109 protein-coding genes and 1 tRNA gene (2 of these 110 cut by a window edge) are annotated in these 112313 nt (G+C 66.1%); 39 read left to right on the top strand and 71 right to left on the bottom strand.

What is annotated here, in order from left to right; all coding sequences use genetic code 11:
- Nucleotides 1–15, top strand: the end of a protein-coding gene (locus U858_RS0127545; RefSeq protein WP_025140340.1) for a hypothetical protein. Its footprint begins 267 nt before the window's first position; the window shows 15 of its 282 coding nt (coding positions 268–282); the start codon falls outside the window, past its left edge; its stop codon occupies nt 13–15.
- Nucleotides 16–232: 217 nt separating this feature from the next.
- Nucleotides 233–925: a cytochrome b/b6 domain-containing protein gene (locus U858_RS0127540; protein ID WP_025140339.1), complete on the top strand. Its 693-nt coding sequence runs from the start codon at nt 233–235 to the stop codon at nt 923–925.
- 143 nt (nt 926–1068) lie between these two features.
- Here U858_RS0127540 and U858_RS0127535 read toward each other — a convergent pair whose 3' ends face one another.
- Both U858_RS0127535 and purB read right to left on the bottom strand, forming a co-directional pair.
- A complete protein-coding gene (locus U858_RS0127535) occupies nt 1069–1527 on the bottom strand; it encodes a cytochrome c (protein ID WP_025140338.1) in 459 nt (152 codons plus the stop codon).
- 57 nt (nt 1528–1584) lie between these two features.
- Nucleotides 1585–2961, bottom strand: coding sequence for an adenylosuccinate lyase (gene purB, locus U858_RS0127530; RefSeq protein WP_025140337.1), 1377 nt, complete (start codon nt 2959–2961; stop codon nt 1585–1587).
- A gap of 161 nt (nt 2962–3122) precedes the next feature.
- On the opposite strand from purB, the gene U858_RS0127525 reads away from it, so the two are divergent.
- Nucleotides 3123–3734 (top strand): glutathione S-transferase, encoded by a 612-nt coding sequence (locus tag U858_RS0127525; protein ID WP_025140336.1) that lies wholly within the window; start codon nt 3123–3125, stop codon nt 3732–3734.
- Between the two features lie 95 nt (nt 3735–3829).
- On the opposite strand, the gene U858_RS0127520 is transcribed toward U858_RS0127525, so the two are convergent.
- The 3 genes from U858_RS0127520 to U858_RS0127510 all read right to left on the bottom strand — a co-directional run bounded on the left by U858_RS0127520 (nt 3830) and on the right by U858_RS0127510 (nt 6826).
- Nucleotides 3830–4651 carry a sulfite exporter TauE/SafE family protein gene (locus U858_RS0127520; RefSeq protein WP_025140335.1) on the bottom strand — a complete coding sequence of 274 codons (822 nt, stop codon included), beginning with the start codon at nt 4649–4651 and terminating at the stop codon, nt 3830–3832.
- A 123-nt stretch (nt 4652–4774) separates the two neighbouring features.
- Entirely contained in the window at nt 4775–5893 is a 1119-nt protein-coding gene (gene mnmA / locus U858_RS0127515; RefSeq protein WP_025140334.1) for a tRNA 2-thiouridine(34) synthase MnmA, read from the bottom strand.
- Between the two features lie 12 nt (nt 5894–5905).
- The gene (locus U858_RS0127510) at nt 5906–6826 is read right to left on the bottom strand and encodes a LysR substrate-binding domain-containing protein (RefSeq protein WP_025140333.1); all 921 of its coding nucleotides are present in this window, start codon (nt 6824–6826) and stop codon (nt 5906–5908) included.
- 188 nt (nt 6827–7014) lie between these two features.
- On the opposite strand from U858_RS0127510, the gene U858_RS0127505 reads away from it, so the two are divergent.
- From U858_RS0127505 to U858_RS0127485, 5 genes are all read left to right on the top strand, one after another.
- A complete protein-coding gene (locus tag U858_RS0127505; RefSeq protein ID WP_025140332.1) occupies nt 7015–8004 on the top strand; it encodes a tripartite tricarboxylate transporter substrate binding protein in 990 nt (329 codons plus the stop codon).
- Between the two features lie 73 nt (nt 8005–8077).
- On the top strand, nt 8078–8953 hold the full coding sequence (locus U858_RS0127500) for an N-formylglutamate amidohydrolase (protein WP_025140331.1): 876 nt from the start codon (nt 8078–8080) through the stop codon (nt 8951–8953).
- Nucleotides 8954–9128: 175 nt separating this feature from the next.
- Nucleotides 9129–10247 carry a Re/Si-specific NAD(P)(+) transhydrogenase subunit alpha gene (locus U858_RS0127495; protein WP_025140330.1) on the top strand — a complete coding sequence of 373 codons (1119 nt, stop codon included), beginning with the start codon at nt 9129–9131 and terminating at the stop codon, nt 10245–10247.
- A gap of 4 nt (nt 10248–10251) precedes the next feature.
- Entirely contained in the window at nt 10252–10569 is a 318-nt protein-coding gene (locus tag U858_RS0127490; RefSeq protein WP_006388447.1) for an NAD(P) transhydrogenase subunit alpha, read from the top strand.
- Nucleotides 10566–12005, top strand: a complete 1440-nt coding sequence (locus tag U858_RS0127485) for an NAD(P)(+) transhydrogenase (Re/Si-specific) subunit beta (RefSeq protein ID WP_025140329.1) — start codon at nt 10566–10568, stop codon at nt 12003–12005. The genes U858_RS0127490 and U858_RS0127485 overlap by 4 nt, the downstream gene beginning before the upstream one ends.
- A 116-nt stretch (nt 12006–12121) precedes the next feature.
- On the opposite strand, the gene glcF is transcribed toward U858_RS0127485, so the two are convergent.
- The 6 genes from glcF to tldD all read right to left on the bottom strand — a co-directional run bounded on the left by glcF (nt 12122) and on the right by tldD (nt 20694).
- Entirely contained in the window at nt 12122–13351 is a 1230-nt protein-coding gene (gene glcF, locus U858_RS0127480) for a glycolate oxidase subunit GlcF (RefSeq protein WP_025140328.1), read from the bottom strand.
- A gap of 6 nt (nt 13352–13357) precedes the next feature.
- On the bottom strand, nt 13358–14461 hold the full coding sequence (gene glcE / locus U858_RS0127475; protein WP_025140327.1) for a glycolate oxidase subunit GlcE: 1104 nt from the start codon (nt 14459–14461) through the stop codon (nt 13358–13360).
- A 12-nt stretch (nt 14462–14473) separates the two neighbouring features.
- Nucleotides 14474–15973, bottom strand: a complete 1500-nt coding sequence (locus tag U858_RS0127470) for an FAD-linked oxidase C-terminal domain-containing protein (RefSeq protein WP_025140326.1) — start codon at nt 15971–15973, stop codon at nt 14474–14476.
- 251 nt (nt 15974–16224) lie between these two features.
- Complete coding sequence (locus U858_RS0127465; RefSeq protein ID WP_025140325.1) at nt 16225–17634, bottom strand: FAD-binding oxidoreductase; 1410 nt, start codon at nt 17632–17634, stop codon at nt 16225–16227.
- Between the two features lie 94 nt (nt 17635–17728).
- Entirely contained in the window at nt 17729–18802 is a 1074-nt protein-coding gene (gene aroG, locus U858_RS0127460) for a 3-deoxy-7-phosphoheptulonate synthase AroG (RefSeq protein WP_025140324.1), read from the bottom strand.
- Nucleotides 18803–19233: 431 nt separating this feature from the next.
- Entirely contained in the window at nt 19234–20694 is a 1461-nt protein-coding gene (tldD, locus tag U858_RS0127455) for a metalloprotease TldD (protein WP_025140323.1), read from the bottom strand.
- A gap of 781 nt (nt 20695–21475) precedes the next feature.
- Between tldD and U858_RS0127450 the strand changes: the two genes are divergently transcribed.
- On the top strand, nt 21476–21862 hold the full coding sequence (locus tag U858_RS0127450; protein ID WP_025140322.1) for an H-NS family nucleoid-associated regulatory protein: 387 nt from the start codon (nt 21476–21478) through the stop codon (nt 21860–21862).
- An 87-nt stretch (nt 21863–21949) separates the two neighbouring features.
- Here U858_RS0127450 and U858_RS0127445 read toward each other — a convergent pair whose 3' ends face one another.
- Nucleotides 21950–22588 (bottom strand): DUF4136 domain-containing protein, encoded by a 639-nt coding sequence (locus tag U858_RS0127445; protein ID WP_025140321.1) that lies wholly within the window; start codon nt 22586–22588, stop codon nt 21950–21952.
- Nucleotides 22589–22738: 150 nt separating this feature from the next.
- Between U858_RS0127445 and pepN the strand changes: the two genes are divergently transcribed.
- Both pepN and U858_RS0127435 read left to right on the top strand, forming a co-directional pair.
- Entirely contained in the window at nt 22739–25444 is a 2706-nt protein-coding gene (gene pepN / locus U858_RS0127440; protein WP_025140320.1) for an aminopeptidase N, read from the top strand.
- Nucleotides 25445–25454: 10 nt separating this feature from the next.
- Nucleotides 25455–26492, top strand: a complete 1038-nt coding sequence (locus U858_RS0127435) for a class 1 fructose-bisphosphatase (RefSeq protein ID WP_025140319.1) — start codon at nt 25455–25457, stop codon at nt 26490–26492.
- Nucleotides 26493–26597: 105 nt separating this feature from the next.
- On the opposite strand, the gene U858_RS0127430 is transcribed toward U858_RS0127435, so the two are convergent.
- The 4 genes from U858_RS0127430 to alaC form a co-directional block, all read right to left on the bottom strand.
- Nucleotides 26598–26819 (bottom strand): YgdI/YgdR family lipoprotein, encoded by a 222-nt coding sequence (locus U858_RS0127430; RefSeq protein WP_006393778.1) that lies wholly within the window; start codon nt 26817–26819, stop codon nt 26598–26600.
- 154 nt (nt 26820–26973) lie between these two features.
- Nucleotides 26974–28383, bottom strand: a complete 1410-nt coding sequence (gene thrC, locus U858_RS0127425; protein ID WP_025140318.1) for a threonine synthase — start codon at nt 28381–28383, stop codon at nt 26974–26976.
- Nucleotides 28380–29684 carry a homoserine dehydrogenase gene (locus U858_RS0127420; RefSeq protein ID WP_025140317.1) on the bottom strand — a complete coding sequence of 435 codons (1305 nt, stop codon included), beginning with the start codon at nt 29682–29684 and terminating at the stop codon, nt 28380–28382. Before U858_RS0127420 ends, thrC begins: the two co-directional genes overlap by 4 nt.
- A gap of 186 nt (nt 29685–29870) precedes the next feature.
- Complete coding sequence (alaC, locus tag U858_RS0127415; protein WP_025140316.1) at nt 29871–31058, bottom strand: alanine transaminase; 1188 nt, start codon at nt 31056–31058, stop codon at nt 29871–29873.
- A 236-nt stretch (nt 31059–31294) separates the two neighbouring features.
- Between alaC and U858_RS0127410 the strand changes: the two genes are divergently transcribed.
- Genes U858_RS0127410 through U858_RS0127400 form a run of 3 tightly spaced genes read left to right on the top strand, consistent with a single transcriptional unit; the run spans nt 31295 to nt 33982 of the window.
- Entirely contained in the window at nt 31295–31756 is a 462-nt protein-coding gene (locus U858_RS0127410; protein ID WP_025140315.1) for an Mth938-like domain-containing protein, read from the top strand.
- Nucleotides 31753–32217 carry a peroxiredoxin gene (locus U858_RS0127405; protein ID WP_025140314.1) on the top strand — a complete coding sequence of 155 codons (465 nt, stop codon included), beginning with the start codon at nt 31753–31755 and terminating at the stop codon, nt 32215–32217. The genes U858_RS0127410 and U858_RS0127405 overlap by 4 nt, the downstream gene beginning before the upstream one ends.
- A 58-nt stretch (nt 32218–32275) precedes the next feature.
- Nucleotides 32276–33982: a PhoH family protein gene (locus U858_RS0127400; RefSeq protein ID WP_025140313.1), complete on the top strand. Its 1707-nt coding sequence runs from the start codon at nt 32276–32278 to the stop codon at nt 33980–33982.
- A gap of 74 nt (nt 33983–34056) precedes the next feature.
- On the opposite strand, the gene U858_RS0127395 is transcribed toward U858_RS0127400, so the two are convergent.
- The 7 genes from U858_RS0127395 to U858_RS0127365 form a co-directional block, all read right to left on the bottom strand.
- Entirely contained in the window at nt 34057–34188 is a 132-nt protein-coding gene (locus U858_RS0127395) for an entericidin A/B family lipoprotein (RefSeq protein WP_006388428.1), read from the bottom strand.
- 41 nt (nt 34189–34229) lie between these two features.
- A complete protein-coding gene (locus U858_RS0127390) occupies nt 34230–34925 on the bottom strand; it encodes a fumarylacetoacetate hydrolase family protein (protein ID WP_025140312.1) in 696 nt (231 codons plus the stop codon).
- Between the two features lie 126 nt (nt 34926–35051).
- Complete coding sequence (locus U858_RS0127385; protein ID WP_025140311.1) at nt 35052–35354, bottom strand: Dabb family protein; 303 nt, start codon at nt 35352–35354, stop codon at nt 35052–35054.
- Nucleotides 35354–37231: an ABC transporter permease gene (locus U858_RS0127380; protein WP_025140310.1), complete on the bottom strand. Its 1878-nt coding sequence runs from the start codon at nt 37229–37231 to the stop codon at nt 35354–35356. The genes U858_RS0127385 and U858_RS0127380 overlap by 1 nt, the downstream gene beginning before the upstream one ends.
- A gap of 13 nt (nt 37232–37244) precedes the next feature.
- Complete coding sequence (locus U858_RS0127375) at nt 37245–37937, bottom strand: ABC transporter ATP-binding protein (RefSeq protein ID WP_025140309.1); 693 nt, start codon at nt 37935–37937, stop codon at nt 37245–37247.
- Nucleotides 37937–38698, bottom strand: a complete 762-nt coding sequence (locus U858_RS0127370; RefSeq protein WP_025140308.1) for an ABC transporter ATP-binding protein — start codon at nt 38696–38698, stop codon at nt 37937–37939. The genes U858_RS0127375 and U858_RS0127370 overlap by 1 nt, the downstream gene beginning before the upstream one ends.
- A gap of 10 nt (nt 38699–38708) precedes the next feature.
- Nucleotides 38709–39488, bottom strand: coding sequence for an SDR family NAD(P)-dependent oxidoreductase (locus tag U858_RS0127365; protein WP_025140307.1), 780 nt, complete (start codon nt 39486–39488; stop codon nt 38709–38711).
- Between the two features lie 173 nt (nt 39489–39661).
- Here U858_RS0127365 and U858_RS0127360 point away from each other — a divergent pair, with 173 nt between their 5' ends.
- The 4 genes from U858_RS0127360 (at nt 39662) to U858_RS0127345 (ending at nt 42965) form a co-directional block, all read left to right on the top strand.
- Complete coding sequence (locus tag U858_RS0127360; RefSeq protein ID WP_025140306.1) at nt 39662–40060, top strand: cupin domain-containing protein; 399 nt, start codon at nt 39662–39664, stop codon at nt 40058–40060.
- A gap of 81 nt (nt 40061–40141) precedes the next feature.
- Entirely contained in the window at nt 40142–41353 is a 1212-nt protein-coding gene (locus U858_RS0127355) for an ABC transporter substrate-binding protein (protein WP_025140305.1), read from the top strand.
- Nucleotides 41350–42114, top strand: coding sequence for an SDR family NAD(P)-dependent oxidoreductase (locus U858_RS0127350; protein ID WP_029954353.1), 765 nt, complete (start codon nt 41350–41352; stop codon nt 42112–42114). The genes U858_RS0127355 and U858_RS0127350 overlap by 4 nt, the downstream gene beginning before the upstream one ends.
- Before the next feature lie 14 nt (nt 42115–42128).
- A complete protein-coding gene (locus U858_RS0127345) occupies nt 42129–42965 on the top strand; it encodes an IclR family transcriptional regulator (RefSeq protein ID WP_025140303.1) in 837 nt (278 codons plus the stop codon).
- Nucleotides 42966–42968: 3 nt separating this feature from the next.
- On the opposite strand, the gene ppa is transcribed toward U858_RS0127345, so the two are convergent.
- The 13 genes from ppa to metE all read right to left on the bottom strand — a co-directional run bounded on the left by ppa (nt 42969) and on the right by metE (nt 59369).
- A complete protein-coding gene (gene ppa, locus U858_RS0127340; RefSeq protein ID WP_025140302.1) occupies nt 42969–43499 on the bottom strand; it encodes an inorganic diphosphatase in 531 nt (176 codons plus the stop codon).
- Between the two features lie 33 nt (nt 43500–43532).
- Nucleotides 43533–45149, bottom strand: coding sequence for a heme biosynthesis HemY N-terminal domain-containing protein (locus tag U858_RS0127335; protein ID WP_025140301.1), 1617 nt, complete (start codon nt 45147–45149; stop codon nt 43533–43535).
- 4 nt (nt 45150–45153) lie between these two features.
- On the bottom strand, nt 45154–46344 hold the full coding sequence (locus U858_RS0127330; RefSeq protein WP_025140300.1) for a uroporphyrinogen-III C-methyltransferase: 1191 nt from the start codon (nt 46342–46344) through the stop codon (nt 45154–45156).
- Between the two features lie 37 nt (nt 46345–46381).
- Nucleotides 46382–47197, bottom strand: a complete 816-nt coding sequence (locus U858_RS0127325; protein WP_025140299.1) for a uroporphyrinogen-III synthase — start codon at nt 47195–47197, stop codon at nt 46382–46384.
- Nucleotides 47197–48141 (bottom strand): hydroxymethylbilane synthase, encoded by a 945-nt coding sequence (gene hemC / locus U858_RS0127320; RefSeq protein ID WP_025140298.1) that lies wholly within the window; start codon nt 48139–48141, stop codon nt 47197–47199. The genes U858_RS0127325 and hemC overlap by 1 nt, the downstream gene beginning before the upstream one ends.
- Before the next feature lie 9 nt (nt 48142–48150).
- Nucleotides 48151–48273 (bottom strand): hypothetical protein, encoded by a 123-nt coding sequence (locus U858_RS36420; RefSeq protein ID WP_006218348.1) that lies wholly within the window; start codon nt 48271–48273, stop codon nt 48151–48153.
- Nucleotides 48260–48979 (bottom strand): TerC family protein, encoded by a 720-nt coding sequence (locus U858_RS0127310; RefSeq protein WP_025140297.1) that lies wholly within the window; start codon nt 48977–48979, stop codon nt 48260–48262. Before U858_RS0127310 ends, U858_RS36420 begins: the two co-directional genes overlap by 14 nt.
- Nucleotides 48980–49092: 113 nt before the next feature.
- Nucleotides 49093–49791: a TerC family protein gene (locus U858_RS0127305; RefSeq protein ID WP_025140296.1), complete on the bottom strand. Its 699-nt coding sequence runs from the start codon at nt 49789–49791 to the stop codon at nt 49093–49095.
- Nucleotides 49792–50051: 260 nt separating this feature from the next.
- Nucleotides 50052–50933, bottom strand: coding sequence for a succinate--CoA ligase subunit alpha (gene sucD, locus U858_RS0127300; RefSeq protein ID WP_025140295.1), 882 nt, complete (start codon nt 50931–50933; stop codon nt 50052–50054).
- Between the two features lie 22 nt (nt 50934–50955).
- The gene (gene sucC, locus U858_RS0127295) at nt 50956–52116 is read right to left on the bottom strand and encodes an ADP-forming succinate--CoA ligase subunit beta (RefSeq protein ID WP_025140294.1); all 1161 of its coding nucleotides are present in this window, start codon (nt 52114–52116) and stop codon (nt 50956–50958) included.
- Between the two features lie 10 nt (nt 52117–52126).
- Complete coding sequence (locus tag U858_RS0127290) at nt 52127–52729, bottom strand: DUF2889 domain-containing protein (protein WP_025140293.1); 603 nt, start codon at nt 52727–52729, stop codon at nt 52127–52129.
- A gap of 145 nt (nt 52730–52874) precedes the next feature.
- Entirely contained in the window at nt 52875–56858 is a 3984-nt protein-coding gene (locus tag U858_RS0127285) for a Pls/PosA family non-ribosomal peptide synthetase (RefSeq protein ID WP_025140292.1), read from the bottom strand.
- 210 nt (nt 56859–57068) lie between these two features.
- A complete protein-coding gene (gene metE / locus U858_RS0127280) occupies nt 57069–59369 on the bottom strand; it encodes a 5-methyltetrahydropteroyltriglutamate--homocysteine S-methyltransferase (RefSeq protein WP_025140291.1) in 2301 nt (766 codons plus the stop codon).
- Nucleotides 59370–59552: 183 nt separating this feature from the next.
- Here metE and U858_RS0127275 point away from each other — a divergent pair, with 183 nt between their 5' ends.
- A complete protein-coding gene (locus tag U858_RS0127275) occupies nt 59553–60470 on the top strand; it encodes a LysR family transcriptional regulator (protein WP_025140290.1) in 918 nt (305 codons plus the stop codon).
- Between the two features lie 145 nt (nt 60471–60615).
- On the opposite strand, the gene recX is transcribed toward U858_RS0127275, so the two are convergent.
- Nucleotides 60616–61224 carry a recombination regulator RecX gene (gene recX / locus U858_RS0127270; RefSeq protein WP_081821738.1) on the bottom strand — a complete coding sequence of 203 codons (609 nt, stop codon included), beginning with the start codon at nt 61222–61224 and terminating at the stop codon, nt 60616–60618.
- A gap of 340 nt (nt 61225–61564) precedes the next feature.
- Nucleotides 61565–62626, bottom strand: coding sequence for a recombinase RecA (gene recA / locus U858_RS0127265; protein ID WP_025140288.1), 1062 nt, complete (start codon nt 62624–62626; stop codon nt 61565–61567).
- Nucleotides 62627–62911: 285 nt separating this feature from the next.
- Here recA and U858_RS0127260 point away from each other — a divergent pair, with 285 nt between their 5' ends.
- From U858_RS0127260 to U858_RS0127250, 3 genes are all read left to right on the top strand, one after another.
- Entirely contained in the window at nt 62912–63601 is a 690-nt protein-coding gene (locus U858_RS0127260) for a response regulator transcription factor (protein ID WP_006393745.1), read from the top strand.
- A gap of 115 nt (nt 63602–63716) precedes the next feature.
- A complete protein-coding gene (locus U858_RS0127255; RefSeq protein WP_115597025.1) occupies nt 63717–65093 on the top strand; it encodes a sensor histidine kinase in 1377 nt (458 codons plus the stop codon).
- Nucleotides 65094–65315: 222 nt separating this feature from the next.
- Nucleotides 65316–66977, top strand: a complete 1662-nt coding sequence (locus U858_RS0127250) for an MFS transporter (RefSeq protein WP_042885633.1) — start codon at nt 65316–65318, stop codon at nt 66975–66977.
- Between the two features lie 406 nt (nt 66978–67383).
- Here U858_RS0127250 and U858_RS0127245 read toward each other — a convergent pair whose 3' ends face one another.
- Complete coding sequence (locus tag U858_RS0127245) at nt 67384–67593, bottom strand: hypothetical protein (protein WP_025140285.1); 210 nt, start codon at nt 67591–67593, stop codon at nt 67384–67386.
- Nucleotides 67594–67744: 151 nt separating this feature from the next.
- Here U858_RS0127245 and U858_RS0127240 point away from each other — a divergent pair, with 151 nt between their 5' ends.
- Nucleotides 67745–68644, top strand: a complete 900-nt coding sequence (locus U858_RS0127240) for a recombination-associated protein RdgC (RefSeq protein WP_025140284.1) — start codon at nt 67745–67747, stop codon at nt 68642–68644.
- A gap of 126 nt (nt 68645–68770) precedes the next feature.
- On the opposite strand, the gene U858_RS0127235 is transcribed toward U858_RS0127240, so the two are convergent.
- The 5 genes from U858_RS0127235 to U858_RS0127215 all read right to left on the bottom strand — a co-directional run bounded on the left by U858_RS0127235 (nt 68771) and on the right by U858_RS0127215 (nt 72805).
- Nucleotides 68771–70192, bottom strand: coding sequence for a diguanylate cyclase (locus U858_RS0127235; protein WP_025140283.1), 1422 nt, complete (start codon nt 70190–70192; stop codon nt 68771–68773).
- A 119-nt stretch (nt 70193–70311) separates the two neighbouring features.
- Nucleotides 70312–71604, bottom strand: coding sequence for an aspartate carbamoyltransferase (locus U858_RS0127230; RefSeq protein ID WP_025140282.1), 1293 nt, complete (start codon nt 71602–71604; stop codon nt 70312–70314).
- Between the two features lie 100 nt (nt 71605–71704).
- The gene (locus tag U858_RS0127225; protein WP_025140281.1) at nt 71705–72118 is read right to left on the bottom strand and encodes a hypothetical protein; all 414 of its coding nucleotides are present in this window, start codon (nt 72116–72118) and stop codon (nt 71705–71707) included.
- A 3-nt stretch (nt 72119–72121) separates the two neighbouring features.
- Complete coding sequence (locus U858_RS0127220) at nt 72122–72544, bottom strand: BPTD_2524 family lipoprotein (RefSeq protein ID WP_025140280.1); 423 nt, start codon at nt 72542–72544, stop codon at nt 72122–72124.
- 129 nt (nt 72545–72673) lie between these two features.
- A complete protein-coding gene (locus tag U858_RS0127215; RefSeq protein ID WP_025140279.1) occupies nt 72674–72805 on the bottom strand; it encodes an entericidin A/B family lipoprotein in 132 nt (43 codons plus the stop codon).
- Nucleotides 72806–72977: 172 nt separating this feature from the next.
- Between U858_RS0127215 and U858_RS0127210 the strand changes: the two genes are divergently transcribed.
- Both U858_RS0127210 and U858_RS0127205 read left to right on the top strand, forming a co-directional pair.
- On the top strand, nt 72978–73340 hold the full coding sequence (locus tag U858_RS0127210) for a hypothetical protein (RefSeq protein ID WP_025140278.1): 363 nt from the start codon (nt 72978–72980) through the stop codon (nt 73338–73340).
- Nucleotides 73341–73404: 64 nt separating this feature from the next.
- Nucleotides 73405–73809 (top strand): hypothetical protein, encoded by a 405-nt coding sequence (locus U858_RS0127205; RefSeq protein WP_025140277.1) that lies wholly within the window; start codon nt 73405–73407, stop codon nt 73807–73809.
- Nucleotides 73810–73848: 39 nt separating this feature from the next.
- Here U858_RS0127205 and U858_RS0127200 read toward each other — a convergent pair whose 3' ends face one another.
- From U858_RS0127200 to U858_RS0127185, 4 genes are all read right to left on the bottom strand, one after another.
- Nucleotides 73849–75096 (bottom strand): TIGR03862 family flavoprotein, encoded by a 1248-nt coding sequence (locus tag U858_RS0127200; RefSeq protein WP_025140276.1) that lies wholly within the window; start codon nt 75094–75096, stop codon nt 73849–73851.
- A 274-nt stretch (nt 75097–75370) separates the two neighbouring features.
- Nucleotides 75371–75715 carry a hypothetical protein gene (locus U858_RS0127195; protein WP_025140275.1) on the bottom strand — a complete coding sequence of 115 codons (345 nt, stop codon included), beginning with the start codon at nt 75713–75715 and terminating at the stop codon, nt 75371–75373.
- 224 nt (nt 75716–75939) lie between these two features.
- A tRNA-Met gene (locus tag U858_RS0127190) sits at nt 75940–76016 on the bottom strand.
- A gap of 20 nt (nt 76017–76036) precedes the next feature.
- Nucleotides 76037–76417: a hypothetical protein gene (locus U858_RS0127185; RefSeq protein WP_025140274.1), complete on the bottom strand. Its 381-nt coding sequence runs from the start codon at nt 76415–76417 to the stop codon at nt 76037–76039.
- A 169-nt stretch (nt 76418–76586) separates the two neighbouring features.
- Here U858_RS0127185 and U858_RS0127180 point away from each other — a divergent pair, with 169 nt between their 5' ends.
- Both U858_RS0127180 and U858_RS0127175 read left to right on the top strand, forming a co-directional pair.
- Nucleotides 76587–78026, top strand: coding sequence for a PLP-dependent aminotransferase family protein (locus U858_RS0127180; RefSeq protein ID WP_025140273.1), 1440 nt, complete (start codon nt 76587–76589; stop codon nt 78024–78026).
- A complete protein-coding gene (locus U858_RS0127175; protein ID WP_025140272.1) occupies nt 78023–78595 on the top strand; it encodes a DedA family protein in 573 nt (190 codons plus the stop codon). Before U858_RS0127180 ends, U858_RS0127175 begins: the two co-directional genes overlap by 4 nt.
- 59 nt (nt 78596–78654) lie before the next feature.
- Here U858_RS0127175 and U858_RS0127170 read toward each other — a convergent pair whose 3' ends face one another.
- On the bottom strand, nt 78655–78909 hold the full coding sequence (locus U858_RS0127170; protein ID WP_232786612.1) for a hypothetical protein: 255 nt from the start codon (nt 78907–78909) through the stop codon (nt 78655–78657).
- Between the two features lie 215 nt (nt 78910–79124).
- Nucleotides 79125–79370, bottom strand: coding sequence for a hypothetical protein (locus tag U858_RS0127165; RefSeq protein ID WP_025140270.1), 246 nt, complete (start codon nt 79368–79370; stop codon nt 79125–79127).
- A 133-nt stretch (nt 79371–79503) separates the two neighbouring features.
- Between U858_RS0127165 and U858_RS0127160 the strand changes: the two genes are divergently transcribed.
- The 5 genes from U858_RS0127160 to U858_RS0127140 all read left to right on the top strand — a co-directional run bounded on the left by U858_RS0127160 (nt 79504) and on the right by U858_RS0127140 (nt 83169).
- A complete protein-coding gene (locus U858_RS0127160) occupies nt 79504–80109 on the top strand; it encodes a hypothetical protein (RefSeq protein ID WP_025140269.1) in 606 nt (201 codons plus the stop codon).
- A 79-nt stretch (nt 80110–80188) separates the two neighbouring features.
- Nucleotides 80189–80647, top strand: coding sequence for an Lrp/AsnC family transcriptional regulator (locus U858_RS0127155; RefSeq protein ID WP_025140268.1), 459 nt, complete (start codon nt 80189–80191; stop codon nt 80645–80647).
- 96 nt (nt 80648–80743) lie between these two features.
- Nucleotides 80744–81052, top strand: coding sequence for a hypothetical protein (locus tag U858_RS0127150; RefSeq protein WP_025140267.1), 309 nt, complete (start codon nt 80744–80746; stop codon nt 81050–81052).
- Between the two features lie 14 nt (nt 81053–81066).
- On the top strand, nt 81067–82047 hold the full coding sequence (pdxA, locus tag U858_RS0127145) for a 4-hydroxythreonine-4-phosphate dehydrogenase PdxA (RefSeq protein ID WP_025140266.1): 981 nt from the start codon (nt 81067–81069) through the stop codon (nt 82045–82047).
- 144 nt (nt 82048–82191) lie between these two features.
- Nucleotides 82192–83169, top strand: coding sequence for a bile acid:sodium symporter family protein (locus tag U858_RS0127140; protein ID WP_025140265.1), 978 nt, complete (start codon nt 82192–82194; stop codon nt 83167–83169).
- A gap of 66 nt (nt 83170–83235) precedes the next feature.
- Here the strand turns inward: U858_RS0127140 and U858_RS0127135 are convergent, their stop codons facing one another.
- The 12 genes from U858_RS0127135 to U858_RS0127080 form a co-directional block, all read right to left on the bottom strand.
- Nucleotides 83236–84618, bottom strand: a complete 1383-nt coding sequence (locus U858_RS0127135) for a replicative DNA helicase (protein ID WP_025140264.1) — start codon at nt 84616–84618, stop codon at nt 83236–83238.
- Nucleotides 84615–85454, bottom strand: a complete 840-nt coding sequence (locus tag U858_RS0127130) for an RIO1 family regulatory kinase/ATPase (RefSeq protein ID WP_025140263.1) — start codon at nt 85452–85454, stop codon at nt 84615–84617. The genes U858_RS0127135 and U858_RS0127130 overlap by 4 nt, the downstream gene beginning before the upstream one ends.
- A gap of 143 nt (nt 85455–85597) precedes the next feature.
- Nucleotides 85598–86053 (bottom strand): 50S ribosomal protein L9, encoded by a 456-nt coding sequence (gene rplI / locus U858_RS0127125; protein WP_025140262.1) that lies wholly within the window; start codon nt 86051–86053, stop codon nt 85598–85600.
- A 14-nt stretch (nt 86054–86067) separates the two neighbouring features.
- Nucleotides 86068–86340 carry a 30S ribosomal protein S18 gene (gene rpsR / locus U858_RS0127120; protein WP_006218308.1) on the bottom strand — a complete coding sequence of 91 codons (273 nt, stop codon included), beginning with the start codon at nt 86338–86340 and terminating at the stop codon, nt 86068–86070.
- Between the two features lie 107 nt (nt 86341–86447).
- Nucleotides 86448–86771 carry a primosomal replication protein N gene (gene priB / locus U858_RS0127115; RefSeq protein WP_025140261.1) on the bottom strand — a complete coding sequence of 108 codons (324 nt, stop codon included), beginning with the start codon at nt 86769–86771 and terminating at the stop codon, nt 86448–86450.
- 50 nt (nt 86772–86821) lie between these two features.
- A complete protein-coding gene (gene rpsF, locus U858_RS0127110; protein WP_006393715.1) occupies nt 86822–87196 on the bottom strand; it encodes a 30S ribosomal protein S6 in 375 nt (124 codons plus the stop codon).
- A 177-nt stretch (nt 87197–87373) separates the two neighbouring features.
- A complete protein-coding gene (locus tag U858_RS0127105) occupies nt 87374–88297 on the bottom strand; it encodes a DUF817 domain-containing protein (RefSeq protein ID WP_025140260.1) in 924 nt (307 codons plus the stop codon).
- Between the two features lie 8 nt (nt 88298–88305).
- The gene (folE2, locus tag U858_RS0127100) at nt 88306–89103 is read right to left on the bottom strand and encodes a GTP cyclohydrolase FolE2 (protein WP_025140259.1); all 798 of its coding nucleotides are present in this window, start codon (nt 89101–89103) and stop codon (nt 88306–88308) included.
- A gap of 187 nt (nt 89104–89290) precedes the next feature.
- Nucleotides 89291–91153, bottom strand: coding sequence for a 1-deoxy-D-xylulose-5-phosphate synthase (gene dxs / locus U858_RS0127095; protein ID WP_025140258.1), 1863 nt, complete (start codon nt 91151–91153; stop codon nt 89291–89293).
- A 53-nt stretch (nt 91154–91206) separates the two neighbouring features.
- Nucleotides 91207–92118, bottom strand: a complete 912-nt coding sequence (locus tag U858_RS0127090) for a polyprenyl synthetase family protein (RefSeq protein ID WP_025140257.1) — start codon at nt 92116–92118, stop codon at nt 91207–91209.
- 7 nt (nt 92119–92125) lie between these two features.
- Nucleotides 92126–92392 carry an exodeoxyribonuclease VII small subunit gene (locus U858_RS0127085; RefSeq protein WP_025140256.1) on the bottom strand — a complete coding sequence of 89 codons (267 nt, stop codon included), beginning with the start codon at nt 92390–92392 and terminating at the stop codon, nt 92126–92128.
- Between the two features lie 82 nt (nt 92393–92474).
- Nucleotides 92475–93329, bottom strand: coding sequence for an IclR family transcriptional regulator (locus U858_RS0127080; protein ID WP_025140255.1), 855 nt, complete (start codon nt 93327–93329; stop codon nt 92475–92477).
- A gap of 89 nt (nt 93330–93418) precedes the next feature.
- On the opposite strand from U858_RS0127080, the gene U858_RS0127075 reads away from it, so the two are divergent.
- From U858_RS0127075 to U858_RS0127065, 3 genes are all read left to right on the top strand, one after another.
- Entirely contained in the window at nt 93419–94390 is a 972-nt protein-coding gene (locus U858_RS0127075; protein ID WP_025140254.1) for a tripartite tricarboxylate transporter substrate binding protein, read from the top strand.
- A gap of 169 nt (nt 94391–94559) precedes the next feature.
- Nucleotides 94560–95570 carry an acyltransferase gene (locus U858_RS0127070; RefSeq protein ID WP_025140253.1) on the top strand — a complete coding sequence of 337 codons (1011 nt, stop codon included), beginning with the start codon at nt 94560–94562 and terminating at the stop codon, nt 95568–95570.
- Between the two features lie 282 nt (nt 95571–95852).
- Nucleotides 95853–97001, top strand: coding sequence for an aromatic ring-hydroxylating dioxygenase subunit alpha (locus tag U858_RS0127065; protein ID WP_025140252.1), 1149 nt, complete (start codon nt 95853–95855; stop codon nt 96999–97001).
- A gap of 108 nt (nt 97002–97109) precedes the next feature.
- On the opposite strand, the gene U858_RS0127060 is transcribed toward U858_RS0127065, so the two are convergent.
- The 5 genes from U858_RS0127060 to U858_RS0127040 form a co-directional block, all read right to left on the bottom strand.
- On the bottom strand, nt 97110–98240 hold the full coding sequence (locus U858_RS0127060; protein ID WP_025140251.1) for a TIGR03364 family FAD-dependent oxidoreductase: 1131 nt from the start codon (nt 98238–98240) through the stop codon (nt 97110–97112).
- 70 nt (nt 98241–98310) lie between these two features.
- Complete coding sequence (locus tag U858_RS0127055) at nt 98311–99333, bottom strand: putative 2-aminoethylphosphonate ABC transporter substrate-binding protein (RefSeq protein ID WP_025140250.1); 1023 nt, start codon at nt 99331–99333, stop codon at nt 98311–98313.
- A 111-nt stretch (nt 99334–99444) separates the two neighbouring features.
- The gene (phnX, locus tag U858_RS0127050; RefSeq protein WP_025140249.1) at nt 99445–100266 is read right to left on the bottom strand and encodes a phosphonoacetaldehyde hydrolase; all 822 of its coding nucleotides are present in this window, start codon (nt 100264–100266) and stop codon (nt 99445–99447) included.
- Nucleotides 100267–100292: 26 nt separating this feature from the next.
- Nucleotides 100293–102098 carry a putative 2-aminoethylphosphonate ABC transporter permease subunit gene (locus U858_RS0127045; RefSeq protein WP_025140248.1) on the bottom strand — a complete coding sequence of 602 codons (1806 nt, stop codon included), beginning with the start codon at nt 102096–102098 and terminating at the stop codon, nt 100293–100295.
- Nucleotides 102076–103206, bottom strand: coding sequence for a putative 2-aminoethylphosphonate ABC transporter ATP-binding protein (locus U858_RS0127040; RefSeq protein WP_025140247.1), 1131 nt, complete (start codon nt 103204–103206; stop codon nt 102076–102078). Before U858_RS0127040 ends, U858_RS0127045 begins: the two co-directional genes overlap by 23 nt.
- A gap of 149 nt (nt 103207–103355) precedes the next feature.
- Here U858_RS0127040 and U858_RS0127035 point away from each other — a divergent pair, with 149 nt between their 5' ends.
- Nucleotides 103356–104219 carry a LysR family transcriptional regulator gene (locus U858_RS0127035; RefSeq protein WP_025140246.1) on the top strand — a complete coding sequence of 288 codons (864 nt, stop codon included), beginning with the start codon at nt 103356–103358 and terminating at the stop codon, nt 104217–104219.
- Nucleotides 104220–104269: 50 nt separating this feature from the next.
- On the top strand, nt 104270–104839 hold the full coding sequence (locus U858_RS0127030; RefSeq protein WP_025140245.1) for a phosphonate degradation HD-domain oxygenase: 570 nt from the start codon (nt 104270–104272) through the stop codon (nt 104837–104839).
- Nucleotides 104840–104851: 12 nt separating this feature from the next.
- On the opposite strand, the gene U858_RS0127025 is transcribed toward U858_RS0127030, so the two are convergent.
- Nucleotides 104852–105703, bottom strand: a complete 852-nt coding sequence (locus tag U858_RS0127025) for a sulfurtransferase (protein ID WP_025140244.1) — start codon at nt 105701–105703, stop codon at nt 104852–104854.
- 36 nt (nt 105704–105739) lie between these two features.
- The gene (locus tag U858_RS0127020; protein WP_025140243.1) at nt 105740–106594 is read right to left on the bottom strand and encodes a DMT family transporter; all 855 of its coding nucleotides are present in this window, start codon (nt 106592–106594) and stop codon (nt 105740–105742) included.
- 152 nt (nt 106595–106746) lie between these two features.
- Here U858_RS0127020 and htpX point away from each other — a divergent pair, with 152 nt between their 5' ends.
- Entirely contained in the window at nt 106747–107628 is an 882-nt protein-coding gene (gene htpX, locus U858_RS0127015) for a protease HtpX (RefSeq protein WP_025140242.1), read from the top strand.
- Between the two features lie 106 nt (nt 107629–107734).
- Here the strand turns inward: htpX and U858_RS0127010 are convergent, their stop codons facing one another.
- Nucleotides 107735–109126, bottom strand: coding sequence for an L-serine ammonia-lyase (locus U858_RS0127010; RefSeq protein WP_025140241.1), 1392 nt, complete (start codon nt 109124–109126; stop codon nt 107735–107737).
- Between the two features lie 175 nt (nt 109127–109301).
- Here U858_RS0127010 and U858_RS0127005 point away from each other — a divergent pair, with 175 nt between their 5' ends.
- Entirely contained in the window at nt 109302–110963 is a 1662-nt protein-coding gene (locus tag U858_RS0127005; RefSeq protein WP_025140240.1) for a Na/Pi cotransporter family protein, read from the top strand.
- Nucleotides 110964–111617: 654 nt separating this feature from the next.
- Here U858_RS0127005 and U858_RS0127000 read toward each other — a convergent pair.
- Nucleotides 111618–112313, bottom strand: partial view of a dienelactone hydrolase family protein gene (locus U858_RS0127000; protein ID WP_025140239.1) — the 3' portion only. Its footprint extends 93 nt past the window's final position; only the last 696 of its 789 coding nucleotides appear in the window; its start codon lies off the right edge, out of view; its stop codon occupies nt 111618–111620.

Genomic DNA, 112313 nt, shown 5'->3' with positions numbered 1-112313 from the left:
CGCGCCGCGCGTTAAGCAGGTACCCGGCCCTCGGCGGCGTCTGATCGGCGCTGCCGGGCTTGGCCAGCATGGGCCAGATCATTACGGGCCAGCCCGATATGGGCCAGCCCAAATGGGCCAGCCCAAATGGGCCAGCCCGAATGGGCCAAATCAAATCCGCCGCGGTTGAACCCGCGGCGGCTTCATTTGTGCGTGATAAAGTCGCAAGCAACGCAGTCTTGGCGAGAGCTTCATGCAAAACAACCGGCAGGCCATCCGCATCTGGGACCTTCCCACCCGCCTCTTTCACTGGGCACTGGTCGTCTGCATTGTCGGCGCCTTCGTCAGCGTCAAGCTCGGCGGCCTGTACATGGATTGGCACGTGCGCTTTGGCTGTACGGCGCTGGGCCTGATCATCTTTCGCGTGCTGTGGGGCATTGTCGGCCCGCGCTATGCGCGCTTCACCCAGTTCGTGCGCGGCCCCCGCGCGGTGGCGAGCTACCTCAAGGGCGCCGCCGCCCCTGCCGGCCACAATCCGCTGGGCGCGCTGTCGGTGCTGGCGCTGCTGCTGGTCATCGGGTTCCAGGCCGTCAGCGGCCTGTTCACCACCGACGACATCATGACGCAGGGCCCGCTGTTCGGCCATGTCAGCGAAGCCACCTCCAGCCTGCTGACCTCGTGGCACAAGCTCAATGAATGGGTCATCATCGGCCTGGTCGCGCTGCACCTGCTGGCCGTGGCCTGGTATGCCGGGGTGCGCCGCAAGCGTCTGGTGCGCGCGATCATCACCGGCAATGTCGACCCCAAGGACGTGCCGCCCGGCACGCCGCCCACGCAAGACGGGCTGGCCGTGTGGCTGCGCGCGCTGATCCTGGGCGCCTGCGTCACCGCGCTGGTGCTGTGGATCCGGTCGCTCGAGATCGCCGCCGACATGTCGTTTTCATAGTGCCCAGGCGGGACAGGCCGTTGTCGCGATCGTGACGCGGCTGCCCACGCCCCGCCCTTGTCCGCCCCGTATCACCAAAAAGAAAGCCCCTCTGACGAGGGGCTTTCGCTTGCCAGCCCGCGCCGCGAGCGCGGGAAAGCGGATTACTTCTTCTTGCGGTACGCGTCGTGGCAAGCCTTGCAGCTGGCGCCCACGTCGCCGAACGCGGCGCGCAGCTTGTCCAGGTCGCCGGCGTCGGCGGCGGCCGACAGCTTGACGATGTTGTCTTTGAACGCCTGCTGCTTCTGCTGGAAGCCGGCGGCATCGCTCCAGATTTCCGGACGGGCGTCGCCGCCTTCCGTGCCTGCGCCGAAGGCCGTCCACGGCAGCGCCGACAGCGTCTTGAGCACTTCGACGTTGGCCTTGATCTGGGCAGCGTCGTAAGGCGCCTGGCCCTTCATCACCGGCGCCATGCGGCCAAAGTGCGAGGCCATCAGGGTCAAGGCCGACTGGCGGTACTTGACGGCATCTTCAGGCTTGGCGAACTGCGCCTGGGCGGAGGTCGCCAGCAGCGGCCCGACGGTCATACAGGCCAGCGCAGCGAGCGTGGACAACTTCTTCATTGCAATCTCCCGTAAGTACAACAAGAATGCCGCGCGCGCAGGCGCGCGGCATGGCGACTATACCGCCCGGGCCAGCTCCGCAGCCAGGCCGATATACGAACGCGGGGTCATCGCCAGCAGGCGGGCCTTGGGCTCGTCCGGCAGCGCCAGGCCCTGGATGAATTCTCGCAGGGCTTCTTCGGTAATGCCCTTGCCGCGCGTCAAGGCCTTGAGCTGTTCGTAGGGCTGCGGCAAGCCGTAGCGGCGCATGACGGTCTGCACTGGCTCGGCCAGCACTTCCCAGCAAGCGTCGATGTCGGCGTCGATGGCGGCCACGTTCACTTCCAGCTTGCCCAGGCCGCGCATGCAGGCATCCCAGGCCACCAGGCAATAGCCCAGGCCCACGCCCAGGTTGCGCAGCACGGTGGAGTCGGTCAGGTCACGCTGCCAGCGGGAGATCGGCAGCTTGTCCGACAGGTGGCGCAGCACGGCGTTGGCCAGGCCCAGGTTGCCTTCGGAATTCTCGAAGTCGATCGGGTTGACCTTGTGCGGCATGGTGGACGAGCCGACTTCGCCGTCCTTGAGGCGCTGTTTGAAGTAGCCCAGGGCGACGTAGCCCCAGATGTCGCGGTCCAGGTCGAGCACGATGATGTTGGCGCGCACCACGGCATCGAACAGGGCCGACATCCAGTCGTGCGGTTCGATCTGGATGGTATGGCGGTTTTGCGTCAGGCCCAGGCCGGCCAGCACGCGCTGGCTGAAGGCGGGCCAGTCGATTTCCGGGTAGGCCGACAGGTGGGCGTTGTAGTTGCCGGTGGCGCCGTTGAGCTTGGCCAGCGGTTCGACCGCTTCGACGGCGGCAATGGCGCGGTTCAGGCGCGCGGCGACGTTGGCGAATTCCTTGCCCAGCGTGGTCGGGCTGGCGGGCTGGCCGTGGGTACGCGACAGCATCGGCTGGTCGGCCTGGGCCACCGCCATGTCGTTGAGCCTGGCGGCGATTTCACGCAGGCGCGGCAGCACCACTTCGCTGCGGGCGCGCGACAGCATCAGCGCGTGCGAGGTGTTGTTGATGTCTTCGGAGGTGCAGGCGAAATGGATGAATTCAGCCGCGCGTGCCAGTTCGGCGTCGTCGGCGACTTTTTCCTTGAGCCAGTATTCGACCGCCTTGACGTCGTGGTTGGTGACGCGTTCGATGTCCTTGATGCGGGCGGCGTCGGCTTCGGAGAAGTCGCGCACCAGCTGCTGCAGGCGGTCGCGGGCGGCTTGCGAGAAAGCGGGCAGCTCGGGCAGGCCGGCGTCGGACAGCGCCACCAGCCAGGCCACCTCGACTTCGACGCGGTGGGCCATGAAACCGGCCTCGGAAAGCAGCCCGCGCAGCGCGTCGCCGCGGGAGGCGTATCGGCCATCCAGTGGCGAAAGGGCATTAAGTTGGCTAAGCTGGTCGGCGATTTGCATGGTCTGGGAAAGAAAAAGCTGCGGATGGGAAAACCCGGCGATTTTATCATTCAGGGCCGTGCAACATTGTGGCAAACTGAACGGGATTCCGTCCTGCGGACGGTTTGACCGTCATGCGGCCTGCTATACTTCGGCCGCTTTCCGACTCCGCTTGTAAATCCATGAAACTGATCGGCTCGCTTACCAGTCCATACGTGCGCAAAGTGCGTATCGTCATGGCCGAGAAAAAGCTGGATTACCGGCTTGAACTCGAAAACGTCTGGTCCGCCGACACGCAGATCCAAACGTACAACCCGCTGGGCAAGGTGCCCTGCCTGGTCATGGAAGATGGCGGCGCCCTGTTCGACTCGCGCGTCATCGTCGAATACCTGGACACCTTGTCGCCCGTCGCCCGCCTGATTCCCCAGCCGGGCCGTGACCGCGCGGCCGTCAAATGCTGGGAAGCCATCGCCGATGGCCTGCTCGACGCCTGCGTCACGATCGTCAAGGAAAAGCAGCGCCCCGAAGCGCAGCGCAGCCCCGAATGGATCGAACGCCAGTACGGCAAGATCCACGCGAGCCTGGACGCCATGAACAAAAGCCTGGGCGACAACGCCCACTGCATGGGCATCAACTACAGCCTGGCCGATATCGCCGTGGGCTGCGCCCTGGGCTACCTGGACCTGCGCTTCGCCGAACTCGACTGGCGTGCCGGCCAATCCAACCTGGCCCGCCTGTACGACAAGCTGGCGCAACGCCAATCGTTCGTGGACACGGCGCCCAAGACCGCCTGACGCGGCTTAGCCGCTTCTTGCCCGAACTGCTCCGGCCGCCTCGCGCGGCCGGTTTCACGTCCGGCGCCCGCGGGCGCCGGGCCAACGCCAGGCCTTCAGCCCGCCGCGTAAGTCTGCCAGGCCTTGGACAGCATGTACGCCGCCAACGCGAACAGCAGGCACGCGAATACGCGCTTCAGGGTCGCCACCGGCAGGCGGTGCGCCATGCGCGCGCCCAGCGGCGCCGTCAGCACGCTGGTGCACACCAGCGCCAGCAGGGCCGGCCAATAGATGAAACCCAGCATGCCCGGCCGGCTGGCGGCCTCGTTCAAGCCCGACACAATGTAGCCGGCACTGTTGGCCAGCGCGATGGGAAACCCCAGCGCGGCGGACGTGGACACCGCGTTATGCAGCGCCACGTTGCACCAGACCATGAAGGGCACCGACAGGAAGCCGCCGCCCGCCCCCACCAGCCCCGACAGAAAGCCGATGCCGGCGCCCGCCGCGCTGGTGCCGGCAATGCCGGGCATCTGGCGGCTGGGCTTGGGCTTCTTGTTGCGCAGCATGCTCCAGCCGGAATAACCGACGAACAGCGCAAAGAACAACGACAGCCAGAAGGTACTGAGCGCCGCGAACACCGCGCCGCCTGACAGCAGGCCGCCGATGATGATGCCGGGGGCCATGGCCCAGACGATGCCCCACTTGATCGTGCCCTTCTGCTGGTGCGCCCGCACGCTGGAGACGGAGGTGAACAGGATCGAGGTCATCGACGTGGCAATCGCCGCGTGCACCACCAGGTCGGGCGCCATGCCTTTCCAGGCAAACAGCATGGTCAGGAACGGCACCAGCACCATGCCCCCGCCGATGCCCAGCAATCCCGCCAGAAAACCCGTCACGCCGCCCAGGACCAACAGGCACAACACCATCGTTACATCCACATCCCTCTCCTCGTTATCGGTTTTTATCGTTCTACCAAATGCCAGGCCCCGGGGGCGCAATGCCCGCGGGGCCTGGCAGGACCTGCCTGTGCCGCATCGGAGCCCGCATGGCTCCGGCGACGTCTACACGATGATGCCACCGCCCAGGCAGACATCGCCATCGTAAAGCACGGCCGACTGGCCGGGCGTGACGGCCCACTGGGGTTCGGTGAAATCCAGGACGAAGGCGCCACCCTCGGCTTGGCCGAGGCTGCAGGCAGCGTCGGCCTGGCGATAGCGCGTCTTGGCGCCGTAGCCGCCCGCCGCAGGCGGGTGGCCGGCCACCCAGCTGGCGTCCTGCGCCCGCAGCGAACCGGACAGCAGCCACGGATGATCGTGCCCCTGCACCACATAGAGAATGTTGCGTTCGAGATCCTTGCGCGCCACGTACCAGGCTTCAGCCGTGCCGTCTTCGCGCTGGCGGCCCTTCACGCCGCCCACGCCCAGGCCCTTGCGCTGGCCCAACGTGTAGAAAGACAGGCCTTCGTGGCGTCCGACCTTCTGCCCCTCGGGCGTCAGGATCGGGCCCGGTTCGGTGGGCAGGTAACGGTTCAGGAATTCGCGGAACGGGCGTTCGCCGATGAAGCAGATGCCGGTGGAATCCTTCTTGGCCGCATTGTGCAGGCCGATCTCGTGCGCGATGCGGCGCACTTCCGTCTTGTGGATCTCGCCCAGCGGGAACAGCGTGCGCGACAGCTGCGCCTGATTCAGGCGATGCAGGAAATAGCTCTGGTCTTTCGAGCCGTCCAGCGCCTTGAGCAGCTGGAACTGCGAGCCGCCGCCTGCGGCCGGCACTTCACGCACGCGGGCGTAGTGCCCCGTGGCGATGTGCTCGGCGCCCAGCGCCATGGCGTGGTCCAGGAACGCCTTGAACTTGATCTCGGCATTGCACAGCACGTCCGGATTGGGCGTGCGCCCGGCGGAATACTCGCGCAGGAATTCGGCGAACACGCGGTCTTTGTATTCGGCGGCGAAATTGACGAATTCGAATTCCACGCCCACCAGGTCGGCCACGCTGGCCGCGTCCAGCAGGTCTTGCCGGGTGGAACAGTATTCGGAATCGTCGTCGTCTTCCCAGTTCTTCATGAACAGGCCGACGACCTCGTAGCCTTGCTGCTTGAGCAGCCAGGCGGTGACCGAAGAATCGACCCCGCCGGACATGCCGACGACAACGCGGCCTTTCTTGGTGGATATTTGACTCATGATGGGGCCATTTTACTGTGGGCTGGCGGCTTCCTGCGGCTGCGGCTCGGCCGCCCGCGAAACTTCCATCAACCAGGTGCGGAACGCCTGCAGGGTCGGCAGGTTGGCCTTCTGGTCGGGATAGCACAGGTAGTAGCCCATGCGGGCGCGGATCGGCAGCTGGATGGCGACCGCCAGCTTGCCATCGCGCAGCTCGTCCTCGATCAGGCAGCGCGGAATCAGCGCCACGCCGAAACCCGCGGCAGCCGCCTGCGACAGCAGCGCATATTGGTCAAAGCGCGCGCCTTCCAGGCTGCGGCGGGTGTCGCAGCCGGCCTGCTCGAACCAGTCGCGCCAGCCCTCCAGGGCCGACGTATGGTGCAGCAACGGATAGGCCAGCACGTCTTGCGGCGCGCCGCAGCCGCCGGGAATCAGGCGCGGACTACAGACCGGCAGGATTTCACGGCCGACGATATAGTCGGCGCCGCTGCCGGGCCAGATGCCTTCGCCAAAGCGCACGGCGGCGTCGAGTTCGGGGGTGGAAAAGTCGTAGCCCTGGCGGTGCGGCAGGAATTCGACATGGATGTCGGGGCGCAGCCGCATGAAGGCCGTCAGGCGCGGGATCAGCCAGCGCGCGCCGAAGGTCGGCATACAGGTCAGGTTGAGCGTGCCGCCCTGCCCCTGGTGCGCGATCAACTCGACGGTGGCGGCTTCGATCTGGCCCAGCCCCGCCTGCACCTTGGTCAGGTAGCTGCGTCCGGCCTCGGTCAGGACCAGGCCTTGCCTGATCCGCAGGAATAGTTCGACCCCGACGAACTCCTCCAGGTGTTTCACTTGCTTACTGACCGCGCCCTGCGTCACGCACAATTCCTGGGCGGCGCGGGTAAAGCTGCTGTGCCTGGCGGCCACTTCAAACGCCTGCAGGTCGGTCAGTGAAGGACAGAACCGTCTCATGTCGCAGAACTCCCATGCCCGGTCCGGCTGGCGCGAAGTTACAAAAAGAAACTTCGCCGCAAAAGAGGCATGAAAAAAAGTCATAGCTTACGGAGAAACTTTCGTTTGCGCAAACCGCCCCCGCACGAAAGAATCGCCCTGTTTGCGTCTGCCTTTGCGCATCCGCGTTCCAATTCATAGGGGAATTCATGCAACGCCGTAATGTAGTCCTGGGCCTGTGTGTCGCTGCCGCGACCCTGGCCACGCCGCTGACCTCCAGCATCGCCCATGCCGAAGATGCCTACCCGAGCAAGCCGATCCGCCTGATCGTGCCGTTCCCGCCCGGAGGCACCACCGACATCGTCGGCCGCCTGTTCGCCGACAAGCTGGGCAAGGAACTGAATCAGACCGTCGTGGTGGAAAACCGCGGCGGCGCCGGCGGCTCGATCGGCAGCGCGTTTGTCGCCAGCAGCGCACCGGACGGCTACGTGCTGGGCATCGCCACCGTCAGCACGCACGGCATCAATCCGGCCATCTACCCGAACCTGCCGTTCGATGGCGAAAAGGACTTCACGCCGGTCTCGAACCTGGCCGCCGTGCCGAACATCATGACCATCAACCCGAAGGTGCAGGCCAAGAACATGGCCGAGTTCATCAAGCTGGCCAAGAGCCAGCCGGGCAAGCTGACGTACGCCTCGGCCGGCAACGGCTCGGTGTCGCACATGATGGGCGAGCTGTTCAAGATGGCTTCGGGCACCGACCTGATGCACGTGCCGTACCGCGGCGTGGGCCCGGCGCTGAACGACGCGCTGGCCGGCCAGGTCGACGTCATGTATGACAACCTGCCCTCCACCCTGCCGCACGTGCAATCCGGCCGCCTGATCGCCATGGCCGTCGCCGCGCCCAAGCGCGTGGCCAGCCTGCCCGACGTGCCCACGTTCGCCGAAGTCGGCCTGCCGGCCGTCAACGACGCGTCCTGGTTTGGCCTGGTCGCCCCGGCCAAGCTGCCCGAGCCCATCCTGGCCAAGCTGAACGCCGCCGTTCAGAAGGTCAGCGCCGACCCCGACGTCAAGACGCGCCTGGAAGCGCTGGGCGCCGAACCGGCCGCCAACAGCTCGGCTGACTTTGCCAAGCAGATCTCGGCGGAAATCGCCAAGAACAAGCGCATCGCCAAAGAAGCCAACGTGAAGATCGACTAAGCGATCTTCGGTCCCCGCCCGCCGCGTTGAGCGTGCGGCGGGGACCTCCGATTCACGAACGCAACACCCCTATATGCGAATTTCCCAACCCCTGTCTTACCGGCTCGACCTTCCGCAGCAATATCCGAATTCGGCGCCCTCGGCCCCTCTCGTGCTGGACTCCCCGCACAGCGGCACCGCCTACCCGCCCGACTTCGCGCCCGCGGTGGCTTTCGGCGCATTGCGCACGGCCGAGGACACCTGGGTTGACGACCTGTGGGGCGACGCCGTCGACATGGGCGTGCCCCTGATCGCCGCCGGCTTCCCGCGCGCCTACATCGACGCCAATCGCGCTCCCGACGAGATCGACCAGCTGCTGCTGGACCAGCCGTGGCCCGGCCCGGTCAATGCCTCGCCCAAGGTCAAGCTGGGCAAGGGCCTGATCTGGCGCATGCTGGACGACGGCACCCCGCTGTACGACCGCAAGCTCACCGTGGAAGAAGTCACGCACCGCATCGAAGCCTGCTGGAAGCCTTACCATGCCGCGCTGGGCCAGGTGCTGGACAGCGCCCACCAGAAGTTCGGCAAGGTCTGGCACATCAACTGCCACTCGATGCCCAGCGTTGCCGGCGCGTACGCCACCGACCGCCCCGGCCTCGTCCACCCCGACTTCGTGCTGGGCGACCGCGACGGCAGCACCAGCGACCCGGCCTTCCGTGAATTCATCGCCGCGTGGCTGCGCGAGCGCGGCTACAACGTCACCGTGAACGATCCCTACAAGGGCGTCGAACTGGTGCGCGCGTTCGGCCGCCCCGACGAAGGCCGCCACAGCCTGCAGATCGAGATCAACCGCAATCTGTACATGGACGAAGTCAGCCTGCGTCCGTCGGCCAACTACGGCCGCCTGAAAGCCGACCTGCGCGACCTCACCGCCGCGCTGATCGACTGGACTCGCGCGCAGACGGCCTGACGCCGGACGCCTGCGTGCCAGTGCCGGCCAGCAGCCCATCAGACTGGCCGGTATGACCGGGGCGCAAGCCCCAAAGCCCCATGGTTAACCCCATGGGGCTTTCTTTTGGGCGGCCGGGCCGTCCACGGGCGGGGCAGTGTATAACTACGGCGAACCTTCTTAGGAGAGGCGTCGTATGCACATCGGGATACCCAAAGAAACCCGAGACGGGGAAACCCGTGTCGCAGCAACACCGGAAACCGTCAAGAAGTACGTCGGCGGCAAACACACCGTAGTCGTGGAACGCGGCGCGGGCAGCGCCGCGCGCTATCTCGATGACGCCTACGAGGCCGCGGGCGCCACGCTCGGCACCGCCCAGGATGCGCTGGGGGCCGAGCTGGTCATGAAGGTTCGCGCCCCCTCTCCCGCCGAATTGCCGCAGATGAAATCGGGCACCGTCGTCATCGGCATGCTCGATCCGTTCGACGCCGAAGGCCTGCAGCAGATGGCCGGCGCCGGCCTGATCGGCTTCGCGCTGGAAGCCGCCCCCCGCATCACTCGCGCGCAAAGCCTGGACGTGCTGTCGTCGCAGGCCAACCTGGCCGGCTACAAGGCCGTGCTGCTGGCGGCCCACCACTACGGCCGCCTGATCCCCATGATGATGACCGCCGCGGGCACGCTCAAGGCTGCCCGCGCCGTGGTGTTGGGCACCGGCGTGGCCGGCCTGCAGGCCATCGCCACGGCCAAGCGTCTGGGCGCGGTGGTCGAAGCGTCCGACGTGCGCCCCGCCGCGCGCGAACAGGTCGAATCGCTGGGCGCCAAATTCATCGACGTGCCCTTCGAAACCGACGAAGAGCGCGAGATCGCGCAAGGCGTGGGCGGCTACGCGCGGCCGATGCCGCCGGCCTGGATGGCGCGGCAGGCGGCGCTGGTGTCCGAACGCTGCAAGCAGGCCGACATCGTCGTCACCACCGCATTGATCCCCGGCCGCCCGGCGCCCACGCTGGTCTCGGCGGAAACGGTCGCGGCCATGAAGCCCGGCTCGGTGCTGGTGGACCTGGCGGTCGAGCGCGGCGGCAACTGCCCGCTGTCCGAGAAGGGCAAGGTGGTGGAAAAGCACGGCGTGACCCTCATCGGCCTGACCAACCTGCCCGGCCTAGTGGCCACCGATGCGTCGGCGCTCTACGCCCGCAACATTCTCGACTTCCTGAAACTCATCATCAATGCGGACGGCGCGCTGGCGATCCAGCGCGACGATGAAATCGTGGCGGCCTGCCTGGTGTGCGAAGGCGGCAATGTGACGCGGAGGAACTGACAGCATGGAAGCGATCAACCCCACCCTGATGAATCTCATCATCTTCGTGCTGGCCATCTATGTCGGCTACCACGTGGTCTGGAACGTCACCCCGGCGCTGCATACGCCGCTGATGGCCGTCACCAACGCCATCTCGGCCATCATCATCGTCGGCGCCATGCTGGCAGCTGCGCTGACCGAAGGCGGACTGGCGCGTGGCATGGGCGTGTTTGCCGTGGCGCTGGCCGCGGTCAACGTGTTCGGCGGCTTCCTCGTCACGCGGCGCATGCTCGAGATGTTCAAGAAAAAGGACAGAAAGCCCGCCAAGGAGGAAGCGAAATGATCTCGCTCAACCTCGTCACGCTGCTGTACCTGATCGCCTCGGTGTGCTTCATCCAGGCGCTCAAGGGCCTGTCGCATCCCACCACGTCGCGGCTGGGCAACGCCTTCGGCATGGCCGGCATGGCGATCGCCGTGCTGACCACCGGCGCGCTCATCGTCGGCCTGGCGCGCGCCGGCACGGCCACCATCGGGCTGGGCTGGGTGCTGCTGGGCCTGCTGGTGGGCGGATCGATCGGCACGCTGATGGCCAAGCGCGTCGAAATGACCAAGATGCCCGAACTGGTCGCCTTCATGCACAGCATGATCGGCCTGGCGGCCGTGGCCATCGCGGTGGCCGTGGTGGCCGAGCCCCACGCCTTCGGCATCGTCGCCGCCGGCACGCTGATTCCCACCGGCAACCGCTTCGAGCTGTTCATCGGCACCTTCGTCGGTGCCATCACCTTCTCAGGTTCCGTCATCGCCTTCGGCAAACTGTCCGGCAAGTACAAGTTCCGGCTGTTCCAGGGCGCGCCGGTCGTGTTCCCGGGCCAGCACATGCTGAACCTGGCGCTGGCGCTGCTGATGCTGGCCATGGGCGTGTGGTTCATGCTGACCCAGGACTGGACGCCCTTCGTCATCATGACCCTGATCGCCTTCGTGCTGGGCGTGCTGATCATCATCCCCATCGGCGGCGCCGACATGCCTGTGGTGGTGTCGATGCTGAACAGCTATTCGGGGTGGGCGGCGGCGGGCATCGGCTTCTCGCTGAACAACCCGATGCTGATCATCGCGGGGTCGCTCGTGGGTTCGTCAGGGGCCATCCTCTCGTACATCATGTGCAAGGCGATGAACCGATCGTTCTTCAACGTGATCCTGGGCGGCTTCGGCGGACAGGCGGGCGCAGCCGCGGCCGCGGGCAGCGCCGCGCAGCGCAGCGTCAAGTCGGGCAGCCCCGACGACGCCGCGTTCCTGATGAGCAACGCCGAAAGCGTGACCATCGTGCCGGGCTACGGCCTGGCGGTGGCCCGTGCCCAGCATGCGCTGAAGGAACTCGCTGAAAAGCTCACCGCGCGCGGCGTGACGGTCAAGTACGCCATCCACCCCGTCGCCGGCCGCATGCCGGGCCACATGAACGTGCTGCTGGCCGAGGCCGAAGTGCCCTACGACCAGGTCTTCGAAATGGAAGACATCAACAGCGAGTTCGCGCAGACGGACGTGGTGCTGGTGCTGGGCGCCAACGACGTGGTCAATCCGGCCGCCAAGAACGACCCCAAGTCGCCGATTGCCGGCATGCCGATCCTGGAAGCCTACAAGGCGCGCACCGTGATCGTGAACAAGCGCTCGATGGCCTCCGGCTACGCCGGCCTGGACAACGAACTGTTCTACATGGACCGCACCATGATGGTCTTTGGCGACGCCAAGAAAGTGCTCGAAGACATGGTCAAGGCCGTGGAATGACGCGGGCGCCTGCCAGGGCGCTGTCCAGCAAGACGGCGCGATAAGCGCCACGCCACCCGGCCTTGCATCCGGTTCCCCGCGGCGCTCAGGCGCCGCAGGCGACTCTCCCGCCGCGGCTAGGCGCGGGCCAGATGCTCGTCCACCACCTCGATCCAATGCCGCACGGGCGTGTCCGTGCCGCTTTGCAGATGGCCGATGCAGCCGATGTTGGCCGACAGGATCACATCCGGCGCCGCCGGCGCGATAGCGCCCAGCTTGCGGTCGCGCAACGTCAGCGCAATTTCCGGATTCAGCACTGAATAGGCGCCTGCCGAGCCGCAGCACAGGTGCTTGTCGGCAAACGGCAGCAGCTCGAATCCCAGGTCCGCCAGCAGTTGCTCCGACAACGGCCGCAGGCCTTGCCAGTGCTGCAGCGTGCAGGGCGGATGAAACGCTGCCCGCAGGCCCTTGCCCGCCAGTCGCTGCCGCAATTGCGCGGCATGAGGCGCCACGATTTCCGCCACGTCCTTGACCCGCGCGACGATGTCGGCCGCCCGCTGGGCGTAGGCCGGATCGTGACGCAGATGGTGGGCGTATTCCTTGACCATGGCGCCGCAACCCGACGCGTTCATGACAATCGCTTCGACCGCACCGTCCTGCACCAGCGGCCACCAGGCATCCACATTCGCGCGCATCTGATCCAGCGCGGCTGCCTGCGCATCCAGGTGAAAGCTGGCCGCGCCGCAGCAGCCCGCGCCGGGCGCGATGCGCGCACCGATGCCCACGGCATCCAGCACCCGGATGGTGGCTGCGTCGATGGTCGGCATCATGGCCGGCTGCACGCAGCCGGCCAGCATCAGCACCTGCCGTGCATGTCCCGCCACCTGCGGCAGCGCACCGGGGGCGCGGCGTTCGGGCACCTTGCGCTTGAGGGTCTCGGGCAACAGGCCGCGCACGGCCTGTCCCACGCGCATGGCGGGGCCGAACAGCGGCGACAGCATGGCTCGCCGCAGCATCTTGCGCTTGGCCTTTTCAGCCCAAGGCCGCGGCACGCGCTCTTCCACGATCTGGCGGCCGATGTCGATCAAATGGCCGTACTGCACCCCCGAGGGGCATGTGGTTTCGCAATTGCGGCAGGTCAGGCAACGATCCAGATGCTGCTGCGTGGACTGGGTGGGCTCCGCGCCTTCCAGCACCTGCTTGATCAGGTAGATGCGGCCGCGCGGACTATCCAGCTCGTCGCCCAGCACCTGGTAGGTCGGACAGGTGGCCGTGCAGAAGCCGCAATGCACGCAGCGCCGCAGGATCGCGTCGGCCTCTTTTCCGAGATCGGTATCACGGGCCCAGGCTGCCAGATTGGTTTGCATGATGCGCTATAGCTCCAGGACCAGGCGGCCGGGGTTGAACAGGCCGGCCGGGTCGAGTTCTTGCTTGAGACGGCGGGTGATCAACGCGATGCCCGGCGACAACGGATGGAACACGCCATCGGCCGGCGGCTTGACGTCCGCCGGACGGAACAAGGTCGCATGGCCGCCCAGGCGCTGCGCCAGTTCGCGCAGCTCGGCGGCATCCTGCGGACCGGACAGCCAGCGTTGGCCGCCGCCCCACTCGATCAGCGTCGGGCCATGCCCGAGCGCGGCCGCGGTGGGCGGCAGGGCCAGCCGCCACAAGGGTCGGGCGGGGGCGAAGAACGCATGCGTCTGTTCGCGCAGTCCCGTCCACCAGGACTGGGCTGCATCGGGCGCCAGCGCGTCGCCGCCGATCAGTTGCCGCGCGCTGGCTATGGCCGGCGGCGCGCCGGACAGGCGCACATGCATCAAGCCTTCGTCCTGGGCCGCGCCCGTCCAGCTGGTCGCGGAAATCGGCAGCGGCTTGCCGCGCCACAGCGCAAAGCTGGCCAGGGCCTGCGCCTGCGTGGACGGCAACGCCAACGTCACTTCCTCGATCGGCTTGGGCACGACTTTCAGCGACACCTCGAGAATGGCGCCGAAGATGCCGTGCGACCCAGCCAGCAGGCGCGACACGTCATAGCCCGCCACGTTCTTCATGACCTCGCCGCCGAACGACAGCACCCGGCCATCCGAATCCAGCAGCCGCGCGCCCAGCACGAAATCGCGCAAGGCGCCGGCGCTCATGCGGCGCGGCCCGGACAGACCGGCTGCCACGCAGCCGCCCACCGTCGCCGCAGGCGAGAAATGCGGCGGTTCGAAAGCCAGCATCTGTCCGTGCTCAGCCAACGCGGCCTCCAGTTCGGCCAGCGGCGTACCGGCGCGCACGGTCACCACCAGCTCGGAGGGGTGATAACTGACGATGCCGCGAAACGGCGTCATGTCCAGCAGGCAATGGCCGTCTTGCGGCGTCACAGGCCGGTAGTTGCCGTAGAACGCCTTGCTGCCGCCGCCCATGACGAACAGCGGCTTGTGACCGGCGCGCGCCGTCATGACCTGGTCGCACAATTCCGACAGGACGAAATCCATAGGGGGAACGTCCTAGAAGCGAGCGAGATCCGGGAAGCGCAACTCGCCCGCATGCACATGCATCTTGCCGTATTCGGCGCAGCGGGCCAGTGTGGGGATGACCTTTTCAGGATTCAGCAGGCACGGCGGGTCGAACGCCCGCTTGACCGCCAGGAACGCGTCGAGTTCTTCGCGAGAGAATTGCACGCACATTTGATTTATTTTCTCCATTCCCACACCGTGCTCTCCAGTCACGGTTCCTCCTACCTGCACGCACAGTTCGAGTATGGCGGCGCCGAATTTCTCGGCACGCTCCACTTCGTCCGGTTTATTCGAATCGAACAGGATCAACGGGTGCAGGTTGCCATCGCCCGCATGAAAGACGTTGGCGCAGCGCAGGCTGAACTCGTCTTCCATTTGTTCGATGGCGCCCAGCACCCGCGCGAGATGACGGCGCGGAATCGTGCCGTCCATGCAGTAGTAATCGGGCGACACGCGCCCGGCAGCGGGAAACGCGTTCTTGCGTCCCGCCCAGAATTTGAGCCGCTCGGCTTCGGAGGCGGACACCTGGCAGCGGGTCGCCCCGGCCGCGCGGAAGATGGCTTCCATGCGCGCGATCTCGTGCGCCACTTCATCCGGCGTGCCGTCCGATTCGCACAGCAGGATGGCCTGCGCGTCCATGTCGTAGCCCGCGCGCACGAAGGGTTCGACCATGTGCGTGGCGCGCCGGTCCATCATTTCCAGGCCCGCCGGAATGATGCCGTCGGCGATCACCTGCGTGACGGCATTGCCCGCCGCTTCGACGCTGGCGAAGCTGGCCATCACCACCTGCGCACAGGCCGGCTTGGGGATCAGCTTGACGGTCACTTCGGTCACCACGCCCAACATGCCTTCCGAGCCGATGAACACTGAAAGCAGGTCCAGGCCGGGGGCGTCAGGCGCTTCGGAACCCAGTTCCACGACGTCGCCGTCGATGGTGACCATGCGCACCCGCAGCACGTTGTGCACCGTCAGCCCGTACTTCAGGCAATGCACGCCGCCGGAGTTTTCCGCGACGTTGCCGCCAATCGAACAGGCAATCTGGCTGGAAGGGTCCGGCGCGTAGTACAGCCCGTAAGGCGACGCGGCTTCGGAAATGGCCAGGTTGCGCACACCCGGCTCGACCACCGCAGTCGCGCTGGCCAGGTCGATATGCTTGATGCGGTTGAATTTGGACAGGCCCAGCAGCACGCCCTGGCTATGCGGCATCGCGCCGCCAGACAAGCCCGTGCCGGCGCCGCGCGCCACCAGTGGCGCATTGAGCCGCTTGCAGATGCGCATGACCGACTGCACCTGCTCTTCGGTTTCCGGCAGGGCCACCACGGCGGGCAAGGCCCGGTACAACGACAACCCGTCGCATTCGTACGGGCGCGTGTCCTCTTCGCGAAACAGCACGCAATGCGACGGCAGCGCGGCCGACAACGCCTCGACGAGTTGCTGCAACGAATAAGGCGCCTGCACGTGTGCCAGGCCGGTTTCGACCAGAGAATTCATGAGCGCAACAATAGCGCGACCGCAGGCTGGACGCAGGCCGGGATTTACCCGCATCCTGCGTATACCGTGCGTACGGCCAACAGGCGAGACGGTCGACGCAGACGTAACCAGCCGTAAAGTGCGCCCGAGTTCATTCCCATCAGGTGAGAACGCCCCAGCCCATCGGGCAAAACCCGCCTGGCCTGCCTCGTCTCAATGAAAAAGGCCGGCGGGTTGCCCCGCCGGCCTTTTTCGTACCGCCTGACGGCGCCTTACCAGGACACGATCTTGCCCGGGTTCAGGATGTTGTTCGGATCAAATGCATGCTTGAGGCTGCGCATCAGTTCCAGGGCGTGGTCGCCGTGCTCTTCGGCCATGAATTGCATTTTGTGCAGGCCCACACCGTGTTCGCCGGTGCAGGTGCCGTCAGCCGCGATGGCGCGGCGCACCAGGTTGTGGTTGATGGTTTCGGATTCCTGCCATTCGCGCTCGCTGTCGGCGTCCAGCAGCATCAGCACGTGGAAGTTGCCGTCGCCCACGTGGCCCACGATGGTGTACGGGAAGCTGGCGCGGTCCAGTTCTTCAACGGTGTCGCGCACACAATCGGCCAGGCGCGAGATCGGCACGCAGACGTCGGTGGTGCTGGCGCGGCAGCCGGGGCGCAGTTGCAGGCCGGCGAAATAGGCGTTGTGGCGAGCGGTCCAGAGGCGGCTGCGGTCTTCGGGGCGTTCGGCCCATTCGAAGTCCATGCCGCCGTGTTCGGCGGTGATCGCCTGCACGGTTTCGGCCTGTTCTTGCACGCCGGCCGGGCTGCCGTGGAATTCAAACACCAGTAGCGGGGTTTCGCGCAGCGTCAGCTTGCTGTGCAGGTTCACCGAGCGCACGCTGGCCGCGTCCATGAATTCGACACGGGCCACGGGCACGCCCATCTGGATGATTTCGATCACGCTCTGCACGGCGGCATCGAGCGTGGGGAAATTGCAGACCGCGGCCGACACGGCCTCGGGTTGCGGATACAGGCGCACCGTCACTTCGGTGATGATGCCCAGCGTGCCTTCACTGCCCACGAAAATGCGGGTCAGGTCGTAGCCGGCCGACGACTTGCGGGCGCGGCCCGCGGTGCGCACGATGCGGCCGTCGGCGGTGACCACGGTCAGCGACATCACGTTTTCGCGCATGGTGCCGTAGCGCACGGCGTTGGTGCCCGAGGCGCGCGTGGCGGCCATGCCGCCCAGGCTGGCGTCGGCGCCCGGATCGATCGGGAAGAACAGGCCGGTGCTGCGGATTTCTTCGTTGAGCTGCTTGCGCAGCACGCCGGCCTGCACCGTGGCGGTAAGGTCTTCGGCGTTGACGGCCAGCACCTTGTTCATCTGCGACAGGTCCAGGCTGATGCCGCCCTGGATCGCCAGGATGTGGCCTTCGAGCGACGACCCGGCGCCGTAGGGAATCAGCGGCACGCGGTGCTCGTTGCACAGCTTGGCGACCTCGGCGACTTCTTCGGTGGTGTGGGCGAAGACGACCGCGTCCGGCAGCATGGCGGGATACGGCGATTCGTCGCGGCCGTGGTGCTCGCGCACCGCGGCGGATTCGGAAAAGCGGTCGCCGAAACGGGCGCGCAGGGCCTCCAGACAGGCGGCCGGCACCGCGCGGCGCAGCGATTCAGCGTGCAAGGGAGCGTTCATGATCAGCGTTTTCTCGGATGGGACGATCCGGATATTCTACGCCGCCCCCGGGCGCCGCAAGTCGCCCCAAGGGGCGGCTTGCGGTAAGCCGAGGTCACTTGCCCGAGGTCAGCGCCACGCGGCGGCGTTCGCGCACGGCATGCGCCAGGCGTTCCAGCACGGCCACCGAGGCGTCCCAGTCGATGCAACCATCGGTGATGCTCTGGCCATAGACCAGCGGCGTGCCCGGCACCATGTCCTGGCGCCCGCCCAGCAGGTGGCTCTCGACCATGACGCCGACCAGGCGTGCATCGCCCGCTTCCATCTGGCGCGCGACGTCTTCGATCACCAGCGTCTGGTTCTCGGGTTTCTTGCTGCTGTTGGCGTGGCTGGCATCGACCATGACGCGCTGCGCCAGGCCGGCCTTGGACATATCCTGGCAGGCCGCGTCGACGCTGGCGGCATCGTAGTTCGGCGTCTTGCCGCCGCGCAGGATGACGTGACAGTCCTCGTTGCCCGCGGTCGAGACGATGGCCGAATGCCCGCCCTTGGTCACCGACAGGAAATGGTGCGGCTGCGACGCCGCCTTGATCGCGTCGACCGCGATCTTCACATTGCCGTCCGTACCGTTCTTGAAACCCACCGGACACGACAAGCCCGAAGCCAGTTCGCGATGCACCTGGCTTTCGGTCGTGCGCGCCCCGATCGCCCCCCAGGAGACCAGGTCCGCAATGTATTGCGGCGTAATCATGTCCAGGAACTCGCATCCCGCCGGCAGGCCCAGGCTGTTGATGTCCAGCAGCAGTTCGCGGGCCACGCGCACCCCCTTGTTGATGTCGAAGCTGCCGTTCAGGTCGGGATCATTGATCAGGCCCTTCCAGCCCACCGTGGTGCGCGGCTTCTCGAAATACACGCGCATCACGATTTCCAGGTCCGCGCTCAGGCGGTCGCGTACCGGCTTCAGGCGCTTCGCATACTCGATCGCGGCACGGGTGTCGTGAATCGAGCAGGGCCCGATCACGACGATCATGCGATCGTCCATGCCGTGCAGGATGCGGTGCATCGACTGCCGGGCGGAGAACACGGTATCGGATGCCTCTTTCGTGCATGCGAACTCGCGCATCACGTGCGCGGGCGGGTTCAGTTCTTTGATTTCTCGAATGCGAAGGTCGTCGGTATTGTGTGACACGGTACTGCTCCTGGGTTTCCCGCCACGGGGCGCATGCTCCGGGGTTGTTTCCTCAAGCTGGCGGCACAAAAAAAGCCGCCAGTTCGCTGGCGGCTTTTTTGGGGGGGATTCTTTCCAAACTTCAGATTGAGCGCGTCCCTTCCTCCGCCAGCGGCTTCAGAAAACCATAAAAATAAAAGTAAAAGGCGGGGGACGCGAATTTCATAGCGAAAGACTCTAGCACAATTTTCCCAAACTGTCCCGAAAGAATTGCCGCCCGGCCGAACGAAGACCGGACAGCTCCCTCGTGGCCAGCAACTGCTGTCGTGCGCGCGGCAAGGGAATCCAAGACAACGCCCCGCAAAAATAGCCGTCCGGCCGCCCGGCCGCCCGAAGGCCGGACAGCCCCCTCGGGGGGCAGCAAGCGCAAAGCGCGCGGCGTGGGGGCGTTATCAGGCTGTTCCGCCGACCGTCAGGCCTTCCATGCGGACCGTGGGCATGCCTACGCCTACCGGCACGCTCTGGCCGTCCTTGCCGCAGGTGCCCACGCCCGAGTCCAGCTTCAGGTCGTTGCCGATCATGGTCACGCGGGTCATGGCGTCGGGGCCGTTGCCGATCAGGGTCGCGCCCTTGACCGGGTACGTGATCTTGCCATCTTCGATCATGTAGGCCTCGGACGCCGAAAACACGAACTTGCCGTTGGTGATGTCGACCTGGCCGCCGCCGAAGTTCGCCGCATACAGGCCGCGCTTGACCGACGAGATGATTTCCTCGGGCACTTTGTCGCCGGCCAGCATATAGGTGTTGGTCATGCGCGGCATCGGCAGGTGCGCGAAGGATTCGCGGCGGCCGTTGCCGGTGGCGGCGGTCTTCATCAGGCGGGCATTCAGGGTGTCCTGCATATAGCCGCGCAGGATGCCGTCTTCGATCAGGACGTTGCGCTGCGTGGCATTGCCCTCGTCGTCGATGTTGAGCGAACCGCGGCGGTCCGGAATGGTGCCGTCGTCGATCACGGTGACGCCCTTGGACGCCACGCGCTCGCCGATGCGGCCAGAGAACACGCTGGAACCCTTGCGGTTGAAATCGCCTTCCAGGCCATGGCCGACGGCTTCGTGCAGCAGGATGCCGGGCCAGCCCGAGCCCAGCACCACGGTCATTTCGCCGGCCGGCGCGGGACGCGCTTCCAGGTTGACCATGGCTTCGTGCACGGCGCGCTCGACATAGCTTTGCAGCATTTCGTCCGTGAAATAAGCCAGGCCAAGACGGCCGCCGCCGCCGGCATGGCCCATCTCGCGACGGCCGTTGCGCTCGGCGATGACGGTGAGCGACAGGCGCACCAGCGGACGCACATCGGCGGCCAGGCGGCCGTCGCTGCCGGCCACCAGTACCACGTCGTATTCGGCGCCCAGGCCGGCCATGACCTGGATCACGTGCGGATCACGGGCGCGCGCCATGCGCTCGATGCGTTCGAGCAGCGCCACTTTCTCGGGTGCGCTCAGCGTTGCGACGGGGTCGATGTCCGCATACAGGCTGCGGCCCATTTCGGCTTCGACCTGGGCCGCCACCTTGACCTTGCCCGCGCCGCGCCGGGCAATGCCGCGCACCGCATGCGCCGACGACAGCAGCGCGTCGGCCGACAGCGAATCGGAATAGGCGAAAGCGGTTTTCTCGCCGCTCACGGCACGCACGCCCACGCCCTGGCTGATCGAGAAGCTGCCGGTCTTGACGATGCCCTCTTCCAGGCTCCAGCCTTCGCTGCGGGTGTACTGGAAGTACAGGTCGGCGTAGTCGACCTTGTGGGTGAAGATTTCACCCAGCGCGCGCGCCATGTCGGCCTCGGTCAGCCCCCAGGGGTCGAGCAACAGCGATTTGGCGGTGGCCAGGGAAGCAATAGCGGGATCGATGATTTTCATAGGACTCTGTTGGGGGGCGCCGGCGCGGGAACGCGCCTGCATTGACGCTCAAGCCTCTATCGTAACGCCGACACGGGCCCGGCGTCCCCGGCGCGGGATATTACCTATCAAGTTAACAAATCAGGGACTGACTCAAACTACGTATTGACCACATTGAAAACCGGCGAATGGTCCCGTTGGAAATGCGCAGGACGTGCCGACCGCCCGGTTTCGAGCGCCACGCCCGGGGTCGGTGCCGTCATTTCAAACTTGTCATACAACTAGAACGAAAAACTAAAACCTGTGAATACACCCGAGCAATAAGTCGTCGTATATCCCCGCTGTAGTGCACCGATGAAAATAGGCATACCCGTAGAAACCGCAAAACATTTGCGCATGACGCGGCCCTGCTCAACCGCCGGTCGAGCGACGAATCAGCCCCATTCTCAGCATTCGAGAAACCTGAAATACGCTAGCCGCGCAACGGGAAAAACGGCGATTTTCCTGACATCCGCTCGCTTCATGAAACAAAAAGCGCTTTTTTCAAGCCTCGCAACAGACATTCGTCCGCCTCATGAACCAACGCTTCATTTGTTTCAATTAGTCCCAAATTTGGGAATATCATTCCCAATACTTGTTCTCGGCGGGAACCCGCAAGTCTAAAGACTCTCCGGCGGTTTTGATACAAAGTAATTAGTCCGGAACTGCGACAATCAAGCTCCAATTTCTGTATTATGCGAAGCACAACAAATAAACATAACTTCGCCGGCGATTAAAGCAGTTCCATAATCAGGAATAAACCATGGCCCGAGAAACCTACGCAGCTCTGCAAGCAAAGATCGAAAAGGAAATCAACAAGCTCCAAAAGAAGGCTGAAGTCCTCCAAACCAAGCGCCGCAAGCCCGTGATCGCTTCGATCATCACGTCCATGCGCGAGTACGACATCACCCCGGACGAAATTGCCGCCGCTTTCGGCTCGAACAAGCCCGCCCGTGCAGCCACGCCCAGCAGCCGCCGCAAGGCCGGCGCTGCCGCTCGCCCCGCCAACGCCGCCAAACGCGCCGTTGCGCCCAAGTACCGCCACCCCCAAACCGGGGAAACCTGGAGCGGTCGTGGCAAGGCGCCGCGCTGGCTCGCCGCCGAAGAAGCCAACGGCGCCACGCGCGACAGTTTTCTTATCAAAGAATAAAACCTATTATTCAGTAAGAAAAATAAAAGGCGCACCACTTTGGTGCGCCTTTTTTATTTTAGCGCCGCATGCGCGGCACCTGAAATTTCACTGAACCGGGAACTGAATTTCACGTTCTGCGCCATTATTTCCCGGGAAATTGTCAAATATTGCACGGACCAGATAGGGCATCGTGCGAATGAAATTGTCCCGTTCGCTGAGTATGAAGGCGCTGGACCGGTATACCTCGGCGCCGCCCCGCTGGGTGTCGTGGATCTGCAGGGTCAAGGTATTGCGCTGGACCACCATGGGCACATCGACCCATTCCGGCCCCCAGTAACCGTAGTAACCGCCCCAAGGCCGCGGCCCGTAGAAGCCGCCGTAGCCGTAACCACCGTTGTAATACGGGTCATACGGACGCCGTACCATGATCTGGGTCTGCGTCGTTCCATACTTGAACGAGACGTCGAAACGGGCCTTGGCGCCGCCCTGGACCTCGACCAGCCCGGTGGCGCCGATACCGGCGCGGACCATATCCTGGTAGGACTGGTATTCCAGATTATTGGCTTGCGAGGCGTCGGCGGGCACGAACTGGTAGGTCTGGCCTTCGACGCCGGTCGGCCATTGCTGGAATGAGGTGACGCGGGCCGACACCGTCGGGGCCGCACATCCGCTCAGTACCAATGCCCCCATGACAGCCAGTACCGCGGCCCAGCGGCCGGCATTGAAACGGGAAGAACGGGACATTTGCGACTCCTCATTGCGCGCGACGGCGCCATCATACTGACGTTTGACCGCCCGGGCCGGCAAAAGTTTGCGGTAGGCCATCAGGCGACCCTGCACCCGCCTGCCCAGCCACTACAATAGGACTCTCCGTTCATACAGGACTGCAATCCCATGCGCACAGACACGCCCGTTACCGTATACCGCAAGGATTACCAGCCCTACCCCTACGATATTCCCCACGTCGCGCTGGCATTCGACCTGGCCCCCGAGGCCACCGAGGTGCGCTGCGTCATGCAGGTGCAGCGCAAGGCCGACGCCAGCGCCGATGCCGCCCTGGTGCTGGACGGCGAAGACCTGGAACTGGTCTCGGTTGCCGTCGATGGCCAACCGCTGGCCGCCGACCGTTATCACCAGTCCGAGCACAGCCTGGCACTGTATGGCCTGCCCGCCGACGCCTCGGTGGAAATCGTCAGCCGCTGCAAGCCTGCCGCCAATTCCACGCTGATGGGCCTGTACGTATCGGGCGGCAATTTCTTCACGCAATGCGAGGCCGAAGGCTTTCGCCGCATTACCTGGTTTGCCGACCGCCCCGACGTCATGTCGCGCTATCGCGTGACCCTGCGCGCCGAACCGGCCTACCCCGTACTGCTCTCCAACGGCAACCTGGTCGCCTCGCGCCAATTGCCCGACGGCCGCAACGAAGTCGAATGGGAAGACCCGTTCCCCAAGCCCTGCTATCTGTTCGCCCTGGTGGCCGGCAACCTGACCCACCGCGAAACCACCGTCAAGACCGCCAGCGGCCGCGACGTGCTGCTGCAGGTCTATAGCGACCCGGGCGCCGAGACCAAGACCGAATGGGCGCTCGATTCCCTGGTGCGCGCGCTGCGCTGGGACGAAACCCGTTTCGGCCTGGAACTCGACCTGGACCGTTTCATGGTGGTGGCCGTCCATGATTTCAATATGGGCGCGATGGAAAACAAGGGCCTGAACATTTTCAATGCCGCCTATGTGCTGGCCGACGCCGAGACGGCCACGGACGCCAACTACGAGGGCATTGAATCGGTCATCGGCCATGAATACTTCCATAACTGGACCGGTAACCGCGTCACGTGCCGCGATTGGTTCCAGCTCAGCCTGAAAGAAGGCCTGACCGTATTCCGCGACCAGGAATTCAGCGCCGACATGATGGCGCAGGACATGGACGAAGCGGCCGCCGCCAGCGCCCGCGCCGTGAAACGCATCGACGACGTCGTCACCCTGCGCGCCGCGCAGTTTCCTGAAGATGCGGGTCCGATGGCCCACCCGATCCGGCCCGACAGCTACCAGGAAATCGGCAATTTCTATACCGCCACGGTGTACGAGAAAGGCGCCGAAGTCATCCGCATGCAGCACACGCTGCTGGGTGAAGCCGGTTTTCGCGCCGGCATGGACGAATACTTCCGCCGCCACGACGGCCAGGCCGTCACCTGCGACGATTTCGTCGCGGCGATGGAATCGGTTTATACGCGCCAACATCCCGGTCGCGACCTGACCGTGTTCCGCAACTGGTATCGCCAGGCCGGCACGCCGCGCGTGACGGTCAAGCTCGAGCACGACGCCGCCGCGCGCCGTGTGACGGTGACGCTGTCGCAGGATTGCCAGCCGGTCGGCGTTGAAAAGAAGGCCCCCGCCGGTTTCGTCAAGGCGCCGTACCATATCCCCTTCGCCATCGGCCTGCTCGACCGTGAGGGTCGCGCCCTGACGCTGCGCCACGAAGGCGCCGAACGTGAAACCGCCTTGCTGGAACTGACCACCCAGACCCAGCAATGGCACTTCGACGGCATCGACGCGCTGCCCGTGCCATCCTTGCTGCGCGATTTCTCGGCCCCCGTGATCGTCGACTACGACTGGACCGACGCCGAACTCGCGCTGCTGTCGGCCCACGACAGCAATCCGTTCGCACGCTGGGAAGCCGGCCAGGAACTGGCCACGCGCCAGATCCTGAGCCTGGCCGACGCCCGCCAGGCCGGCCGCACACTGCACGCCGACACTGCCTTCATCGATGCCTGGCGCGCCCTCCTGACCGACCCCAGCCTGGACGCCGCCTACCGCGCCCGCGCGCTGGCATTGCCTTCGGAAAAGACGCTGGCCGAGCGCATGCAGGCCGTGGACCCGCCGGCCCTGGCCGTGGCTCGCGACTTCCTGCGCGCCGAATTGGGCCGTCAGCTCACCGCAGAGTTCCGTCAAGCCTTCGACGACAACCAGACGCCGGGCGAATACAGCCCGGCGCCGGTGCCGGCCGGCAAGCGCGCCCTGAAGAACCTGGCGCTCAGCCACCTGATGGCCGCCGGCGAACACGAGGCGCAGCGCCTGGCCGAGCAGCAATACGAGCACGCCGGCAACATGACCGACAGCATGGCCGCGCTGTCTGCCCTGATCAACTACGGCCAGGGCGAGTTCCCGCAACAGGCGCTGGCCGCGTTCTACGACAAATGGCAGGACAACGCGCTGGTGGTGGACAAGTGGTTTGCCTTGCAGGCGGCGGCTCGCTACACCACCGTGCAGACGGCGCGCGAGCTGATGAAACACCCGGCGTTCACGCTGCGCAACCCCAACCGTGCGCGTGCCCTGGTGTTCCAGTTCTGCCTGAACAACGCCCGCGGCATGCACCATCCCGACGGCACCGGTTACGCCTTCTGGGCCGAGCAGGTGCTGGCGCTGGACGCCCTCAACCCGGAAATCGCCGCCCGCCTGGCGCGCGCGCTGGACAACTGGTCGCGCTTCGTGCCGGCCTTGCGCACCCCGATGCAAGCGGCCCTGCAACAGGTTCGCGGGCACGAGGGGCTGTCGCGCAACGTTCAGGAAATCGTATCCAAGGCATTAGAATTCGCAGCATAGGGAGAACCTTTTGAAACGTAAAACACTTACCCAATACCTGGTCGAGCAGCAACGCTCCGCCCAGGCCCTGGCCCCCGAAGTGCGGCTGCTCATCGAGGTCGTCGCGCGCGCCTGCAAGGCAATCAGCCACGCAGTCAGCAAGGGCGCCCTGGGCGGCGTCCTGGGCAGCCTCGAAAGCGAGAACGTGCAGGGCGAAGTCCAGAAGAAGCTGGACGTGCTGTCCAACGAGATCCTGCTCGAAGCCAACGAATGGGGCGGCCACCTGGCGGCCATGGCCTCGGAAGAGATGGAAACCATCCACCTCATCCCGAACCGCTACCCCAAGGGCGAATACCTGCTGCTGTTCGATCCCCTGGATGGCTCGTCGAACATCGACGTGAACGTCTCGATCGGCACCATCTTCTCGGTGCTGCAGGCGCCGCACAATGTGTCGGGCGCTCCGGTCTGCGAAGCCGACTTCCTGCAGCCGGGCAACAAGCAGGTCGTGGCCGGCTATGCCGTGTACGGCCCGCAGACCATGCTGGTGCTGACCATCGGCAACGGCGTGGTGGGCTTCACGCTGGACCGCGAAATGGGCTCGTGGGTGCTCACTCACGAAAACATCCGGGTGCCGGAAGACACCAAGGAATTCGCGATCAACATGTCGAACATGCGTCACTGGGCCGCCCCGGTCAAACGCTACGTCGACGATTGCCTGGCCGGCACCACCGGCCCCCTGGGCAAGGACTACAACATGCGCTGGATCGCCTCGATGGTGGCGGACGTGCATCGCATCCTGACCCGTGGCGGCATCTTCATGTACCCCTGGGATGCCCGTGAACCCGGCAAGGCCGGCAAGCTGCGCCTGATGTACGAAGCCAACCCCATGAGCTTCCTGGTCGAACAAGCCGGCGGCGCGTCGATCAACGGCGAACAGCGCATCATGGACATCCAGCCGGACAAGCTGCACCAGCGTGTGAGCGTCATCCTGGGTTCGAAGAACGAAGTCGAACGCGTGGGCCGATATCACGCCGAGGCTGCGGCAGCGGCTGCGGCTGCGGCCAAGTAAGCCTCGCCTTCGCGCGACGCCCATGCAAAAGCCCCGGCACTCGTGCCGGGGCTTTTTTTGCGCGGTACGTTGTGCGCCGCGGTTGTTCCGTGACGCTTGCCGCGCTTACTTCACTTCTTCGATGGACTTCACATCGTCCTTGTTGATCTGGACCTTCTTGCCGTCCTTGTCGTACTCGTACATGCCCGACTTCTTGTCATAGGTGGGCGTATCCGGGGTGACGGTCGAGGTCCCGTCCCGTTGCTGAATGACCGAGGGCGACGAGCATCCGGCCAGCACCCCAACTCCGGTCACCACCAGGGCCAACGTCATGGTCTTCAGGTTCATGGGCGTGTTCTCCGAGTGTGAATGGTGGATTCACTGTATCGGATGATGGCGCGCAATAAGTGACGGGTTGTGGCCAAAGTGCGTAAGAACGTAAAAAACCCCTCGTGGCTCACACCGGCGAGGGGTTGCAACCCAATACATCCGCAAGCAGCCTTTACACCTTGGCGTGGGCCTCGATGTAGCGGCGCACGGCGGCGGCATCGCAGTCCATCACTTCGACGCGCTGCGGCAGCGATTCCAGGTTGGCCAGGTTGCCCGGCGGCGTGGCCGGACGGCCCAGCGCGGCCTCGATGGTTTCCGAGAACTTGGCGGGCAAGGCGGTTTCGAGCACCAGCATCGGCACGCCCGGTTCGACGTGGTCGCGCGCGACCTTGATGCCATCGGCGGTGTGCGGATCCACCAGCACGCCGGTCTGGTCGTACAGCGAGCGGATCGTGGCCAGGCGGTCTTCGTGCGAGCTGGCGCCCGACACGAAGCCGTAGCGTTCTTCGAATTGCGGCTTCAGGGCCGACAGGTCGAAGAAGCCATCGCGCGCCAGGTCGGACCACAAGGCCTTGACGCGGGCGGCATCGCGGCCGACCAGGTCGAAGACGAAGCGTTCGAAGTTCGAGGCGCGCGAGATGTCCATCGACGGGCTGGACGTGGCGTAGGTCTGTTCGGCCGGACGCGGACGGTAGACCCCGGTGCGGAAGAATTCTTCCAGCACGTTGTTCTCGTTCGTGGCCAGCACCAGGCGGCGCACGGGCAGGCCCATGCTGCGCGCGATATGGCCGGACAGGATATTGCCGAAGTTGCCCGACGGCACGGCAAACGAGACCTGCTGGCCCGGCTTGTCGGTGGCGCGCAGCCAGCCGTGGAAGTAGTACACCACCTGGGCGGCAATGCGCGCCCAGTTGATGGAATTGACCGCGCCCAGACGGTACTTGGACTTGAACGCCAGGTCGCCAGCCAAGGCCTTGACGATGTCCTGGGCCTCGTCGAACACGCCGCGCACGGCGATGTTATGGATGTTCTCGTCTTGCAGCGAATACATCTGGGCGCGCTGGAACGCGCTCATGCGGCCGTGCGGCGACAGCATGAACACGGCCACGCCGCGCTTGCCGCGCAAGGCGTATTCGGCGGCCGAACCGGTATCGCCCGAGGTGGCGCCCACGATGTTGAGCGTAGTGCCGCGGCGGGTCAGCACGTATTCGAACACCTGGCCCAGGAACTGCATGGCCATGTCCTTGAAGGCCAGTGTCGGCCCTTCGGACAGCCCCAGCAGCGACAGGCCGTTGTCCAGCGGACGCAGCGGGACGATGTCTTCGCTGTTGAATATCTGCGACGTGTACGCGGCGCGGGTCAGGCCGCGCAGGTCGTCCGCCGGGATGTCGGTGGCAAAGCGCGACAGGACCTCGAACGCCAGGTCGGCATACGGGAGGCCGCGCCAGGATTCGAGCGTTTCCGCCGAGACCTGGGGCAGTTGCTCGGGTACGGCCAGGCCGCCATCCGGCGCCAGCCCTTCGAGCAGGATGTCCGAGAACGGCTGGGGGGCCATGCCCCCCCGGGTCGAGAGGTAGTTCATGCCAGGTGCTCCACGCGTAGGCGGGTGACCTTGGACCGCACGAACGGCAAGGCCTCGATGCGCTCGATGGCTTGATTGACGTTGCCTTCCACCGCTTCGTGCGTGAGGAAGATGATGTCCGCGCCACCGATGTGCGAAGGCTGCTGGATCATCGACCCGATCGAGATCGAGCGGTCGGCCAGAATGCGCGCGATGTCGGCCAGCACGCCCGGCTGGTCATCCACGCGCAAGCGCAGGTAGTACGACGTGCTGACCTGTTCGATCGACAGGATCGGCGTATCCGACATGGCGTCCGGCTGGAAGGCCAGGTGCGGCACGCGGTTGCCCGGGTCGGCGGTGTGCAGGCGCGTCACGTCGACCAGATCGGCCACCACCGCCGAGGCGGTGGGCTCTTCGCCCGCGCCCTGGCCATAATACAGCGTGGGACCCACGGCGTCGCCCTTGACCAGCACGGCGTTCATCGCGCCTTCGACATTGGCCAAGAGGCGCTCGGCCGGCACCAGCGCCGGGTGTACGCGCAATTCGATGCCATCGTTGCGGCGCTTGGTGATGCCCAGCAGTTTGATGCGGTAGCCCAGGCGTTCGGCGTGTTCGATGTCTTCGGCGGCCAGTTGCGAGATGCCTTCGATGTAGGCGCGGTCGAACTGCACCGGCACGCCGAAGGCCAGCGATGCCAGCAGGGTCAGCTTGTGCGCGGCGTCCACGCCTTCGACGTCGAAGGTGGGGTCGGCTTCGGCGTAGCCCAGGCGCTGGGCTTCGGCCAGCACGTCGGCGAACGGCAGGCCGCGCGAGCGCATTTCGGACAGGATGAAGTTGGTGGTGCCGTTGATGATGCCGGCGACCCACTGGATGCGGTTGGCGGTCAGGCCTTCGCGGATGGCCTTGATGATGGGAATGCCGCCAGCCACCGCGGCCTCGAACGCCACCATCACGCCGCGCTCGGACGCTGCGGCGAAGATCTCGTTGCCGTGCTTGGCCAGCAAGGCCTTGTTGGCCGTGACCACGTGCTTGCCGTTGGCGATGGCTTCGAGCACCAGCTCGAGCGCCAGAGTGTCGCCGCCGATCAGTTCGACAACGATGTCGATGTCGGGGTCGCGCACCAGCGCGTGCACATCGGTATCGACACGCAGCGAATCGCCGACGCGGGCGCGCGCCTTCTGCACGTCGCGCACGGCGGCGCGGGTGACTTCAATGCGGCGACCCGCGCGACGCGCGATCTCTTCCGCATTGCGCGACAGCACGGTCCACGTGCCGCCGCCAACTACGCCCAGACCGAGCAGGCCCACTTTCATGGGATTCATCGCGGCGCCCTCTGCGGGCGGCCGTTGGGGGGAATTCATTTCATTTCTCCAAACTGCTCACGCAATAACAGCTGCAGCCACGAGGTGCCCCCCGATCGGGATGCCGCGGATCCGGCTCCGCCGGTCCGCCAGCATGCCCCCTGGGGGGAAGCGCGCAGCGCTACGGGGGGGCCCCTGCCGGGCCCCCTACTTCAGCAGACCGTCCTTGCGGAACATATCTTTGATGCCGCGCACCGCCTGGCGGGTGCGCTGCTCGTTTTCGATAAGCGCGAAGCGCACGTATTCGTCGCCATATTCGCCAAAGCCGATCCCGGGGGACACGGCCACTTTCGCATCCGACAGGACACGCTTGGCAAATTCCAAAGAGCCCATCGCCCTGTAGGGTTCGGGGATCTGCGCCCAGATGTACATGGACGCCTTGGGAATTTCCACATTCCAACCTGCTTCATGCAGACCGCGCGCGAGCACGTCGCGGCGGCTTTGGTACTGCGCCACGATTTCGTTCACGCAATCCTGCGGGCCATCCAGGGCGGCGATGGACGCCACCTGGATCGGCGTGAACGTACCGTAGTCGTGATAGCTCTTGATGCGCGCCAGCGCGCCGACCAGCTCGCGGTTGCCGACCATGTAACCGATGCGCCAGCCCGCCATGTTGTAGCTCTTGCTCATGGTGAAGAACTCGACCGCGACATCGCGCGCGCCGGGCACCTGCATGATCGAGGGGGCGACGTAGCCGTCGAAGGTAATGTCGGCGTAGGCCAGGTCGTGCACCACCAGGATGTCGTGTTCCTTGGCCAGCGCCACCACGCGTTCGAAGAACGACAGGTCCACGCACTGGGCGGTGGGGTTGCTGGGAAAGCCCAGCACCATCATCTTGGGCTTCGGGATCGACTCGCGCACGGCGCGTTCGAGCTCTTCGAAGAAGTCCACGCCCGGCGTCATGCGCACGGAGCGGATGTTGGCGCCGGCGATGACCGCGCCATAGATGTGGATCGGGTAGCTGGGGTTGGGCACCAGCACGGTGTCGCCGCGGTCCAGGGTGGCCAGCATCAGGTGAGCCAGGCCTTCCTTGGAGCCGATGGTGACGATGGCTTCGGAATCGGGGTCGAACTCGACGGCGTAACGGCGCTGATACCAGTCACAGATGGCCTTGCGCAGACGCGGGATGCCCTTGGATACCGAATAGCCATGGGTGGTCGGGCGCATGGTGGCTTCGACCATCTTGTCCACGATGTGCTTGGGGGTGGCGCCATCGGGATTGCCCATCGACATGTCGATGATGTCCTCGCCGCGCCGACGGGCCGCCATCTTGAGCTCGCCGGTAATGTTGAAAACGTACGGGGGCAAACGCTCAATGCGAGAGAACTTCCTCATGATGGGAATCCTTAGGGGCGAAGGGGCAAAAAAAACCAGGGCGCGAAGGCGCGAAGGGGAAAAGGGCTCAAAAGCCGCGCCAGCAAACGATTGCAGCGCAACAAAACCCTGTAATCTAGCGCAAGGACGCCTAGGCGGCAAATGGGGCTGAAAAGGCCCTATTTCCCTAGTGGACACACTGCAACATAACGCCCGGTTCATGCGCTATTATCGGAGGCATAAAGCCGGAGTATTTATTGAAGCTGCATACCGATCCTGCGACGGCCGCTCTGAACACCGTCACCGCCTATGGTGACGGCTATATCGAGGTCAACCAGGTACGTTTTTCCTCCTCGGTCGCTTTTGGCCCCGAAGGCGAAGTTACCCATTGGCCCGTAGAGTCGCCGGCCGACATCACCCCCACCCTCTTGCGTCAGGCGGCCGGATTGTCCGAGCCCGTCCGCGACCCGCTGGCTTTCCTGGACGAACCCGAAGCCACCCCCAGCCGCCCGGCCAACGCGCCCGAAGTGCTGCTGGTGGGCACGGGCGGCCGGCAACAGTTCCTGCGTCCCGACGTGCTGCGTCCCCTGTTGGCGGCGGGCATCGGCGTGGAAATCATGGATACCCACGCCGCCTCTCGCACCTACAACATCCTGATGGCGGAGGGCCGGCGCGTCGTCGTCGCCCTCATCCCCCCCAACGGAGATCCCCAGACATGATGCCGATCATAGGCAAACCCGCCCCGCTGTTCACCGCTGAAAGCACCATTGGCCCGATCAGCCTTGAGCAATGCCAGGGCCGCGCCGTGATTCTGTACTTCTATCCCAAGGACAACACCCCTGGCTGCACCACCGAAAGCCAGGATTTCCGCGACCTGCATGCCGACTTCCTGTCGGCCAGCGCCGTGGTGGTCGGGATCTCGCGCGATTCGCTGAAATCGCACGAGAACTTCAAGGCCAAGTACGAACTTCCTTTCCCTCTCATCTCCGACGCCGACGAAACCGTCTGTAATCTGTACGGCGTCATCAAGCAGAAGAATATGTACGGCAAGCAGGTGCGCGGCATCGAGCGCAGCACCTTTTTGATCGATGCCTATGGCGTGCTGGTGCAGGAGTGGCGCGGGGTGAAGGTCCCGAACCACGCCAAGGAAGTCCTGCAGGCCGCAAAAAGCATCGGTTAGCCGTGCACAGGAATACCCGTCAGGCGCTATAGCCGGCCCATACTGGAGAGTGACGCATATGCCGCTTCCGAAGTTGCCTACCCGCCCCGCAGCCATCCTGACCTTCCCCTCGGGCGAAACCGCCCGGGCGCAGGCCCGCACCCCCAAGACTGCCGCTGCGCGGTCCAACACCCAGGCCGCCCTGGCCGAAGATGACGAAGACGAGCTGCTGCTGCAGCCCGAACTCGAAGGCATAGCCGACCCGGCGCGCAAGGCGCAGATTCCCGCGCCCGCCCGCCAGGTGCCACCGCCTGCGCCCGCCGCGCCGGCCCCCCGGGCCGAAGCCCGCCAGGCCAAGCCCGCCACGGCCCCGGCCAAACGCGGCAAGGCCCGTGCCCAGAACGCGCCGCGCAAGCTGTTCGTGCTGGACACCAACGTGCTGCTGCACGACCCCAGCTCGCTGTTCCGCTTCGAAGAGCACGACATCTTCCTGCCGATGATGACGCTCGAAGAGCTGGACCACCAGAAAAAGGGCATGTCGGAAGTGGCGCGCAATGCCCGCCAGGTCAGCCGGTCGCTCGACGCGCTGGTGCAGGACACGACCCAGCTGGACGACGGGCTGGAACTGGCCAAGCTGGGCAACAAGGACGCCACCGGCCGCCTGTTGTTCCAGACCACCGCCATCCACAGCACCCTGCCCTCGGACCTGCCCATGGGCAAGGCCGACAACCAGATCCTGGGCGTGGTGCGGGCCCTGCAGGAAAAATACCCCCAGCGCGAAGTCGTCCTGGTGTCGAAAGACATCAACATGCGCCTGAAGGCCCGTGCGCTGGGCATGGCCGCCGAAGACTACTTCAACGACCATGTCCTGGAAGACTCGGACCTGATGTATTCGGGCGTGATGCAGCTGCCCGAAGACTTCTGGAACAAGCACGGCAAGGACGTCGAATCCTGGCAACAGGGCGGCACCACGTTCTACCGCATTCACGGCCCGCTGTGCTCGCAGTTCGTGGTCAACCAGTTCGTCTATTTCGAAGGCCAGATGCCCCTGTATGCCCAGGTGCGCGAGGTCAGCGGCAAGATGGCGGTGCTGGCGACGCTGCGCGACTATACCCACGGCAAGAACAATGTCTGGGGCATCACGGCGCGCAACCGCGAACAGAACTTCGCCATGAACCTGCTGATGAACCCGGAATGCGACTTCGTGTCGCTGCTGGGCCAGGCAGGCACGGGCAAGACGCTGCTGGCGCTGGCCGCGGGCATCACGCAGGTGCTGGAAACCAAGCGCTACACCGAAATCATCATGACCCGCGTCACGGTGCCTGTCGGTGAAGACATCGGCTTCCTGCCCGGCACCGAAGAAGAGAAGATGCTTCCCTGGATGGGCGCCCTGGAAGACAACCTGGACGTGCTGAACATGGGCGAAGGCGAAGGCAACGGGGACTGGGGGCGCGCCGCCACCATGGACCTGATCCGTTCACGCATCAAGGTCAAGTCCCTGAACTTCATGCGCGGCCGCACCTTCCTGAACAAGTACCTGATCATCGACGAGGCCCAGAACCTGACGCCCAAGCAGATGAAGACGCTGGTGACCCGCGCCGGCCCCGGCACCAAGGTGATCTGCCTGGGCAACGTTGCCCAGATCGATACGCCCTACCTGACCGAAGGCAGTTCGGGCCTGACGTTCGTGGTCGACCGCTTCAAGGGCTGGCCGCATTCGGGCCACGTCACGCTGCAACGCGGCGAACGTTCCCGCCTGGCCGACTACGCCGGGGATGTCTTGTAGCCCCCACGCTACGCCCTCAAAAGAAAAAACCCCTTGAGAAATCAAGGGGTTTTTTCTTTGCCGCCGCCGGACGATTACTTGTCCGCGGCGTTGGTGATGGCGTTGCCGGCCCGCGACATGTCTTTGCCCATGCCCGCAACGGTATTGCAACCGGCGAGCACGAAGCCGAACACGACGAAGGCGGTCAGCACGATCTTGCTGCGCATGCTGGCGCTCCTGAAGTGAAGAAACGGATCCGGGGCGTACTTTAAACGATTTGGACGCGCAGCTCGCCCAGGCCTTCCACACCACCGGTGATGACGTCGCCCTGCACCACGGCGCCCACGCCTTCCGGGGTCCCCGTGAAGATGATGTCGCCCGGCTGCAGTTCGAACAGGGTCGACAGGTAGGCGATGCTTTCCGGCACGTTCCAGATCATCTGGGAAATATCGCTGGCCTGCTTGCGCTGGCCGTTCACGTCGAGCCAGATCGCGCCCTTGTCCAGGGTGCCGACCACGCTGCGCGGGTGGATCGGGCCCAGCGGGGCCGACAGGTCGAAGGCCTTGCCCACTTCCCAGGGGCGGCCCTGCTTCTTCATTTCGCCTTGCAGATCGCGGCGGGTCATGTCCAGGCCCAGGGCGTAGCCCCAGACGCATTCGTTGGCCACTTCGACCGGGATGTCGCGGCCGCCCTTGCCCAGCACCACGACCAATTCCATTTCATAGTGCAGGTTGGAGGTCTTGGGCGGGTACGGCATCTTGCCGGTTTCGCCGTCGGCCACGCTCAGCACGGCGTCGGCGGGTTTGCAGAAGAAGAAGGGATCTTCACGGCCGGTGAAGCCCATTTCCTTGGCGTGCTCGGCGTAGTTGCGGCCGACGCAGTAGACGCGGCGCACGGGGAACAGCGCGGCGCTGCCGGCTACGGGAACCGCGGTTTGCGGCTGGGGAGGCAATACGTAGTCCATGATCGATCAACCTATGACGAGTGAGGCAGCCCGGTGGCCAAAAATCATCCGCGAGTTTATCCCTTTCCGGGGGGACGGGGGTCCCCCCGTCCGGCAAGGCGGCGATTCGGCCTTCGAGCGCGGATTTCAGGAAATTGTAGGGATTTCGCCGTCAAACACCACCAGACGCTCGATGAAGCCGGCCATGTAGGCCTTCATCTCCAGGTGGGCGGGCGACACCTGGTAACGGTCGTGGGCGGCGGCATCCGTAAACGTCGCCACCACGGCGTGGGTCAGCCCGTCGGACCGGCTGGCCTGGTTGGGCCGGAAGGCGTAGCCCGCCACGCCATCACATTCGGCCAGGATGCGGTCGCAGTAGGCCTGCACATGGGCATGAAAGCGCGCATCGGCGGCGCCGGACAATTGCAGCATCACGATATGCAAGAACATCAGGATTCCTTTTTCTCACGGAAGACCGCCAGCCAGGCCCGGGATACCAGGCCCATGATGCCGTCGCGCAGCAGCAGGACGCACAGGACGAAGATCGCGCCCTGGACGATCAGCACCCAGGACCCCAGCGGCGCCAGGTAGTTCTGCAGCGACACGAAGGTGAAGGCGCCCGCCAGCGGGCCGAACACGGTGCCGATGCCGCCCAGCAGCGCCATCAGCACCACCTCGCCATTGGCGTGCCAGTGCACGTCGGTCAGCGATGCCACGCCGAACACCAGCACCTTCAGGCCGCCCGCCAGCCCCGCCACCGAGGCCGACAGCGTAAAGGCCAGCAGCTTGTAGCGCGACGTGGAATACCCCAGCGAACGGGCGCGCTGCTCGTTGTCGCGCACCGAACGGATCACCTCGCCGAAGGGAGAATTCAACACCCGCAGCACGAAGGCGTAGCCCAGCGCGAACACGGTCAGCGTGAAGTAGTACATGGGCATCACGCCTTCCAGGTCGAACAGGCCGAACAGCTTGCCGCGCGGCACGCTCTGCAAACCATCTTCGCCCCCGGTAAAGCCCGCCTGCACCGCGATGAAGTACACCAGCTGCGACAGCGCCAGCGTGATCATGGCGAAGTAGATGCCCTGGCGGCGGATGGCGATGGCGCCGAACGCCAGCCCCAGCAGGCCGCCGGTCAGCACCCCGGCCAACAGGCCCAGTTCGGGCGTGGCGCCCAAAAGCTTCATCACGATACCGGTGGCGTACGCCGCCGCGCCGAAGAAAGCCGCATGGCCGAACGACAACAGCCCCACATACCCCACCAGCAGATTGAAGGCGGCTGCGAACAGTGCGAAGCACAGCACCTTCATCAGGAACGTCGGGTAGACGAACCAGGGCGCGGCCAGCGCCACCACGGCCAACACCGCCATGCAGACGCGCACGGCGCGCCGGCTCAGTTGTACCGGCTGGCGGGTCGCCTCGGCGGCCAGCACGTTCTGCACCTGCAACGGCTTGCCGAACAGGCCCGCAGGCTTGCACAGCAGCACCAGCACCATGATGATGAAGATCGCCAGGTTGGCCGCTTCCGGGTAGAACACCTTGGTCAGCCCTTCGATGATGCCCAGCCCGAAGCCACTGACGATCGCCCCCATGATGGAACCCATGCCGCCGATCACCACCACCGCGAACACCACCACCACCAGGTTCGAGCCCATCATCGGGCTGACCTGGTAGATCGGCGCGGCGATCACCCCCGCCACCGACGCCAGCGCCACGCCCAATGCGTAGGTCAGCGTGATGAGCAGCGGCACGTTGATGCCGAACGAGCGCACGATCGTCGGGTTCTCGGTGGCGGCGCGCAGCATGGCGCCCACCCGTGTCTTCTCGATCAGCACCCAAACGGCCAGGCACAGCACCAGCGATACCACCACCGCCCAGCCGCGATACCAGGGCAGGAACATGAAGCCCAGGTTCACGCCGCCGGACAGCGCCTTCGGTATGGTGTAGGGCAAGCCCGACACGCCATAGGCCTGGCGCAGGCCGCCTTCGATCAGCAATGCCAGGCCGAAGGTCAGCAGCAGCCCGTACAGGTGGTCCATGCGATAGGTGCGGGAAATCAGCAGGCGTTCGACCACGATGGCGAACGCCGCCATGATGAGCGGCACCAGCACCAGCGCGGCCCAGTAGTTCACGCCCAGGTAGTTCAGCAGCATCCAGGCCAGGAAAGCGCCCGCGGTGTACTGCGCGCCATGGGCGAAGTTGATGATGTTCAACAGGCCGAAAATCACCGCCAGCCCGATCGAGAGCAAGGCGTAGAACGAGCCGTTGATCAGGCCGAGCAGGAGCTGGCCGAATAGTGCCGTGGACGGCACACCGAAAATTTCGAACACAGGATTCTCCCCCTCAGACACCCAGGCGGCGCGCGATCCGGGCAGGATCATTGCGCGCCTCTTGCGCCGACAACTGGTCGACCACGCAGCCATGCTCCATCACGTAGTGGCGATCGGCCACCTTGGTGGCGAAGCGGAAATTCTGCTCGACCAGCACGATGGTGAAGCCGCGCTCCTTGAGCGTGCGGATGGCCTGGCCGATCTGCTGCACGATCACCGGGGCCAGGCCCTCGGTGGGTTCGTCCAGAAGAATCAGCTGGGCGCCGGTGCGCAGGATGCGGGCGATGGCCAGCATCTGCTGCTCGCCGCCGGACAGGTTGCCCCCGGAACTGGCGCTGCGTTCGCGCAGGTTGGGAAACAGGGTGTAGATTTCATCGAGCGACATGCCGCCGTCGGCCAGGCGCGGCGGCAGCATCAGGTTCTCGGTGACGTTCAGGCTGCGGAACACCGCCCGTTCTTCCGGGCAATACACCACGCCCAAGCGCGGGATGCGGTGCGGCGCCATGCCCACCGTTTCCTGGCCGTTCAGGCGGATCGAGCCGCGGCGCTTGTCCAGAATGCCCATGACGGCGCGCAGCAACGTGGTCTTGCCAGCGCCGTTGCGGCCCAGGATGGTGACCAGTTCGCCACGCTGCACCTCGATGTCCACGCCATGCAGCACGTGCGATTCGCCGTACCAGGCGTTGAGGTCTTTGATCGACAGCATCAGGCCTCTCCCTCGTCCGAGCCCATGTAGGCGGTGATGACGCGCTCATCGCGCGAGACGGCCGCATAGTCGCCTTGCGCCAGCACCGCGCCGCGCGCCAGCACCGTGATGGTGTCGGACAGGTCCGCCACCACCGACAGGTTGTGTTCGACCATCAGGATGCTGCGGTTGGCCGACACGCGGCGGATCAGCGCCGCGATGCGAGCCACGTCTTCCTGGCCCAGGCCCGCCATGGGCTCGTCCAGCAACATCACTTCGGGCTCCAGCGCCAGCGTCATGGCGATTTCCAGCGCGCGCTTGCGCCCATAGGGCAACAACGCGGCGGTGGTATCGGCCAGGCCGCCCAGGCCCACGGCCTCAAGCAAGGCCAGACCCTGGTCGTTCAGACGGTCGACGCTGCGCCGGCTGCGCCAGAAGCGCAGGCCGTCGCCATGCTGGCGCATCAGCGCCACACGCATGTTCTGCAGCACCGTCAGCCCCAGGAACACGGCCGAGATCTGGAACGAGCGCACGATACCCAGGCGCGCGATCTGCTCGGGCGCCAGCGCCGTGATGTCGCGGCCGCGGTAATGGATCACGCCCTGATCCGGCGTGAGGAACTTGGTCAGGAGGTTGAAGCAGGTGGTCTTGCCGGCGCCGTTGGGGCCGATCAATGCATGGATGGAGCCTTCGCGCAGGGCCAGGGACACGCCGTCGACGGCATTGAAGCCGCCGAACCGCTTGACCAGCCCCTGGGCGGACAGAACCGCTTGGGTGCTCATGGCGCGTCTCCTACATGCGGGCCAACAGGCCGCCGTCAATCGCCAGCACATGGCCGTTGACGAAGGACGCGCCCGGCGAGGCCAGGTAGACCACGGCCGGCGCGATGTCTTCCGGCGCGGCCCAGCGCCCGGTCGGCACGGCGGTCGCCAGGAACGACTGGAACTGCGGATTGTCCTGCAGCCCCTGCGTGAAATCGGTGCGCACGAAGCCTGGCGCCAACGCGTTGCAGGTGATGCCGCTGGCGCCATATTCCACGGCCAGCGCACGGGTGAAGGCGGCAATGGCGCCCTTGGCGGTGGCGTAGGCGGCGATGTTGGGCATGGTGGCCTGCCCGGCCACGGACGACATCAGCACGATGCGGCCGAAGCCGCGGGCGGCCATGGCGGGCAGCACCGCCCGGGCGCAGTGAAACGCGCCATTGACGTGGACGTTCTGCAAGGCCTGCCATTCGGCGGGCGTCATCTCGACCACCGGCTTGCGGTTCTGGTTGCCGGCGTTGCTGACCAGCACGTCGATCTGCACGCCATCCGCTTCCAGCTGGGCGACCGCCTGGGCCACGGCGGCGCCGTCGGCCACGTCGAACACCGCGCTGCGCGCGGTGATGCCCGCCTGCGCCAATTGCGCGCAAGCCGCATCGCAGGCCGCCTGCGACAGGTCGTTGATCACCACATGGGCGCCTGCCCGGCCCAAGCCGGCTGCAATAGCGTAGCCCAATCCGCGCGCGGCCCCCGTCACCAGCGCGGTGCGCCCGGCCAGCCCGAAGGTCTGGCCCAGATAGTCCTGATTCAAGCTTGTCTCCTTGTCTTATATGCACCGGATCTCTGGGTCCGGCCTGTGCCCTCGCCGTTCTGTTTGGTTCAAAACGACGTTGACATTAATCTCAATATACGCGACTATTTGTAAACACTCAATAACAAGATTCTTCGTTTATCTTCCATAACGAGTTCTGGCTAGGAGACATCATGGCCCTCGAAACCCCCGGCTGCCCCGCAGCCAATGCGCTGCCGCCGCTGGCCTCGCGCTTTCTGAAAGTCGACGAATTGCCCTGGAAACCCACGCAGGTGGAAGGCATCGATATGAAGGTGCTGATGCAGGACAAGGAATCCGGCTTGTTGACCGCCCTGTTCCGCTGGCAGCCCGGCACCGAACTGCCGCTGCACGAGCATGTCGAGGTCGAACAGACCTACGTGCTGGAAGGCTCCATCGTCGACGCCGAAGGCGAAGTGCGCGCCGGCGACTACGTCTGGCGTCCGCGCGGCAACCAGCACGTGGCGCGCGCGCCGCAGGGTGCGCTGGTGCTGAGCTTCTTTCTCAAACCCAACCTGTTCATCGACGCCTTCGCCGGCCAGAAGCTGGAATAGGCGCCGCACCGGCCGCATCCGCGCGACCGTCCGGCACAGGGCGGCGCGCAACAAGACATAAAGCCCCCAAGGAGACAAACCATGAAGACCCGTTTCAAGCTTTGCCTGGCCGCCTGCGCGCTGGGCGCGGTTTCGCTGTCGGCCCACGCCCAGGTGTCGGACGACGTCGTCAAGATCGGCGTGCTGGGCGACCAGTCCGGCATGATGGCCGACCTGTCCGGCAAGTTCGGCGTCGAAGCCGTGAAGATGGCGGTCGAGGATTTCGGCGGCAGCGTGCTTGGCAAGCCCATCGAGGTGGTGTCCGCCGATCACCAGAACAAGGTGGACATCGGCGTGTCCATCGCGCGCCGCTGGTACGAGAACGAGAAGGTCGACCTGATCCTGGACGTGCCCAACTCCGCCATCGCCCTGGCGGTGCAGGACCTGACACGCCAGATGAAGCGCGTGGTGATCTTCACCAGCGCCGGCTCGGCTGACCTGACCGGCAAGGCCTGCTCGCCCAACGGCATCCACTGGACCTACGACACCTACGCCTACGCCACGGGCGTGGCCAACGGTGTCATGGAAGACGGCGGCAAGAGCTGGTTCTTCATCACGTCCGACTACGCTTTCGGCCATTCGCTGGAACGCGACGCCATGGCCGTGGTCAAGGCCAAGGGCGGCCAGGTGGTCGGCAGCGTGCGCCACCCCATCGCCAGCGCCGACTTCTCGTCGTTCCTGCTGCAGGCCCAGGCGTCCAAGGCCCAGGTGATCGGGCTGGCCAACGGCAGCGGCGACACCATCAACAGCATCAAGCAGGCGTTCGAGTTCGGCATCATGGGCAGCAAGCAGCGCGTGGCCGCCCTGTTCATGAGCATCGTCGACGTGCGCAGCGTCGGGCTGGAATACGCCCAGGGCCTGAACCTGGTCGAGCCGTTCTACTGGGACCAGGACGACAAGGCGCGCCAGTGGTCCGAGCGCTATTTCAAGCGCACCGGACGCATGCCGTCGATGGTGCAGGCCAGCAACTACAGCGCCACGATGCACTACCTGAACGCGGTCAAGGCAGCCGGCACCGATGCCTCCGAAGCCGTGCTCAAGAAGATGCATGACACGCCGATCAACGACTTCATGACCGACAACGGCCGCATCCGCGAAGACGGCCGCGTGATGCGCGACCTGTACCTGTTTCAGGTGAAAAAGCCGTCCGAGTCCAAGCGCGACTGGGACTACTACACGCTGGTGCGCAAGATTCCCGCCGAACAGGCCTTCCGTCCGCTGAACCAGGGCGGCTGCTCGCTGGTGAAGTCATGACGGACGGCGCTTCTGCACTGTTGGCCGGCAAGCGGGCCATCATCACGGGGGGCGCCAACCCCCGTGGCATCGGCGCCGCCATCGCCGCGCAGTTCCTCGCGCAAGGCGCCACCATCGCGGTGCTGGACTACGCCTATCCGGACGAGGCCGACGCGGCCTTGGCCGGCGGCCGCGTCAACCTGCATTGCGACGTGTCCAGCACGGCGTCGTGCGAACAGGCGGTCGCCCGGGCTGCGCAGGCGCTGGGCGGGGTCGACGTGCTGGTGAACAACGCGGGCATCGTCGCCGCCACCCGCATCTGGGACCTGGCCGAGGACGAATTCCGCCGCATGCTCGACGTGAACCTGACGGGCACGTACAACGTCACGCGCGCCGCCCTGCCCCGACTGCTGGAAAGCGACCGCCGCCCGGCCATCGTCAACCTGGGGTCCACCGCCGCACTGCGTGGCGGCGGGCTGCTGGGCGGCTCGCACTATGCCGCATCCAAAGGCGGCGTGATCAGTTTCACCAAGGCGCTGGCGCGCGAACTGGGCCCGCGCGGCGTGCGGGCCAACTGCGTGGCGCCGGGCATCATCGAAACGGACATGACGCTCGGCAAATTCGGCGAAAATTGGGAACAAGAACTCAAACAGGGCATTCCGCTGCAACGCTTCGGCTCACCCGTCGAAGTCGCGCAGGCCATTCTTTTCCTGGCCTCGGACCTGTCCTCCTACTCAACCGGCATCGTGGTCGACGTCAACGGCGGCTTCCACATTCACTAGGCGCGTCCGCAGCAATGAGCACTCCCGATCGCATGTTGTCCATCCTCGATCTATTCCGCGACGACACCACCGCCGCCTTCCAGGAGGACGTCATGGCGCATCTGGAGTGCTCGCGCGCCACCGCCTACCGCTATCTCAAGTCGCTGACCGAAAGCGGCCTCCTGGCGCCGACCGCGGGCGGCGCCTATGTGCTGGGCTCGCGCATCATCGAGCTTGACCGTCACCTGCGCCAGCACGATCCGCTGATGCGGGCGGCGCGCGAGGTCATGCGCGCCACCGGCGACGAGCTGCACGCCAACCTGATGCTGTGCAGCTATTACGGCGACAAGGTCATGTGCGTGGACCGCTACTGGACCGACCATTCGATCGAATCGAGCTACGCGCGCGGCCGGCCCTTTCCAATGTTCCGCGGCGCCACCGCCAAGCCCATTCTGGCCAACCTGCCGCCATACCAATTGCGCAACCTGATGCTGTGGCACGCGGCCGAAATCCGCGAAGCCGGCCTGGGGGAAGACTGGGATGCGTTTCGCGCCAACCTGAAGCGGCTGCGCACCGCTGGCGTATGCGTGTCGCACGGCGAGGTCGACCCCGGGCTGATGGGGATTGGTTCGGCCATCTTCAGCCCCGAGCAGAAAGTCGTCGGCAGCCTGGTGTTCATCGCGGCCGAAGCCCGTACCCCGCCCGACCGCCTGGCGCTGCTGCAAACGCGCATCCAGACGGCGGCGGCCGAGGTGTCGCAGAATCTCGTGGGCCCGCAAAACAACGGCGCAGCTGCGATCGGCATCATGCCGTCGCGGCCGCGCCGCCTGAAGACGCCGGCCGGGGCAAGCCCGGCGCGGCGCAAAGCCTGAGTATCAGGCCTTGTTGTAGCGTTCTGCGCTCTTGACGATTTCCTCGTGGGCGGCGTCGACGCCCTTCCAGCCCTTGACCTTGACCCACTTGCCCTTTTCCAGGTCTTTGTAGTGCTCAAAGAAGTGCTGGATGCGAGCGACGTCTTCGGTCGGCAGGTCTTCGTACGACTTGATGTTGCGGTACGGGGGGTACAGCTTTTCGATCGGCACGGCCAGCAGCTTGGCGTCACCGCCCGACTCGTCGTCCATTTCCAGCACGCCGATGGCGCGGCAGCGCACCACGGCGCCGATCTGGATGGGGAACGGGGTCAGCACCAGCACGTCGGCGGGGTCGCCGTCTTCGGACAGGGTCTGCGGGATGTAGCCGTAGTTGCACGGGTAGTGCATGGCCGTCAGCATGAAGCGGTCAACGAAAATCGCGCCCGTGTCCTTGTCGACCTCGTACTTCACCGGGTCGGCGTTCATGGGGATTTCGATGATGACGTTGAAGTCTTCCGGCAGCTTCTTGCCGGGGGACACGCGATCAAGACTCATGATTAAACCTTGTTGGTCTGAACTGAAAAGGGATCAAAGCGAACCGTCGTCCTTGAACGGCGGCTTGGTGGTCGGCACCGGCGCGGCAGGCGCGGCGGGCTTGGGCACCGCCGGCGCCGCGGGCGGCACTGGCGAGTAGCTGGGTACGGGGCTGTCGAAAGCCGCTGCCGGGATCGGGGCGCTGTCGAAATACTCGTCGAAGTCGGACGAGCCACCCGCCACGGGCGCGTCTTCCGGCGCCAGCGCACGGGCCTGCTGCTCCTTGCTTGCGCGCGCATCCGGATCCAGCACGTAGTCGGACGCGGACGCGGCCACGGCGGGAGGCAGCGCGGGGTAGTCGCCGCCGATGTCGGCATCGGCATCCGACAGGCCCACCGCATAACCGCCCTCGGCGTCGACGCGATAAGGATCCGAGCCGATGTCGGCGGCCGGCAGCGACGCGTCGGCGGCCAGCACCGGCAGCGCCATGCTGGCGGCCGTGGCCAGGCGCCAGTGGCGCACGGCGTCGGCCGGGCGATCCAGGCGGTCGTACAGGCTGCCCAGCAGCGCATGGGTCTGCGCATCGCTGCGGCGCGACAGGCTGCGCAGCAGATAGCGTTCGGCCTGGCCCCACAGCTGGCCGTTCAGGCACAGCATGCCCAGCGCGGTCAGCAGGTCGGGATCGGTCGGGCGCTGTTGCAGCCAGGTCTCGGCCTTGGCCAGCCGGCGTGACACTTGTTCGGCGTCGCAGCGGGCGTAGGCCGCCACCAGCGCGGGATTGAACTTCACGGCGATGGCGGCTTCGAGCACCTTGGCGGCCTCGTTGGCCTCGCCCGCCGCCTCGAACGCCGCGGCGCCAGCCAGCGCCACTTCGGGCAGCAGCCGCTCTTCGGCCTTCAGGTCTTTCCAGATGGCGCGCCAGGCATCGCTGGCAGCCTCGGCGCGCAGGCGCGCGGCGCCGGCGACGTCGATCAGGTGATCGCCTTCGGTGCGGGCCAGGGCATTGCGGCGCAGCAGGCCGCGGGCCAGCGTGAAGACCTGTTCATCGTGACCCAGGGCCGTATGCGCGCGCAGCAGCAGGCGCATGGTGTGCAGGTGGCGGGCGCCGCCGTCGGCCAGCGGCGACAGCACGGCCAGCGCGCGCTCGGCGCGACCCTGGTCCAGCAGCATGTCGGCCGACACCGTGGCGGTGGCTTCCACCAGGCCGGGGTCGGTGCCCGCTTGTTCCTGGGCGTTGGCCAGCAGACGGTCGCGGCGGTCGAATTCGCCCAGGCCATGCGCGGCGCGGGCAGCGGACAAGGCGGCCAGCACGCGGCGGGTCTGCACCTTGGTCTGCTCGAGCAATTTGGTCAGGTCTTTCTCGGCGTGCGAATAGCGGCCTTCAAGCAGGCCGATCCAGCCGCGCTCGAGCAGCTCGTGGTCGCGCGCCTGGGCGCGCTTGCCGCGCCACGCACGCACGCGGTCGGGAATGGCCAGCAGCCACGCCAGCAGACGCAGGCCGATGTACAGCACCACGAACGCCGCCACGATCAACAGGACCGCCAGCGTGAGCGACATGGAAATGCGCCACGGCCAGACCAGCAGCAGGACGTTGCCGGAATGGGAGCGCAGCACCACCGCCAGCGCAACGGCGATGACGGCAAGCAGCAGAGTCCAGAACCAGGTACGCATGGCCTTAGTCCTGGTCGGTGGTCTTGAAGCCGGCGGCGCGCAGGGCGGCGATGGCGTTCAGGCTGTCCGAGACGTCGGGCATGCGCACCGCGATGTCGGTCTGTGCCAGTTCGCGGGCCAGGGTCTGTGCCGCGACCGTGTCGGGAGAGCGGTTGTCGAAGTACTTGGCCAGCGTGGTGCCGACGTTGTCGAGTTCGCTCTTCCAGACGGCGGGCTGGCGCATCAGCATGGACAGCTGCACGGTGAGCAGGCGCTGGCGCAGCGTGGCGCGCACCTGGTCGGCCTGTTCGGGCGACAGCAGCAACGCAGCCGGTTCGTCGACGCGCTGGATGGTGATCAGGCCGCCCAGTTCGTGGGCCAGCGCGGAACCGGCGCGGCCGGGCCACGAGGCCACTTCGGCACGCCAGCGCTGCCACCAGGGCGCGTCGGCCGGCAGGCCGGCCTGCGGATCGATCGTCGGGGCCGGGGCCGCGGGACGGGCCTCGCTGGCCGGGGCGATGCCGGGGGCGGCAGCATCAGGCACCAGCAGGGGCGCCTTGCTGAGCAGCGCCGACAGGCGTTCGATACGGGCAGACTGCGCCGGGATGTCGACGGTGGACACGGCGCGCAGGCGATCCAGGTCGCCGTTGATGGCCTGTTGCAGGCTGGAGAAACGCGGACGGTCGGCGCGCGCCAGGCGCGATTGCGCGGTTTCCAGCGCAACGATGGCGTTGGACACGTTGCCGGCCAGGCGCAGTTGCTGGCTGCCGATGGTGAGCAGGCGTTCGACGTCGTTGGCCAGCAGTTCGTCGCTGGCGCTGTCGTTGAAGTTCTGCCAGGCCTGTTGCAGGGCGTTGTACTGGCTTTGGGTTTCGCGGACGGTGTCTTCCAGGTCGCCCAGGCGGCCGGCCTGGGCTTGGGCCAGCGCCAGCGCTTCGCGGGTGTCCTTGCGGGCCTGCGCGAGATCGGTCGTCAGCGTATCGAGGCGCGTGGCGACCTCGCGTCCGGCGGCGACGAACTGGGTACGTTGCTTCCACAGCGCAAAACCCAGGCCGACGGCCAGGAGGATGACGAGGATGAGCGCGGTGACCAATGGGCCACTGCCGCGCTTGGCCGGACGGGCCTTGACGGGATCGGCCGGGGCCGATGCGGGCGCGCTGGCACCCGGGGCGGCCGGGTGAACGGCCGGATCGGTAGCGGGAGTCTTGTCTGTCATGACGCGATTGTATTCGGTGTCCGTCCGATGCAACGAATCAAGCAGCAACAAAAGCCTGGAAAATCGACTCGTCGTTGGGCAAGCAGATTTTTACCATTGCTTGCGTAGCCTTGCCAGGCGCGGGTTGCGGCACGCGCCGTGCCAGCGAGGGGTGCGTCAGCACGAAGCCGCAGTCGGCCCACCACGGCGCCAATCCGGCCGCCTGCAGGGCGTCTCGCACGGCATCGGCGCCCTCGCCGCTGGTGATGAGCCAGCAGGGCGCCACACCGTCCGCGGCCCAGCGTTGCAGGGTGGCCAACTGGTTCGCATCCCAGTGCGCCGGACAGCGCTGGTAGGCCGCATGACGTGTCACGGCAACGCCATGCGCCTGCAATTGATCGCCCAGCCAGTCCCTGCCCTGGGTGCCGCGCACCAGCAGCACGCGCCGCGGCAGCTGCGGCAGGCCGCAAAGCACGTCCCAGAGGGCCTCGGAATCATGGCTGGCGGCGTGTTCGCCGGGATGCAGGACTGTTGTATTCGCGCCAAAACCGGGCAGCTCGAACAGTCCGGCCGCACTGGCGGGGCCCACGGTGGCCGCCGCGACATGCGCCGGCCAGGCTACCGCGCCGTCGGCCTGGCGCAACTGGTCCAGGTACTGCCGCGCCGCGTTGCTGCTGACGAACACGACCATGTCGTAGTCGGCCGGCCGGGGCAGGCTGGCAGCGGGGGCGGGCAAGGGATGGATTTCCAGCGCGGGCAGGATGAAGGCGGTCCAGCCGGCGGCGTGCAGCCGGCCGGCCAGGGCCTCGTTGCGGCCGGCAGGCCGCGTCAGGACAGCCACGCGCGGCGCTTGAGCGGCGGCGGCCTTGCCCATCAGTCGGGTTCGGCGTCTTGCAGCAGCTCGTCGAGAATGGCCTGTGCGCCGGCATCGAACAGCTCGGCGGCAACCGCCTCGCCGATCGCCTGCGCCTGGGCCAACGGGCCAGTGCGTTCGGCGTGCAGCATGCGCGTGCCATCGGGCGATGCCACCAGGCCCCGCAGGGTCAGGCTGTCGCCCGAGATTTCGGCATAGGCCGCCAGCGGCACCTGACAGGAACCGCCCAGGCGCCGCGACACGGCGCGTTCGGCCAGCGAGCACAAAGTGGCCTGCTCGTCATTGAGCGGGGCCAGCCAGGCGCGCAGGTCGTCGCGGTCGTCGCGGATCTCGATGGTCAGCGCGCCCTGCCCGGCAGCGGGCAGGCAATCGGCCGGATCGAGCAGGCAGCGGATGCGGTCGGTGAGGCCCAGCCGGTTCAAACCGGCGGCAGCCAGCACGATGGCGTCGTATTCGCCGCGGTCGAGCTTGCCCAGGCGGGTGTCCAGGTTGCCGCGCAGCGGCTTGACCACCAGTTGCGGATAACGCGCACGGATCTGGGACTCGCGGCGCAGGCTGGAGGTACCCACCACCGCACCGGCCGGCAGATCGGCCAGTGTGGCATAGCGGCTGGAGACGAAGGCGTCGCGCGGGTCCGCGCGGTCGAGCACGGCGCACAGTTCGAACGGCGCCAGCAGATCGACCGGCATGTCTTTCAGACAGTGCACGGCCAGATCGGCACGGCCGTCGAGCAACGCGTTTTCGAGTTCCTTGACGAACAAACCCTTGCCGCCCACCTTGGACAGCGTGCGGTCGAGGATCTGGTCGCCTCGGGTCGTCAGGGTGAGAAGTTCAACCGCGCACGCTGGGTACAGCGTGCGCAGCCGATCGCGCACATGCTCGGCTTGCCACAGGGCAAGCCGGCTGGCGCGGGTCGCAATGACCAGGCGTTGTGGCAGTGACACGAGGCGTCATCAAACGAAGTTGGAGACGATGACCGTCGCGACTACCCCGAGGATGGCCAGCACGAACAGGCCCTGCAACAGGCTCAGGCCCGATTCGGATTGCTGGGGATCGACGGATCTACGCAGACTCATGTGCTGATTCCTTGGAAGCGGTTTTGCGGCTTGCCAGCCACCGTCCAAGGACAACAACGAGCAAGGCGCCGATAATTTCAGCAGCGATTTTAACCGTAGTGGGCTGAACGCCGAATTGACGTTCGACAACCACATCGGTAATAAGCATGCCGCCCGCGATCCAGCCCAGCAGCGCCGCGCCAAACGTAACAACCAGCGGGTACTTGTCGATCAGCTTCAAAACCAGCGTGCTGCCCCAGATGATGATCGGCACACTGACGATCAGGCCGAAGGCAACCAGGCCGATCTGGTGGTCGGCGTGGGCATTCTGGGCCGCGCCGGCAATGGCGATGACGTTATCCAGGCTCATCACGAAGTCGGCGATGATGATGGTCTTGATGGCCGCGGCGATGGATGTCCCGCCCTTGACGTTGCCGTGCGCATCGTCCTCGGGAACCAGCAGCTTGACGCCGATCCACAGCAGCAGCAGGCCGCCCACGACCTTCAGGAAGGGAATCGACAACAGGGTCAGTGCGAAGGCGATCAGCACGACGCGCAGGATGATGGCGCCCGCGGTGCCCCACAGGATGCCCTGCATGCGTTGCTTGGGCTCCAGGTTGCGGCAGGCCAGCGCGATGACCACCGCGTTGTCGCCGCCGAGCAGGATGTCGATAAGGATGATCTGGAATACCGCTGCCCAACTCAGCGTCTGGAAAAACTCAAGCAATTTGAACCCCCGAAGGCATTTATCAAAAGAAAAGCCGGCCCCGTGCCGGCCGACCCGCCGCGTTGCGCACGCGGCGGGCCTATTCAAAACAACTTATTATTGTAGTTCAGCTTTCAGTCAGCTTTCTGGCGAATCAGCAAAACTTTACCGATCGCCAGGACCAGCATCGCGCCCAGTACCCCGGTCAGGAGCCCGAAGCTGTGCTGCGTCATGCCCAATGCCGCGTCGATGCGCGCCACCGGTTCTTGCAGGGCCGGATCACCCACCAGCAGTTCGCCGGCAATGAAGCCCAACAGCGCTGCCCCCACCCACACGATGAGCGGGAAGCGTTCGATGACCTTGAGCAGCAGCGTGCTGCCGAAAATCACCAGCGGAATGCTGATCGCCAGACCCAGCACCAGCAGGGTCGTGTCGCCCATTGCGGCCGCGGCGACCGCCACCACGTTGTCCAGGCTCATGACCAGGTCGGCAATCATGATAGTGCGGATTGCGGTCATCAGGTTGCCATGGGTCTTGCCATCGCCCTCTTCTTCGCCTTCGGGCAGCAGCAGCGTCACGCCGATGTACACCAGCAGCAGCGCGCCGATGAGCTTGAGCCACGGCAGCATCAGCAGCTTGGCGGCGACCAGCGTCAGTACGATACGCATGATGATCGCGGCGGCCGAGCCGATCACGATCGCTTTCTTTTGCTGCGCCGGGGGCAGCGACCTTGCGGCCAGCGCAATGACCACGGCGTTATCGCCCGACAGCAGAATGTTGACCCAAATGATCTGGAGCAACGCTAACCAGAATGCCGCTGAACTGAGTTCCATACCTCTCTTTCCTAGGACGTGATCCCCCTAGGACAAACCAAATGAATGGGTGAAAAAGACAAAAAGACGTACTGACCGTCTTGGTGCGAGCCCGACGGCATTCTTGCTGGGTACGTGCGGAATTTCTTTCATTATAGTTTCGTTCAGCTTTCCGTATGTTTCACCGGCCGCATCATGGACACGGGGTTTCCCTAGGAAACACCGCAAAACGAACGAAAAAAAGGCCCGCCAAGGCGGGCCTTTTTGCCATGCAACCGACTTTACAGCACCGACTTGAGCAGCTTGCCCATTTCGGAGGGGTTGCGCGTCGTGCGGATACCGCAAGCTTCCATGACTTCCAGCTTGGCGTCGGCCGTGTCGGCGCCACCGGAGATCAGGGCGCCAGCGTGGCCCATGCGCTTTCCGGGAGGAGCGGTGACACCAGCGATGAAGCCGACGACCGGCTTCTTCATGTTGTCCTTGGCCCACTCTGCGGCGTTGACTTCGTCCGGACCGCCGATTTCGCCGATCATGATGACGGCGTCGGTGTCGGGATCGTCATTGAACATGCGCAGGACGTCAACGTGCTTCAGGCCGTTGATGGGGTCGCCACCGATGCCGACGGCGCTGGATTGACCCAGGCCCAGCTCGGTGACTTGCGCCACGGCTTCGTACGTCAGGGTGCCCGAACGGCTGACGATGCCGATGCGGCCCTTGCGGTGGATGTGACCGGGCATGATGCCGATCTTGATTTCGTCGGGGGTGATCAGGCCGGGGCAGTTCGGGCCCAGCAGCAGCGTCTTGCTGCCCTTGGCCTTCATGCGGTTCTTGACTTCCAGCATGTCACGGACGGGGATGCCTTCGGTGATGCAGATCACCAGATCCAGTTCGGCCTCGACGGCTTCCCAGATGGCGGCGGCGGCGCCGGCCGGCGGCACGTAGATGACGGACACGGTCGCGCCGGTGTCGGCCTTGGCGTCTTTCACCGAAGCGAAAATCGGCACGCCTTCGAAGTCTTCACCCGCCTTCTTGGGGTTCACGCCGGCCACGAAAGCGGCCTTGCCATTGGCGTACTCACGGCACATACGGGTGTGGAACTGGCCCGTCTTGCCCGTGATGCCCTGGGTGATGACCTTGGTGTCCTTGTTGATCAGAATCGACATTTGTGAATCCTTGGGTTTTGCTTTACTTGACGGCGGCTACGACGCGGGTGGCGGCTTCGGCCATCGTGTCGGCGCTGATGATCGGCAGACCGGAGTCGGCCAGCATCTTCTTGCCGAGTTCTTCGTTGGTGCCCTTCATGCGGACGACCAGCGGCACGTTCAGGTTGACGGCCTTGCAAGCCGCGATCACGCCTTCGGCGATGACGTCGCAGCGCATGATGCCGCCGAAGATGTTGACCAGGATGGCCTTCACGCTCTTGTTCTTGAGCATGATCTTGAAGGCTTCCGTGACCTTCTCGGCCGTAGCGCCGCCGCCGACGTCCAGGAAGTTGGCCGGCTCGCCGCCGAACAGCTTGATGGTGTCCATCGTGGCCATGGCCAGACCGGCGCCGTTCACCAGGCAGCCGATGTTGCCGTCGAGCTGAATGTAGGCCAGGTCGAACTTGCTGGCTTCGATTTCAGCGGGATCTTCTTCGTCCAGGTCGCGGTAGGCGACGATTTCCGGGTGGCGGAACAGGGCGTTGGGGTCGAAGTTGAACTTGGCGTCCAGGGCGATGATGTTGCCCTTGCTGTCGCGGTTCAGCGGGTTGATTTCAACCAGCGAGGCGTCGGTGTCCATGTAGCACGTGTAGAGCTTCTGGAACACGTCAACGGCCTGGGCGGTCGAGTCGGCGGGCAGGCCGATCGCGTTGGCGATCTTGGTGGCTTGCTCGGCGGACAGGCCGGTCAGCGGGTCGATGTATTCGGTGATGATCTTTTCGGGGGTGGAGTGAGCCACTTCCTCGATGTCCATGCCGCCTTCGCTGGAGGCGATGAAGGCGACCTTCTGCGTGGCGCGGTCAGTGACCAGCGACACGTAGTATTCCTTCTGGATGTCGGCGCCGTCTTCGATGTACAGGCGACGGACCTTCTGGCCTTCCGGGCCGGTCTGGTGCGTGATCAGCTGCATGCCCAGGATTTCCGAGGCCAGCTTGCGCACGTCGTCGAGCGAGCGCGCCAGCTTGACGCCGCCGCCCTTGCCGCGGCCGCCCGCGTGGATTTGTGCCTTGACGACCCAAACCGGTCCACCCAGCTTTTCAGCGGCAGCCACGGCCTCGTCGACGGAAAGTGCGGGGATCCCGCGCGGCACGGGGACGCCAAATTGCTTCAGCAGTTCCTTGCCTTGATACTCGTGGATTTTCATGTGTTACCTGTCAGGACGTATGAGAAAGAGAAGGTGAATCGGAGGTCGAATCGGCCGATGCCTCAGCGCTGCCCCCGGTGTACCACTTGGGATAGTGCTCAGCCACCACCGGGCCGCCAGTGCTCAAGGCATGGCAGCCGTCCAGTTGAAATGGACGCCGGTTCGGGTTGCTTTCCTGCCGCCGGCGGTTGGCCATGGTCTGGACCGCCGCGGTGGGAAGCACCTGCGACAGCTCGGTCATGTGCGTACAGCCTTCGACATGGCCGAACCGCTCCTTGACCTGGCGGCGGAACCCCTTGAGCAGGTTCATGCCGATCAGATCGTTGTATGCGGGTTCGATGGCCATGCAATGCTCGCCATAGGGAGCGGCATCATAGACGGCCTGCGCGGCGACGATAGTGAAATCGCCGTCGATGGTGATGCGCAGGTGCATATGGTGGATGGGTTGCCCCGCCTTGAACATTTCGCCGTCGCGCTTGGGAAAATCGTACGCCTTGACGTCGATGAGCTCGGCTTCCAGGTCCCAGTTGCCGTCATCGCGCGCATACGACTGCACACGTATCGAACGCGTGTGCAGCGGCTGGCGAGGACAATCCGGCGGTGGCAAGGGCATGCTTGGGGCCTGCGGGGCGAAAAGGGCCGGGCAAAGAATGGTGCGCGGCAACAAAACCTTCAAAGTATAGCGCAGCCCGCCCTGCCCCAACCGTCTTGATGCGCGCCGCGCGGCCCTGGCGCCAGCCCCGCGGCCGCCAGGCGCATCAGCGCCGCGTCCACGGGGTGGCCGGACTGCCCATCCAGGCCTGGCCGGCGGGAATGCTTTCGCCCTTGAGCACCAGCGTCAGCGGCCCCAGACGGGCACCCTCCTCGACCCGGGTGTCGTACAGGATCGTGGTGCGCGGACCGACATTGACGCCGTTGCCGATGCGAACCGGCCCGATTTTCATGACCCGGTCTTCGAACAGGTGGGTCTGCGGCCCCGACCAGGCGTGCAGCACGGCATCGTCCCCAATAAATACGCAGTCGTACTCGGTGACGTCGGTGGTGTCCATGAACACCCGCTTGCCGATCTTGGCGCCCATGCAGCGCAGCGCCAGCGGCAGCCAGGGCGTGGCCCGCAGGAAATTGAAGAAGTTGGGCACCGCGATGGACTCGTACAGGCTGGTGACAGCTTCGCTCTTCCACACGAACGGCGTCCACATCGGCTCGGCGCGCGGCCGGTAGCGGCCGATCAGCAGCCATTTGAGCAGCACCAGGAACAGGAAGGTGCCCACGCCGTACAGCACGCCGGCCAGCATCAGCTCATCGAAGGCAGCCAGAAAGCCGTCGCGCACGGCGATGGGAATGACCTTCATGACCGTCAGATAGCCCACGGCGATCACGACGGCCAGCGGCAAGATCATGCGCATGCCCTCGACCGCGCCGCGCGCCACCTTGCGGCCCAGGCTGGGGCGGAAGGTCAGGTGCTCGGGGAAACCGGCGGTCTGTTCGCGCGCCGGCAAGGCCAGCGGCGGATTGCCCAGCCAGGTCTGGCCGCTGGCCATTCGGGCGTTGGCGGGGGCGCGGCTCTGCACGCCGATCAGCACGTCGTCCGGCAGCACCGAGCCGTCCGGCACGTAGGCGCCGTTGCCAACGAAGCTGCGGTTGCCGATGACGGTGGGCCGCATGGTCATCCAGCCACGGTCGATTTCCTCGTCGCCCAGCATCACGCCGTCGGCAATGAAGCTGTCGCGGCCCAGGGTCAGCATGTCGGGCACGATGCCCATCGCGGTGGAAATCTCGGTGCCCCGCCCGACCTTGGCGCCCAGCAGCCGGTACCAGGTGCCGGCGTAGATGGAGGCATACAGACCGTGCAGCACGCTCAGGCTGGATTCCTGGATCTGGTTGGTCAGCCAGCGCCGCAGGTAGATCTGGCCGTAGACGGGCCAACGCCCACCCGTCAGGCGCGGCAGCAACGCCCAACGCAGCATGGCCGAGACCAGCACGGTCAGGAACAGCAGCAAGGCGCTGGCAGGCAAGGCCAGCAGCAGGTAGGCCAGGAACGCGTTGGGCCACCAGACACGCGAGCCCATCAGGTCGAGCCAGCGCGCGTCGATCCAGTCGATCAAGACGAAACTGGGGAACACCGGCATGAAGAACAGCGCGGCGATCAGCGTGCCGCCGCCGGCATAGGCCAGCACATCCAGCCGGGCCCAACGGCCTTCGCGCACCGGACGCGGCGGCAGTTCGGGGGCACGGGCCTGCGGATCGTGGCGGGCCGGCGCGCCGGTCCAGATCTGGCCGGCGGGAATGCGCGAACCGGCTGGCAAGGACGACAGGCCTTCCAGGCGCGCGCCCGCTTCCATCGCGACGTTGCCCTGCACCACCGCATACGAGCCGATATAGGCGTTGTCGGCCAGGACGATCGGGGCGACCTCCCAGTGCGCGCCGCGCACTTCGAAGTTTTCCAGGTTGACCGCCGCGCCGATGCTGGCGCCGTCGCCCACGGTCAGCAGGTCGGGCGCGCGCACGGAAATGCGGCTGATGGCGGTGTCGCGGCCGATGCGCGCGCCCAACGCCCGCAGGTACCAGGCCTGCAACGGCGACCCGGCCAGCAGATGCGCGGGCGGGATGTCCAGCACGCGGTCGACCAGCCACCACCGGTAGAAGGTCCAGCCATACAGCGGATAGCGGCCCGGCTTGAGCCGGCCCAGGATGCCCCACTTGCACACCACCGCCACGCCGAAGCTCAGCAGGTTGCAGGCCAGGTAGCTGGCAATGGACAGCGCCACGGCGCCCCAGACCGAATCGCCTTCGTCGCCGGTGAAGTAGTGATAGGTGAAGAACGGCGTCAGCCAGATCAGCATGCGCACGCCGATCAAGAGCGGCAGCACGGCCAACTGCGCCAGGCCGCAGGCCCAGCGACGCCATTCGGGCGCACGCTCTGGCGCTGCGCCCTCGCCTGTGGCGCCAGCATCGGTCGGCACCACCGCCGCCTCGTCCGCCAGCGTGTCCAGCCGGGCCGCCAGCGCCCCCAGCACCGAATGCTGGTAGAGCTCGTGCATGGTCAGCGCGGAGAATTGCGGATGCTTGCGCAGCGACGACACCAGCCGCGCGGCCAGCAGCGAATGGCCGCCCAGGTCGCGGAAGAAGTCGCTGGCCAGGCGCAACGGCTGGCCCGGAAACAGCGGTCGCAATGCCTCGAACAGCGCGTGTTCGCCGGCCGATGCCGGGATGTCGTCTTCGCCGCTGGGTTCGGAAGCCGTGGCCAGTTCGCGCGCCTTGAGCGCCTTGCGGTCGATCTTGCCCGAGGTCAGCCGCGGCACCTCGGCCACCAGCTCGAAGCGGGCGGGAATCATGTAGGCCGGCAACTCGGCAGCCAGCGCCGCGCGCAGCGCGTGGGGGTCGAGCCGGGCGTCGCCCTCGGGCGTCAGGAATGCCACCAGCTGGTCGATACCGGCCAGATCGCGCAGCACCACGGCGGCGGCGCCCACACCGGCCTGGCGGTACAGGGCCGCCTCGATCTCGCCCAGTTCGACCCGAAAGCCGCGCACCTTGACCTGGTCGTCGCTGCGGCCCAGGCACTGGATCTGGCCGTTTTCGTCGATGCGGGCCAGGTCGCCGCTGCGGTACATGCGGGTGTCGTGCTCGCCCGTGGGGCGCGGGTTGGCCAGGAACTTCTCGGCCGTCAGTTCGGGGCGCCCCAGGTAGCCGCCGGCTACGCCGGGGCCGGTGATACAGAGTTCGCCGGTCTGCCCTTGCGGCAGCACCGCGCCGTCTTCACCGCGGATCAGCATGCCGTAGTTGGGCAGCGGCGTGCCGATGGTGACGGGCTGGCCGGGCAGCAGTTCGGCCAGGCTGGCCGACACGGTGGTTTCGGTGGGGCCGTAGGTATTGAACAGCCGCCGGCCCGGCGTGGCCCAGCGCTGCACCAGGAATTCCGGGCACATCTCGCCGCCCAGGTTGACGATGCGCAGGCCCGGCACGTCGCGACCGAACAGCGCCAACAGCGTCGGCACCGCATGCAGCACCGTCACGCCTTCGCGCACCAGGGCCTCGGGCAGCGCCTCGGGGTCGGTGGTCAGCATCTTGGGGGCCACCCAGAGGGTCGCGCCGACCAGGTAGCTGATCCAGATTTCCTCGAACGACATGTCGAAGGCGACCGAAAAGCCCTGGTACACCTTGTCGCCCAGGCGCACGCCCAGCACTTCGTTTTCGCTGCGCAGGAAGTGGCAGATGCTGGCCTGGCTGATGGGCACGCCCTTGGGCTTGCCGGTGGACCCCGAGGTGTAGATGACGTAGGCCGGGTGTTCGGGCAGCAGCCCCTCGCGCCGGCGCAGCGGCGCGTCGACCGGCTCGGACAACTGCCAGGTGGTCCAGGTGAGCATGCCGTCCAGCCGCACGTCGCCACCGGCGATCAGGCCGCGCGAACCCGCGTCCTGCAGGCAGACCAGCATGCGGTCGGCGGGCGTATCGGATTCGAACGGCAGCCAGGCGGCGCCCGCCTTGGCGATGGCCGCCTGCATGACCAGCAGGTCATCGCCGCGCGGCAGGCACAGGCCGACGATGTCGCCGGGCCGCACGCCCGCCTCGATCAGGTGGTGCGCGGCCAGGTCGGCGCGACGCCCCAGCGTGTCGTAGGTCAGTGATTGATCCAGCCATTGGATGGCGACAGCGGCGGGATGCCGCAGGATCGTGGCTTCCAGAATATCGGGCAACGTTTCCGCGGCAAGCAGATCCGGCCGATAAGGGCCTTGGAGAATCATAGGTACGGCAACAATCCGGTGAGTAGGATTTTTGCTTATTGACCCACAAGGCGCGGTTTCGTTCAAGCGGTGGCCCAAAAAAAACCCCTGATTTGTGCGTGAGGTGCACAAACCAGGGGGCCCGGCAGTCCGGGCGCGAACCTGCCCAGCGGATCAGGCCGCAGCCCGATCGGCCGCGCGCTTCTTATGAGGCGTGATTCTGCGGCGTGGTTATGCGGCGTTGCGCAGCGTGCGGGCCGCTTGCACCATGCCGATCAGGGCGGCTTCGGTTTCAGGCCAGGCGCGCGTCTTCAGGCCGCAGTCCGGGTTGACCCACAGGCGTTCCTTGGGCAGGCGGGCGGCGGCTTTTTCCATCAGGGCGACCATCCAGTCCACGTCGGGCACGTTGGGCGAGTGGATGTCGTAGACGCCCGGACCGATGTCGTTCGGATAACGGAAGTCTTCGAACGCCTTGAGCAGTTCCATGTTGGAGCGCGACGTTTCGATCGTGATCACATCGGCGTCCATGGCTGCGATGGATTCGATGATGTCGTTGAACTCCGAATAGCACATGTGGGTGTGGATCTGCGTCTCGTCGCGCACGCCGGCGGTCGACAGGCGGAAGCAATCCACGGCCCAGTCCAGGTACGCCTGCCAGTCGGCGCGGCGCAGCGGCAGGCCTTCGCGAATGGCCGGCTCGTCGATCTGGATGACGCTGATGCCGGCCGCTTCCAGGTCTACCACTTCGTCGCGCAGGGCCAGCGCCAGCTGGCGGCAGGTCTGTTCGCGCGGCTGGTCGTCACGCACGAACGACCACTGCAGGATGGTGACCGGGCCGGTCAGCATGCCCTTGACCGGCTTGTCGGTCAGCGACTGCGCGTAAGACGACCAGCCCACCGTCATCGGCGCGGGGCGGGCCACGTCGCCGAAAATGATCGGCGGCTTGACGCAACGCGAGCCGTAGCTCTGCACCCAGCCGTTCTTGGTGAAGGCAAAACCGGCCAGCAGCTCGCCGAAGTATTCCACCATGTCGTTGCGCTCGGGTTCGCCGTGCACCAGGACGTCCAGGCCCACCTTTTCCTGGAAGCGGATCACTTCCTCGATTTCCTTGCGAATGGCGGTCTCGTAGGCCGAGTCCGTCAGCGCGCCCGACTTCCAGTCGCGACGCAGCGCGCGGATTTCGGCGGTCTGCGGGAACGATCCGATCGTGGTGGTCGGGTAGGCGGGCAGACCCAGCTCTTCCTGTTGGCGAGCGATACGGCCAGCAAACGGCGCGCGGTCGCGCGACACGCTGGCCGAGACGGCCATGCGCTGGGCCACGGCCGGGTTGTGGATGCGGGCCGACGAACGGCGAGCCGCCAGCGCGGCGCGCTGCCTGGCCAGGCCTTCCTGCACCGACGGTTCCGTGGCGCTGTCCAGGGCGCGGCCTAACAGGCTCAGTTCTTCCAGTTTCTGCGCGGCGAACGACAGCCAGCTCTTGAGCTCGGCGTCCAGTTCGGTTTCGTTGGCCAGGTCCACCGGCACATGCAGCAGCGAGCACGACGGCGCCAGCCACAGGCGTTCGCCCAGTTGTTGCTTGACCGGCGCCAGCGTGGCGATCGCCGCGTCCAGGTCAGTGCGCCAGATGTTACGGCCATTGATCACCCCGGCGGACAGCACCTTGTCGGCGCCCAGGCCGGCCACCACATCGGCGAGTTGTTCCGGCGCGCGGACCAGGTCGACGTGCAGGCCGGCGACCGGCAGGCCCAGCGTCGTGGCAAGGTTGTCCTTCAGGCCGTCGAAGTACGTGGCAATCAGCAGTTTCACCGGGCTGGCCGACAGCGTGGCGTATACCTGCTTGAAGGCGTCGCGCCAGGCTTGCGGCAGGTCCAGCGCCAGGATCGGCTCGTCGATCTGCACCCATTCCACGCCGCCCAGCTTGGCAAAACGCGCCAGCACGTCTTCGTACACCGGCACCAGGTTGGCCAGCAATTGCAGCTTGGCCGGATCGGCGGCGCCCGCGGCGAACGCGTCGCCCTTGCCCTGGAACAGCCAGGTCAGCGGACCCGGAATGACCGGCTTGACGGCATAGCCTTGCGCCTGGGCTTCCTGCACCTGCTCGAACAGCGATTCGCGCGCGATGCGGAAGGTCTGGCCGGGAACGAGTTCCGGCACGATGTAGTGATAGTTGGTGTCGAACCACTTGGTCATTTCGCAGGCGGCGGCGGGCTTGCCCGACGGCGCACGGCCACGGCCCATGCGGAACAAGGTGTCCAGCGACACCGGTTCATTGTCTTTCTGGCCGAAGCGCGCGGGCACGGCGCCCAGCAGGGTGGTCCATTCCAGGATCTGGTCGTACCAGGCGAAATCGCCCACCGGCACGAACTTCAAGCCAGCGGCGGCCTGCAGCTTCCAGTGCTGGGCACGCAGGTCACGGCCCGTCTGCTCCAGCGCTTCGGCGGTCTGCTTGCCGGCCCAGTAGGCTTCGACAGCGCGCTTCAACTCGCGGTGGGCCCCGATGCGGGGAAACCCCAAATTATGAATCGTAGTCATGGCTATCCCGTTGTTCGACAAAATCTGTTCATGTGAAGGCTATTCTGCCGCCAAATCAAAATGAATCAAAATCAATGTCTACATTCATAAGATGAGGAAATCTCATACAATATAAGCTCATTCCCGGCCCCTGGGGTCGGGCCACCCGCCGCGCCGGCCTGCCCTGCCTTCCCCACTGCCTCCATGCTGGAAATCCGCCACCTAGAAACGCTGACTGCCATCCGTGAAGGCGGCAGCCTGCAGGAAGCCGCCGAGCGCCTGCACCTGACCCAATCCGCGCTATCGCACCAATTGCGCGACCTGGAAACCCGGCTGGGCACGCCGCTGCTGAACCGCCGCACCCGCCCGGCCCGGCTGACCACGGCAGGGCTGCGCGTGCTGGCCCTGGCCGACGACGTGCTGCCGCGCATGCGCGCCACCGAGCGCGAATTGCAACGCCTGGCCGCAGGCCGCACCGGCCGCCTGCACCTGGCGATCGACTGCCATTCCTGCTTTCAGTGGTTGATGCCGGCGCTGGACGCCTTTCGCGTGCAATGGCCGGATGTCGCGCTGGACCTGTCGGCGGCGTTTTCCTTCGCCCCCCTGCCGGCATTGGTACGGGGGGATCTGGACCTGGTGATCACGTCCGATCCCCAGCCGCTGGACGCCGTGCAATACCTGCCGCTCTTCAAGTACGAGCTGGTGCTGGCCGTGTCCGAATCCAATCCACTGGCGGGCAGCAAGTTCGTCATGCCCGACCAACTGGCTGACCAGACGCTCATCACCTACCCGGTGGACAAGCAGCGCCTGGATGTCTTCACGGCCTTCCTGGACCCGGCGGATGTCGAACCCGCCGCCATCCGCAAGGCCGAACTGACGCCGATCATTGCGCAGTTGGTCGCCAGCAACCGGGGCGTGGCCGCCCTGCCCAACTGGGCATTGACCGAATACATGAACCAGGGCTGGCTGCGCCAGTGCCGCCTGGGGCCGCAGGGCGTCTGGCGCACGCTGTACGCCACGGTGCGCAGCGAAGACACGGACGCGTCTTATATCGATGAATTCCTGACACTGACCCGCGACGTCTGCTTCAAGACGCTCAGCGGCATCAAGTCGGCGAAGTAAGGGCAGCGGCGGAGGCGGGGCCATCGCGCCACGAACCCGTTGCTCTCAGTCCGAGGTTCCAGCGGCCGGCGGTCCGGCGGCCCGGCGATCCAGCGATCCGGCGGCCCAGCGGTAGCGTGATTCGACGGGACGCCGCCAGGCGACGTCATTCGTCGTCGCCCGCCCCCAGGATGCGGCGAATGACATCGTGCGCAAAGCCGCGGCTGGCCAGAAAGCGCGCCTGCTTGGCATAAGCCGCGCGGTCTTCAGGCTTGGCGTCGAACTTTCTTTTCCAGACTTCCAGCGCGCGGTCGTATTCCGTGGCGCGCAGTTGCTCGCGCAGTTCGGCCACCTGGTTGTCGTCCACGCCGTGCTGGCGCAGTTCCTGGACAATGCGGGCCGCCCCCTGGCGCGAGGCGCGCCGGTGCACCAGGCTTTGCGCAAAGCGTTCGGTGGACAGCCAGCCTTCTTTTTCCAGCGCGTCTAGCACGGTGTCGACTTCGGCCGGATCTTCGGCATGGGGGGCCAGCTTGCGAGCCAGCTCTTCGCGGGCATGCTCGCGCCGCGACAGATACCCCACGGCACGCATTTTCAAGGACGGCCCCTTGGGCGGGGCCTTGGCCTTGCGGGGGGGATCGGACGGTCTGCCGCCCGACGGATCGCCGCCCGACGGATCGCCGCCCGACGGTTCGCTGCCTGAGGCCTCTCCCTCTCGAGCAGAACCTGCGCGCGAGCCGTATCGGCCGGACGCGCCCTTGCGGCCCGCCGCCCGCATTTCAGAACTGCGCTGCCATTGATCGGGCGGCGCGTCTTCGCTGCCCTGGCCGCCCGCCTGCGACCCGCGCCGTGCGTCCGACGTGCGGCGCAAGCCTTCGGGCTTGGCCACGGTTTCGAATTCGTCGTCCAGCTTGGCGCGTAGGCGGTCAGCGGACGCGGCGGAGGGTTTCCAGCTCATGCGCTTCCTGCTTGCTAAGTGCCAGCGGCAGGTCTCTCATGCCGGCCCCTGAGACATAGAGGCCGAAAGCATGGGAGCCTGCCGCTGGCCGCCGGGCAGGTGAGCCCGGCGGCGAAGCCAGGACCCGGCATCGGGGCCTGGCGACGGATTACCGAACGATTTACTCGGCGTCGTCTTCCGCGGTGGGGACGAATTCAGCGGCGCGGCTGACGATGCCCTGGTTTTCGCGCACGCGGTTTTCGATTTCGATCGCGATTTCCTTGTGCTCTTTCAGGTATTCGCGGACGTTGTCCTTGCCCTGGCCGATGCGGTTGCCGTTGTAGCTGTACCACGCGCCGGACTTGTCCACCACGTTGGCGGCCACGCCCAGGTCGATGATTTCGCCTTCGCGCGAGATGCCGGCGCCGTACATGATGTCGAATTCGGCCTGCTTGAACGGGGGCGCCACCTTGTTCTTGACGACCTTGACGCGGGTTTCGTTGCCGACGACCTCGTCGCCCTTCTTGATGGAGCCGATGCGGCGGATGTCCAGACGCACCGAGGCGTAGAACTTGAGTGCGTTGCCGCCGGTAGTGGTTTCGGGGTTGCCGAACATGACGCCGATCTTCATGCGGATCTGGTTGATGAAGATGACCATGCAATTGGTGCGCTTGATGGTGGCGGTCAGCTTGCGCAGCGCCTGGCTCATCAGACGGGCCTGCAGGCCCGGCAGCGAATCGCCCATTTCGCCTTCGATTTCGGCCTTGGGCACCAGGGCCGCGACCGAGTCGATGACGATCAGGTCGACCGAGCCCGAACGCACCAGGGCGTCGGTGATTTCCAGCGCCTGCTCGCCCGTGTCCGGCTGCGAGATCAGGAGGTCGGTCAGATTGACGCCCAGCTTGTTGGCGTACTGCACGTCCAGCGCGTGTTCGGCGTCGACGAAGGCGCAAGTGCCGCCGATTTTCTGCATTTCGGCAATGACTTGCAGCGTCAGCGTGGTCTTGCCCGAGGATTCCGGACCGTAGATTTCAACCACGCGGCCCCGCGGCAAACCGCCGACGCCCAGCGCGATATCCAGCCCCAACGACCCCGTGGACACCACCTGGATGTCGTGCGAGACCTCGTTGTCGCCGTAGCGCATGATCGAGCCCTTGCCGAACTGCTTTTCGATCTGCGAAAGCGCGGCGGCAAGCGCCTTGGCTTTTTCCGAAGCGGCGGCCTTGGTGGTTTTGTCGTCCATGTAGAGTCCTGTCTGTAACGTATCGGGGCGCGGTACGGGGTTGTCGAGAGATTTCGGATAGCGCAGATTATGGCACCGGATTGTACTGTACAAAAAACCAGTGTGCCAGAGTTTTCCACGTATTCCCTGAGTGGGCAAGCCCGGTCGCCTGTGACAGAATCGCGGATACCCCCGGCGATATGTCCCCTTTGCCCGCCGGGCCTCCCGCCCCAGGGCTCCGTGCCCCCCCGGCGGCCAGCGCGCGCCCAGTGCGCGATGCCGGATTTCCTTATTTTTCAGCAGCCCATGCGTATCCTGATCGCCGAAGACGACAGCATCCTGGCCGACGGCCTGTCACGCTCGCTGCGCCACAACGGCTACGCGGTCGACGCCGTACGCGACGGTCTCGCCGCCGATTCCGCCTTGGCGGCCCAGGCCTTCGACCTGCTCATCCTGGACCTCGGCCTGCCGCAACTGGCCGGGCTTGAAGTGCTGCGCCGCCTGCGCGCCCGCAATTCCGCCCTGCCCGTCCTCATCCTGACCGCCGCCGACAGCATCGAACAACGCGTCAAAGGCCTGGACCTGGGCGCCGACGACTACATGGCCAAGCCTTTCGCGCTGTCCGAACTCGAAGCCCGGGTGCGCGCCCTGACCCGCCGCGGCGCGGGCGGCGGCGCCACGCTGCTCAAGCACGGCCGGCTGGTGTTCGACCAGACCGGGCGCGTGGCCATGGTCGATGACCAGACGCTGGACCTGTCCGCGCGCGAAGTCAGCCTGCTCGAGATCCTGCTGACCCGCAGCGGCCGCATGGTCAGCAAGACCCAACTGGTCGACCATCTGTGCGAATGGGGCGAAGAAGTCAGCACCAACGCCATCGAAGTCTATGTGCACCGCCTGCGCAAGAAGCTGGAACCCAGCGGCGTGAAGATCGTGACGGTGCGCGGCCTGGGCTATTGCCTTGAACGGGACCAGGGTGCGGCGTACCTCGCAAGCTGAGCCCGCCACGCCAGAGGCGCTCAACCAGGAAGCGCTGGATGTCATGCGGGCCGGCGCCCGCGGCCCCAGCTTCGCGCCGCCGCAGCGCTCGCTGCTGGGCGAGATCCTGGACTGGATGCTGGCGCCCCTGTTCCTCTTGTGGCCCATGAGCGTGGCCATCACTTACGTGGTGGCGCAGAACATCGCCAACGTGCCCTACGACCGGGCGCTGGCCAACAACCTGCACGTGCTGACCCGCCAGGTGCACGCCCAGGACGGCCGCGCCGTGCTGCGCATGACCGATCCGGCGCGCGAGGTGCTGCGCGCCGACGAGACCGACAGCGTCTTCTGGCTGGCCCTGGGCAGCCGTGGCGAGTACCTGGGCGGCGACCGCGCCCTGCCGCTGCCCGCCTCGGTCGGCCAGCCGCGTCCCGGCGAAGTGCAGTACGAAGACGACACCCTGCGCGGCTTCGGCATCCGCCTGGCCTACACCTGGGTCGACCTGAACCTGCCCAATACCCAACCCGCGCTGCTGATCGTGGCCGAGACGGTCGAAAAGCGCACCCAGCTCGCCAACGACATCATCAAGGGCGTGATCATTCCGCAGTTCGTGGTGCTGCCGATCGCGGTGCTGCTGGTGTGGTTCGGGCTGTCGCGCGGCGTCGCGCCGCTGAACGCGTTGCAGCAGCGGCTGCGGGCGCGCCGGCCCGACGACCTGTCACCCATCGACGAACGCGCCGCGCCGTCCGAGATCGCGCCGCTGGTCGCGGCCATGAACGACCTGCTGGATCGCCTGTCGGCCAACGTGCAGGCGCAGCGCCGCTTCGTCGCCGACGCCGCGCACCAGTTGAAGACCCCGCTGGCGGGCCTGCGCACACAGGCCGAACTGGCGCTGCGCGACGCCAGCCCCGAGGAAATGCAGTCCAGCCTGCGCCAGTTGGTGACCGGCTCCGAACGCGCCACGCGCCTGGTGAACCAATTGCTGTTGCTGGCGCGCGCCGAGAACCCCAGCGCCATCGGCCTGGCCGCCACCGACCTGAACGCCATTGCCTACGAGCAGGCCATGCACTGGGTGCCGCAGGCGCTGTCGCTCAGCACCGACCTGGGCTTCGAAGGCTCGGAAACCCCGGTGCTGATCAATGGCAACCCGCTGCTGCTGGCCGAATTGTTGAACAACCTGGTGGACAACGCGCTGCGCTACACGCCACGCGGCGGCCACATCACGGTGCGGGTGCAGGAACAGGATGGCCAGGGCCTGCTGGAGGTCGAGGATTCCGGCCCCGGCATCGCGCCCGAAGAGCGCGAGCGTGTGTTCGACCGCTTCTACCGCGTGCTGGGCACGCTGTCCGACGGCAGCGGCCTGGGGCTGGCCATCGTCAGGGAGATCGCCCAGAAGCACCAGGCGACCGTGCTCATCAGCGACCACCCGACGCCGCACTCTGATCTGCCGGGCACCCGCATCCGAGTGATCTTTCCGCTCTACGCCGAACCCGCCGACGACCTCGACAGCTAGCTTTGGTGCCCTGACCGCACCTAAGGACTATCCCTAGCTCCCCACGACACAGTTACTTTTAGTTTCAATTTTAAGATTCAGGTAAGGGTCACGTCAGAACCTCGTCAGCCTCGCGCCCCAACCTTGCGCATAGCTCGATGTCGGTCTCGCCGGCGGAGGGTGACGCACGGCGGAAAACCGCCGGCCAGAAAAAATCGAGGAGACATCATGAGCACAACTACCATGGCAGGTCGCGGTCCATCCGCGGAACCGCGCCCGATGACCAAGGATGAACGCCGCGTCATCTTTGCCTCGTCGCTGGGCACGGTGTTCGAGTGGTACGACTTTTATCTTTACGGTTCGCTGGCCGCGATCATCGCGCAGCACTTTTTCTCGGGCGTGAATCCCACCGCGGGCTTCATTTTCGCGCTGCTGGCCTTTGCCGCCGGCTTCGCGGTGCGCCCCTTCGGCGCACTGGTGTTCGGCCGCCTGGGCGACCTGGTCGGCCGCAAATACACGTTCCTGGTCACCATCGTGCTGATGGGCCTGTCCACCTTCCTGGTGGGTGTGCTGCCCAGCTACGCCAGCATCGGCATGGCCGCTCCCGCCATCCTGATCATCCTGCGCCTCTTGCAAGGCCTGGCGCTGGGCGGTGAATACGGTGGTGCCGCGACCTACGTCGCCGAGCATGCGCCGCATGGCCGCCGCGGCTTCTACACGTCCTGGATTCAAACCACCGCGACCCTGGGCCTGTTCCTGTCGCTGCTGGTGATCCTGGGCATCCGCACCTACCTTGGCGAAGACGACTTCAAGGCCTGGGGCTGGCGCATTCCGTTCCTGATCTCGGTCATCCTGCTGGGCATCTCGGTGTGGATCCGCCTGCAGTTGAATGAATCCCCCACCTTCAAGCGCATGAAGGAAGAAGGCAAGGGTTCGAAGGCTCCGATCAAGGAATCGTTCGGTGAATGGAAGAACCTGAAGGTCGTGATCCTGGCGCTGCTGGGCCTGACCGCCGGCCAGGCCGTGGTCTGGTACACGGGCCAGTTCTACTCGCTGTTCTTCCTGACGCAGACGCTGAAGGTCGACGCCAACACCGCCAACATCATGATCGCCATCGCGCTCCTGATCGGTACCCCGTTCTTCGTGATCTTCGGCGCGCTGTCGGACAAGATCGGCCGCAAGCCCATCATCATGGCCGGCTGCCTGATCGCCGCAGCGACCTACTTCCCGATCTTCCAGGGCATCACGCACTTCGCCAACCCGGCGCTTGAAAAGGCCCAGGCCAGCGCCCCGGTCACGGTCATCGCCGACCCGACCACCTGCTCGTTCCAGTTCAACCCCGTGGGCACGGCCTCGTTCACCAGCTCTTGCGACGTGGTCAAGTCGTTCATGGCCCGCAACTCGGTGAACTACAAGAACGAAGCGGCCCCCGCCGGTTCGCTCGCCAAGGTCAAGATCGGCAACGACGAGTTCGCCTCGTTCGACGGCAAGGCCATGGCGCCCGCCGACTTCAAGGCCAAGGCCGCCGAACTGGACAAGGCCCTGACCGCCGCGATCCGCAGCCACGGCTACCCCGCCAAGGCTGACCCGGCGCAAAGCAACAACGTCATGGTCGTCGTGCTGCTGACCATCCTGGTGATCTACGTGACCATGGTGTACGGCCCGATCGCGGCCATGCTGGTGGAAATGTTCCCGACCCGCATCCGCTACACCTCGATGAGCCTGCCGTACCACATCGGCAACGGCTGGTTCGGCGGCTTCCTGCCCCCGGTCGCCTTCGCCGTCGTCGCCGCCACCGGCAACATCTACGACGGCCTGTGGTACCCGATCATCATCGCAGTCATGACCCTGGTCATCGGCACGCTGTTCGTGCGCGAATCCAAGGACAACGACATCAACGCCTGAACGACCATCCCCCGCCGGGTGGGACTGCTGCGCCTACCCGGCCTTTCAAAAGCTCCCTTGGGAGCTTTTTTTTTCGCAGGCCTGTCGCGCGTAGCGCGAAAGGCCCGCTGGATTCAGGACGCTGTCAGACCTTGACAATTAGACTGGCGCCTCAGATTACGGCCTTGCGCCTGATCGCCTGGCGATTGATCCCCCTGTCAGGCGGTTGCAGGGCTAGTGTTCTGACACCGATACCGCGTTCCCCGCGAGCCTTTTATGACGCGGTATTGTGTGCTCCCGTACCGGCCCGGCCTCTATTGAGCCGGGCCGCTTTTTTTTCATGCGCCCGAATGCTTGTGCACTCAGATGCGCGCACATGAAAAAGCGGCCGATGAATCGGCCGCCCGGGATGACGCGAAGGCGCGCTTTAGCGGCGCATGCCGACGCCGATGACCAGCACGCCCGCCACGATGGCCGCGATGCCGGCCCACATGGGGATCGGCACGGACTTCTCGGTTTCGGCCGTAGCCTTGACCGAACCCACCTGCAGCACGGTTTCCTCGGACTTGTAGCTGAAGCCCTTGTAGGCCAAAGCGGCAATGCCCAGCACGATCAGGATAGCGCCGACGACTTTCATGCTTTCTCTCCTCTTGCACACGGTTGCCGCGGACGTTACCGCAAGGCCGGGCATGTGTCAGTGACAGAACGTGTCGCCTCGCCCCATCGTATTGCACCGCTGCGGCAAAGCGGCCAGGGTCGTATAGAATCTACCCTTTTGGCCGACGCTCATGTGGTTCAAGAATCTCAAGATTTACCGCCTCTCCTCGCCGTGGACCCTGACCGGCGAGCAGCTTGAAGAAACGCTTGCGCGGCATGCCTACCAAGCCGGCAACAACCTCGAAATGCAAAGCCTGGGCTGGGTGCCCCCGCGCGAAAACGGGGGCCTGGCCCACGTCGTGGGCGGGCAGATCCTGCTCAACCTGCGCGCCGAAAAGAAACTGCTGCCCAGCACGGTCGTGAACCAGGTCGCCAAGGCTCGCGCCCAGGAAATCGAAGAGCAGCAAGGCTACAAGCCCGGCCGCAAGCAGATGAAGGAAATCAAGGAACGCGTCACCGACGAGCTCCTGCCGCGCGCCTTCAGCGTCTACCGCGACACCCGCGTCTGGATCGACCCGCAGAACCACTGGCTGGTCATCGACGCCGCCGCCTCGGCCAAGGCCGACGAAGTCATCGGCCTGCTGGCCAAATGCGTGGATCCTTTCCCGCTCGAAAACCTGTACGTCGCGCAGTCGCCCGCCTCGGCCATGACCGGCTGGCTGGCCGAAGACGAAGCGCCGTCCAACTTCAGCATCGACCAGGACACCGAACTGCGCTCGTCCGGCGAAAGCGGCGCGGCCATCCGCTACGTCAAGCACTCGATCGACGCCGACGACGTGCGCCGCCACATCCAGTCGGGCAAGCAGTGCACGCGCCTGGCCATGACCTGGGCCGACCGCATCTCGTTCGTGCTGACCGAAGGCCTGGACGTCAAGCGCGTTGCCCCTCTGGACGTGCTCAAGGAAGGCAACGACAACATGGCCACCAACGACGACGAGAAGTTCGATTCCGACATGATGCTCATGACGGGCGAGCTGGCCAAGATGCTGGCCGAACTGGTCGAGGCCCTGGGCGGCGAAAAGAAGATCTAAGGCGCTTGGCCGATCCGGCTACGCTCCATCAGGCCGCCCCTTGTTAGGGCGGCCTTTTTCATGGCCCAGCGGGATCGATGCGCATTGTGGCGCGGCAGCGCCACGATGCACTGAACCCGGCCAACCCTAGGCCGCAACGCTGCGGTCGCGCCCGCCCTGCTTGGCCTGGTACAGCGCCTTGTCGGCGCGATCGATCAGATAGGCGTAGTCAGGGTGGCCGTCAAACGTCGCTACGCCGATGCTGGCCGTGATGCGCAACGCGCCGGCCTCGGGAATGCTGAATGCATGCCGGCGGATTTCGGCGCCCAGCTTCTCGGCCACCGCCAGGGCGGCGTCGCGCGCCGTATCCACCAGCACCACCAGGAATTCCTCGCCGCCGTAACGGAACACGAAATCGCTGGACCGGCATGACTGGTGCACCACTTCGGCAAACTGGCGCAACACCTGGTCGCCGCCGGAATGGCCGTACTGGTCGTTGATGGCCTTGAAATGGTCGATATCCAGCAGCAGCACCGAAAACGCCGAATGCTCGCGTGTGGCGATCAGGATCTCGCGGCCGATCACCGACGGCAGGAAGCGGCGGTTCAGCACATTGGTCAGCGGGTCGCTGCCGCTTTCGATTTCCGCCACCATGTCAAAGAGCCCATTGAGCAGGTGCTTGATGCGCGCCACCAGTTCCTGAAGCTCGCGCACCTGGTCGGGCAACGATGGCTGGCCCGCCTGCCCGCCTTGCAGCAGGCGCGGCAGCACCACGTCGTCCAGGCGTGACACGGCCTCGGTGATCTGGCCCAGCGCCGGCGCGCTTTCGAACAGCACGCCCCCCTTGTGCTGCAGCCACAGGCCGAATTCGGACGCCGCCAATCGCGGCAGGACCTGCTCCGGCGCACGGTAGTGCAGGCCGATCAGCACGGCCTGGCTCCATTCGAGCAGGGCCGCGCGCTGGCGCTCGCGTTCGGTCGAGATGTTCTGCCCCAGCGCGAACAGCCGGTAGGCCTCGTCGTTGCGCGCGCCGCGGTTGATGTCGCGCATGAAGGCGCGGCTCATCTGCTCGATCGCCAGGTCGAAGAGATTACAGACGTACTGGGTCGCGATCGACGCCGCCGTGCCGTCCAGGTCGCTGACGCGCAGGCGTTGCGCGATCTCGTTCTTCAGGATGCGCGCGCCGGCCATCACCAGGTGGATCGGAATGTGCACGCGCGCATGCACTTCGCCGACCTTCTTCTGCGTCGCCATCAGCGCGGCGATGTCACCCTGGTCGCGCACGCACAACAGGCCTTTGAGCCAGTGCTTCATGCCCTTGTGCAGGCGGCTGGAGACGATCTCGTGCGACAGGCGCGGGCCGGCTTCGGCATCGGCCAGCAAGGTGGAATAGAAGGCGTCGACCAGTTCGATGGCGCTGTCGGACACGACCGCGGCGACCTGGCCGCGCGTGTAGGCATCCACCGACGAATAGACCGCCTGCCAGGCCTGCGCATTGGACGCGCTGAGATAGCAGGCCTGACCGGCAGGATCAGGGGACGACGGAACCGCGCGACTCATCGAAGACATAAAACCATCCGACCGAAGACTCCATGGCGTGTCTCGGAGCGACACGCGACAGGAAAAACCAGCGCGGATTATGCTTGAAATCGCGGGCGCGCCGCCGCAGCGGCGCCGCCCTGTGCGGTTTATTCCAGGCCGTGGAAGACCGAATCGTCAGGACCGACGTGCGACGGGTGCTGCCACGTCACGTCGCGCAGCGAGTGCTGCACCAGGCCTTCCACGCCCAGCAGCACCGCGAAGATGGCCATGCGGATGGGAATGCCGTTGTCGGTCTGGCGGAAGATCGCCAGGCGCGGATCATGGTTCAGGTCCACGCTCAGGTCGTTGGCGCCCGGACGGCTGTCGCGCGGCAGCGGGTGCATGACGATGGTTTCGGGGCTGCAATACGCGTCGATGATGGCGCGGTTGATCTGGAAATCGGGCGTGTAGCCTTCGTTTTCTTCGTTGGCGAAACGCTCTTTCTGCACACGCGTCGCATAGATGACGTCGGCGCCAGCCAGGCCTTCGGCCAGCGTGGTCTTCTGCTCGATGATGTTGCCGTTGCGGCTGGCCTGCTCGATGATGTACGAGGGCATTTCCAGGCCCTTGGGCGACACCAGCGAGAACTTGACGTTCTTGTACAGGGCCATCAGCTTGATCAGCGAGTGCACGGTGCGGCCGTACTTCAGGTCGCCGACCATGGCGATGTGCGCGCCGTCCAGCAGTTTGCCCAGGCGCGAGAACTCGGTCAGGATGGTGTACAGGTCCAGCAGGGCCTGGCTGGGGTGCTCGCCGGGGCCGTCACCGCCGTTGACCACCGGAATGTTGGTGGCGCGCGCGAATTCCGCGACCGAGCCCTGCTCGGGATGGCGGATCACCATGGCATCCACGTAGCCGCTCATGACGCGGCTGGTGTCGTAGATGGATTCGCCCTTGGCCATGGACGAGAACGTGAAGCCCGTCGTGTCGCACACCGAGCCGCCCAGGCGGCAGAATGCCGAGCCGAAGCTGACGCGGGTACGGGTGCTGGCCTCGAAGAACAGGTTGCCCAGCACGGCGCCTTCGAGCACGCGCGACACTTTCTGGCGGCGCGCGATGGGCTGCATCATGTCGGCCACGCGGAACAGGTCTTCGACCGATTCCCGGGTGAACTGGTCCACCGACAGCAACTGGTTCTTGCCTTCCACCGCGATCCGGTCACGCAGCGGGCCATCTTGTACGCTTTGCGTATACTTTTCGAGCAACACGCCGTTCTGAACGATTTCGCTGACGAAGCGCTGCACCACTTCCGGCATGGCCCGGAATTCCTGCGAGCCCTCAGGCAGCAGCCAGGTATCCAGGGCACGGCGCTTGACGCCGATCCGGGTCGCGAACACGTCGCGCGTGAGGTTCAGGCGTCGCATCGCGTCGCGCAGGAAAGCTTGCTGGGAAATGGTCATGACAGGTCCCGGATAAAGGGTTTATATACGCACTGCGCATATTATTCCCAACGCAAGTGCAAGTCCAACACTTTTGCGCACACGGGTTTACCCGTTGTTTTTATCGGCGAGCGTAGGTGGTCATGTGGGGCGAGGCGTCCGCGGCGGCTTGCCCGGCCGCCAACCAGCAGCCGGCGCAGAAAGCCAGGGCGCTGGCCACATAGCACAGCAGGGCCAGCGTCTGCGCCGGCAGGTGCCCGCGCGTCACCCGGCCGTTGTAGCCCTGGCGCAACAGGCTGACCTGCGCCAGATACCCGAACATGGCCCCCAGGCAGGCCGTCAGCAGGCCGGCCAGCAGCAGGAACAGGGGTAACTGCAGATCGGGGGCGGCGATATCACCGCCCACCATGCCCAGCGAAAACGCCGCCAGGCCCAGCGCCGCGGCGCCGTTCAACCAGCCCAGGAAACGAAAGGCGCCCGCCAGCAGCGCGAACGGCATGCCGGCGGCGCGGATCTGCTGGGCGCGGGGGTCCATGGATCAGCCTTTGCGGCAGACGGGCGTGGCGCTCTGGATCGAGGCGCGCGCGGCTGCGATTTCAGCGGCGTCCCAGCGGCCTTGGCCCAGGACCGTGACGGTGACCTTGGACTTGGCAGGGCCGTCGGACTCGGCGGACACCAGCTCGAGCACCGTGGCGGGCTCGCCTACCTTGAAGACCTGCACCTCGTCGGGTGCGCCCTTTTCGCCGATGGTGTGGCGCCAGGCGTAGGCCACGTTGTAGGGGTGCTGCACATTGACGTGGCAGGTACGCACGTATTCACCGGCGCGGCGGAAGGCCGCCTGGTAATTGGTGTCCACGCTGAAGGTTTCCTTGAGCACGGTATCGGACTCGTAGACGCCCTTGCTGGCGCATCCAGCCAGCACTGCCATCAACGTGACGCCCACCCATACAGACTTGCGCATGATTCTTCCTGCCTTCAGATTCGGATTCCCGCGATTATGCCAGCGGCAGTAAAAAGGCCACGCCCGAAATGCCGGAACATTTCTGCGTGGCCTTTGCGGCGCCGAGGGCGCGCGGACAACGTAACGCCACTACTTGTTGGCGGCACCCTCGATTTTCTCGCCGCCGCGCTGGATGTCCTTGCCGGCGCCTGCAACGGTATTGCACCCCGCCGTCAGGGCGGCAATCGAAAGCATCATGACAAGAATGACTTTGTTCTTCATGGGCATCTCCTATCGAGGCGTGGAAACCGAAGCCAGCATACCGCAAAGACCGCCGTTTGCGCAGGGTGGCCGCCCCAGCCCCCAGGCCGCGGCCAAGGTGCGACCGATTGGTCACATCGCCGGGCACTGCGCGCTTGTCGCCTATTTGCCGGCAATGGATTAGGATTCGCAAATGACCAAGAAACACCTATCGGAAAACAACAACGGCGGCTCGCCGCAGGCGTGGGGCTGGGAACAACCGCAATGCCGCGGACAAGCCGCATTGGCGCTCTTCATCGACGATCTGCACCGTATCCTGCAGAACCACGCCGCGGGCCAGTTGGCCGACAGCAGCACACTGGCCGACGCGCAGGAACAGGTCGATGACCTGCTGGCGCGCTACAACGGCATTGCCGCGGCGCCCGAGATTTTCCTGGGCCAATCGGTCCAGCTCAAGGAAGGCGTCGACCGCAATGGCGTTTCGCATACGGTACCCATTTTTTCGGCGCGCCTGAAACAATCGCTGGTCGCAATGCTAGGACAAGGACCCGGCTGACCCCCCAACCGGCGCGTGCCGCCGGCGGTCAGCCAGAACAGCTCTAACGAGGGAGACCGAACAAATGAATACAGACAATGTCGTAGAGTTCCTCCGCTTGCTGTCGCTGGACGTGTCGCTGGGCGCCGCCGCCCAGCACGCCGCCGGCCAGGCGGATGCACCTCTGGCGTTGGCACGCCTGGCCACCGCGCACGGCTTGCCTTGCAGCGCTTCTGACTGGTCTGTATTCGCCCGCAGCTGTCTGGATGCCTCGGAAGCGGCAGACGCCGAGATGCCTTCAGGCGAGGCCAAGATCTGGCAACTGGTGCAGGACCCCGGCCAGGATGCCAGCATGCCCGCCAGCGCCATCACCCGAGTCATCGGCATCGTCGCGCAACCCGACGGCGGCCTCGTGGTGGGCCATGTCGTCAATGACCTGGCGCCGCCGCGCCCTGGCCAGAGCGCCCAGCCCTATCCTCACGGTTCCTGAGGCCGCCCTGCCACTGCCGCCGGGCCCGGCGGCCCGGCCTTACGCGTTGGCGCCTGCCAGGAAGCCCGCCACGCCTCGCGCCGCGACGCGGCCGCTGGCCATGCACGCGGTGAGCAGATAGCCGCCCGTCGGCGCTTCCCAGTCCAGCATTTCACCTGCGCAGAAAACACCTGGCAAAGCCTGCAGCATCAAGCCAGGCGTCAGCGCATCGAAGCGCACACCACCGGCCGTGCTGATGGCTTCGTCCATGGGGCGAGCCCGCAACAGCGTCACCGGCAACGCCTTGATCAACCCGCCCAGACGCTGCGCATCGCGAAAATCGTCGGCCCCCGCGCATTCGCGCAGCAAACCCGCCTTCACCCCCGTCAGCCCCAACCGGCTCTGCAAGTGGCTGGACATGGACCGCGCGCCGCGCGGATGCGTTACCGCGGCCATGACCTTTTCGGCCGTCCAGTCCGGCGCCAGGTCCAACAACGCGACAGCGTGGCCCGCCGTGTCGATCTGGTCGCGCAGTGGCGCCGACAAGGCATAGACCAGACTGCCTTCGATTCCGTTTTCCGTCACCACGAATTCGCCCTGGCGGGCCCGCTCCGAGCTCGCCGCGCGCATGGCCACGGACTTCACTGGCTGACCCGCATGACGCTGACGGAAATGCTCGGACCAGGCCACGTCGAAACCGCAATTGGCGGGCCGCAGCGGCGCCACCCCGACGCCGTGCGCCGCCAGCCCGGGCAACCAGGCGCCGTCGGAACCCAGCTTGGCCCAGCTGCCGCCGCCCAGCGCCAGCACCACGGCATCGGCCGCCTGGCTGCGCACGCCGTCGGGGGTATCGAAGCGCAGATCAGCCGCCGTGGGCGTGACCATGGCAGGCCAACCCAGCCAGCGATGACGCATGTGAAAGCGCACACCCCTGGCGCGCAGCCGTGCCAGCCAGGCCCGCAGCAAGGGGGCGGCCTTCATTTCGGACGGAAACACGCGGCCGGACGACCCGACAAAGGTCTCGATTCCCAGTTGCCGCGCCCATTCGCGCAGGCCGCCGGCATCCAGCAGGTGTAGCCAAGGCTCGATCTGCGCAGCCCGATCGCCGTAGCGGGCCAGGAACGGCGCCGCGGCCTCGCTGTGCGTCAGGTTCAGGCCGCCGCGGCCAGCCATCAGGAACTTGCGGCCCACCGACGGCATGGCGTCGTAGACATCGACCGCCACCCCCTGCGCGGCCAGGCCTTCGGCCGCCATCAAGCCCGCAGGACCGCCGCCGATGATGGCGACGCGCTTGAGGGACGAGTTCATGGCGTCGACGCCTTGGCGCAGTCGAGCAACGGATGCGGGTGCAAGTACATGAAGAAGCGATTCGGAAGGACCAGGGCGGCAGGGGCCGTCGGGGCAGCGATTGTCGCATGCGGCCCTGGCGAGAGGCCCCACGCCGCGTATGGGACAAAAAAATGCCCCGAATGGGGCATTTATTCATCGTTGGCCACAAGCCTTTGATATGACAGGGATATTACGACATGCACAGTGGCTATCCCAAGGCTTGTCCACAATCACTGTGGGTAACTTGCGCCCGCTAGGCGTTGCCCGCAGCCTGCATGGGCCCCGACCAGGGCTCGGCGTCGAGCTGAAAGCGCAGCTCCTGGTATTCGCCATCGACCGACACCGACCGCAACAGGCCCGCCCCCAACGCCTGGCCCAACGCGCGGCGGCAGAGGGTTTCGGGATCGTCGGGCAGCGACTGGAATACGCCATCGGGGATGCGCAAGCGCAGCAGTGCCTGGGGATCGCCCCGTTCGGCCGGTCGGCCGATATGGATGTGGGCCGGATAGCCATGCGGGCACCAGATGCCCACGTGATACTTGCCTTCGGTGCCGGTATCGGCCACGTAGCCGGGATGATCGTATTTTGCTGTGCCCATGGACCCTCCTCGTGTGCGGCGAACTAGCGCGCGTGACCCATGGTAGCGCAGCGTCCGCCGGCTGTGCGGCCGCCAGACCCCGGGAAACTCCGGACTGGAACGATGACTTGATGCAAGGCAAGGCGGGGGCGAAAAAAAACCGCGACCTGTGTCGCGGTTTTTTCGTGGCGCCCTGGGCAGGCGGTAAAAGCGTGCTGCCGATGGGGCCAGGGACTGCTTGAAACTGGTTGCGGGGGCAGGATTTGAACCTACGACCTTCGGGTTATGAGCCCGACGAGCTGCCAGACTGCTCCACCCCGCGTCTGATGTGTGAATCATACATCATTTTGAAATCTTGTGCAGCGCACCCAGGCCATTTTGCCGATTATTTTTGCTGACGGCCCGAAAAACACCCCGGGCAATGGCCCAGAAACGCTGCGCGGGGCTGGGAACATCCAGGCAGATCGCCTGCGCCCGGCACAGCGCCGTCAACACCAGCGGCCCGCCTTCCGGCAAGGGGTAGCTTTCACCCGCGTTCAGGCGGACCGGCGGCGGCACATGCCGGCCAGGCGGCACTTCCGAGCGATACGGCGGCTCGACGACCAGCAGGCTGCCGCTGACGCAGACGACGGTCGCGCCCCCACGCAGGTGCACCTGCCGGCTGGCGCCGGACAGGATTTCAAGACGTTGGGCGGGCAATTCGGGGGCGGGAAAAAGGGCCATGGTCATCTCCAATCTGACCCCTGTAGCCTACGAGCCCCCTGCTTTGCGCAACAGCCACACAATTCGGCTTTCTGTACCGATGCAGACTCTCGATTTTGCCGCTGTTCTGGTGTACTTTGCGTGAATCTGTGCCTACCCTCACACCAACCTAGGGGAGCATGATCGGCGCATGGAACCGCAACCGCTCTATCTACGCCTGGCCAACCATTATCGGCGCGCCATCCAGACGGGGGTCCTGGCCCCGGCTCAGCGCATGCCGTCGGTGCGTACGCTGGTGCGTACCCATCATGTCAGCCTGTCCACCGCCCTGCAGGCCTGCCGCCTGCTCGAAGACGACGGCCTGATCGAGGCCCGCCCCCGTTCCGGCTACTTCGTGCTCAAGCCGCGCCGCAGCAGCATTCCCCCCGTGAACGAACCGGACATCCGCCAGTCCCTGGGCGCCGCGCAGTACGTCGGCATCCATGACCGCGTGTCGGATTTCGTGGCCAAGTGCGAGGCCCATCCGGTCAGTGCCAATTTCGCGCTGGCCGCGGCGCTGCCGGACGCCTACCCGATGGAAGACCTGAAACAGGCCATGATCCGCACGTTGCGGCAATCGCCCCAGGTGCTGGTCAGCCCGGTGCCCCCGCAAGGCCATCCGGACCTGCGCACCGTGCTGGCACGCCGCGCGCTTGCCAACGGCATCAATGCCACGCCCGACGACGTCATCGTCACGCACGGCTGCATCGAGGCCCTGAACCTGGCGCTGCGCGCCGTGGCCCGCCCCGGCGACACCATCGCGGTCGAGTCACCCACCTACTTCGGCCTGTTGCAGATCCTGGAAAGCCTGGGCATGCGCGCGCTGGAGATTCCCACCAGCCCGCAGCACGGGCTGTCGATCGAAGCGCTGGACCTGGCCTTCCAGACGCACGGCAACATCCGCGCGGTGGTGGTCGTGCCGAACTTCCAGAACCCGCTGGGCTGCGTCATGCCCGATGCCGAAAAGGCCCGCCTGGTCGCGTTGTGCGAGCGCCAGCAGGTGCCGCTGATCGAAGACGACACCTATGGCGCGCTGACCGACGACGACACGCCCCTGGCCGCCGCCAAGTCCTGGGACCCGACCGGCAACGTCATCTACTGCTCGTCGCTGCACAAGACGCTGGCGCCCGGCATGCGGCTGGGCTGGCTGCTGGGCGGCCGTTGGAAGGCCCGCATCGCCATGCTGAAGTTCGCGCAAAGCCGGCCCAATGAGCCGCTGGCGCAGATCGCGGTGGCCGACTACCTGGGCTCGCGCGCCTACGACCGGCACCTGGCGCGATTGCGCCGGCAACTGAAGACCCAGCGCGACCAGACCGCCGAAATCATCGCGGCACACTTCCCGCGCGGCACGCGCCTGAGCGTGCCCAAGGGCGGCATGCTGCTGTGGGTGGAAATGCCCGAAGGCCGTTCGGGGCTGGACGTGTTCGACGCCGCGCTCAAGCAAGGCATCCGCGTGGCGCCGGGCGCGATGTTTTCCAACAGCACCCGCTACAACCACTTCCTGCGCATCAGTTGCGGACAGCGGCACACGCCGGACATCGCGCAGGCGCTGGGCACCCTGGCGCGCATCGTCGGCGAGCGCCCGGCATGAATCCGCACCTGCACCAGTTCATCGTCGACTACGGCCTGTGGGCGGTCTTTGGCGGCACCCTGCTCGAAGGCGAAAGCGTGGTGGTGCTGGCGGGCTTCCTGTCGCACCAACGCCTGCTGCATCTGCCCTACGTCATGCTGTGCGCGTTCGCCGGCTCGTTCCTGGCCGACCAGGCGCTGTTCTACCTGGGACGGCGCTACCGGGACCATCGCTACGTGGCGCGGATCCGCGCGCAGCCGGCATTTGGCAAGGCGCTGGCCGCCATCGACCGCTATCCGCACGGCTTCATCCTGGCGCTGCGCTTTCTGTATGGCCTGCGCACCGTGGGGCCGGTTGCGCTGGGGGTATCGCGCGTGTCGCCACTGCGTTTTCTGGTGCTCAACGCCATTGCCGCCGCGATCTGGGCGGTGTGCTTCAGCCTGGTGGGTTATGTGTTCGGCGAGACCATCGAGTCGATGCTGGGCCGCTTGCACGGTGTGGAGACCAAGCTGGCGGTGGCCGCCGCCATCGGCATTGCGGTCTGGCTGGCCTACCGTCTGTATGCGCGGCGGCGGCGCAAGCAGGGCTGAAAGACGTTCTGGCCCGCTGCGTGGTCAAGCCAGGCGTCGGCCGCCCCTGACCTGCCGTGTCAGAACACCAGCTTGCCGCTGGCGAGCATGACGTGGCGGCGCCGCGCCTTGCGGTACAGGGGGCCGATGAACGGCAGCAAGGCCAGCCGTCGCAGGATGGGATGGCGCTGGTCGAAGTCGTGCCACGCCTTGAAGCCATGGCCCAGGCGTTCCCAGCTTTCACGCGCCTCGGGAGAAAGTTTGCCGGGGTCGAACGCCGCCAGCTTTGCCGCTTCCGAAACCCGCGCCGCCAGGGGCTTGTTCCGGTATTCCAATGGATACTGATTCCGCATGGGGCCGCATATTACCCGGCTTGGCGGGTGCGTGCCGGCCTTGCACGCATGGCGGTTACAGAGCCATTTGGCGCGGCCTTTGATCGCCTTTTGCAAGCCCTTGTAATCAAAGGAAAAAGGCTGTCTATGCCCGCACTATCCCAAGGCTTGTCCACAGAAGTTGTGGGTAACTTTGCCGGCGGCAGCCGGCCGAAGGCCTACTTGAGGGCGGCGATGACCTGGTCGCGCACGCTTTCGAAGCCGGCCACATACTGCGGATTTTCCGAGCGGGCCAAGAGGCTGGAGTAGTTCTGTTCGAGCTGGGCCTCGATGGCCTCGCGCAGGCCGGGCGAGCCCTTGGCCAGATGCAGCATCGTTAGCAAAGCCGAATTGAGCGCGTCGATGCGGCCGCCCTGGTGCGAGATGGTGTGCACGATGACCGCGATTTGTTCCTGGGTGTCCATGGGTAAGCCTCCTGGCAATGATGTCGGCGCAAATCCTAGCATGGGTGCGCGCGGCCGCTGGGCAAGCCCCGCCGCCCGCGCTAGCATGAAGCGTAGCGCGGCGCCGACGGCGCGGCGCAACCGGAGCGTGCCCATGAAGACGATCCAGAACTACCTGCCCCCGGATGCGGCGTCCCTGCGGCGCCTGCAGGAACGGTTGGGCTACAGCGACGCGCAGATGACCGAACTGGCCGGACTGGACGATGCCACGCCCTGGTCCAGTTATGTCGGCGGTCCGCAGCCGCGCACCCTGGGCCGGCAGCGGCTGATCGCCATGGCCGCCCGGCTGGCGCTGGATGAGGCGGCTTGGCAGCGCGTGCTGGCCGCCATGCGCGATGCGGGTGCGCGTTTCGACTACGGCGCACCCGCCGCCGCCCCGACCCCGGCGGCCCCCGCCCCCAGCCCCGAGGAAGAAAGCAAGTTCGGCATGCGCCTGGTCAGCGACCACGGCGCCTTCCACGAGATGGAGCAGCTGCGCGAGTTCGCGCACTTTGCCAACGAATTCGGCGTCAGCGAACTGGTGCGCGCCGCCCGCTACGACAGCGGCGCCGACCTGTGCCGCTTCACGCTCGATACCGCGCAGGCGCAAGACCCGGTGCGCCGGGACCGCGTCTTCGATGCGGCCTTCAAGACCATCACGCGCTTCGAGTTCGACGGCCGCGTCTACCAAGGCGGCATCCCGCCTGAGTCCGACGGTTGACGATGCGCTGGACCGTTAGAACGGCAGGCCCGCGCGCGCGCATTGACTTGCGCCGCGTCGCCCTTGTATGGTCGGGCGCATGAACGAACGCCTGGACGCCATCGACCGCCAACTGCTCAGCCTGCTGCAGGCCAACGCCCGCGAACCTGCCGCCATCCTGGCGCGCAAGCTGGGGCTGGCCCGCACCACCGTGGTGGCGCGCATCGCCCGCCTGGAACGCGAGAGCATCGTGGCCGGCTATGGCGTGCGCCTGGGACGCCTGCTGGAAGAAGCCGCGGTGCGCGCCTATTGCTTCATCAGCGTATTGCCCAAGACGCCGGCAGCGGTGATCCGCGAGCTGGAAAAAATGCCCGAAGTCGAAGAGGTCTCGTCGGTCAGCGGACCGTACGACTACCTGATCTTCCTGCGCTGCGAAACCCACGAACAGCTGGACGCGCTGCTGGACCGCATCGGCCTGATCGACGGCGTCAAGCAGACCCAGACGTCCATCGTGCTCAGCCGCAAGGTCGACCGCCGCAGCGCGGTCGGCGCGCCCTGACCCCCGCCTGGCCCCATCCGGCGCCCACCCTGCCCGCGGGGACGGCGGGGGCGGCATAATGTTGTAATGTGGTCTACCGCCAATTACGGATCTCCCATGCTTGCACGCCTTGCCTTCACCTCTGCCCTGATCGTCCTGCTGGCCGCCTGTTCCAGCATGAGCGACGTGACGCCCACCGGCAAGAACAGCTACAGCGTCACGTACAGTTCAGGCACGCAGCTGCTGACCTGGGTCGAGATCAAGAACCAGGCGCTGCAACGCGCCGACCAGTACTGCCAGTCCATCGACCGTAAGCTGCAAAAGCCCGCCGTCACGTCCAACCACGCGACGGGCCTGGGATCCAAGCGCGCCACGGTCAACTTCGAATGCGGCGCGATCGATCCACCCAAGACCGACAAGCAATAAGCCAGGAACCCATCGTGAAGACTCCGCCGCCCGTGGGAATCACCATGGGGGATGCCGCCGGCATCGGCCCCGAAATCGTCGTCAAGGCCTGTGCCCAGGGCTTGAACGCGCCCTGTGTGGTGTACGGCGATGCGGGCGCGCTGCGGCGCGCCGCCGCATTGCTGGGCGCGCGCCTGGACATCGTCGAGATCGCCCATGCGGGCCTGGCGACGGGCGACGCCGGCCAGATCGAAGTCGTGGCCTGCGGCCCCGCCCTGCCGCCCGACCTGCCCTATGGCCAGATCAACGCGGCGGCCGGACGCGCCGCCTACGATTACGTCTGCGCTGCCATCGATGACGCCCAGGCCGGCCGCATCCGCGCCATCGTGACCGCACCGCTGAACAAGAAGTCCATGCACGAAGGCGGCATCGACTACCCCGGGCACACCGAGATCCTGGCCGAACGCTCGGCCACGCAGGACTTCGCCATGATGCTCGCCAACGACGAGCTGCGCGTGCTGCTGGTGACCATCCACGTGGCGCTGGCCGACGTCATCGCGCGCATCACGCCGCAGGCGGAACTGACCGCCATGCGCCTGGCCGATCGCGCCTGCCGCCAGATGGGCATTGGGCAGCCGCGCGTGGCGGTGGCCGGCCTGAACCCGCATGCCGGCGAAGGCGGCAAGTTCGGCCGCGAAGACCTGGACATCATCGAACCGGCCATCCGCCAGGCGCGCAACGAAGGCATCGACGCCAGCGGCCCCTGGCCCGGCGACACGGTCTTCATGCGGGCGCGCCGCGGCGAATTCGACATCGTGGTGGCCCAGTACCACGACCAGGGCTTGATCCCGGTGAAATACCTGGGACTGGACCACGGGGTCAACGTCACCGTGGGCCTGCCGTTCGTGCGCACCAGCGTCGACCACGGCACCGCCTTCGACATCGCCGGCAAGGGCGTCGCGGACCAGGCCTCGCTGGTGGCGGCCTTCGACCTGGCTCTGGCCATGACGCCCTGAGCGGCCTGGCCCCAAGGCTCCACACGCTCGGCTGACGGACACCGGCGCCCCGCCGCCGGGCGGCCTGCGGGCCCCGGGTCTACAATACGCCCCGATTCTGGCGCCCGCCGCGCGCCGCCGCTTTCCGTTCTACCACCTACCTCCATGTCACGCCTTGTCCGTCTCCTGCCCGACCGCTTCACCCTCTACCTGATCTGCACCGTCATCATCGCCAGCATCGTGCCCGCTCACGGACAAGGCGTGGTGGTGTTCGGCTGGATCACCAACGTTGCGGTCGGCCTGCTGTTCTTCCTGCATGGCGCGCGCCTGTCGCGCGAGGCCGTCGTCGCCGGCCTGACCCACTGGAAGCTGCACCTGACCATCTTCTCGACCACCTTCCTGATGTTCCCGCTGCTGGGCCTGGCGCTCAAGCCCGTGCTGGAACCGCTGGTCACGCCCGAGCTATACCTGGGCATCCTGTTCCTGTGCTGCCTGCCGGCCACGGTGCAGTCCGCCATCGCCTTCACCTCGATGGCGCGCGGCAACGTGCCCGCCGCCGTCTGCAGCGCATCGGCCTCCAGCCTGCTGGGCATCTTCCTGACCCCGCTGCTGGTGGGCACGGTGGTCGCCAATGCCGGCAGCGCGCCGATCTCGTTCGATGCCGTCGGCAAGATCATGCTGCAACTGCTGCTGCCCTTCGTGCTGGGCCAGTTCGCCCGCCGCTGGATCGGCGCCTGGGTGCACAAGCGCAAGGCGATGCTGAAATTCGTGGACCAGGGTTCGATCCTGCTGGTGGTCTACACCGCGTTCTCGGAAGCCATCAACGAGGGCCTGTGGAGCTCGACGCCGATCCCCGCCCTCCTGGGTCTGGTGGTCTGCTGCGCCGTGATCCTGGCGTTGGCGCTGGGCCTGTCGGCGCTGGCGGGCAAGGTGCTGGGCTTCAACGTGGCCGACCGCATCACTCTGCTCTTTTGCGGCTCCAAGAAAAGCCTGGCCAGCGGCATTCCCATGGCGCAGGTGCTGTTCGCCGGCCACGCCGTGGGCGCCATCGTGCTGCCCCTGATGCTGTTCCACCAGATCCAGCTGATGGTCTGCGGCGTGCTGGCCGCGCGCTACGGCAAGCGGCCCGAATCGGAAGAGTGAGTTTCCGGCTACCCAATGAAAAACCGCGCCCAGGCGCGGTTTTTCATTGGCGGAAAGCGGCAGCGATCAGTACATGTCCTTGGGCTGCGAGCCCGAGAAGTTCAGGAAGCGCGTGCTGGAACCCTGGAAGGTCAGGCGCACGGTCCCGATCGGGCCGTTACGCTGCTTGCCGATGATGATCTCGGCCGTGCCCTTGTCCGGCGAATCGGGGTTGTAGACCTCGTCGCGGTAGATGAACAGGATCACGTCGGCGTCCTGTTCGATAGCGCCGGATTCGCGCAGGTCGCTCATCACGGGGCGCTTGTTGGGGCGCTGTTCCAGGCTTCGGTTCAGCTGCGACAGTGCGATCAGCGGGCAGTTCAGCTCTTTGGCCAGGCCCTTGAGCGAACGGCTGATTTCCGACACTTCGGTAGCGCGGTTTTCGCCCGATCCGTTACCCGACATGAGTTGCAGGTAGTCGATGATGATCAGGCCAAGCTGGCCGCACTGACGCGCCAGGCGGCGCGTGCGCGCGCGCACTTCCATCGGGCTGAGTGCGGGCGTTTCATCGATGTAGACCTGCGCGTCCTGCATGAGCTGCACGGCGTGGGTCACGCGCGGCCAGTCTTCGGCGATGAGCTTGCCGGTCCGCATGCGGTGCTGGTCGAGCAGGCCGACCGAACCCAGCATACGCATGGCCAACTGCACGGCGCCCATTTCCATGGAGAACACCGCTACCGGCAGGCCCTGCTCGATCGCGACATGCTCGCCGATGTTCATCGAGAACGAGGTCTTGCCCATGGACGGACGGCCGGCCACGATGATCAGGTCGCCGCCGTGCATACCCGAGGTCATCTTGTCCAGGTCGGCAAACCCGGTGGGCACGCCCGTCACATCGGAATTGCCCTCGCGGTGGTAGAGCTCGTCGATGCGCTCGACCACCTGCGTCAAGAGCGGCTGGATTTCCTGGAAACCCGCGGCGCCGCGCGAGCCTTCCTGGGCGATCTGGAACACCTTGGATTCCGCCTCGTCCAGCAGTTGGCGCGCTTCCTTGCCCTGCGGGTTGAGCGCGGCCGACGAGATCTCGTCGGCGATGGACACCAGCTTGCGCAGCATGGCGCGCTCGCGCACGATCTCGCCGTAGCGGCGGATGTTGGCGGCCGACGGCGTGTTGTGCGCCAGCGCGTTCAGGTAGGCCAGGCCGCCGGCGTCTTCGGCCTTGCCGGCGCTGATCAGCGATTCATTGACCGTGATGACGTCGGCCGGACGCGCCAGCCCGATCAGGCGGGCAATGTGGTGCCAGATCAGCCGGTGGTCGTGGCGGTAGAAGTCTTCTTCGACCAGCACGTCGGCGATGCGGTCCCAGGCCGAATTGTCGAGCAGCAGGCCGCCCAGGACCGACTGCTCCGCCTCGATGGAATGAGGGGGAACGCGCAGGTATTCGAGCTGGGAATCGGCGGGTGTATTCATGGTTTCAATAGTAACGGCTGCAGGATATCCGCGACGCGGAAAAATCCCTGCACATCGCGCGACGGCAGGCGGCCCAGCAGGGGGCGCAGGGGCGTGGCGATGAAAGTCAGCACCCGCGTCAGGCGGCGCAGGCGCGCCTTGACCTCGGGGTCGGGGTTGCATTCGAAGTAGACCTCGAGCGCCAGTTTACCCAGCGTGCGGCCCACGTCGTCGGGCAATTTACGCAAAGACGCCAGCGAAGCCAGCATCTGGAACAGGTCATAGGCCTGGGCCAGCGGACGCGACAGCGTCGAGCCGATGTTCTCTTCGAAATCGATGCGCCACAGTTCGCCGTCCTGCAAAGTGATGTTGCGGATCTGGGCGCCGCCGTGCCACAGTCCGCGGGCATGGAAGGCAGCCAGGTCGGCCGCGGCCGCGCGGGCCAGCCACAGGCGCGAGGTGGTGTCTTCGTTGCGGATCAGGTCGGCCAGGTCTTCGCCCACGAATTCCAGGACGAGCAGGCCTTGTTCCTGCCACCAGACTTCAGGCACCCGGCAACCGGCCTGCAGCAGCTGCTGCAGGCGCCTCGCCTCGTGCTCCAGGCCATTGCGCAGCAGCACGCCAGGACGCGGAAATTCGCCCAGGAACAGCTTGCAGCCCACGCCCAGGAACAGCGCCCGCACATAGCGCAACGCATAGCTGACACCACGCGCGAAACTGGGGCGGCGGCGTTTGATGATGCAGCGCACGCCATCGATGGTCGCATCCCGTACTGACGGCTCGGTCTCGGCGTTCAGGCTGTCGAGCCAGGCGCGCAATCCGGCAGGCGCATTGTGGTGGACGGGCGGCTGGGTCAAAAGGTCCTCTGTACAAAACAGCGTGCGACAGGCGCGCAGCCCGAAAGACTACACGCAAATGTCCACGGGCAAAGGCGGTAAAAGCATGGCAAAAAGAAAAAAAGCCGGCACGCGGGCCGGCTTTTTTTACCGCGAAGTCCGGATTAGGACAGTTCGCCTTCGATCAGCACGGTGACATCGACAACGACGTCGGCGTGCAGGGCGACCTGGACCGGGAATTCGCCGACGGCCTTCAGCTGGCCATTGGGCAGACGCACTTGCGCCTTCTCGATGCCTTCGAAACCGGCCTTCTTCAGACCTTCGGCGATGTCGGCGTTGGTGACCGAGCCGAACAGGCGACCGTCGACGCCGGCCTTCTGGGCGATCTTCAGCTGGAAGCCATTGACGCGCTCGCCCAGGGCTTGGGCAGCGGCCAGCTTCTCGGCCTGGACCTTTTCCAGTTCAGCGCGGCGGGCTTCGAATTCCTTCAGGGCGGCGTCGGTTGCACGACGGGCCTTCTTCTGGGGGATCAGGAAGTTGCGGGCGTAGCCATCACGCACGCGAACGACTTCGCCGAGGTTGCCCAGGTTGACGACTTTTTCGAGCAGAATAACTTGCATTTCAGTGCCCCGGATTAGTTGTGGTTGTCGGTGTAAGGCAACAGGGCCAGGAAGCGCGCGCGCTTGATGGCGGTGTCCAGCTGGCGCTGGTAGATTGCCTTGGTGCCGGTCAGGCGAGCCGGGATGATCTTGCCGTTTTCTTGCACGAAGTCGCGCAGGGTGTCCAGATCCTTGTAGTCGATCTCTTCGACGCCGGCTGCGGTGAAGCGGCAGAACTTACGACGCTTGAAGAGCGGGTTCTGCTGCGTGAATTTGCGTTTTTCTTTGCGTTTTCCGAAGAAAGCCATGATATGTGCCTCTATGTTTGAGGGGACCGGTTCAGCCCTTTTCGGGTCCGATTCCCCATAACCTATCCGTATTCAGAAGGCGCTCTCGCGCCCGTTGCCCTTTCCCGTCAAGCCACCAGCGGATCGCGTCCTGCGCTGCCGCTGATCTTGCGTGCCTGCTGCAGATGCAGCTTGAACTTCACCGAGTCCTTGCGGACGGGGGCCAGAAACCCCTGCACCTGCAATTCGGACCCCAGCGCCGTTCCTTTCAACAGCAACGCCAGATCGCCCAGTGCCACGGCCGAGATCGTCAGTTCCACACGGCGCGGATGGCCGGCTTCGATGACCTCGGATTCGTGCGCCAGCACCATTTCCAGTGCGGGCAGGCCGGCGGGCGTGTGGCGCAAAGGCTCGCATTCGAGAACGCGGGCGCTGAGTTCCAGCTTGTTCATCCTGCCAGGCACCAAGGGGACTTCATGGGTGGGCTCTGCGTGAGCCCTGCTTACTCGGCCTGAGCCGCGACAGCTTCCGCCGAAGCCTTGCGGGCTTCTTCACGCTCGACCGACTTCATCATGATCGAGGGAGTGGTCTGGGCCTTCTTGGTCTTGATGACCAGGTGGCGCAGCACGGCGTCGTTGTAGCGGAACGAGTGTTCCAGCTCATCCAGCGTGGCTTGGCCGCACTCGATGTTCAGGCAGACGTAGTGAGCCTTGACGAGCTTCTGGATCGGGTAGGCCAGTTGACGGCGACCCCAGTCTTCCAGGCGGTGAACCGAGCCGCCTTGGCCCGTGACCAGCGCTTGGTAACGCTCGACCATGGCGGGCACTTGCTCGCTTTGGTCGGGGTGAACGATAAACACTACTTCGTAGTGACGCATGAGTAAAACTCCTTGAGGATGTCTTGCAGGCCGTTTTCCAGTGCTTTCTCTATCACTGGTCTTTTGCTTCAGACTTGGCTTGCAAGGGGCAGCCCGCTACCCAAAAAGCATGGGTGGTCGAGCAAGAAAGCTCTCGATTATCACCGATCGGGCCTGTCGATGCAAGCCGCAGCCGGATCAAGAAATGGGGGACGCTTTATTCGAACCGTCCTGCCCGACCGATTGCGGCGCATCCGCAACGCCGATGGGCTGGGGCCGACTGACGAGACTGACCATCACGTAGCTGATGATCATGAGCAGGAACCAGGACCCGAGCTTGGCGATGGACACCATCTGCCAGACCTGGGCCTGGCTGGGATAACGCCAGGCGTTGGCGAAGGTGCCGATGTTCTCGGCGAACCAGATGAACAGCGCCACCAGCACAAAACCCAGCAACAGCGGCATGCGCCGATAGTCGCGCCAGATGCGGAAATACACCCAGGTGCGCGCGAACAGCACCGCGGTCAGGCCGAACAGCGCCAGCCGAAAATCAGGGACAAAATGGTGCGAGAAGAAATTCACGTAGATCAGCACCGACAGCGCCACCGTCGCGGCCAGCGGCGGATGGGCGCGGAAGCGAAAGTCGAACAGGCGCCAGACGCGTGCCAGGTAGCTGCCGACCGCCGCGTACATGAAACCGGTGAATAGCGGCACGCCGCCGAGGCGCAGCACGCTGGCCTCGGGATAGATCCAGGAACCGGCCGCCGTCTTGAACAGTTCCATGCCGGTGCCCACCACGTGGAACATCAGGATGACCTTGGCCTCGTCCCAGGTTTCCATGCGCAGGGCCAAGAGCGCAGCCTGGATGCCCAGCGCGGCCAGGGTCAGGAAATCGTAGCGGGCGAGCCAGGCGTTCTGCGGATACCACCAGTGCGTGGCCAGCAGCAAGGCGCACATCAGGCCGCCGAACAGGCAGGCCCAGGCCTGCTTCACCCCGAAGCGGAAGAACTCATAAAGGGCCAGGCCAAAACGGCCGCGGCCGGCCAGGTGTCCGGCCAGCCGCGCTTCCCAATCCGCCAGTCTCGCGATGAGCGGCCAGTCGGTGGCCGCCGGATGACTCACGGCAGGGCTCAGCCTTCCACGACGGCGTAAGCCGAGTGGTTGTGGATCGATTCGAAGTTCTCGGCCTCGACGCGGTAGCGGGCGATGCCGGGGTGGGCGTTCAGGCGAGCCGCCACGTCGCGCACCAGGTCTTCGACGAACTTGGGGTTGTCGTAGGCGCGTTCGGTGACGTATTTCTCGTCGGGGCGCTTGAGCAGGCCCCAGAGTTCACACGAGCCTTCGTCTTCGATCAGGCGGATGACGCCGTCCATGCTGATGTCGGATTCCAGGATGGCCGAGACCGTGACGTGCGAACGCTGGTTGTGCGCGCCGTACTCGGAAATGGCCTTGGAACACGGGCACAGGCTGGTCACCGGCACCTGCACGACCAGTTCGAATTCGACCTGGTCGCCCTGGGCGCGGGCGATCCACTGGACTTCGTAGTCCAGCAGGCTTTGCACGCCGGAGATCGGGGCGGACTTGTTGATGAAGTACGGGAAAGCGGCCGTGATGTCGCCACGTTCGGCGTGCAGCAGCGGCAGCATGTCGGCAGCCATGGCGCGGAACAGCGTCGGCGTCATGGGGGTGCTGCGGTACTTTTCGAGCAGGGCCACGAAGCGGGACATGTGCGTCCCTTTTTCTTCGGGCGGCAGCGCCACCGTCAGGGTCCAGTTGGCCACGGTGCCCTGGGGCGTACCGTCGGCGTTCTCGATGAGCATGGGGTGGCGCACGCCACGGATACCCACGCGCTGGATCGGGATGTGCCGCGTGTCCGCCGAGCTCTGGACGTCGGGCATCACGATGGCGGGGTCGATCGGAGAATTCATGTCGGCTTACCTGTCTGGGCAACGAGCGTGGCGTAAGCACGCAGACCCAGTAATCTTTAAGAGGGGCCCATTATCGCCCAAAGTCCAACGAGCGCCAGGGAAAACCCTTTCATTCGTAGGCCGACGGGGCCGGAACACAGTGTTTCGCCAGGCGGGCCAAATACGGCCTGGGCCCGCCCGACAGATGTCAGCCCAACAGCGCGGCGTAACGGGTGCGGATCGATTGCTCGATGCCCGCGGCATCCAGGCCGATACCGGCCAGGAGCGCCATCTGGTCGCCGTGGTCGATGAATTCGTCCGGGAAGCCCAGTTGCAGGACGGGAATCAGCACGCCTTCGGCGCTGAGCACTTCGAGCACGGCGCTGCCGGCCCCGCCCATGACCGAGGCGTCTTCGATCGTGACCAGCGCGTCGTGGCGGCTGGCCAGGTCCAGGATCAGGGCGCGGTCGATGGGCTTGACGAAGCGCATGTCGGCCACCGTGGCATCCAGCTTTTCAGCGGCGGCCAGCGCGGGCTGCACCAGGGTGCCGAAACCCAGGATGGCGATCTTGCGGCCTTCGCGGCGCACCACGCCGCGGCCGACCTCGACCGTATCCAGGCCGGGCGCTTCGGCGGCACCGCAACCCGCGCCGCGCGGATAGCGCACCGACGCCGGGCCGGGGTACTGATAACAGGTGGACAGCAGCAGGCGGGTCTCGGCCTCGTCGGACGGGGTCGCGACCACCATGTTGGGCACGCAGCGCAGGAAGGCGGTGTCGTAGTTGCCCGCATGGGTGGCGCCGTCGGCGCCGACGATGCCGGCGCGGTCCAGCGCGAACGTGACGTCCAGGTTCTGCAAGGCGACGTCGTGGATGAACTGGTCGTAGCCGCGCTGCATGAACGTGGAATAGATGGCCACCACGGGCTTTTGCGCTTCGCAGGCGATGCCGGCGGCGAAGGTCACGGCATGCTGCTCGGCGATGCCGACATCGAAGTAGCGCAAGGGGAAGCGCTTTTCGAATTCGACCAGGCCGCTGCCCTCGCGCATGGCGGGGGTGACGGCGACCAGGCGGGAGTCCTGTTCGGCCATGTCGCACAGCCAGGTGCCGAACACCTGGGTGAAGGTGCGCTTGCCCGGCGCCTTCGACTGCTGGATACCGACGGCAGGATCGAACTTGCCCGGGCCGTGATACAGCACCGGATCGGCTTCGGCCAGCTTGTAGCCCTGCCCTTTCTTGGTGACCACGTGCAGGAACTGCAAGCCTTGCAGCGCCTTCAGGTTCTGCAGCGTGGGAACCAGCGCGTCCAGGTCGTGGCCATCGATGGGACCGACGTAGTTGAAGCCGAACTCCTCGAACAGCGTGGCCGGCGTGACCATGCCCTTGGCGTGTTCTTCGAAGCGTCGCGCCAGTTCCAGCACCGGCGGCACGTGCTGCAGCACGGCGCGGCCGACGTTCTTGGCGGCCGCGTAGAAACGACCGGACATCAGGCGGGCCAGGTAGCGGTTCAGCGCCCCCACCGGCGGCGAGATCGACATATCGTTGTCGTTCAGGATCACCAGCAGGTTGATGTTGGGCGTGACGCCGGCGTTGTTCATGGCTTCGAAGGCCATGCCCGCCGACATCGCGCCGTCGCCGATCACGGCGATGTGCTGGCGCTGTTCGCCGGCGTTGCGCGAGGCCACCGCCATGCCCAGCGCGGCCGAGATGGACGTGGACGAGTGCGCCGTGCCGAACGCGTCGTATTCGGATTCGCTGCGCTTGGGAAAGCCCGAGATGCCGTCCTGCTGGCGCAGCTTGGCCATGCCGGCGCGGCGTCCGGTCAGGATCTTGTGCGGATAGGACTGGTGGCCGACGTCCCAGACGATGCGGTCGTGCGGCGTGTCAAAGACCTGATGCAGCGCCAGCGTCAGTTCCACCGTGCCCAGGTTCGACGACAGGTGGCCGCCGGTCTTGGAGACCGACTCCAGCACGAAGCCGCGCAATTCGTCTGCCAGCCGCTTGAGCTCGCGACGATCCAGGCGCTTGAGGTCTGCCGGGGATTGAATGCGGTCCAATAAATCTGTCGTCATGCTTGTATGGGGTTCGTTTGCCCGGCCTGCAGCCAGCCCGGACGGATCACGGTTCAGCGGTCTCGAAGGACGATGAAATCTGCCAACTGGGCCAGGCGCGAGCCGGCATCACCCAGCGGTTCGAGCGCGGCCAGCGCGGTTTCGCGCAGTTCGCCAGCGAAGACGCGGGCCTCGTCCAGGCCCAGCAGCGACACGTAGGTGGGCTTGTTTTCGGCCGCGTCCTTGCCCGGGGTCTTGCCCAGGCTGGCGGAATCGGCCGTGACGTCAAGAATGTCATCCACCACCTGGAAGGCCAGGCCCATGGCCTGCGCATAGACGTCCAGCGCCTGGCGCGAGGCCGAGCTGGCGCCCGCCACGATGCCGCCCAGCGCCACGCTGCAGGCCAGCAAGGCGCCGGTCTTCAGGCCGTGCATGGTCTGCAGTTCGTCGCGCGAGAGCGCGCGGCCGACGCTGAAAAGATCAATGGCCTGGCCGCCGGCCATGCCCTGGCTGCCCGCGGCGCGCGCCAGCGACTGGGTCGCCTGCACGATCAGCGCGGGCGCGATCGGCATGGACGCCAGCAGGTCGAAGGCCAGGGGCTGCAAGGCGTCGCCGGCCAGCATGGCGGTGGCTTCGTCGAATTGCACATGGGTGGTGGGACGGCCGCGGCGCAGGACGTCGTCGTCCATGCAGGGCAGGTCGTCGTGCACCAGGGAATAGGCGTGGATCAGTTCGACCGCGGCCGCGGCGCGGTCCAGCGAGGCCTCGACGGCCAGCACGCTGCCGCTGACGGGGCAGGCCTGGCCTGCGGCGTAGACCAGCGCGGCGCGCACCCGCTTGCCACCGCCCAGGACGGCGTAGCGCATGGCTTCATGCAGGCGGGCGGGCATGGCGTCGGCGGGCGGCAGCAGATCGTCGAGCACGTCTTCGATGTGCCGCACACGCCCCTGCAACCACTCGGGAAAAGCGAGTTGAGTTTGCTTCATCCGGTTCTTATTCGTCATCCAGCGCCGCCGGGTCCAGGGGGCGCAGCAAATCGCCTTCCAGAACCTTGACCTGCTGTTCAGCCTGGGCCAAGCGGTCCTGGCAGACCCGCGTCAGCGCCACGCCGCGCCGGTAGGCAGTCAGCGATTGCTCAAGCGGCAACGAGCCGTCTTCCATGGCCGCGACCAGCGATTCCAGTTCGGCCAGCGCCGTTTCGAAATCCTGGGGCAAGGGACGGTCGCCGGTCTGCGGATCGGCTTGTGTGGGTTTGGCCAAACGGGTCTCCGAGGGCGCTAGGGGTGGATCAATCCGTGAATTGTACGAGATACCAGGACCACGCCCCGACGCGCCGCCTGACTCAACCCGACGAGCCCGCAAGCCCCGCGATGGCGGCACGCAATGCGGGCGCCACCTGCGTGCGCAAGCCGGCTTCGGGCAGGAGGCCCGCGGGGCCGCCGCAGCTCATGACGAACACGCCCTCGCCCGTGACGGACGTGAACGGTACGGCGACGGCGTTGATGCCGGACTGCCATTCGCCGATGGCAAAGCAGCAGCCGTTGTCGGCCAGTTCGATGCGCGCGCGTTCGATCGCGGCTGCCGCGGGCGCGGCCGCGCCCAGGCGATCCAGCACGTCGGCGCAGGCGGCGGGCGGCAGGCTGGCCAGGTAGGCGCGGCCCATGGCGCTGTCCAGGCTGGCGCGGTAGCCCACCGGCAGGCGCAGATACAGGGCGGACGAGCCGTGGATGGCCTCGACGTAGGTCATGGCGTCGCCGTCGAACGCGCCCAGCGCGACCGCGCCGCCGGTTTCCCGCGCCAGGTCGGTCATGGACGCCTTGGCCAGTTCGCGCACTTCCAGTCCGGCCAGCAGGCCAAAGCCCAGGGCCAGCACGCCGTAGCCGGGCGAATACTTGCCGGTGTCCGGGTGGTAGCGCAGGTAGCCCAGCTCGGTGAGGGTGTAGGTGATGCGGCTGATGGTGGGCTTGGGCAGACCGGTCAGGCGCGCCAGGTCCAGGTTGCCCAGCGCGGCCACGCCCGGCCGAAAGCAGCGCAGGACTTCCAGGCCACGCGCCAGCGCGGTGATGAAGTCGGGCGACACCGGCCCTTCGCCCACGGCGCCGGCCCGCTTGCGGCGGGCGGGGGCGCTCAATTCCAGCTTCTGGTCGGGCTTGGCGGCGGGATGGGGAATGCGCTTGGGGTCAGAAAAAGATTGCATTTCTATTCGCTTCGTTTTTATAGTTTATTTCGAATGACAAAACTAAATTCCAATATACGGAATATTAATCGCGATTTCAAGGGGAAAACATGATTCGCAAACGCTACAAATTCCTGGCCGCCCTGCTGCTCGGCGTGGCCGCGCTGGGCAGCGCCCAGGCCGACACCTATCCGTCGCGCCCCATCAAGGTCGTGTCGCCCTTCCCGGCCGGCGGCGCCACCGACGTGCTGACCCGCGTGCTGGCCGAACGCATGGCCAAGACGCTGGGCCAGCCGATGATCGTCGAGAACAAGGCCGGCGCCGGCACCTCGATCGGCGCCGCCTTCGTGTCGCGCGAACAGCCGGACGGCTACACCATCCTGATGGCCACCAACTCCACGCTGGTGACCAACCGCTATCTGTATAAAGAGCTGCCCTACGATCCCGACGGCTTCTCGCCCATCGGCATGGTGGGCATCGGCCCGCTGGTGCTGCTGTCCAGCCCCAAGCGGCCGTTCAACAGCACCCAGGACATCGTGGCCTATGCCAAGCAGAACCCGGGCAAGCTGACCTTCGCCACGTTCGGCGCCGGCACCTCGTCGCACCTGGCAGGTGAACTGTTCAAGGAACGCGCGGGCATCGACATCCTGCATGTGCCGTTCAAGGGCGCGACCCAGGCGCTGCCGGCCCTGATCAGCGGCGACGTGGACCTGTTCTTCGACATGGTCGCCACCGGCATGCCGCAGGCCGAGGCCGGCAAGGTCAAGGTGTTCGGCATCACCAGCGCCACCCGCCTGGCCACCGAACCCAACCTGGCGACGCTGGCCGAACAGGGCTACCCGGCCTTCGACATGACGGCCTGGTTCAGTTTCGTGGCCCCGAAGGGCACGCCCGCGCCGGTACTGGACAAGCTGCAGATGGCGCTGACCGAGACGCTGAAGGACGAAGCGGTGCGCAAGCGCTTGCTGGACATGGGCATCGACCCGCGTTCCGGCACCGCCGCCGAGCTGGACAAGCAGGTCAAGACCGAACAGCCGATCGTGTCGCAACTGATCAAGCACGCCAACATCGTGCTGCAGTAAGCCGGACAGCGACAAGGCTGTCCACGCGGTCTTCTGAAGACGGGCCGCGGTTTCCTGAAAAAACAGGCCCTAACGCCTGGATACAGAAGCCGCGCCGCCCCGGCTGCTAAGGTGAAAAACGAAGGCGGGCGCCGCGCCCGCGCCCGTTACACCAACGCCCGGGAGCCCGATGCCACTGACCGATGACCGCTACGCCCGACTGGATGCCGCCCGTTGGCTGGCCGCCGCCGCGGTGGTGCTACTGCACAGCGCCGCCCTGATCGTCAGCGAACCATCGGCCTACGGCCACGGCGCCTGGCTGGCCGCCAACCTGTACGATTCGGCGGCCCGCTGGTGCGTGCCGGTATTCGTGATGGTCAGCGGCGCACTGCTGCTGGACCCTTCCAAACCGCAGGACGCACGCCGCTTCTACACCCGGCGCATGGCGCGGATCTGCGCGCCGCTGGTGTTCTGGACCCTCTTCTACCTGCTGTGGCGCAGCGGCCTGGACTGGTGGGATGACGGCCGGGTGGACGTTTCATTCTGGCCCCGCAAGGTCGCCCAGGGCGAGCCCTACTACCACCTCTGGTATCTCTACATGATCGTGGGCCTGTACCTGTTCGCGCCCCTGGTGCGCGCGTTGTACGTGCGCAGCACGCCGCAATCGCGTTCGTTGTGGGTGGTGGGCATCCTGGGGCTGGCGATCCTGGAGGCGCTGTACCGCCGCGCACTGGGCGCGCAGCCCGGCTTCTTCCTGACCTGGTTCCTGCCCTACCTGGGCTATTTCGTGGCGGGACGCCAGATCTTCGACGGTGAAATGCGCGTGCCGCGCCCCGGCTGGGTGCTGGCCGCCAGCGTGGCCGCCACGGCCCTGGGCGTGCACGTGATGTCCAGCGGCCGCACGCTGGACACCTATTTCTACGACTACTTCAGCCTGACCGTGCCGTTCATGTCACTGGCCGCATTTCAATGGATCGTCTCGTCGCCCCGGGTGCCACGGCTGGCCGCGCTGGCGCCGCTGACCTTCGGCGTGTACCTCATCCATCCGGTGTTCCTGGACCTGGCGCATCGCGCCGGGGCCTTTACCGGTGGACGCAACGACGCCTGGACCGTGCCGCTCCTGACCCTGGCGGTGTTCGCCCTGTCGGCCGCCAGCAGCTGGCTGCTCAGGCGCCATCCAGCCACGCGCAGGCTGGTCTGAAAAACCTATGCCACGTAGGGTTAATCGGCTTTTGCGCAGGGTCAAATCGGCGCGCCCCGATCTTCACTAAGCTTCACCGATCTTCACGGGCGTGGGGAAAAGGGTTGGGGTACAATTTGCGGCCCCAAGCTCAAGCCGTGCCGGCTTTTTATCGCCGGGCCGCCCCCGAGAAAGACGCCCCCAATGAGGGGCATCCAGCCAAAGGCAGCCAGCCCACCGGCATTGAACCCAACGATGTGGGCGCGGCTTTTGGGGGAAATATTCATCCGAGCGGAGGGAATCATGACCGACATCGGTCGGATGGCACATGTTGTGCCAGCTCGCACCCAGCTACCCGTCAGTGCTTATTTTGACGAAGCCCTCTTTGCCCGCGAGCAAGAACTCATTTTCAAGCAATCCTCGCAGTACGTCGGCCACCAGAAGCTGGTGCCGGACGTCGGGGATTGGCGTACGTTGGCCCAGGAAAGCGGAGGGCGCGTGCTGGTTCGCAACCAGCACGGCGTTGAACTCATCTCAAATGTCTGCCGCCACCGCCAGGCATTGATGCTGGGCGGCCAGGCCGGCGACGTGACGGGCACCTGCAATTCGCACGGCAACCTGAAGGCCACCGGCGGCAACATCGTCTGCCCGCTGCACCGCTGGACGTACAACAGCCAGGGTGAGCTGCTGGGCGCGCCGCAGTTCGACACGACCCCCTGCATGAATCTGCAGAAGTTCCGCCTGCGCGATTGCCACGGCCTGCTGTTCGAAGGCCCGCGCGATCCGGCCGCCGACATGGCGCCGCTGTTCTCGCGGCCCGAGTTCGACTTCGGCGACTACGTGCTGGACCACGTCGAAGTGCACCAGTGCAACTACAACTGGAAGACCTTCATCGAGGTCTACCTCGAGGACTACCACGTCGGCCCGTTCCATCCGGGCCTGGGCCGCTTCGTCACGTGCGACGACCTGACCTGGGAGTTCAACGACTGGTACAGCCTGCAGAAGGTCGGTGTGCACAACGCGCTGGCGCAGCCGGGTTCCGATGTGTACAAGCAATGGCACGATCGCCTGCTGTCGTTCCGCGAGGGCGACGCCCCGGATTTCGGCGCGGTCTGGGTCACGTATTTCCCGACCCACATGATCGAGCTCTATCCGCACGTGCTGGTGCTGTCGACGCTCTACCCCAAGAGCCCGCAGGAAACCGTGAACGTGGTCGAGTTCTACTACCCCGAGGAAATCGCCGCCTTCGAGCGCGAATTCGTCGAGGCGCAGCGCGCGGCCTACATGGAAACGGCCATCGAAGACGACGAGATCGCCGAACGCATGGATGCCGGCCGCAAGGCCCTGATGCTGCGCGGCGTGAACGAAACCGGCCCCTACCAGTCGCCGATGGAAGACGGCATGCAGCACTTTCACGAGTGGTATCGCCGCATCATGCAAGAACGGCTGTAACGCCCCCCCCTCATGAAAAAAGGCCTTGCGATCGCAAGGCCTTTTCTTTGGGGACGAGGTCTCGGGCGAGGTCTAGGCCGACAGCTGGCGCCCCGCCCGGCAATCGCGTCAGCGCCCCAGCACGCCCGCCACGGTGCGCTCGCCGATGGCCAGCCCCACCGTCATGCCCACGCCCGAATGCATCACCGCCACCGTCGTGGCCGTGTCCACCGGCAGCACCGAGAACGGCGCCGGGCCGTGCGTGCCATACACGCCCTGCCAGCGCTCCACCACCCGCAGCCGTGCGCCCAGCGCCTGCGAGGCCAGGTCCAGCATGGCGTCATCGACGGCTTCGTCGTTGAACGGAAACGCGTCCTGGCCATAGCGATGCGAATCGCCGATGATCAGCTCGCCATGCGGCGTGGGGCTGATCAGCAGGTGGATGCCGTTTTCCAGCAGCATGGGACTGCGCGCCTGGATCACGTCGCGCAGCGCAAGCGCCGACGGCAGGTCGGAAAACGCGCCGTAGTGCACGCAGGACAGGCCCGTCAGCAGCGGCCGGTCCAGCGCCATGGGACGCGTCTCGAAAGCGGCGCGCAGCATCTGCAGGCGCGTCACCTCCAGGTTCAGCGGCGCAAAGTGCTCGGGCAGCAACGTCAGGTAGTCGTGGCCTGGGCAGACGAACACGTGCGAGCCCGCGAAGTCGCCCGCGGTGGTGGCGACCTGCCCCTGCTCGACGGCGCGCGCCAGCGTGCCGGTGATGAATTGCACCCCCAGCGATTCGGCCAGGTAGCGGGTGATGGCGGGCAGCGCTTCACGCGAATAGATCTGCAGGTCGTCCTGGCCGTGCAGCGCGGCGCAGTGATGCGCCAACTGGCCGTCGTACAGCTTGGCCACTTCGCGGCCCGACAGCAGTTCGGCGCGATAGCCTTCCTGGCGCAGGCGGGTCTGGGCGAATTCGTCCAGCACCTCGGCCTCGTCGGCATTGCGCGCCAGCACCAGCGCGCCGTTGGCGCGAACATGGAACTGCGCCTTGTCGGCCAGTTCCAGCCACAGCTCGCGCGCCTGCTGGGCGTGCGACAGCATCATGCCCGGCGCCTGGCCGGTCACGATGACCTGGCCGAAGTTGCGGATGGTGGCGCCGTGCGCCTGGCGGCTGCGCTCGATCACGGCCACGGACAGGCCGCGCTTGGCGGCCGCCCAGGCGTGCGCGATGCCGAGCATGCCCGCGCCGACCACGATTACGTCGAATTTTTTCATCTGAATAGCAATGCGAGAAGACTGGCGGGGGAAGCGCCCGCAGGCGCTTCCCGGCTTGCGGCCCGAAGGCTTACTTCTTCTTGGGCTCGGACTTGCCGTCGTAGCGGCGGGTCCACTCGGCGATGATGCGTTCGCGGTTGGTGGCGGCCCAGACGAAGTCGTTCTTGATCATGCGCTTGGTCAGGTCGGCCGGCAGGTTGGGGTTGGACGTGGCGATCGAGGGAATCGCGAGCACGGCGAAGTTGGCCTTGTACAGCTCGTTGGCTTCGCGGCTGGCCGAGAAGTCAGCCAGCTTGCGCGCGGCATCCAGGTTCTTGGTGCCCTTGACGATGGCGGTGGCTTCGACTTCCCAGCCCAGGCCTTCCGACGGGAACACGGCTTCGACCGGAGCGCCGTCGGCCTTCAGCTTGGCGGCGCGGTAATCGAACGACACGCCGATCGGGAACTCGCCGGCGGCAGCCATGTTGCAAGGCTTCGAACCCGAGTGCGTGTACGAACCGATGTTCTTGTGCAGGGCGTCCATGTAGGCCCAGCCCTTCTCTTCACCGAAGATCTGCAGCCAGGCGCTGACGTCCAGGAAGCCCGTGCCCGACGAGGCCGGGTTCGGCATGACGATCTTGCCGGCGTAGACCGGCTTGGTCAGGTCTTCCCACGAGGTGGGCTTGGGCAGCTTTTGCTTTTCGGCTTCGACGGTGTTGAAGCAGATGGCGGCGGCAAAGCCGTCCATGCCGACCCAGGTGGGCTCGGCCTTGGCATCGCGCATGTTGGCGGCGATCTGGTCCAGGCCCTTGGGGGCGTAGGGCTGCAGCATGCCTTCCTTGTCCATCAGGCCCAGCGAGGTGCCGGCCAGGCCCCAGATCACGTCGGCCTTGGGGTTGTTCTTCTCGGCCAGCAGCTTGGCGGTGATGATGCCGGTGGAATCACGGACCCACTGGATCTTGATGTCGGGATTGGCCTTCTCGAAGGCGGCCTGGTAGACCTTGATCTGGTCCGCTTCCAGCGCCGTGTAGACGGTCAGCGAGGTTTCGGCGGAAGCGGCGCCCATCGTGCCCATCAGGGCGGCGGCCAGTGCAAGCAGCTTGAAGCGATTCATGAGGAAACTCCGTGGGTGAGCGGAAAAAAGGGTGAGTCGGGTCGCCGCGGCGGGCCGATGCCAGCCGCGGTGCAGTGCGAAAAAGGATCCAACGGTCGTTCGGCAGCGGCCTCAGGGACGCTGCCCCGCCGCCAGGCGGGTCTCGATATCGGCGATGACACCGGGCAGGTCGGCCACGGTGTCGATCAGGTAATGGGGGGCGGCCGGCGCCAGTTCCTGGGTGGCGCGCTCGCGCGCCTGCTGGCGGCCGGCGTCATCCAGGCTCAGGTATTCATCCAGCGTCAGGCCGGCGGCATTGCCGGACAGCAGCAGGCCGACGGTCCACATGCCGGCGCGGCGGCCCTCTTCGATGCCGGGGGCGGTGTCGTCGACCTTGATGCAGCCGGCCACGTCGGACAGGGCCAGTTCCACCACATTCTTGAGCGCCATGGCGGGCGCCGGGCGGGCGCGCGGCACGTCGTCGCTGGCGACGATGCAATCGGGTTCCAGGCCTTCGCCCGCGGCACGTTCCACCACGCGGCGCATCACGCTGGCGGGGTAGCCCGAGCACGAACCGATCTTCAGGCCCCGCTGGCGCAGCGCGCGCAGCAGCTCGGCCGCACCGGGGATGGCGGCCGAATACTGCGCCACCTTGTCCAGCTGCATCGGCAGGAAGCGTTCGTAGATGGCGGTCACGTCGTCATCGGTGGGCAGGCGGCCGAACTGGGCCTGATACTGCTGGGCGATGACGGGCTCGTCGCACAGGGCGCGGATGTGGTCCCACTTGCCCACGCCCATCGGGCCGCGGGCCTGCTCCAGCGTCACGTCCATGCTGAACTGCGCAAAGGCATCGACGAACACTTTGGTGGGCGCGAAGGAACCGAAGTCCACCAGCGTGCCGGCCCAGTCGAAAATCACCGCTTCCAGGCGGACGGGCAAGGGCGAAACAGTCATGAGGGTCTTCCTTCAGAAATATTCAATCAAAGGGCAGCGGGACGGCGCCAGGCCTGGCTGCGCGCCACCAGGGCACGGCTGGCCAGGTGCAACGCCAGCGCCGCGACCGCCGAACTGGCCATGATCACGGTGCACATGGCGGCGGCCGGGCCGATGAAGCCGGCGTCGTCCATGTTCAGCACCGCGACGGCGGCCAGCACCGTGTTCGGGCTGTACAGGAACACCACGGCCGACACGGTCGTCATGGCGGACACGAACAGGTAGCGCGCCACATCCAGCGCGGCGGGCAGGCACATCGGCAGCGTCACGCGGACGAACGTGGTCAGGCGCGGCACTTTCAACGAGGCGGACGCGGCTTCGAATTCCGGGTCCAGCGCGTTCAGCGCAGTCGCGGCCGTGAGGTGGGCGCTGGTATAGAAGTGCACCACCGTGCACAGCACCAGCAGCGGCATCGTGCCGTACAGCAGGTTCAGCGGATTGGCGGGGCTGTTGAAGAAGAAGATGTAGCCCAGGCCCAGCACCAGGCCCGGCACGGCCATCGGCATCAGCGCCAGCATGCCGACGGTGCCGCGCAGGCCGCGCGCCACGGCGCCGCGGGCCGGCACCTTTTCCATCATCCAGGCACCCAGGAACACCACCACGGTGCCCAGCACGGCCGTGCAGAACGCCAGTTCCAGGCTGTTGCGCCAGGCCAGCCAGCCGCCGCCGTCCATGTTGTCGAAGTCATACGAACGCAGCGACATCGACAGGTTGTAGGGCCACATCTTCACGAACGAGGCCCACACGGCCACGCCAATGATCAGCAGCAGGAAACCCGCCATGACGCCTGCCAGCAGCAGGAAGGCCGCATCGCGCCGACGGTTGACGCCGGCCGCGTAGGGCTGGGCGCGGCCGCTCATCTGGGCGCCCTGGCGGGCACGCAGGCGGCGGTCCAGCACGAAGGTCAGCACCGCGGGCAACAGCAGCAGGATGCCGATGGCGGCGCCCTTGGGGAAGTTCAACTGGCCGACCACGGCCTTGTAGGCTTCCATCGCCAGCACGTTGTAGTCGCCGCCCACCACCTTGGGCACGCCGAAGTCGGTGACGGTCAGCGTGAACACCACGCAGCAGGCCGAGAACACGGCATAGCGCGTGCCGGGCAGCGTGACCGTCATGAAGGTGCGCAGCGAGCCCGCGCCCATGGCCCGCGCCGCGTCGTACAGACGGCCGTCGGCCAGCGTCAGGCCCGTCAGCAAAATCATCAGGGCATGCGGGAAGGTGTAGAAGACCTCGCCCGCCACGATGCCCCAGAAGCCATAGATGGTGGCCCCGCCGAACAGGCCCTTGAGCAGGCCCTGGTTGCCCAGCAGGTACACCAGCGCAATGCCGGGCAGCAGCGACGGCGCCAGCAGCGGCAGCAACGCGATGGTGCGCAAGAGGCCCTTGCCGGGAATGCGGCTGCGGGTCAGCGCATAGGCAAAGGCGTAGGCGCACGGCACCACCAGCATCATCGTGACCGCACCCACGGTCAGGCTGCGCCCGACCATGGCGAGAAAGCCATCGGCGCCGATGATGCCCAGCACCACCGACAGGCCCGCCCAATCGCCGTTGCCGTCGGTGACGGACTTGACCAGGATGGCCGCCAACGGCAACGCCAGGAACAGCAGCAGGAACAGCGCCAGGGCGGCTTGCCCCAGCGTCAGGCCCAAGCGGCCGATCCAGCCCGGCAGGGGCCGGCGGCCCAGCGGCGAGGCGGCGGCCAAAGCGGCAGGTACAGCGGGGGCGGCGGCGGGCGCGGGCACGGCGGGGGCGCTGGCGGGCACGGCGGAATCAAGCGTAGGCGCGAATCGCATGGCGCGGCAGCTCCACCCAGCAACGGCTGGCAGCGTGAGGGCCCAGCAAGGCGTCTCCGGTTTCGGGGGATACGATCGAATGCACCGTGGCGCCGGGCACCCCTTCCAGGCGCAGCGCCAGGCGGTAGCCGCGGCCCAGGAACACGCCGTCCAGCACGTCGGCCAGCATGGTGTTGGGTTCTTCGGGACGCGCCACGCTCACGCGCACGGCCTCGGGACGCACGAACAGCTTGCCGACGTTGCGCACCAGCGCCTCGTCCACCGCCAGTTCCTGGCGGCCGACCCGGGCCCGGTGGGCGTCGATGCGTTCGAACGGCAGCCAGTTGGCCTCGCCGACGAAATCGGCGATGAAGGCCGAGCCCGGCTGGCGATACAGTTCGCGCGGCGTGCCGAACTGCTCGATGACGCCGCCATTCATGACCGCGATGCGATCGGCCATCACCATGGCCTCTTCCTGGTCATGCGTCACCATCAGCGTGGTGATCGACAGGCGCTTTTGCAGGGCACGCAATTCGATGCGCAGGTGCTCGCGCACCCGGGCGTCCAGCGCCGACATCGGCTCGTCCAGCAGCAACAGCGACGGCGACGGGGCCAGCGCGCGGGCCAGCGCCACGCGCTGCTGCTGGCCGCCGGAGATCTGCCCCGGATACTTATTGGACGCGCCTGCCAGGCCGACCAGCGTCAGCATTTCCTCGACCCGGTCGGCCACGTGCTTGCGGTGGGCGCGCTTGCCGCTCAGGCCGTAGGCCACGTTCTGGGCCACAGTCAGGTTGGGAAACAGCGCGTACGACTGGAACAGGATGCCGTAGTCGCGCTCTTGCGGCTCGGCATGGGAAATATCGCGGCCGGACAGCAGGATCTTGCCGCTGTCCTGGCGTTCCAGCCCGGCGATGGCGCGCAGCAAGGTGGTCTTGCCGCAGCCGGACGGCCCCAGCAGGCACACCAGCTCGCCCGCCCGGATATCCAGGGACACATCGGACAGCGCCGTGTGGGCGCCGAACCGCTTGACCAGGTTGCTGACCGACAGAAAGCCCCCGCGCTGCGCTCCGCTCTGGGGCGAAGCGCCCGTCGGAGTAGTGTCTGTATCGCGTTGGGGCTGTAGGGGCATGGTGCCTCCGGTCTGGGAACGAAGGCAGTATGGAAGCGGCGTATTGAGTGTTTATGACACTTCGCGCAAATGCAGTAATAAAAACATCAAATTATTTTGGTGTACTGGCGGTCTTGCGCATTGCGTCCATTACCAGGCCCCAGAACACCGTGCTCGTCGCCGAACTGAAATCCTTCTATGCCGTGGCTCGCTGCGGCACCGTCACCAAGGCCGCCGCCCAGCTGGGCGTGAGCCAACCCACGGTGACGGGGCAACTGCGCCAGTTGGAATCGCGCTATGGCGTCGAACTGTTCCACCGCCAGGGCCGCGGCATGCGCCTGTCGGACGCCGGCCACAGCCTGATGCCCATGGTGGAAAAGCTGGTGCAGCAGGAAACCGAGATCGATTTCCGGCTCCGCGACGCCAGCGACCTGCGCGAAGGCAACCTGCGGGTCGGCGCCACCGGCCCCTTCTACATCATGGATACCGTGCGGCGCTACAACCAGCGCTACCCGGGCATCGACCTGACGGTGACCATCGGCAATTCGCAAAGCATGCTGCAGGCGCTGCATGACTATCGCATCGAGATTGCCACGTCGTCATTTCTGATGGATGACAAGCATCTGTATCGCCGCTTGATTGCGGCGGACCCGATCCGCGTGGTCACCCACCGCGACCACCCGCTGGCCCGACGCGGCCAGGTGGCGCTGGCGGACCTGGCCGACCACGCGCTGCTGCTGCGCGAGCCCGGCTCGATGACCCGCCAATTGACGGAAGACGCCCTGCAGGCCGCTGGCGTCAGCGTCAAGCGCACGCTGGAGATCGGCAGCCGCGAATCGATCCGCCAGGCGATCCTGTGCGAGCTGGGCATCAGCCTGATCCCGTCGCGTGAAATTCCGTCCCATCCCGATCTGGTCGCGCTGGACATCCAGGGCGCGGACATCGTGATGCATGAATACCTGTACTGCCTGCGCGAGCGCCAACCGGTGCAGCTTATCGCGCGCTTTCTGGAGATGGCGCCGGCAGCCGGCTGATCCAAGGATCACTGCCCGCCTCTTCCCCTTGCGGCCACTAGGAGACAAACATGGCCTTGACCTTGCAGGACATCGAACAGCTTTTCCTGGAACGCGGGCACCGTTCCTATCATGGCGAATCCGTCAGCCATCTGCGGCACGCGCTGCAGACCGCGGCGCTGGCCGAGCGCAACGGTGCCAACGCGCCGCTGATCACGGCCTGCCTGTTGCATGACCTGGGCCACCTGATCGCCGATCACCCGGGCACCCCCACCCTGCGCGGCGTCGACGACAAGCACCAGTATTTCGTGCTGCCGTTCCTGCGCGGGCTGTTCAGTTCGGCCGTGCTCGACCCGATCCGGCTGCACGTGGAGGCCAAACGCTACCTCTGCTACGTGGAGCCGCAGTATGAAGCGTCGCTTTCGCAGGATTCGAAGCGCAGCCTGGCGCTACAGGGGGGCAGCTTCGATGCGGGCCAGGCGGTGGATTTCGCCAGCATGCCGGGCGCGCCGGATGCGATTCGGCTGAGGCGCTGGGACGACATGGCCAAGGTGCCGGGCCTGGCCACGCCGCCGCTGGACCACTTCCTGGAGATCGCCGAAAGCGTCTCGGGGCGGGTCAAGCTGGCGGCGGTCTGGTAAGACAAAAGGCGCTTATTCGCCCTTGGCCACCGGCCGGGACGGATCGCTGCACCATTCGCTCCAGGATCCCGGGTACAGGCGCGAACCGGACAGGCCGGCGATTTCCATCGACAGCAGGTTGTGGCAGGCGGTGATGCCCGAGCCGCACTGGTGCACGATGGCCTTGGGATCGCGGCCGTCCAGCAAGGCCGTGAATTCCTCGCGCAGCACGGCCGCGTCCTTGAAACGGCCGTCGGCTTGCAGGTTCTGGCCGTTCGGCCGATTCAAGGCGCCAGGAATGTGGCCGGCCACCGGGTCCATGGGTTCGACCTCGCCGCGGTAGCGGTTGGCCGCACGCGCATCGATCACCGTAAAGGCGGGCTGGGCAATGTTGTCCAGCACGGCTTTCGCGTCCACGCTGCCCACCCGCGGCGCACCAGGAGCCACGGGTGCGCCCGGCTGCACGGCGGGCGCGGGTTCGGTGGCGGTGGGCAGGCCCGCGGCCACCCAGGCCTGCCAGCCGCCGTCCAGCACCGCGACCTGGTCGTGGCCCAGCCAGCGCAGCATCCACCACAGATGGGCGGCGTACATGCCGCCGCTGGCGTCGTAGGCCACCACCAGGGTCTGGGGCGTCACGCCGTGCGCGGCCATCAGTGCGCCGAATTCGGCGCGGTCAGGCAGCGGATGGCGGCCGTTCTTGCCGGTGCGCGTCGCCGCCAGCTCGGTTTCGTGATCGAGGTAGCGGGCGCCGGGAATGTGACCGGCGGCATAGGCCTCGCGACCGGCGGCGTGATTGGTCAGGTCGTGGCGCACGTCGAACACGCGCACGTCCGCGGCGCCAAGGCGCGCGGCCAGGTCGGCTGCGGAAATCAGGGTCGTCGTCATCAGGCAGGCTCCTTTCGCTTCATCGGATTCGCGGCGTCAGGCCGGCTTGGGGTCGCGCATGGTGCGCCAGACCGACAGCAGGCCCGCTGAAATGATCAGGCCCATGCCGGCCCACGCCAGGCCATCCAGGGTGTCGCCCCAGAAACCCATGCCGATCAAGGCCGCGAAGATAATCGTGCTGTATTGCAGGGCAGCGGTCAGCAGCGCCGACCCCATGCCGAATGCGCGGGTCATGGCCAGCTGGCCGAACAGGCCCGCCACGCCCACCCCCATGAGGGACGCATAGCCCGTCCAGTCGGCGTGGCCCCAGCCCTCGAAGCCCAGGCCGGCGAAGCTGGAGACGCAGACGGCCACCGAGAAGAATAGGACGGTGCGCCATTCGGGTTCGCCGATGCGGCCCAGTTGGCGGATTTGCATCATGGCGATGGCGGACATGGCGCCGGCGCCCAGGCCCAGCAGGGCGGCCAGCCACTGGTCTTCGTTGATGCTGGGACGCAGCACGGCGATCACGCCCAGGAACCCCAGCGCCACGGCGGCGATGCGCACCGGATCGCGCTGCGCCCCGCCCCACCCCAGCATCCAACAGGCGATGAACAGCGGCGCCGTGTAGTTCAGGCTGGTGGCGGTGGCCAGCGGCAGGTGGGCAATGGCGAAAAAGCCCAGCCACATCGAGGTGACGCCGGACAGGTTGCGCCAGATGTGCAGCTTCCAGCTGGTGGGAATGATGGATTGGCGGCCGGCGCGGGCCCAGAGCAGCAGCAAAATGACCGAAGGCAAGCCGCGGAACAACACCACCTGCGGCAGCGACGCGCCGTGCTCGGTGCCCAGTTTCACGAACGAGCCCATGACGGCGAACATGGCGGACGCCAGCAACATCCAAAGTGCCTGCATGGGGGGATTGCGCTCAGGTGAAAGTGAGGAGGAATAAGGGAAAGCGATACTATACTCTCCGTCACCGGACGCAGCGCCGCCAGTCGGGGAACTGGCGCGGCGCCGCACAGTCAAAGCCGGGGTATTTCCCGCTCGCAGAGGAACAAAAAAACATGAAACGCATTGTCCTGTTCGTCATCACCAACCTGGCCGTCATGCTCGTACTGTCGGCCACGCTACGCATCCTGGGCGTAGACCGCTACATCACGGCCAACGGCCTGAATCTCAACGCCCTCCTGATCTTCTCGGTGGTGGTCGGCTTCACCGGCGCGATCATCTCGCTCCTGATCAGCAAGCCCATGGCCAAATGGAGCACCGGCGCCCAGGTGCTGGATCCGAATGCGCCGCGCAGCCAGCGCGAAGCCTGGCTGCTCGATACCGTTCACCAACTGGCCGACCGTGCCGGCATCGGCCGCCCCGAAGTCGCCATCTACGACGGCGCGCCCAACGCGTTCGCCACCGGCGCCTTCAAGAACGACTCGTTGGTCGCCGTGTCCACCGGCCTGCTCGAAAGCATGAGCGAAGAAGAAGTCGCCGCCGTGCTGGCCCACGAAGTGGCCCACATCGCCAACGGCGACATGGTCACCCTGACCCTGATCCAGGGCGTGGTGAACACCTTCGTCGTGTTCCTGGCCCGCGTCGTCGGCTACTTCATCGACCGTGTCGTGTTCAAGAACGAACGCGGCATCGGCCCGGGCTACTACGTCACGGTGCTGGTCTGTGAGATCATTTTCGGCATCCTGGCCTCGATCATCGTGGCCTGGTTCTCGCGCCAGCGCGAATACCGCGCCGACGCCGGCTCGGCCCACCTGATGGGCGCCCGCGAACCCATGATGCGCGCCCTGGCCCGCCTGGGCGGCCTGGAACCGGGCGAGCTGCCCAAGTCGTTCGAAGCCTCGGGCATCACCGGCAAGGGCGGCCTGGCAGCCATGTTCGCCTCGCACCCGCCGATCCCGGCCCGCATCGCCGCCCTGCAGAACGCCCGCGTGATCTGATCCCGGCCGCGGCATCGCCGCGCCGGACCCGCCGCCGTGGCAACGCGCCGGCCATAAAAAAGCCCCTTGAGCGATCAAGGGGCTTTGTCTTTGGCGACGCTGCGCCTCAGCACTCGACGATGTTCACCGCCAGGCCGCCGCGCGCCGTTTCCTTGTACTTGGTCTTCATGTCGGCGCCGGTTTCGCGCATGGTCTTGATGACCGAATCCAGCGACACATAGTGCTGGCCGTCACCGCGCAGCGCCATGCGGGCTGCGTTGACCGCCTTGATGGACGCCATGGCGTTGCGCTCGATACAGGGAATCTGCACCAGGCCGCCGACCGGATCGCAGGTCAGGCCCAGGTTGTGTTCCATGCCGATCTCGGCCGCGTTCTCGACCTGCTCGACCGAGCCGCCCAGCGCGGCGGCCAGGCCGCCCGCCGCCATCGAACACGCCACGCCGACTTCGCCCTGGCAGCCGACCTCGGCGCCCGACAGCGAGGCGTTGTACTTGTACAGCAAGCCCACGGCCGCCGCGGTCAGCAGGAAATCGCGCACGCCTTCGCGGTTGGAACCGGGGACAAAGCGATCGTAATAGTGCAGCACCGCCGGGATGATGCCCGCCGCGCCGTTGGTGGGCGCCGTGACCACCCGGCCGCCGGCCGCGTTTTCCTCGTTGACCGCCATGGCGTACAGATTGACCCAGTCCATCACCGACAGCGGGTCGGACAGCGTGCGTTCAGCCCGCTGGGTCAGGTTGCGGTACAGCTCAGGGGCGCGGCGGCGCACCCGCAGCGGCCCGGGCAATTCGCCGTCCGCCTCGGGGTAATTGATGCCACAGCCGCGCGAGACACAGTCCTGCATGACCTGCCAGATGCGGTCCAGGCCGCCCGCGATCTCGCCGGCATCGCGCCAGGTGAGTTCGTTCTGCATCATCAGCTGCGCCACGGACAGGCCGCTTTCGCGGCACATGGTCAGCAGCTCGCGGCCCGTGCGGAACGGGTACGGCAGTTGGTCGTGCGCCGCGATGACCTGGCTGTTGGACGCCCCCGCCGTCACCACGAAACCGCCCCCCACCGACAGGTAGCGAGCCTCGCGCAGCGATTCGCCCTTGGCGTCGAAGGCATGGAATTTCATGCCGTTGGGATGCTCGGCCATGGCTTCGCGGCGGTAGAACATCATGTGTTCCTTTTCCACGAACGGCACCGGGTAGTGGCCCAGCAACGGCAACTGGCGGCTGGCGCGCACCGACGCGATCATGCCGGCGATGGCCGCCGGGTCGACCGTGTCAGGGGCTTCGCCCATCAGGCCCAGCAGCACGCCCTTGTCGGTGCCGTGGCCCTTGCCGGTGGCGCCCAGCGAGCCGTAAAGCTCGGCGCGCACGTTGGCCACCTGCGGCAACAGGCCGTCGCGTTCCAGGCCCTGCGCGAACAGCAAGGCCGCCCGCATCGGGCCGACCGTATGGGAACTGGACGGGCCAATGCCTATTTTGAACAGATCGAATACGGAAACGGCCACCAGAACTCCCATGCATCCACGAATGATCCGGCAATGATACGCGCAAGCCCCGGCCGCGCGCAGCAAAGCCCTGCGGGGCGTATGCTGTATTGCAGGGACGGGTTTCCCCGCCCGCCCCGGCATGCGATCATTACAGAATTATTTCTTGTCATAAAAAGAATGGAACGACTCCAGGATGTCCGGACTTATTACCCTGCTTGACTTCGCCGGCTACGTCGCCCTGCTGCTTTGGGGCGTGCACATGGTCCAGACAGGCGTGCAGCGCGCCTTCGGCGCCGCCCTCGGCGCCGCACTGGGCCGCGCCCTGGGCACCCGCCTGCGGGCCTTCGCCGCCGGCCTGGGCATCACCGCCGCCCTCCAGAGCAGCACCGCCACCGGCCTGATGATCACCGGCTTCGCCGCTGGCGGCGTCGTCGGCCTGGTCCCCGCGCTGGCCGCCATGCTGGGGGCCAACGTCGGCACCACGCTGATCGTTCAGCTGCTGTCGTTCGACCTGACCTCGCTGGCCCCCATCCTGATCCTGGCCGGCGTCTGGATGTTCCGCCGCTATCCCCCGGGCCGCACCCGCGACCTGGGCCGCGTCTTCATCGGCCTGGGCCTCTTGCTGCTGTCGCTGCACCAGCTGGTCGAACTGTTCGAACCCTTCCAGACCGCTCCCATGCTGGGCATGATCCTGGACGCCCTGGCCACCCAGCCCGTCGCCGCCGTGCTGCTGTCGGCCGCCTTCACCTGGGCCGCCCACTCCAGCGTGGCCGTGGTGGTGCTGGTCATGTCGCTGGCCAGCCACCACATGGTCGCCCCCCACGTCGCCTTTGCCCTGGTGCTGGGCGCCAACCTGGGCACCGCCATCAACCCCATGATCGAGGGCGTCACCGGCGACGATCCCGCCGCCCGCCGCCTGCCCCTGGGCAACCTGCTGACCCGCGTGCTGGGCGTCCTGGCCGGCCTGGTGCTGCTGCCCTGGCTGCAACCGCTGATGAGCGACCTGTCCAGCGACCCGGCCCGCGCCGTCGCCAACTTCCACACCCTTTTCAACGCCGTCATCGCCGTGGTGTTCCTGCCGCTGTTGGCCCCCTACGCCGCGCTGCTCACCCGCTGGCTGCCCAAGCGCACCGACCCCAACGACCCGTCCCGCCCCCAATACCTGGACGAATGGGCCCACGACGTGCCCGCCGTCGCCCTGGGCAACGCCGCCCGCGAAGCCCTGCGCATGGCCGACATGCTGCAGACCCTGCTGCTGTACGCCCGCGCCGGCTTCAAGCGCGACAACCGCCACCGCATGGTCCAGGCCCGCCAGCTCGACGCCGCGCTCGACAAGCTCGAAAACGCCATCACCACCTACCTGGCCACCCTGGACCAGGAAAACATGACGCGCGACGACCTGCAACGCATGGACGACATCCTGGCCTTCACCAGCAACATCGGCCATGCCGGCGACATCGCCCACCACGGCCTGCTCAGCCACATCGCCAAGCTGCGCAAGCAAGGCTGGACCTTCTCGCCCGAACAACGCGCCAGCCTGGACGACACGCTGGGCGAACTGATCGCCAACCAACGCCAGGCCGCCGCCCTCTTCGTCAACGACGACCTGCGCCAGGCCCGCGCCCTGGCCGGCGAAAAAGCCCGTTTCCGCACCATCGAAACCCAGGCCGCCGACACCCACCTGCAAAAGATCAAGGCCGGCCAGGTAGACGCCGCCGAAGTCGGCGCCCTCTACCTGGACATCCTGCGCGACATGAAGGGCATCAACTCCCACCTGGTAGGCGCCGCCGCCTACCCCTTGCTCGCCCGCCACGGCGAACTCCTCCCCAGCCGCCTACGCGAAGCGGGGAATTAGAGCCCCCACGCGGCGCGCTTCGCGCTTGCTGCCCCCCGAGGGGGCTGCCCGGCCTTCGGGCGGCCGGGCGGCCGGGCGGCTATGGAATGTGGACCCCCACGCCGCACACGCTTCGCGTGCTTGCTGCCCCCCGAGGGGGCTGCCCGGCCTTCGGGCGGCCGGGCGGCCGGGCGGCTATTTTTGCGTGGCGCTGTCGCTGCGCACTATAGGTCAGGCTCGCTCATCGCGTAGATGACACCCAAACCAAGAAGTTTCAGGCGAGCGCAGCGACGCCGCGCAAGCGCGCAGCGTGCATCGTCACGACGTAGCAGGATGTGTATGCCCAGAGCCGGCCGCCCGCGCGGCCGGTCTGGGCGGGCGACGCAAACCTCTCCCCTAACCCTCGGCCTAGCAGCGCTTCAATTCTCGAAACCGGTAGCCCGGCGCGGGTGGTGCACACGTGGCGCGCGCCGTCGATGCGCCCGAGGGAATCTGAAGGGAAGGCCGAAGGCCTGGACGAAGATGACGAAGGGGAAGTCCGGAGCGAAGGCTCCGGACCGCAATCGTTGGCGCGCGCCACGTGTGCACCACCCGCGCCGGGCGGCCTACGAAGAAGCCCCCCCACAGCACAAAAAAAGGCCGCGCCCCGTCGCGCGCAGCGACACACCCACTCCCTTACAGGTACCGCTTGAACCACTCCAGCATCCGCCCCCACCCATCCTTGGCAGCCGCAGCCTGGTAATTCGCCCGATAATCCGCCATGAACGCATGATCCGCGTCCGGATACACCACAAACTCCGACCGCTTGGCATTCTCATTGCCGCCGGCAAGCTTGCCCTTCATGATCTCGATATCCGACACCGGAATGCTGGCGTCCTTGGCCCCATACAAGCCCAACACCGGCGCATGCAGTTCATTGACCACGTCAAACGCCACGCGCTTGATCAACGGCCCGTGACCCGTGCTCAACTTCCCGTACCAGGCCACGCCCACCTTCACATCCGGGTTGTGCGCCGCGTACATCCACGTCAGGCGCCCGCCCCAGCAAAAGCCCGTCACGGCCACGCGCTTGGGGTCGCCGCCGTGCTGCGCGGCCCAGGCCACGCTCGCGTCCAGATCCGCGAACACCTGCTCGTCGGACACCTTGCTCACGATCTCGGCGATCAGCTTCGGAATATCGGTATAAGTAGAGGCATCACCCTGGCGCTGGTACAGATTCGCAGCCACGGCCAGGTAGCCGGCCTTGGCGACGCGGCGGCAAACGTCCTTGATGTGCTCGTGCACCCCGAAGATTTCCTGCACCACCAGCACCACGGGCAGGTTCTGCTTGCCCTCAGGGGCGGCGTAGTAGGCGTCCAGGGTTCCATCAGC

This window comes from Achromobacter sp. DH1f (assembly GCF_000633435.1).
Taxonomy (GTDB): Bacteria; Pseudomonadota; Gammaproteobacteria; order Burkholderiales; family Burkholderiaceae_B; genus Achromobacter; species Achromobacter deleyi.
Note: the sequence above shows the minus strand (reverse complement) of the source record. Positions and strands in the feature narration are given on the sequence as shown.

What these genes read in the sequence shown, in the direction of transcription:
- U858_RS0127450 (WP_025140322.1), top strand. Translation starts at nt 21,476, where the DNA reads ATGGCCCGAGAAACCTACGCAGCTCTGCAAGCAAAGATCGAAAAGGAA.
- ppa (WP_025140302.1), bottom strand. Translation starts at nt 43,499, where the DNA reads ATGAGTCTTGATCGCGTGTCCCCCGGCAAGAAGCTGCCGGAAGACTTC.
- U858_RS0127045 (WP_025140248.1), bottom strand. Translation starts at nt 102,098, where the DNA reads ATGCGATTCGCGCCTACGCTTGATTCCGCCGTGCCCGCCAGCGCCCCC.
- pepN (WP_025140320.1), top strand. Translation starts at nt 22,739, where the DNA reads ATGCGCACAGACACGCCCGTTACCGTATACCGCAAGGATTACCAGCCC.
- U858_RS0127135 (WP_025140264.1), bottom strand. Translation starts at nt 84,618, where the DNA reads ATGAATACACCCGCCGATTCCCAGCTCGAATACCTGCGCGTTCCCCCT.
- purB (WP_025140337.1), bottom strand. Translation starts at nt 2,961, where the DNA reads ATGCAAATCGCCGACCAGCTTAGCCAACTTAATGCCCTTTCGCCACTG.
- U858_RS0127275 (WP_025140290.1), top strand. Translation starts at nt 59,553, where the DNA reads ATGCTGGAAATCCGCCACCTAGAAACGCTGACTGCCATCCGTGAAGGC.
- U858_RS0127175 (WP_025140272.1), top strand. Translation starts at nt 78,023, where the DNA reads ATGAATCCGCACCTGCACCAGTTCATCGTCGACTACGGCCTGTGGGCG.
- U858_RS0127245 (WP_025140285.1), bottom strand. Translation starts at nt 67,593, where the DNA reads ATGAAAGTCGTCGGCGCTATCCTGATCGTGCTGGGCATTGCCGCTTTG.
- U858_RS0127200 (WP_025140276.1), bottom strand. Translation starts at nt 75,096, where the DNA reads ATGAACTCGTCCCTCAAGCGCGTCGCCATCATCGGCGGCGGTCCTGCG.
- U858_RS0127160 (WP_025140269.1), top strand. Translation starts at nt 79,504, where the DNA reads ATGAAGACGATCCAGAACTACCTGCCCCCGGATGCGGCGTCCCTGCGG.
- U858_RS0127490 (WP_006388447.1), top strand. Translation starts at nt 10,252, where the DNA reads ATGGAAGCGATCAACCCCACCCTGATGAATCTCATCATCTTCGTGCTG.
- U858_RS0127260 (WP_006393745.1), top strand. Translation starts at nt 62,912, where the DNA reads ATGCGTATCCTGATCGCCGAAGACGACAGCATCCTGGCCGACGGCCTG.
- U858_RS0127225 (WP_025140281.1), bottom strand. Translation starts at nt 72,118, where the DNA reads ATGGACCCCCGCGCCCAGCAGATCCGCGCCGCCGGCATGCCGTTCGCG.
- U858_RS0127360 (WP_025140306.1), top strand. Translation starts at nt 39,662, where the DNA reads ATGGCCCTCGAAACCCCCGGCTGCCCCGCAGCCAATGCGCTGCCGCCG.
- U858_RS0127235 (WP_025140283.1), bottom strand. Translation starts at nt 70,192, where the DNA reads ATGTCTTCGATGAGTCGCGCGGTTCCGTCGTCCCCTGATCCTGCCGGT.
- U858_RS0127180 (WP_025140273.1), top strand. Translation starts at nt 76,587, where the DNA reads ATGGAACCGCAACCGCTCTATCTACGCCTGGCCAACCATTATCGGCGC.
- U858_RS0127165 (WP_025140270.1), bottom strand. Translation starts at nt 79,370, where the DNA reads ATGGACACCCAGGAACAAATCGCGGTCATCGTGCACACCATCTCGCAC.
- U858_RS0127205 (WP_025140277.1), top strand. Translation starts at nt 73,405, where the DNA reads ATGAATACAGACAATGTCGTAGAGTTCCTCCGCTTGCTGTCGCTGGAC.
- U858_RS0127485 (WP_025140329.1), top strand. Translation starts at nt 10,566, where the DNA reads ATGATCTCGCTCAACCTCGTCACGCTGCTGTACCTGATCGCCTCGGTG.
- recA (WP_025140288.1), bottom strand. Translation starts at nt 62,626, where the DNA reads ATGGACGACAAAACCACCAAGGCCGCCGCTTCGGAAAAAGCCAAGGCG.
- metE (WP_025140291.1), bottom strand. Translation starts at nt 59,369, where the DNA reads ATGACTACGATTCATAATTTGGGGTTTCCCCGCATCGGGGCCCACCGC.
- glcF (WP_025140328.1), bottom strand. Translation starts at nt 13,351, where the DNA reads ATGCAAACCAATCTGGCAGCCTGGGCCCGTGATACCGATCTCGGAAAA.
- U858_RS0127060 (WP_025140251.1), bottom strand. Translation starts at nt 98,240, where the DNA reads ATGAAAAAATTCGACGTAATCGTGGTCGGCGCGGGCATGCTCGGCATC.
- dxs (WP_025140258.1), bottom strand. Translation starts at nt 91,153, where the DNA reads ATGACGACAGATTTATTGGACCGCATTCAATCCCCGGCAGACCTCAAG.
- U858_RS0127355 (WP_025140305.1), top strand. Translation starts at nt 40,142, where the DNA reads ATGAAGACCCGTTTCAAGCTTTGCCTGGCCGCCTGCGCGCTGGGCGCG.
- U858_RS0127400 (WP_025140313.1), top strand. Translation starts at nt 32,276, where the DNA reads ATGCCGCTTCCGAAGTTGCCTACCCGCCCCGCAGCCATCCTGACCTTC.
- U858_RS0127285 (WP_025140292.1), bottom strand. Translation starts at nt 56,858, where the DNA reads ATGATTCTCCAAGGCCCTTATCGGCCGGATCTGCTTGCCGCGGAAACG.
- U858_RS0127420 (WP_025140317.1), bottom strand. Translation starts at nt 29,684, where the DNA reads ATGAATCCCATGAAAGTGGGCCTGCTCGGTCTGGGCGTAGTTGGCGGC.
- U858_RS0127345 (WP_025140303.1), top strand. Translation starts at nt 42,129, where the DNA reads ATGAGCACTCCCGATCGCATGTTGTCCATCCTCGATCTATTCCGCGAC.
- U858_RS0127140 (WP_025140265.1), top strand. Translation starts at nt 82,192, where the DNA reads ATGTCACGCCTTGTCCGTCTCCTGCCCGACCGCTTCACCCTCTACCTG.
- U858_RS0127505 (WP_025140332.1), top strand. Translation starts at nt 7,015, where the DNA reads ATGCAACGCCGTAATGTAGTCCTGGGCCTGTGTGTCGCTGCCGCGACC.
- U858_RS0127510 (WP_025140333.1), bottom strand. Translation starts at nt 6,826, where the DNA reads ATGAGACGGTTCTGTCCTTCACTGACCGACCTGCAGGCGTTTGAAGTG.
- phnX (WP_025140249.1), bottom strand. Translation starts at nt 100,266, where the DNA reads ATGACTGTTTCGCCCTTGCCCGTCCGCCTGGAAGCGGTGATTTTCGAC.
- U858_RS0127090 (WP_025140257.1), bottom strand. Translation starts at nt 92,118, where the DNA reads ATGAAGCAAACTCAACTCGCTTTTCCCGAGTGGTTGCAGGGGCGTGTG.
- U858_RS0127020 (WP_025140243.1), bottom strand. Translation starts at nt 106,594, where the DNA reads ATGCAGGCACTTTGGATGTTGCTGGCGTCCGCCATGTTCGCCGTCATG.
- sucD (WP_025140295.1), bottom strand. Translation starts at nt 50,933, where the DNA reads ATGTCGATTCTGATCAACAAGGACACCAAGGTCATCACCCAGGGCATC.
- rpsR (WP_006218308.1), bottom strand. Translation starts at nt 86,340, where the DNA reads ATGGCTTTCTTCGGAAAACGCAAAGAAAAACGCAAATTCACGCAGCAG.
- alaC (WP_025140316.1), bottom strand. Translation starts at nt 31,058, where the DNA reads ATGAGGAAGTTCTCTCGCATTGAGCGTTTGCCCCCGTACGTTTTCAAC.
- U858_RS0127255 (WP_115597025.1), top strand. Translation starts at nt 63,717, where the DNA reads ATGCTGGCGCCCCTGTTCCTCTTGTGGCCCATGAGCGTGGCCATCACT.
- recX (WP_081821738.1), bottom strand. Translation starts at nt 61,224, where the DNA reads ATGCGGGCGGCGGGCCGCAAGGGCGCGTCCGGCCGATACGGCTCGCGC.
- folE2 (WP_025140259.1), bottom strand. Translation starts at nt 89,103, where the DNA reads ATGAATTCTCCGATCGACCCCGCCATCGTGATGCCCGACGTCCAGAGC.
- U858_RS0127290 (WP_025140293.1), bottom strand. Translation starts at nt 52,729, where the DNA reads ATGCCCTTGCCACCGCCGGATTGTCCTCGCCAGCCGCTGCACACGCGT.
- U858_RS0127075 (WP_025140254.1), top strand. Translation starts at nt 93,419, where the DNA reads ATGATTCGCAAACGCTACAAATTCCTGGCCGCCCTGCTGCTCGGCGTG.
- U858_RS0127195 (WP_025140275.1), bottom strand. Translation starts at nt 75,715, where the DNA reads ATGGGCACAGCAAAATACGATCATCCCGGCTACGTGGCCGATACCGGC.
- U858_RS0127330 (WP_025140300.1), bottom strand. Translation starts at nt 46,344, where the DNA reads ATGACAGACAAGACTCCCGCTACCGATCCGGCCGTTCACCCGGCCGCC.
- U858_RS0127350 (WP_029954353.1), top strand. Translation starts at nt 41,350, where the DNA reads ATGACGGACGGCGCTTCTGCACTGTTGGCCGGCAAGCGGGCCATCATC.
- priB (WP_025140261.1), bottom strand. Translation starts at nt 86,771, where the DNA reads ATGAACAAGCTGGAACTCAGCGCCCGCGTTCTCGAATGCGAGCCTTTG.
- sucC (WP_025140294.1), bottom strand. Translation starts at nt 52,116, where the DNA reads ATGAAAATCCACGAGTATCAAGGCAAGGAACTGCTGAAGCAATTTGGC.
- U858_RS0127395 (WP_006388428.1), bottom strand. Translation starts at nt 34,188, where the DNA reads ATGCGCAGCAAGATCGTGCTGACCGCCTTCGTCGTGTTCGGCTTCGTG.
- U858_RS0127215 (WP_025140279.1), bottom strand. Translation starts at nt 72,805, where the DNA reads ATGAAGAACAAAGTCATTCTTGTCATGATGCTTTCGATTGCCGCCCTG.
- U858_RS0127030 (WP_025140245.1), top strand. Translation starts at nt 104,270, where the DNA reads ATGGCCTTGACCTTGCAGGACATCGAACAGCTTTTCCTGGAACGCGGG.
- U858_RS0127525 (WP_025140336.1), top strand. Translation starts at nt 3,123, where the DNA reads ATGAAACTGATCGGCTCGCTTACCAGTCCATACGTGCGCAAAGTGCGT.
- U858_RS0127390 (WP_025140312.1), bottom strand. Translation starts at nt 34,925, where the DNA reads ATGGACTACGTATTGCCTCCCCAGCCGCAAACCGCGGTTCCCGTAGCC.
- U858_RS0127005 (WP_025140240.1), top strand. Translation starts at nt 109,302, where the DNA reads ATGTCCGGACTTATTACCCTGCTTGACTTCGCCGGCTACGTCGCCCTG.
- U858_RS0127040 (WP_025140247.1), bottom strand. Translation starts at nt 103,206, where the DNA reads ATGCCCCTACAGCCCCAACGCGATACAGACACTACTCCGACGGGCGCT.
- U858_RS0127070 (WP_025140253.1), top strand. Translation starts at nt 94,560, where the DNA reads ATGCCACTGACCGATGACCGCTACGCCCGACTGGATGCCGCCCGTTGG.
- U858_RS0127445 (WP_025140321.1), bottom strand. Translation starts at nt 22,588, where the DNA reads ATGTCCCGTTCTTCCCGTTTCAATGCCGGCCGCTGGGCCGCGGTACTG.
- U858_RS0127150 (WP_025140267.1), top strand. Translation starts at nt 80,744, where the DNA reads ATGCTTGCACGCCTTGCCTTCACCTCTGCCCTGATCGTCCTGCTGGCC.
- rplI (WP_025140262.1), bottom strand. Translation starts at nt 86,053, where the DNA reads ATGCAAGTTATTCTGCTCGAAAAAGTCGTCAACCTGGGCAACCTCGGC.
- U858_RS0127220 (WP_025140280.1), bottom strand. Translation starts at nt 72,544, where the DNA reads ATGCGCAAGTCTGTATGGGTGGGCGTCACGTTGATGGCAGTGCTGGCT.
- U858_RS0127430 (WP_006393778.1), bottom strand. Translation starts at nt 26,819, where the DNA reads ATGAACCTGAAGACCATGACGTTGGCCCTGGTGGTGACCGGAGTTGGG.
- U858_RS0127335 (WP_025140301.1), bottom strand. Translation starts at nt 45,149, where the DNA reads ATGCGTACCTGGTTCTGGACTCTGCTGCTTGCCGTCATCGCCGTTGCG.
- thrC (WP_025140318.1), bottom strand. Translation starts at nt 28,383, where the DNA reads ATGAACTACCTCTCGACCCGGGGGGGCATGGCCCCCCAGCCGTTCTCG.
- mnmA (WP_025140334.1), bottom strand. Translation starts at nt 5,893, where the DNA reads ATGAGTCAAATATCCACCAAGAAAGGCCGCGTTGTCGTCGGCATGTCC.
- U858_RS0127375 (WP_025140309.1), bottom strand. Translation starts at nt 37,937, where the DNA reads ATGCTGTCGATCAAAGACCTCAACGCCTGGTACGGCGAATCGCACGTG.
- U858_RS0127155 (WP_025140268.1), top strand. Translation starts at nt 80,189, where the DNA reads ATGAACGAACGCCTGGACGCCATCGACCGCCAACTGCTCAGCCTGCTG.
- htpX (WP_025140242.1), top strand. Translation starts at nt 106,747, where the DNA reads ATGAAACGCATTGTCCTGTTCGTCATCACCAACCTGGCCGTCATGCTC.
- U858_RS0127540 (WP_025140339.1), top strand. Translation starts at nt 233, where the DNA reads ATGCAAAACAACCGGCAGGCCATCCGCATCTGGGACCTTCCCACCCGC.
- U858_RS0127500 (WP_025140331.1), top strand. Translation starts at nt 8,078, where the DNA reads ATGCGAATTTCCCAACCCCTGTCTTACCGGCTCGACCTTCCGCAGCAA.
- U858_RS0127080 (WP_025140255.1), bottom strand. Translation starts at nt 93,329, where the DNA reads ATGCAATCTTTTTCTGACCCCAAGCGCATTCCCCATCCCGCCGCCAAG.
- U858_RS0127025 (WP_025140244.1), bottom strand. Translation starts at nt 105,703, where the DNA reads ATGACGACGACCCTGATTTCCGCAGCCGACCTGGCCGCGCGCCTTGGC.
- U858_RS0127065 (WP_025140252.1), top strand. Translation starts at nt 95,853, where the DNA reads ATGACCGACATCGGTCGGATGGCACATGTTGTGCCAGCTCGCACCCAG.
- U858_RS0127495 (WP_025140330.1), top strand. Translation starts at nt 9,129, where the DNA reads ATGCACATCGGGATACCCAAAGAAACCCGAGACGGGGAAACCCGTGTC.
- U858_RS0127535 (WP_025140338.1), bottom strand. Translation starts at nt 1,527, where the DNA reads ATGAAGAAGTTGTCCACGCTCGCTGCGCTGGCCTGTATGACCGTCGGG.
- rpsF (WP_006393715.1), bottom strand. Translation starts at nt 87,196, where the DNA reads ATGCGTCACTACGAAGTAGTGTTTATCGTTCACCCCGACCAAAGCGAG.
- U858_RS0127185 (WP_025140274.1), bottom strand. Translation starts at nt 76,417, where the DNA reads ATGGCCCTTTTTCCCGCCCCCGAATTGCCCGCCCAACGTCTTGAAATC.
- U858_RS0127325 (WP_025140299.1), bottom strand. Translation starts at nt 47,197, where the DNA reads ATGGGCAAGGCCGCCGCCGCTCAAGCGCCGCGCGTGGCTGTCCTGACG.
- glcE (WP_025140327.1), bottom strand. Translation starts at nt 14,461, where the DNA reads ATGGATTTCGTCCTGTCGGAATTGTGCGACCAGGTCATGACGGCGCGC.
- U858_RS0127250 (WP_042885633.1), top strand. Translation starts at nt 65,316, where the DNA reads ATGGCAGGTCGCGGTCCATCCGCGGAACCGCGCCCGATGACCAAGGAT.
- U858_RS36420 (WP_006218348.1), bottom strand. Translation starts at nt 48,273, where the DNA reads ATGAGTCTGCGTAGATCCGTCGATCCCCAGCAATCCGAATCGGGCCTG.
- tldD (WP_025140323.1), bottom strand. Translation starts at nt 20,694, where the DNA reads ATGAAAATCATCGATCCCGCTATTGCTTCCCTGGCCACCGCCAAATCG.
- U858_RS0127240 (WP_025140284.1), top strand. Translation starts at nt 67,745, where the DNA reads ATGTGGTTCAAGAATCTCAAGATTTACCGCCTCTCCTCGCCGTGGACC.
- U858_RS0127385 (WP_025140311.1), bottom strand. Translation starts at nt 35,354, where the DNA reads ATGTTCTTGCATATCGTGATGCTGCAATTGTCCGGCGCCGCCGATGCG.
- U858_RS0127305 (WP_025140296.1), bottom strand. Translation starts at nt 49,791, where the DNA reads ATGGAACTCAGTTCAGCGGCATTCTGGTTAGCGTTGCTCCAGATCATT.
- U858_RS0127230 (WP_025140282.1), bottom strand. Translation starts at nt 71,604, where the DNA reads ATGACCATTTCCCAGCAAGCTTTCCTGCGCGACGCGATGCGACGCCTG.
- U858_RS0127055 (WP_025140250.1), bottom strand. Translation starts at nt 99,333, where the DNA reads ATGAATCGCTTCAAGCTGCTTGCACTGGCCGCCGCCCTGATGGGCACG.
- U858_RS0127470 (WP_025140326.1), bottom strand. Translation starts at nt 15,973, where the DNA reads ATGAATTCTCTGGTCGAAACCGGCCTGGCACACGTGCAGGCGCCTTAT.
- U858_RS0127465 (WP_025140325.1), bottom strand. Translation starts at nt 17,634, where the DNA reads ATGAACGCTCCCTTGCACGCTGAATCGCTGCGCCGCGCGGTGCCGGCC.
- U858_RS0127210 (WP_025140278.1), top strand. Translation starts at nt 72,978, where the DNA reads ATGACCAAGAAACACCTATCGGAAAACAACAACGGCGGCTCGCCGCAG.
- U858_RS0127370 (WP_025140308.1), bottom strand. Translation starts at nt 38,698, where the DNA reads ATGAGCACCCAAGCGGTTCTGTCCGCCCAGGGGCTGGTCAAGCGGTTC.
- U858_RS0127405 (WP_025140314.1), top strand. Translation starts at nt 31,753, where the DNA reads ATGATGCCGATCATAGGCAAACCCGCCCCGCTGTTCACCGCTGAAAGC.